The following is a 115,343-nucleotide window of genomic DNA, read 5'->3' as shown; positions in this document are numbered from 1 at the left end:
TGATCGTAGCGACCATCACCTTCAAAGTCATAGGCAATGACATCGCCTAGCCCCAACTGTTCGGCTGATGATACTTGCGTGGCCGTCAGTCCTTGTTTCGAGGTAGCTAAATACCAGCGCAGTGAATGAGCAACTGACCAGCTAAAGCTCCATGTCCCCCTTTGCAGCCACCAGCCTCGTTCTCTATTTGGATAACCATGCATGGGCGCACCACCTGCTAACAAGCATTGAGATATAAAATTGGTACAATCCACGTCAAATGATGGAAACGCCGGATTACGACCGTTCCACCATTCGTTTGCATAACGGACAGCAGCTTCCCTGTCGTACATAGTAAAATCCCTCCTCCTGTCATTTTATGAATGACGGGAGGAGGGCATACATAGATGATTGTTTGAGTTCAGATAATCAATTACGCCTTGGCGTAATTGCGTCGGGATTTTGAATTGAGCTTGAGGCCTACAGGATGTAGGTCATGCAGTCACCGCGACAGGACGTCGCGAACTTAGACTGCCTTCCTTTACTCCTTTCAAAATCCCTGACATCCGCCGGAGGCTTTATCTGAGTTCAGCCGGGGTTGAACCCCCACTGAACAGTAAAAGCATCACATTCATCCTGCCACTTAAGGAAGTGGGGGTTTTCTGTAGCTGACGCTTCGCTTTCAGTACAAAAGCATTTGCTGAAATCAGATAAAGTACCTGATTAGACCAGGTACTCACTCAGAATGGACAATATGGAAACAGTTCTTCCCTGACTTTTTCGCTTCATACATTGCATCATCTACATCTTTCAAAACCGAGGTCACTGTTGCATTCGTTGATGCAACGAGCGCAACCCCAATGCTAGTCGTTACATTCAGCTCCGCATGCTTCATCATCGGCCACGGTGCTTTCATCATCTCAGATTGAATGGCTATTGCATTTTCTCGCGCAAATGCTTCAGTCTCGACATGCGGCGATAATAGAACAAACTCATCGCCACCAAGGCGTGCTACTATCGAATCTGGACTTGCGCCGACAGATAATCTCCTGCCAAATTCCTGAATGACAGAATCACCGACATCATGACCAAATTGATCGTTGATGCTTTTAAAACTGTCGATATCAAGCAAATAAACTGCAAACCCATTCCCTTCTTCTCGAAATTGATTCAATTCAACTGACAAACGATTGGTAAGTAGGCGACGATTGGGCAAGTCTGTCAAAAAGTCATGATTTGCAAAGTACTCCAGCTTGTCCTCGTTCTTTTTTTGCATCGTCACATCGCGAATAATTACTACCATATGTTTAAAATTATTCCACTTATCATACACAGGACTCGCCTTCAACTCCGACCATAGCCAACCGTCGACTTTATGTGTGATCCTTACACGCAAACTGTAGGTTTTGGTATTTAGCTTCGCTTTTATAAATGTTTTCGTTAATCGTTCCACATCATCAGGATGTATAGGCCAAAGCGCTGGCTTTCCAATATAATCCTGCGAGCCAAATCCAAAAACCTCCTGACTCGAAGGTGAGACATACGTATACTCATACTGGTCATTGATCAACACAATAACATCCTGTGCATTTTCTGCAATGATTCGAAATTGTTTTTCGCTTTGAACGAGCTCACTCCATGAGTTTTCACTTTCAATCTGTGCAATTTTTTCATTCGTAATATTTTGTACAACGCCCATAATATAGGTAAGTTTACCTATCTTGTCAAATAAAGGCGTCAATCGAGTATGCGAATACTGACGGATCCCCGAAGGCGACAAATAGGAATCTTCATAGATTACTACTTTTTTAGTTTGTAGTACTTTGCCATATTGATAATCCAAGCATGCACTAAGCTCTGTATCATGCACTTCACCAAAGGTTTTACCAATCGCAGCTTGATCTACATTGGCATGACTAAGTGCCAGATGATTGAAATAAGCATAGGTAAACATTGAATTTTTTTCAACCTTCGCGATAAATACCATATCAGCGAGCACTTCCATTAAAGTAGTATCAAAAGGTAATACCATATCACAGAACACCCCTATTTCCCTTCTTAACAAGCAGTTATGAGTTTTTTGAAAATTTCACATCAATTAAATATACCATTTATTATAGGGATTTCATACTAGAACATTAGTCTAAAAACTGAACAAGATTCATTTCCGCTTTCCAATCAAAAAAAGTATCCTAATGGATACTTTTAATTATTTCATATGGAGCATACCGGGCTCGAACCAACCCCACCCTAAAGTCCAATAATAGCAAGCTTTACAAGGGGTTACAAGGGGTTACAAGGGGTTACAAGGGGTTACAAGGGGTTACAAGGGGTTACAAGGGGTTACAAGGGGTTACAAGGGGTTACAAGCGTTTTTATTTTCCAGTGAATACGGGTTTGACTACGGTTGGTTAAAAAATTAGGTTTGAATACGATTCAATGATTGTACTTAAAATAGGGCAAGGGCAATTAAATAGGGATGTTCGGCATCTCTGATATAGAGGTGTTTTTTTGTCTGTCACAAACTTTATTTACCACGCCTAACTATTATTTCCTAAATCTGCATCATTTTCCTTTTTTCACAAGTACATGTTCTTTTCCTGTCGAGATATTAGCCCATAACAACTTGCATCCGTCGGCTATTCTGCTAACTTTCGTTGGATCGATTTCTACCCGTTTTCCGTCCACAATCATAAAATGCCGAAACGTGTATTTCTTTTTCATATCCTATTTCCTCCTTATTAATATTATCTTCGATTGATTAGATAAATAAAAAAGCACCTCGTGAGAGATGCTTTATCAACTAAATTTTCACAAGCACTTTCATCATTGATTCCTTAGCCATAGAAGCACCCAATTCTTTCACATTTTCTTTTTCTTTAACTTTCATATCTGCAATGCTTTCTTTTTTACCGAACTTTGACATCATCGACAACTTTAATAATTCCTTCATTTAAATCTCCTCCTCGAAGTAGTTTGTATAAAAATGTTGATTTCTATCCGGATCAAAATAATACTTTCTTTTTATCCAAACAAGTCCATCGCCTTTAGTGATAACTGCGACGTCAATCGGTCCACCAACCGTCTCTAAACTTCCTGACGCCTTTCTCCGAAATGAAGTTAAATTAACCAATGACTCAGCCATCTCTGCAAGTTCCCCCTTAGGAAGACTGCGAACTATTGCTAAAGTAGGGTCCGTAAACTCTCTTTTTTGGAAGCCTTCAATTGTTTCGTTATATCTTTCAAAAACTTTAATAAATTCGCTTTTAATACTCAATTCCAAGTCTTCTTTATTTATTCCTTCTTTTAATGCATCCTCAAGTTGATTGATAAAGATATCTGATATCTCGTGAAACGTTTGATGGAGATAATTATCTGAGAGACTCTTCATTTCTGGATCTATCCCCTCCAGAAAAGAGTGTACCATTTCACTTTGGGCAAAAGGGTAAATTCCTGCATCTGATTTTTCTCCTATTTCTGATTGGGCGGTTTTTGATACTTTTATCATATTTGCTATTTTCCCATCAAATGTATGGGCAATCATAACAGGATATATATCCTTCCTACCAAAGCCAGCAATTACTAAGCCTGATGAGTGTTTTGAAAACTCTTTTAGTAACAACTGTTTTACAATTTCTTTTAAGTCCTCATATTGCTCGCTATAAACATTTATCTCATTAAAGTAATGTTCAATTATATGTATTATATGATCATCATATTTCTCCGATAGAAATTTATGTTGTTGACTCGAAAATTCCCCGATGTAATCCCGATTATCTAGCACTCTTAAAACTTTTTTAATTCTTTCTTTAAATAAATCTGCTGTAATATCATGAAGGTTTTCTTGAAGAATCTCGGAATGTTCATCAAGAAAACTTTTAACTGTACGCATCAAATCGTCGTATTGATTAGAAAGTATTTGCTCTATTACTGCCAGGTTATACCTTTCTTCTTCTTTAGTTGATGTCAACTCTTCATATTCATTCTCTTCTAAAAAAGATTTAAAATCATTATAGTATTCTTCGAGTCTTTCAAACTCCTTCTTCCCTAATTTTTCTCTATATAATTTTATAATCGTTTCCCAAGGCACTCGTAAGAAATTTGCATTTCCATAAATCATTACACCAACAGGCTGGTATTTTGATAGCGCAAATAATTTATTAGCGCTATTGTAAATCTTATTTCCGCCACCAATCGTAACTGCACTATCGGCAGCCAGGGCAATTCCCATTTTATTTATTAGACATATTTCAGCAGTCATATAAGAACTCCCCCATTAATATAATTATATATATCTGAGTATTCTACAATTAAAGAGAAATACCTTTAATTATATTCGACATTTTAGATAATAAAAAAGGCGCCAACTCAATTAAGAGTAGACGCTTTTTGCTTTACTGTTTTATCAATCAAGTTATATCGCACTGAATATGACAAATGACACGTCGCAGTGCTGCAATCAATCGTTGTCCTTTGGTTGGACGGGAGGACTTTTATCTTTTTTTGTTTTTTCTTTTAGACTCTTTCTCTTCTAAACACTCGGATACTAACTTTAGAAGAACCTTATTCCGATCTATTTGTTTACTTACAAAATCAATAACCATCAGCAGGCCAAACCATACAACTACAAAAACAACTATGAAAAATATGCTTTTCATCTGAGTCAATTCTGTAAAATTCACTATTGTTACTAAAGAAAATGTAATCAGTGCTACAAAGATTGCTTGTGTCGAATTTAACAGGCTATTCAACCTAGTACTTTCACATTTGACCTCTAAATATATTTTAAATGCATTAAGCTGTTTACGATTATTAAATGACTTTTTTATTTCTTCCTTGATTTTCTCATAGTTTTCACTTAAATTTTTAGGATTAAATTCTTTAATAGATGACAGTTGCTCATGAAACTCTAACCAGATAGGCTCTCCTGACCATTCATACAATGAATATTTATCCATTTTCCTTTTATCAATCCAAATGAATAATTTATCCAATAACTTAGTAACTAAAAACTGAACAATAATAACAATAGCGTTAGTCCCAACAAAGAGTATTACGTAACTAATTATTTGTACTTTAACACCTTTACCGCTTGTCTCCCCAAGAAAAATATCTACCATTACAAATACAAGTAAAAACAAATTTATTATCCAATATTGTAACTTCAGAACTCCTCACCCTCTTCCCTCCGCATCCACTTGATCTTACCTCGATGCCTCACAATCCAATATTTTAGTACAGTTCAAATAATAAGCTCTATTATACCAATCTACAATAATAGGGCAATCTCATATTGATAACACGCGGCCCCCACAAGTAGTTTTACACCTCACTTTCGTCTACAGTAAGCCATCGATCAATTGCATCCAGGTCAAAAAGTAAGATACGATCGCTGGACGGATTGCCGGAATGCGCTTCTCACGTAACAGCTTATAAATTGTAGCTTCCGACATTGGACAACCGATAGATACCAGGTATTCGACTAGCGCTTTTGTTCCGCGTACCCTTCGCATGATTACTCCTCCCTTTTCTTACCTTCTTCCTGCTCTCGCTGTTCTTGCTCCATCTTAGTAGCTATACGCGGTGCCGAAGTTCTTAAAAAGAATTCGTGCCTCTCTCTCTTAGTACGTATAGAGATCATTGACTTGCTTCCTCATAGTCAGAACTCAACCAATAATCAATGTCATCTAAATCAAATATTAGAACCTGTGGGGATGGTCTCCTAAACGGAATTGTTTTGACCCTCACTAGTCGATATATAGTAGATTCCGATATTGGGCAGTCAATGGATTCAAGATATTCCACAAGTGACTTCACGCCTCTTATACGTCGCATAGGCAACCTTTTAGCTTCAAGCTGATTATCAGCATAATCCAAAGCCAACCTTTCTCTTTCTTCTTCTTTCCGTTTTTCCTCAATGAACCTCGGTACTGACATTTTCAAGAATAGACGTTTCATACTATTCACGGTCTCTTCGCTGATACCTAACTGTTCCATTTCTTTACGTATGTTTTCTTCAGTCATTTTATAATCACCCCATTCTACTCCTTCTACTGATTATTGATAATCATCACCAACAATCCACTTATCAATCTTGTCTAAGTCGAACAAAAGGATTTGTGTGTCGATGCGTTTGAACGGCATTTCCTCTTCACGGATCAACCTACTAACTGTCGATGTGCTTAGTTCCACACCGTGTGATTTGAGGTATTCTATTATTCCAGGAACACCTTTTACTATTCGTAAAGTTATAGTCTTATCTCCTTTTCTACCAACTATATAGAATAAATGTTCGTGTGTAAAGCACATAAAAAGCACCTCGCGAGAGATGCTTAATCCTGAGTAAAAGAAATCATTTTATTTTTTGTTGTATATTCCTCATCCAAGTGATTATTAATTATTTTCCTCTCAATTTGTGTTTTGATTTTACCTGGTACTTTAAATTGCTGGTCAAAAGAATCTTTTACGGCATCCCTAAGAGTTTTAGACATACTACCCTGTATTTCTCCATATTCATCGGAAGTCAATCTAAATTTATTATTAGGAATATTTATAGAAGTTAATATCCCTTCTATTTCTATTACTTCAGATTTTTCGTTACTATTTTTCACTAAAATATCATTCAATACTTCGATTTTCGAGTAATTATTTTTATCAAATACTACTGTTTTAATTTCATTGTTATCGGATTTATTTTGCGCTTCAAGAGTAAAAGTTAATTTATTTGAAGATATTTCTTTCAAAAAGTTTTTCATGTCTTTGATAGTTTCAATATTGTATTCTTCATCTACTTCAAGAGATTCTTCTATCACTATTCCATTGTTTTCTTTAACTTCATTAACTAAATCATAAAAAGAACTCAAAGATCTTTCTGGTATCTCGAACAAATCCGCTTCAAACGGATCTGTTTTCAACCATACTCCGAACGAAGAAGGTTGAAATGAATCAATCTTCAAATTCATTGAGTAGTTAGCATCAATCACCCTCTCATTAATTAATTTATTTTTCAATTGCAATAATCCATCATATGTTTTATTGAATTTTTGCATTAAATCCATAAATAAATTTAAATCTATATCGTGATTATTCGACTCGTCTTTAAATACTAATTTAAACCTTGAACTATCAATAATCGTTTCATTGACCTTATTTAAACTTTCTTTACTTATGTAGTCGTAATCAACCACGAAATCTTCTTCCGGATAGCTATCTATCTCGAAATTACTTTCATCCACTACTTCAAGAACTATTTTCACTTCAGAAGCCTCTAATAAAGAATCAATAAATAGGTGATGTAATCTGCCATTTTTTAAAAGTCTGTTCAGCAGTTTTACTACGGATATTCGTTGCTCTATTAAATTGACTCTCTCTTTATTAGAAATTCTACTGAAGAACCATTTATCGACATGTTCTTGAATTTCTTCAATGTAGTAGTTTAAATAGTATTCCGATTTTAATGACTTGGAAATAAAAAACAATGGGAAATCATAGTAGTCAAAAATATGTACAATTTCAAGCGCTTCTAGTTCAGAGTATTTATTTATTCTCATTACCATCTCCCTCTCCTAGAAACACTTTTACCATATCAACATCTTTATATAACCATAAATTCAAATGAACATTCTCCGTTTTATGTATACCACTTTTTGAAGTAATAATTCCTCCAACAAACTTTTTATTCCTTAAATTTTTAAATCTTTTGGTTGCATCGCTAGCTGCTTTAGCAGTAGTGAAAAATGATATCGCAAGCGCTTCACACGTCTTATTTTGTGGATATGGTTTTTTTCTTTCCCTATGATTTAAAAAATCAATTTCTTGAACTGTATCATTTTCTATGATTCTGTATATAGGATTAATATCCTGCTCTATTGCATCAAATGGAGGGCATTGTTCAGGGAAGTTTTCTTCTTTAAAAGGCATCCTCTCCATACTCCTTTCCATATTATATTTTTAAAACAACAAGTTATGTATAGTAACTATATTCTGAATATAGGTCTAATATAACAGAAAAAAATTGCATTCAAAGACTTTCGACAAAACTTGACAAAAAAAGCGACCTACCCTGAACTGCACCCCGCTTTTACTTGTTCATATTGCAAGAGAAAAAGCACCTTGAGGGAGATGCTGCCAACATAAAAATAATTGCTAAAGAAATTAAAAGATGTTAGATTAATTGTATATTGATTTTCTTTTATGGTTGGACCCATGCGGGACCGAGCGGTTGATGACTAATTAAGGCCTTTGGGCTGATTGTGTCAAAGGGACAGGTATGTCCGTTTAACAATCAGAACCAAAGGCTTTTTTTGCGCTCTGATTCGGAATACATCAGAAATGCGAAAAAGGGAGGTTTTATTGAAATGTCAACTATCGTAAAATATTTACTTTTAGCAGTGTTGGTAATTGCGTTAGTCCTACTCGGTGGACAGTCTGCTTCTTGACTGAAAAGAACATCAAAGTAAAAAAGGCGACCACCTATAATTAAATGGGTAGTTGCCTTTGCCTATTGAATCTATTACGAAATCTTATATTTTGTATTATTCCTTAGAGGAAATAGAAACCGATCTTTATTATTAACTCGAAAGATCCTACTATTCCTTCCAACAATTATAGGGATTTCATACTAGAACATTAGTCTGAAAACTGAACAAGATTCATTTCCGCTTTCCAATCAAAAAAAGTATCCTAATGGATACTTTTAATTATTTCATATGGAGCATAGGGGGCTCGAACCCCTGACCTTCACACTGCCAGCGTGACACTCTCCCAGCTGAGCTAATGCCCCGAAAATTTGATACAATAAGAATTATAGCAATAAGGTACATAAAAGACAATAGGCAGGGGGACGTCTTCATGCAACATGCAGAAAGAGAATTCACCGAACCCGTCGCGCTTTGTGACGGCAAGGGGCTATTGAATCCAGAAGCAATCGGATTTGCACGGCAGCCTGTCATCCAGAGCAATTTGACGGGCCACTTTATGCGAAAGAAGAAATGGAATTATTGGTGTGTATACGGAGAGGATCTATTATTTTCTGCAACAATTAGCCATATCGATTATGCCGCTGTCTGCTTTGTCTATATTTTGGATTATGAGACACAACGATTTTTTGAAAAGCAAATTACGATTCCAATAGGGCGCAGTGTCAAAATGCCGGAGGACGTTCTCGGTAGCGTTAAATTTGTCAATGAGAGCTTAACTGTCCAGATTGTCAATATTCAAGGAGAAACACATCTATCTGTCACTATCCAGGATTTTGATAATGAAGTACTCCATGCTGATCTACACATCACTCATCCACCGGGTGATGAATCATTAAATGTTGTCATACCCAAAAGCCGCGATATTTTTCAATTCACTGCGAAGCATCATTCGTTGCCGACTTCTGGCTTTGTTAAAATCGGCGATAAACGATATGATTTCAACCCTGATTACAGTTTCGCTGTACTCGATTATGGACGAGGCATTTGGCCGCGCAGGGCAGAATGGAATTGGGCGATGGCGTCACAGCGCCTCGGCAATCGTCGGATTGGATTGAATTTTGGCGGGAAGTGGACGGATGGTACTGGAATGACAGAGAATGCGGTTTTTATAGATGGACGGATGACTAAAATTCATGAAGATGTCCTTTTTAGCTATGATAAAAATAATTTTATGAATCCTTGGAAAATCCAAACGAAGTTTTCGAAGGCAGTCGACATCACTTTTTCACCCTTTTTTGAACGTATAGCAGCTACCAATGTTAAAGTTGTGCAGACTAAAGTTCACCAACTCGTTGGCTATTTCAACGGTACCGTTCAACTCGTCGACGGCTCCACACTACACATCCGTAATATGCTTGGTTGCTCGGAAGAACATGTCGCGAAATGGTAATCCAGCGACAAACTTTGCCATTATAGATTATTTTAACGCCGGCCCAAAAGCCGGTTTTTTCATTGTACAAAACATTCTTTTGTTTAGTTCACCCGTATTTTAGGTAAACTAAGAACAAGAAATCTATTTGGAGGGTTTGTTTGAAATGCATAAACTTACATTATTTGGTGCTGCAGCCCTATCAAGTGCTTTAATACTCGGCGGATGTGGCAACTTCGGGAAAAATGCCGATAAACCAAACAGGGAAGATGCGACTATTATTCATGAAGATGAGAAAGCTGGAGGATCGCTTGAAACTGGGGATGGTTTCGGATTTACATCCTTCGATCTTGATATCGAAGTCGATGGCAAAGACGCGATTGAAACCGAATATAAGACGGAAAAAAAGTTAGATGCAAATTATGAAAATAGACTAACCAACACCAAATTGAAAGACAGCGAAGCTATGAATGAAATCGGGAAGCTTTTTATGGATATTCTCATCACCAAGGATACACCACCGCAAGAAGTAATCGATAAAATTCTAAAATGGTATCAGTTAGACAGTTACTCTCATTTCGATTTGGAAGTTGACTTTGATGATGGAACAAAGCTCGATATTAACGAAGTGCAATAATCCATTATCCCCTAGGTAACTCCATCTTTTTTTACGGATTCAAGTTGAAAAGGCTACAAGGATATAAATATCCTTGTAGCCTTTTCAACTTATACTTTCGATTCCGCCAACATATTGAAATAAACACCTTGTCGTTCAATTAATTGCTGCTGGCTCCCAGACTCAATCAGTTTCCCTCGTTCCATGACGTAAACTGTATCTGCTTTTCGTACCGTATTCAATCTATGTGCAATGACGAAACTTGTTCTACCTGCCATCAAACGCTCTAATGCTTCTTGAATTTGTAGCTCGGTCACTGTGTCAATACTACTTGTCGCTTCATCTAACAATAGGAGAACAGGATCGGCGACAAGCGCCCTCGCAATAGACAACAACTGCTTCTGCCCCTGTGATATTTCGCCGCCGTCCGCTGTCAAAAGCGTGTCATATCCATCTTCCAGCCGACTGATGAAGCTATGTGCATTGGCCTTTTTCGCCGCTGCAATAACTTCTTCAACTGTCGCATCAAGCTTGCCATAGCGAATATTTTCAAGAACGGTCGCTTCAAATAGAAACGGATCCTGTAACACAAACGCCGTCTGACTACGCAATGTTTTTCGCGGGAACTCACTAATTGGGATACCATCAATATAGATTTCTCCTTGATCGACCTCATAAAATCTAGCCAGTAATTGCATAATCGTCGTTTTCCCTGCCCCCGTAGCACCAACAAAAGCTACCGTTTCCCCTGCTTTTACATCGAATGAAACCCCGTCTACTGTATAGCCATCCGTTTCCACCGCATAACCGAATGACACATCGCGAAATTCAACATCCCCTTGTAAAATTGTATCTGCATGTTCTATTGCCTCATCGTCTTCAACTGGCTCATCCATAATCTTAAACACACGCTCTGCTCCAGCAATCGCCGATAACACCGTATTAAACTGATTCGCAAGATCATTGAGCGGACGTGTGAACTGGCGTGCAAACTCAGAGAAAATAACAATCGTCCCAATTGTCACAGCACCATCCCCTTTAAGTGCCAGCAATCCACCGACACCGGCAACGACTGCAAAAGCAGCATTATTCAACATGTTCATTACCTTGGGGATAAAACCAGAATACGTCAATGCCCAGAACCCAGTCCGGCGAAGTCGATCACTTTTCTCCGCGAACTCTTCCATGACACGCTGTTCCTGCGAGAAGGCTTTAACGATGCGCTGACCAGAAATTGTTTCCTCAATCATACCGTTCAATTCACCAACTGCTTGCTGTTGTTCCTTAAACAATAACCCTGTACGACGTGTAATCCAACGCATTGCCACAAACATCAGAGGCACGATAATCATCGTCAACAGTGTTAACAATGGACTTAGATACAGCATGACTGCCAGTGTTCCTGTCAGGGTCAAAATACTAGAAAACACTTGGATAAAAGAAGAGTTTAACGTCTGACTGACGTTTTCGATATCATTCGTCACCCGGCTCATCAATTCACCGTGCTGTCGTTTATCGAAAAATGTCACTGGCAATTTTTGAAGATGGGCAAACAAACTTGTTCGCAAACGGAAAATCGTTTGCTGTGCAATCCCAACCATCCAGAAACTTTGAAAATAAGTCGCCGATGATAAACCGAGATAAATGACAATCAGCAAACCGATTTGAACGCCAAGACCATCAAATTGCATCGGAATGATGAAATTATCAATGATTTTCCCTATCATCAGTGGTCCGAGTAGCGTCAATACAGAACTCACAAAAACAAGTGCTAGCACTGTGATGAGAAGACCGCGTTGTTCATCAACAAGCTTCCAAATTCGGTAAAGTACTGACTTCCAGTTACTCGCGCGCTCACCCTTTTTCTTTTTTGGATCTTTTAAATCATCTTTTGTAATGATAGGCTCATAGCCAAATGGTTTACGAATTACGCGTAGCATCGGACGCCACCGCCTCTCCCGACTGAGATTGTGCTATTTTTTGATAGAGCGTAGATTGTTCCATTAAGTCGTCATGCGTTCCATAGCCGACAACCTTTCCTTCATCAAGGAGAAGGATTTTGTCTGCTCCTTGCGCGGTACGAATTTTTTGCGTCACAACAAGCATCGTTGCGGCCTCTCCTTCGAGAGCATCCCATAATGCCGTTTCCGTTTTAACATCCAGCGCACTTGTACTGTCATCTAATATTAAAATCGATGGTTTGCGGACGAGTGCCCGCGCAATGGATAGCCGTTGCTTTTGTCCACCGGATAAGTTTACGCCTTTTTGCCCAACTCGGGTGCCATACTTTTGCGGGAACAAATCAATCGATTCATGAATTTGCGCTTTCTTCGCAGCCTGTTCCAACTCATCGACATCTGCTTCTGTATCACCCCACGACAGGTTTTCTAAGATTGATCCCGTAAATAAAATGGATTGCTGCGGTACAAGTCCGATCGTATCGCGCAAATCCTTCAACGCCCATTCCTTTACTTCTGTTCCGCTGACAAAAATCTCCCCACTCGTCGCTTCAAATATGCGCGGGATTAAGTTCAGCAGGGTTGATTTTCCAGAGCCAGTTTCCCCCATAATTGCGAGCTTTTCACCTGTTGCTATATGGAATGATACATTATCCAGTATAGGTGTCGACTTCCCCGGATAGTTAAACGAAACATTCTCAAAGCGTAAGTCACCTTCCAATCGCCCTAGTCCAGAACTTTCTGTTTCGTGAATTTCTAAGTCTTCATTCGCAAGTAGTACTTCTTCCATCCGCTCTGCTGATGCCTTTGCACGTGAAAACGCAATAATGATGAAGGCAAACATCGAGAATGCGCCTGTCATGCGCATCGCGTAGTTGACAATAGCGACAAGTTCCCCCACTTGCGCGCGATCATTACTAACCTCAACTGCACCAAACCACAGCACAGCCATTAAACTGCCGTTCATCACAAGTAGCAATACAGGTAAGATGAGTTCCATCATGCGCATCGCTTTGACCGTGTCTTTTCTAAGTAAATCAGATACTTTTGAAAAACGACTGGCCTCGTACATCCCACGTAAATAGGCTTTGATTAGCCTGACTGCCTGTAAATTCTCCTGAATAACACGGTTTACTCGATCTAATCGTTGCTGCACCCCTGCAAAATAACCGACCCCTTTTTTAGCCATGAAATATAGGAATACGAGTAGAAACGGAGCGCCGATAACTAAAAAAAAGGCGAGTTTGACATTGACGAAGAACGCCATGATTAAACTTCCGATAACGAGCAAAGGTGCACGCATCATAATGCGAAGCCCCATAAATAAAACGTTTTGCGTCATTGTTACATCACTTGTAAGGCGAGTAATGAGACCAGCCGTCGGAAAACGGAGGAAAGTCGCCATCGAGAAGGCTTGCACTTGGCGAAATAATGCCTGACGTAAATCATAGCCAAAGCCTTGCGCCACATGTGCGGCGAAGTAAGAGTTGATAACGCCGGAAAATAAAGCAACGAAGGCGAGTGCCATCATCGCGCTCCCCCACGTCCAAATAACTTCTGCATCGCCAGCAATAATACCATCATCAATAATCTTTTGAATGAGTAATGGTTGGATAAGTTCAACAGCCAGTTCCATTAACATTAGAATTAGCGCAATGGCAATTGGCCATTTATATGGCTTTGCGTAAGAAAATATTGTTCTCATTTTTTGACCCCCAGAAAACTCTTTCGTTTTACGAACCATTAAATCAACAGAAGGAAGGATATAGTGCAATCCTTCCTTCTGTTGATTTAAGCCTCCGGCGGATGTCACAGATTTTGAAGGGAGTTAATTGAGCAAGCTCAATTCAAAATCTGGCCGCCAACACTCCAAGGCGTGTTTGATTAGTAGACCCTATTATCCCACAGCCATTGGGTTGTGTATAGTCAATCTTACTGAATTGCGGGATACTTCGGATATATGGGAAGTCCAATATACTCGTTAGCAAGTAACTTCTATTGTAGATTGCTACGGCGCTAGATTAATTCAATTTATTCATCTATTCAACTTACAGGAATTGAAAAACTAATACGCACATTTTAACAAAAGGACCGACCCCTAACAGGCTTCGGTCCTTTCATTATTCTTTCGCCTTACTCCCCGCAATCGACAACCACGTCACACCAATCAGCATGACAATCCCTCCTGCCAATTGCCACATACCAAGTACTTGTCCAAACCACAACACCGAAATCACCATCGCCGTCAGTGGTTCAAAGCTCGATAATATACTCGTTTCGACTGGAGTTATGTATTTCATGCTACTCAAGAATAATACGAATGCTAGTGTCCCAACAACGATGACGAGAAAGAGCATAGCCGATATATTCCATTCTTTCAGGTAGTCGAGATGCCTGATGATTTGCAAAGGGTTCGTCAGGAAAAGTGTCGTGCCACCGATAATCATTGCCCAACCGACGACTAGCAAAACACCCCATTCTTGCATGAGTCGGACTGGGTGCAGTGTATAAAATGAAAAGGCGAATCCGAGTGCGATTCCCCAAATCACTGCCCATTGGCTCAAAGCAAATCCAGAAAACGAGCCATTTGTGAGTAGTAAAAATAACCCAATTAGTGTCACGAACATGCCCAATACCTGTACGACAGGCGGCCATGTTTTTTGCCTAAACGTCACAAATATAATAATGAAAACCGGTGCGAGAAATTGAAATAAAGTTGCAATGACTGCATTACTTGATTCAATAGAGGCTACGAATGTGTATTGAACGCCAAGCATACCAAATACTCCAAAAATCAATAACTGCCGTGCCCAAACCTTATGCTTCCATGGAAGACTTATTCGTTTGCCCTGCATTTTTAACATCACGAGTAGACATGTTCCCGCAATAAGTAGGCGGACCGTCAGCATGTAGGAGACCGTCATGTCGCTATTTAACAGAAGCCACTCAATCATAGGTCCTGTGGTACCCCAAAGCATTGCACCCGAAACAATCAGGATAATCCCTTTTAGCCTCTCCACCTTTTTACCCCCTTTCAGTAGCAATTTATTATCAATATAAGTAATACGTCATCTGTTTCCTCACTTTATAGTGTACAGACGGTAAATTTTCTCTATAATAGGAGTATAGTACATCCAGGAGGAGACATTATTATGAATTCACAAAATGAGCAACTCATGCCGGATTCACTTGAACTACCGGACATCATGAAAAGTCTCGAACAATTTTATATGGTGAACCGAACGGATAGTGATGGCTCCATCACTTATATAAACAAGAATTTTTTAGACACAAGTAAATGGACTCCTAAGCGTATCCTTGGAAAGACATTATGGCAAATGTTTCCTGAAACGGATGCCGGTCAAAATCAGGCTCACGCTATTTGGAACACCGTTACAAACGGCAAAACGTGGTTCGGAAATGCCGAAAAAATAACACGCTTGGCTGAACCTTACTTCGTTACGCTGATCGCCATTCCATCTATGCAATCGGATGGCAAGCTGATTTCTGTCACGTTTCTTGAATTAGACAATACAGACGAAGTCCATTTACGTGAGCAGCTTCAGGAAATTGCATTTATCGACTACGAAACGGGATTGATGAGTCGCTATAAGCTTGAAACAGCTGTCAATGAAGCCATTGCAGAAGATAAGCATTTCTCATTCGTTTACATAATGATTGACCACTTTTATACATTGAAAGATTTACAATCCCCCGAATCGGAAAAAGAACTTATTAAATCCTTTACCAATCGATTGAAACGATTTTTTCAGGATAACCCGATTGCTAGAATTGGTGTCAATGAATTCGTTGTGCTTACACCGTTTGGCGATTGGTATGTACAAGGATTCCTGCAATTTTTAGAGCAACAACCGATTTATATCGATAACAGCGCATTGCCATTGTCCGTTAGTGGAGGCATTGTCCGTTACCCTGAAGACCAATCGACATACAATCATTTGATGAAAGCTGCACTTGTCGCAACGAAAGAAGTGATAGATCATGGCGGGAAGAAAATTGCTTCACTATCCTCAGCGTCACACCAAGGATTGAATAGGCGAGCTATCATTGATCGTAAATTGCTCACCGCACTCAACCATAATAATTTACAAGTTGTCTATCAGCCCCAATTTGATGTTGCTGCAAACAAAATTAATATGTACGAAGCACTCGTCAGATGGGAAGATGCTGAACTCGGCTACATTTCACCAGACGAACTTATTCCCATCGCAGAGGAAAATGGACTTATCCATGATATCGGTGCGTTTGTGCTCGAGGAATCTGCTAATTTAGCGACAAAATGGAACGCCGAAGGGCAGACCTTAAGCATCGCGGTCAACTCATCTGTACGTGAGTTTAAAAACTCTCATATGAAAGAAAAGATCTCCAAAATCCTTGAAGAAACAGGCTGTCCTGCAAGTAGCATTCAGCTTGAAATTACTGAGAAATTCGCACTCCAAGCCGAAGAGGAACAATCTATCATTCTTCAGATGAAAGAATTACAAGACGAAGGTATCCAGTTTGCATTGGATGATTTCGGAACGGGCTATGCATCATTCCGTTTTCTTCAGAGTTTACCAATTTCAAAGATTAAAATCGATAAGCTATTCATCCGTTCTTTACTGACACATTCCAAGACGCAGCAACTCGTCGAAGGAATGATTAAACTAGGAAAATCATTGGGCTTGTATGTTGTGGCCGAAGGTGTCGAAACCGAGGAACAATTCGAATTGCTCAAAGCAATGGGCATAGACGCTGTCCAAGGTTATTATATTAGTGCCCCGATTAGCGCAGATATGATTGTATTGGATTAATACAGAAAGGGAGTGCCTTGAAATTCAAAGAGCACTCCCTTTTCTCCTTTTGGTCATTGATTGGAAAAACAACTGAATGATCACTTCGGCAAACACAAGCCCCATCGCAATCGCACCTGAAACCATGAAGGCACGCGAAGCAAAGGACATAGATGTTAAAAAATCATTTTCAACAATATGACGCATCGCATTATACGCCGACCCTCCCGGTACAAGTGGAATTATGCCCGCAACACTAAAGATAATCATCGGCATTTTGAAGCGTTTCGCAAAAAGATGCGCAACAATAGCTACCGCAAATGCACCAAGGAAAGAAGCTTGCATCGGATCTCCCGAATATGCATTAAACACACTATAAACAAGCCAGCCCGTCATCCCTACAAAACCACAATAGAATAACATCCTGCGTGGCGCATTAAAAATTATTCCAAAACCCATAGCTGCAAGAAAACTAAAAATCGCCTGTATAACCCACGTCAACTTTCTTCACCTCATTTCTCAGGAAAAGTGCAGGGCGCCCGAAGACTAGACACCAAACTTCAAAAAGATAATACAAGTGCCACGCCAGCACCAATTGCAAAAGCCGTCAAAAATGCCTCGGCACCTTTCGATAATCCAGAGACAAAATGACCTGCCATCAAATCCCGTACTGCGTTTGTTATGAGCAGACCCGGAACGAGTGGCATGACTGACCCGATAATGATTTTATCCAACTCGGTACCAAGCCCTACAGAGATTGCGCTGAAACCAATGAGACCGATAAACAATGCCGCAATGAACTCGGCGAAAAAACTTACTTTCGTTAGCTCTTGGATTTTTGTAGCAATGATAAATCCAACACCACCTGCGAAAAATGCCGCAGGAACATCCGACCAAACACCTTCGTATAAAATAAGAAAACAGCCGCTTGCAACGGCCGCCGCAATGATTTGTAACCACAATGGGAACATGACATTTGTTTGTTCGATTTCTTGTAGCTTGGCATAAGCTTCTTCGAGTGTATATTCATCCGCAGATAACCTGCGAGAAACATCATTGACAAGCGCCACTTTTTCAAGATCCGTCGACCGTCTTTTAATCCGTATTAGTTTTGTATGATACGGACTCCCTGGCGTAAAAATAATGCCTGTCGGCGTTACAAAACTATGTGTCGCAGATAGCTTCTGCGTGACGGCTATGCGTTCCATCGTATCCTCTACACGATACGTTTCAGCGCCAGCCTCCATCATCAATCGTCCCGCAAGCAGACAACAATCTATCGCCATTTCTTTATCCACTATCAACAACCTCTGTCCCCCCCTTGAAAGTCCTTTTGAATAATCTTAACGAAGCAAACCACAAATGACAATGTCAAGTTGCAAAACAATGCAGTTATCACCAAAACGTCATACTTCAAAGGTACAAAACCATAGGGTAAAACATTAAAACAGCCTAGCATTTACGCTAGGCTGTAGACAAACTATCTTTTCAACTCAATCAATCTTCACGCTACCGATAGGAGCAAATGTATCCAATGAATAATTGTTTATCCCCTTCATCGAAATCGTATACAATTCATCTTTGCTGTAAAGCATACGATGAATTTGTTCTTCCCACTCCATATACTGTTCACCACGTGTATTTTTTGTTAATAGATCGCCCTTCAGAACAATTCCATTTTCAGGCGTAATTTCGTAAACAAGTGCTCCCATGCTTTGAAGTTCAACATAATGATCTTTTCCGATTTCATCGTAAACCATAACTGGAAAACCATACAAGCTACGGTCCTTATGCTGGAACAACGCCTTATGATCATATTGAATTGGCGAATACGTTCCTCGGCCACCAATAATTTCTGTGTCCTGTTCTTTTGGATTAGTAAAATCAGTAATGTCAAACAGTGAAATCTTCATACCCATCGTCAAAATGAATGGCTCACCACCGTTTGGATTCTTCTCGGCAACTGTTTCATAACCGAATCCGATGAGATGATTCTCATCCAGTGGATGCAAGTAATTACTGAAGCCAGGGATTTTCAGTTCTCCAAGTACCTTTGGCGCCCTAGGGTTCGCTACATCAATGACAAAGAGTGGATCCGTTTCACGGAACGTCACCATATACGCTTTATCCCCCATGAAACGTGCCGAATAGATGCGTTCTCCCTTCGCAAGTCCTTCAACAGAGCCTGTCATCTTCATGTTTTGATCCAAAATGAACAGATGATTTTTAGACGGATTTTTGTCATCCCACATAGTTCCTTCTGTCATGACAACACGGAAATTACCTTTATACTCATCCATTGAAAATTGGTTGAGCAATCTACCCTTGAGCTCTGCAGAACTGTGGAATGTCACATCGGTTCCTTTTAATGTGAATTTGAACAACTCGGTGTTTGCCACACCTGGATTCCACATCATCGTCATATTCGAAGTACCTGTATTTGAAGCTTGCTGTTGTTCGTAAGTTGTAGCAGTCAGATAAAGATTGTCTTTCGACATATACAGCTGTTCACTACTACCTAAATACCCTTTTGTCACAACTTTATTCGTAGTCGGCGAGGATAAATTGATAGCCGTAATAACAGAATACGAAGGCTCTGTCGCACCTGGTAAAATCGTAATATTTTTATAATCGATTAGCTGTTTGTCTGAGCTTTCTTTAGAATCGTACATACTCGGGCGCAATACATCTCCATCAAACTGGTCCATCGTCCAGAAATATGGATGGACATTTGTGACAAAGTACAGCATATCTCCTGCTTTTCGCGCACCGCTCAAATAGCCCTCCGCTCCAAATTCCCGGAGTAGGGATGGACTTTTCGGATTCGAAACATCATACAATCGCACTGTCGTCATACTATTGACTGGCATCATTCTATCACTGGAGGCTGCTTGTTTTCCCTCCCGATAAGGCGTATGCTTCTCCCCAAGAACGACTAGCGTTTTGCCGTGAAGAAATAATTGTGACGGATAAAAGCCCTCTTCCATTTTGATACTCGTAGCCATTTGGATGTTTTTCGAATCACGGATGTCTGTTATCGTTACTTTCCCTTCCCCAACAACTGCGTAAATATATTCGCCATCTGTTTTGACCATGTCAGCTTCATCAACACCGGCGACTTGGTTATTCGTCGTCGAATGGTCAGAAGAGCCTGCAGAGCTTTCTTTTGCAGAGTCCGCCGTTTCCAATTTTTCTTTAGCTGCTTCTTGCGGCGCATTAAACAAAATAGACTGTTGTTTTTTCACACGCTCAAAATAGGCGACTAACTCCTTTTCTGTAGCAACCTTCGGCAGTACTTCATCCATCCTGAACTTGAATGTATGTGTGCCGTATTGATTACCATCTACCGTCCTTGGCTTGACATGAAGTGTGTAAGAACCTGGTTCGATTCCTTTTATATGAGCCGTCTTTCCTTTGTTACTCACTGTAATTTCCGCCGCCACTCGTTTTCCTTGATCATTCGTGACGAAGAGATCGCTCTTTTTAACAGTTTTGAAAAAAACCTTGCTCCATCCTTGATTTGTAGTCGTATCAGTCGCTGCTACTACTTCCCCTTGTTGGATGAAAACAGAAGAAGTAATGGTACCTGCTATAATCAAAATAGCCGCAATGAACCCCATTGTCGATTTTCTCAAATTGACCAACCCTTTCTTTTTCGTTTGTTACCTCATTAGACTGCTCTGAGATGATTTGGTTACACTAAAAGGAAAAACTTTCTGAGTGGTTGGATTTTATTTACACACGAAAAATCCTTTACTCACATATTATCTATGCCGAAAGCAGTTAAATTCTAGTCCTCTTATCATTTTCCGTTTAATTCATTAATCAAGAGTGAATAGTTTCTTTATGAGTCAATTGTCTAGGAGGGAATTACTTGATGAAAGATCAATAGTTAGATACCCTTATTCAACTAGTCGGACATGTGATTATTTTAAAATAGGAGATGTTTTATTATGAAAGTATGGGTATTATCACTTTGCATCCTGATATCTCCAACCTTTTTTTGATAGGCTGTAGCAGTGACAAAGAAAAATTGAGCACCGTCGACCCTCAGAGCAAAATAACTTTGGAGGAAATCCAATTACAGGCAACTGATTTTTTAAAGAAGAAGCCCCTAACAACATGAATTTCATGCTGTTAGGGGCTTCTTTCATTATGCTTCTACTGTTTCTCTTGAATATCTTTTCTTATATAATAGTGCAAAATATCCGAACGTAATTACCAGACACGCAACCATGAATCCAATCAGAATTCCATTGTTCATCCAAAGTGCCGCAAAATCACCAGTAGAGATAGCCCCTTTAAACGCCTGGACAGAATACGTCATCGGCAAGAATGTATTGAAGAATTGCAGTGGTGCTGGGATCAATTCAAGCGGGAATGTCCCTGCACTTGTCGTTAACTGCAAAATGAGGATGATAATCGCAACGAATCGTCCTGTATCTCCCAAGATAGACACGCATAGTTGGACAATCGCAATGAATGTATAACTCGTGATAATTGCCGTTAGAACGAACAACGGTGTGTTGATGATTTCCATTCCAAGTACGAATTTCACAACCCCTACCGCGATCAGTGCCTGCAACAAACCTACGACGGCGAGTACAGATACTTTACTCGTAAACCATCTGAATGCGCCCATTGGTTTCATCGCCGGCTCGACAAGCGGGAAGACGATAGACAACAATAAGGCTCCAATAAATAATCCCATCGACAAGAAGTATGGTGCAAATCCTGTACCATAGTTCGGTACAAGGTTAATCCCTTCTTTCTCGACATTCACAGGTGCACCTACCATGCCATATGTTTTGTCTGTCGGGTTCACTTCACTTGCGGCTTCATTTGTTTCCGCTAGTTTTTCTTGAAGCGTCAATGTTCCTTCATCCAACTCCACCAGTCCATCAGCTAGTGTGACAAAGCCTTCAGCGAGTTCTTGTGATTTTGATGCGAGTGTATCAGTTCCCTCTTTCAGCGTACCTGTTCCTTCTGTCAATGAAGTAAGACCAGTTGTCAAATCTGATGAACCTTGCTGCGCAGCTGTTACACCTTCTGCTAATTGCGTAATCCCTGCCGCAAGGTCTCCGTTTCCTGCTGCAAGAGCATTCGCTCCTTCAAGAAGTTGGGCAGAAGAACCATTCAATTTACCAAGTCCCGCCAGCGCTTCACTATGTGCGCCAGCAAGTTGACCGGCAGCGCCGTTTAGAGTAGTAGTACCTTCCGTTAACGATGAAGTCCCAGTAGATAACTCCTGCATACCACCTGATAGTTGAGCACTCCCTTGTTTCAATTGACCAAGTGCTTCTCCAATGGCTTTTTGTTGCTCAGTAGGAAGTCCTTCCAAAACAGGGTCTAGCTGCTTTGATAACCCTTCAATTCCAGTCGCTACATTAGCCGCTACTCCCGTTAGTTGACCCGCAGCCCCATTGAGTTGCTGTGATTTTTCATTCAACGTTCCTACTGCTGTATTGAATTCCTGTTCCTTCTGACCAATTTGTCCGTAACTTGCTGTCAGTTGGCCTACGCCAGCTGTATAGTTTGTGAGACCTTCTTTCAATCCACTAGCACCAGCTAAGGCTTTTTGCGCCCCTGCCAACAACTCTTGTGATCCTTGCGATAAAGTGCCAAGCCCTTTATTCAACTCATCCGCACCTGTAGCTGCATCGCCCGCTCCTTTTGCGATTTTATCGGACCCGTCTGCCAGTGTAATGGTGTTACCGGCCAATGTTTCAAGATAACCTTTTAATTCGTCGGCACCGCCTGCTAATTTTGTAGCACCGTCATGCAATTCACCTGCACCATCTGCTGCTTCGCCAAAGCCATCACCCAATTCCACAATGGAATCGAATAACTTTCCCGCATATGTTGAAGCAACTTTTTCGTTCACTTCTGCGCGAATCCGGTCCATTGCTGTCTCACCAATTTGTCCAGATAAGAAGTTGAATCCCTCGTTTGGTTTATAAATAATTGTCAACTTTTCCGGTTCATCATCCAGTAGCGTTGTTGCATGCTCCGAAAAGTTTTCCGGTATTTCAATGACTACGTAATACTCCTGATTCTTGAGCCCTTTTTCCGCTTCTGCTTTCTTGACTCTTTGGAAATCAAACTGCTTACTATCTATTAATTTATCGGTCAGCTCCTGACCCAAGGCCAGCTGCTCACCATCCATTTCCGCCCCTTCGTCTAAATCCACAATCGCAACGGGCAAATCATCCATATTGGCATAAGGATTCCAAAACGCCCACAAAAACATTCCCGCATACAAGACAGGGATGAACAAGATGGCAATCATCGGCACAAGCATTTTCCGTGAGCGTAGTAGTTGTTTCCACTCCGCCCGAGTCATTGATTTCTTCATTATACTCACCTCTCCAGAACTAGTTGACCACTTTCCTCAAACAGTCATTTTAAAATAAAAAAATAAGTCTCAGACTAAGAGACTTTTGAAAATTGTCCCACTCAGCAACGCAACAATGCGCTGTTCTTCAAGCTCTGCATCATGGGTTTTTCCCCAGTCAGCAACAAGTGCCATATACGCTTTAAATAACAGATAAGCGACAAGCTCACTGTCACAAGGCTTCAGCTCACCCTTGGCAACCGCTTTTTCAATCTTGGTTTTTATATAAGAAACGATTTCTTTTTCTATCGTTTCTAACACTTCAATGACTGCCGGCGTCCGAAGTTCTTTCTCTTCATCGACAAGCATGGCGTACAATTGGTGTGTTTCACGGAATTTGAGCATGCGCATTAGCCTGGCGTGGGCATTTTGCTCAAAAGGTGCACCTTCGACAGAAACTGAATCTGCCTCTGCTCGCATCTCATGAATCATTTTCACAACAATCGCATTGAATAGCTCTTCTTTGTTGGCAAAAAACGTGTAGATGGTTCCTTTTCCAACGTTCGCAATTTTGGCCACTTGATCCATCGTCGTCGCCTTGTAGCCGAAAAGCGAAAATGACTTTGCCGCTGCTTCCAATATCTCTTGTCTGCGATCCATTTCTCCACCTCACTTTGAAGGGATTAGAAAATTGACTGTAATACACTTTTAGTCATACAGTCATTATATTACTCCGCGTGGTGGAATTATGCAAGTTTATTATTTGATAGTCAGCATCCTACTTTACTGTTCTGTCACGATACACAATCAGCGTCAATGCATTTAATACGATCGTAACGATAAGAAGAATTGCAGCAACTTTCACCAGAGCACCCGTTGTATCCATAAGGGCACTCCAGTCTTCAATCGTGACTAGGTGGTGGTTATAACAAATTTGAAAATACAGCGAAATTGCACAGGCACTGACACTCATAACAGAAAATGCGGCCCAATTCTTATGCCCACCTTGTTTATATCGCATGAGACTCACAACTGGCAGTATCCACGCAATTAGTCCAAGCACGAGACTACCAACATTCAGCCAACCCATCATATTTGTTCCCCCTTACGTTTTTCACTAAACAGTCTTACTACTGAAACGTTTGAATGAGATATAGGTTTCATTAATTGGAAATGACCTTGCAATACTGTCTAGAAAAAAAGTTATCGATCAATTCAACAGCGTCATCGATATTTCGAGACCTTCGACTCATCAAAAATACCTGGAAAAGGATTCCTCCTTCTCCAGGCATCGCATATTACTCCATTTCACTCATCCACTTATCATAACAAGACGCCAGCTGTTCTTTCAAACTAGCCACTTCCATCGTTAGCGATTCATACTTCTCCCAATCCGTTTCACATTCCATATCTGTTTCTAATGAAATAACGGCAAGTTCCAACTTCGCAATTTCTTCTTCCATATTAACAGCCTTCACTTCTTTTTGGGGTTTCGACACTACAACAGGTTCCACGACTTCAACTACCCTCCGACTTTGAAGCTCCTGCCATTTGTCACGTGCCCAGTTATACGGTCCGTCAAACGTCGTAATGGCACCGTTCTCCAGCCATGCTGTGCGTGTGAATAATTTATTCAAAAAGTAACGGTCATGGGAAACGGCAATGATTGTGCCCGTGAAATCCTCCAACGCTTCTTCGAGGACCTCGCGTGATTCTATATCCAGATGGTTTGTCGGTTCATCCAACACGAGGCAATTGATATCTTGGTGCATCAGCTGCGCCAAACGAAGTCGCATCCGTTCCCCACCACTTAAATCCCCAATGCGCTTGAACACATCTGGTCCATAAAACATGAATTTCGCTAGTAGATGACGCGATTCACCTTCCTCTACTTGGACGTCCGCCCGAAAAACATCAATCAGACGGGCTTTGGGATCGGCAATTTCAAAATGCTGCGACAGAAAGCCTACTTTCACATTGCTCCCCAATTTGCTAAGTCCACTATCCACCGGTAACTCGCCTAATAAAATTTTCAAGATTGTTGATTTCCCGCTACCATTGCGACCAACAATGGCAGTCCGATCCTTCCAGTACACATGAAAGTCAGCCTCCTTCAATAGTGGCTGTTGCCCGAAAGATTTCGTAATCCCCTCCATAACAACAACTTCCTTGCCACTGCGTGGAGCAGCTTCAAACGACAACGCCATTTTCTTCGGATCAATGAGCGGTTTTCGCACCTTCTCCATCCGTTCCAACGCCCGCTCCATATTGCGCGCTCGGCGGTGCAATGCTGCATTCGGTGGATTCGCCTCATTCGCCCACAGCCGAAGTCGCTTAATGGCTTCTCTCATTTTCTTAATCTTCTTTTGCTGCTCTTCATAATCTTGAAATTCTCGCATCAGACGCTGTTCTTTTTCCTGGATAAAAGAAGAATAATTCCCGTAATAAAGATGGAGCTCTCCCTCTTCCAAATCCGCAACCTTCGTCACGACACAATCTAAAAAGTAACGGTCATGCGAAACGATAACGATTGTTCCTGGATAGTCTGTTAAATAACCCTCCAACCATTCCACCGCAAATAAATCCAAGTGATTCGTCGGTTCATCCAAGAGTAGTAGATCAGGCTTCGTCAATAACAGCTTACCGAGCATAATTTTTGTTTGTTCGCCACCACTTAATTGTGAGAAAGAACGTCCGACAAATGCTTGTAATTGCAAGCCGTTGATCACCTTGTCGATTTCTGAATCGATAGCATAACCATCTCGACGGGCAAACTCTTCCTGCAAATCTCCGTACACATGAAGTAGCTTATCCATTTCCTCATTTCTAGTGTCAGCAAGCTCGACTTCTAGCAGTGCCATTTTCGCCTGCATAGCCTTTAACTCTTCAAAAGCACTATTCAGTACATCGAGGCCTGTCGTTTCTTTATCAAATGAAGGGATTTGTGCTAAATAGCCAATTTTTGTTCCCTTTTTAAAATGCAATGCGCCGCTATCTGGTCGCTCCGCCCCCGCAATAAGCTTAAATAAAGTCGTTTTCCCGCTACCATTGCGTCCAACAACACCTAATTTATCTCCTGTTTTTATGTCCAATGAAAGATTTTCAAATATCGTATTACCACCAAGCATCTTGCTTATTTGTTGAATTGTACAGATCATATTTTCCGCTTCCCTTCGTTCTGTTATCACAGCTGGAAGCATTAAAAAAAGACCGCGTTTAAGCGATCTCCCCCTTAAAATCTTTGTAAGGAATAAGTGCTAAACAGCTGTGTGATTACTGAAATTGGCTAAAAAGGACAGACGTATCCCGTTAGGCGTAATTTCATGCGTAATCGCACATGAAGTAGCTAAATATTCCAACAAAATTTCACGTGCATACACAGTATCCAACATTATTCCTCACCTCCGTTTCACTACTAGTAAGAATAGTTTAACATGTTTCCAAATTAATTCACACTATTTTCTTGCAGTGTTGATTAAAAAAACATTGGTCCGCGGTTTGATATAATCAAAAAAGAGTGCCGAATCGTAATGCTTCAGCACTCTTTTCAACTCCTACGCCAATTGCTGCTCAGCAAATTCACGATACAAAGCATGTGATTGTGTCAATTCCTGATGTGTTCCACTACCTGTCACTTGCCCGTTCTCGATGAAAATAATTTTATCCGCATCGACAATTGTTGATAGCCTGTGGGCAATGACAAATGTCGTACGCCCTTCCATTAAGCGTGTCAGCGCATCTTGGACAACGCCCTCTGATTGGCTGTCGAGACTGGCGGTTGCTTCGTCCATCATTAATATTTTAGGATCCCGTAAAAAGGCTCGTGCAATGGCAATACGTTGCCTTTGTCCTCCTGAAAGCTTCACACCGCGCTCGCCAACCTCTGTATCCAAACCCATCGTAAAGCCTTTAATAAATTCATCCGCATAGGCCATCTCAGTGACTTCCCACAGCCGTTCATCCGAAATACTTGCGCCATCTTCTAAACCGTAGCATAAGTTTTCACGAATCGTTCCGGCCATCATGGCACTTTCTTGTGAAACATAACCGATTTGACTACGCCATGACGTCATCGACAACTCTTTGATGGGCGTGTCACCAATGCGGATTTCACCAGCTGTTGGTTCATAGAAACGTTCCAACAACCCGAACATCGTTGTTTTTCCTCCGCCACTTGGTCCAGCAAAAGCAATCATTTCACCAGGCTGAGCTTCGAAGGACACATTGCCGATGACCGGCTCATCTTCCTCATAAGCAAATGATACATTCACAACTTGAACGGGTTTGCCCGCAATATCCATTGCCAAACCATCCTGCCCTTCTTCCAATGGCAGTTCTAAAATGTCAATAATACGCTCTGTTGCACCTTTTGCTTTTTGCAGCTGTGTGAAGAACATCGCAAAGGATGTAATTGGGAAAATAATTTGGAATAGGTAGAGCAGGAAGGCAACAAGTTCACCTGTTGACATCGTGCCGCTCGCCACACGCATACCCCCATAGCCGATAATCATGACAATCACGACCATGACAACTAAATACATAAAAGGAGCAATCAACGCAGTAATACGTGCTTCCTTCAAACCAAACTTGAATAATTTCTCAATGCCAGCTTTACCACTCACCTCTTCATTTAATTCAGCATTAGAGGCCTTCATTAAACGAATCTCACCAAGGGTTTGTTGAATATGACCTGTAAATACAGCAGTTTCATCCTGTAACCCACGAGAAATTTTCGCCATTCTAGTCCCCAGTGGAATCATAATAGCAACTGTAATCGGCACTGAGATTAACATGATCAGCGTCATCTTCCAGTCCATAACAAGTAAAATAATCACTGCACCAATAATCGAGATGATACCCGTAATGAATTGCGGAAAATGTTGCGTAATCAGTTCTTTCACAATTCCCGTATCATTGACAACACGGCTAACCGTTTCGCCGCTCGATTCTTTATCGAAATGACTAACAGGCAAACGAATGAGCTTGGTCCACATTTTTTCACGTAACCTTGCCACTACTTTTTGCCCTACATAACTGAGTAAATAAATAGATACCCCATCTATCACTGCTTGGAGAATAAACGCTATCCCAATCGCAATCATAATCGGGACACTTAGTGAAGCTACTGAAAAACCATCTACTAGATTTTTCGTTAACAACGGTACGACCAAACCTGCAAGTGTCGTCAGCACACCTGCTGTTAAACCGACAGCTAAAGCAAGCTTTGGAATGCCTGTGGATAAAATAAGAGAGAAAAACGGCTTTAAGCTGACTTGTTTTTTGTCCATTGTGCACAACTCCGATCTATTGAATCTTTTTTAGTGAGTAGGCAAGTATACATTAAGAACCTCTCACCTATCAACCTAGATGTCTATACTACTTGTATGATAGCATGCGTGTTATTCATAGACGACAAAAAGGCAGAAAGGACTGTGAAACACATATCCTCTCCGCCATTTATTTACTTCCCTATGGAAACATTTAATGTACTCAATTGTTCAATTGCCTTTTGTAATTCCCCGACCTTTTGCACAAGTGCTAACCGCACAAATCGAGCACCTTCCGTACCAAAGATACTTCCCGGAACCATGACAACACCACATTGTTCGATAGCTTTGAAAACAAATTCTTTATCGTCCAAATCAAACGGATATTTTGCCCAGACAAACATGCCCCCGTTTGAAGGTGTCACTGACCAGCCAATTTCAGCTAACCCATTCATTAACACCTTATGACGCCGTGAAAACTCCTTACGCAAACGATCCGTAATTTCCTCGGCATTGTCCAACGCAGTTGCCGCTGCCTCTTGAATCGGTCCAAATATCCCATAATCCAAATTCGATTTCAGCTGCTTAATAATACTAATCATCTCTGCATTACCAACAATATAAGCGATGCGAGCACCTGCTAGACTAAAACTTTTCGATAATGAATTAATTTCCATGCCGACTTCCATTGCCCCTGGTGTCGATAGGAAACTACTTGGCGAGTCGCCCTCAAAATAATATTCCGAATAAGCGGCATCATGGAGGACAGGTACGTTGTACTTCTTAGCAAATGCAACGACTTTATCGAAAAACGTTGCATCAGGTAAAGCCGGAACAGGATTACCCGGCAAATTCAAAATGAGTAATTTCGCTTTTCGCGCAACGTCTTCTGGTACATCATCTAAATTTGGTAAAAATCTGTTTTCCGCACGCAATGGCATGTAATAAGGCACAGCGCCTGCGAGCTTAATACCTGCATCATATGCGACATAAGCCGGATTTGTTGTCAATACGATATCCCCTTCATTGCAAAGGGCGAAAGGTAAATGAACAAGTCCCTCTTGCGATCCCATTGTTTGAATGATTTCTGTGTCCGGGTTAAGTGTAACACCTGAGCGCCGTTCGTAATAATTTGCCACAGCTTCATTAAAACGTTTTGTGCCACTCAGTGTATAGCCATATGTAGTCGCCAAAGCGCTCCGTTCTGATAAAACACTTCTCACCTTTTCATCTGGAGGAAGATCTGGACTTCCGAGGCTTAAATCAACCACTTCAGCGCCTGTCGATTTTTTTGCTTCGGCAGCTACTTTTAAATCTCCAAAAATAGCTGGTTCAAAGATAGACATTTTTAACGAAGGTTCAATCTTCAATGGAAAGCACTCCTTGTGTGTGGGAAATTGTTTTATGGAATAGTTTATCACACATCAATTGATTAATGTAAAAAAGTATAAGGCATCCAGAATGATTCCATTGAAGCCGCCTTTGTTCCCTTAGGAAGAACTATTGCCCGTCATATACACTTCTTCATACGGTTGAATGATAACAAAACCTTCACCTTTAAACTCCATTTGAATGGATTCCCCGCTACCACGACCAATGAATGTTCTAAAACTAACGTCTGTGCGGAATTCCGGCGTTAAGTGACCAGACCAAGCTACAGTTGCATTGGGATCCGTAATGACAGACTCTCCCGGACGGACGAGTAGCGTTAATGGCTCAAAATGGGTGGTGATAGCAACCTTCCCTTTGCCCTGTAATGTCACGTTAAACAATCCACCGGACATCATCCCTGCCACTTTACGCATCAGTTTAATATCCCAGTCAATACTTGGCTCGAATGCCAGAAGGTCATTGCCATTGACTGTAATTGACTCATTATTCAAGTCGAAAATTGTGATCTTTTTACCTTGATCCGCCAAGTAGAGACGCCCATTTCCCGTTGCCTTCATCAATGAAGTTCCCTCACCCGTGAGTGCTTTCTTGAACATCATGCCCACGCCATGCTCCAGCATTCTTTCCCGTTCGAATTTAATTTGACCCGTATAGGAAATCATTGAACCCGTCTTCGCCCACACCTGGTCCGTTAAATTGACCTCCAAAATACGAGGTGTTTCTAAATCGAAATTCTCTCTTACTTGCTCAACCTGCTTCGTTTTTTTAACGAATTCACTAATCGTATACTTACCCACTTAAATCGCCCCTTTCAGTTATCCGCGCTGACTATACATACGTGGGAATATGAAGAAAGATTCAATTGAAATTCTTCAAAAGAGTTATCAGCGCTCATATCTATCACTTTTCAGCGCATCTTGATCTTTGACGCATCCTTTCATCAAGAAAAAATCCCGAAGAGACTTCCCCTCAGGATTTCACTATCACTCAAACGGCCATTCCGGCAACATATTGTTCAACTTCTTATCCTCCCGATAGCCAAGCACATATTCCGCCTGCATAATCGTATGGATTTCACGCGTTCCTTCGTAAATGACAGGCGCCTTCGAATTGCGTAGGAACCGAGCAACTGGGTATTCATCCGAATAACCATAAGCTCCATGAATTTGGAAGGCATCATCCGCTGCTTTATTGGCGAAATCACAAGCCTGCCACTTTGCCAACGACGTTTCACGCGTATTGCGCAGTCCTTTGTTTTTCATGTCACCTGCTCGATAAACAAGTAGGCGGCTCATTTGATAACCAGCCTCCATATTAGCAATCATTTGCTGAACAAGCTGATGCTTACCAATCGACTTACCAAAGGTTTCGCGTGCATGACAATATTTCACACTTTCTTCAAGACAGCCCATGATCAACCCCACCGCTCCCGCTGCCACCGTGAAGCGCCCATTATCAAGTGCCGCCATCGCAATTTTGAAGCCTTCCCCTTCTGCCCCTAACAAATTAGCAGCTGGCACACGCATATCCTCGAAAAACAGCTCGCCCGTGTTGCCTGCCCGAATACCGTACTTCCCTTTAATCGCTTTCGATGAAAAGCCCGGCGTTGTTCGCTCAACGATGAATGCACTAATACCATGATGTTTCTTTGCTTTATCCGTGTAAGCAAAAACAAGGAAATGATCCGCCACATCACAAAGGGAAATCCATGTCTTCTGGCCATTCAACACATAGTCATCTCCGTCGCGCACAGCAGTCGTCGCCATCGCCGCAACATCCGACCCCGCACCCGGCTCCGTTAATCCAAAGGCACCAATTTTCTTACCCTCCGCCTGCGGAATTAAGTATTTCTGTTTCTGCGCCTCCGTCCCCCACTGCATCAGCGTCATCGAATTCAATCCGATATGCACAGATACTGCGGTTCGAAACGCCGTATCCCCACGCTCTAATTCCTCACATAAAATGGCCAGCGAATTATAATCCATGCCGCTACCGCCGTATTGTTCAGGTACACAAACACCCATGAAACCAAGATCCGCAAGCTTTTTCCAAATGGCAGGATCAAACCCACCATCCGCATCCCATCCCTGAATATGCGGCATAATTTCTTCATCCACAAACTGACGTGCCGTTTTCCTCAGCATAATCTGTTCTTCCGTGAATCCGAAATCCATTACGCTAGCCCTCCCTCAAGCGGAAACATTATTCGTCTCCACTGTTTCTACAATAATGACACCACGCTTTTTCATTTCCTCCATATATAATGCACCCGGCACAATATTTTCTGGTGGATGAACCCCGCGCTTGGTAATCGTCCCGTTTCCAATCATCTGTGCAACAACAGAAATGGTATTCGCTGTCGCTCGAGCCATCGCTGTTTCATTGACCGTTGTATCTTTTTCCGTAACCAAATCGTATTCATATGTCACAGGGGAGCCATTCTTATCACCACTAACAATTACGCGTAGTAGCACGGCATCCGATTTATCGCCAAGTCTAAGTTGCGGCGACAACAGCTCCCTCATAACATCTCTTACCTTTACTTTATTCCCCGCAACAACGACCTCGCTATCACGTGCTAATAAACCGAGATCAACGAGCAATTGAAACTTTTCTGCATGGCCTTTATAGCGAATCGTTTTATATTCAAGCGTAGTCACATCCGGGAATGACTTCGTCAATGTCGACGTGCCACCTGATGTGTGGAATGCCTCCAATTCCCCGTATTTTTCAAAATATATCGGTTCAACTTCGGATAATGAAGGGACTTCCAACAGCTGACCACCGCGAATGACATGAGAAGAATCTGTATAATGATCAAACACGCCCTCCAATGAAAACACAACATTATAATTAAGCGGAGGCTCTGGATTCACCGGAATACCACCCACATATAATTTAATGGAATCTACTTTGTCCAGCTTCTCTGCACCATAGCCCGTCAATATATTAATCATTCCTGGTGCTACCCCGAGATCAGGAATAATCGTGACACCTTTCGCAGCCGCCTGTTCTGCGAGCCCAAGAACCGCATCCGTTGCACCACCGATATGACCGCCAAGATCAATGGAGTGGACACCTATCTCCACCGCTAGCCTTGCCACTTTTTCATTGAATGTATAGAACAGTGCATTGATAACGACATCGCCAAGTGCCATGACATCGCGTAATTGCACATCATTTGTCGCATCCAACAGAAGAATATCAAGTTTGTCGGACATCAGCTCTTCCGCAAAATTCTCTGCTTGACGTACATTCAAGTCGGCCAAATAGACTCTCTCCACATCGTCACTTTTCACTAGATCACGTGCCGCCTCTTTCCCCATCAAACCTGCACCAAGTATAACGACTTTCACGCACTCATCCCCCTACCTAGAATATTATTCCGTGTCAATCTGCGCCCGTTGCAATTTCCCACTGTAATCTACATAGATACTCTTCCACTCTGTAAAAACGTCAAGTGCAGCTACGCCCGAATCCCGGTGACCATTTCCCGTCCCTTTTGTTCCGCCGAACGGTAGATGAATTTCAGCCCCCGTCGTTCCGGCATTGATATAGACAATTCCCGTATCCAAATCACGCTGTGCTCGGAACACCTGATTGACATCTCGCGAGAAAATCGAGCTTGAAAGTCCATATTTCACACTGTTATTCACTTCAATCGCTTCATCTAAACTACTGATTTCAATCAACGACACAACTGGTCCAAAAATTTCTTCCTGTGCTAGCCTGCTATCCCATTTCACATCTGTAAATAACGTCGGTTCATAATAATGCCCAGTTGCAAGATCCCCGTCTGTCAGTATATTACCCCCCGCCAGCAGTTTCGCACCTTCTTCTTGACCAATGCCTACATAGCTGTGAATTTTCTCAAGCGCCTGGTGATTAATAACTGGACCAATCTTCACCGACTCGTCTAATCCATCGCCAATCGACAAGCCTTGCATCGCAGCCACAAGCTTTTCCTCAAGTTCCTTCTTCACATCTTTATGCACAATAACACGGCTGCATGCCGTGCAACGCTGACCCGCTGTACCAAAAGCACTCCACAAAATCCCTTCCACCGCGAGATCGATATCCGCATCATCCATCACGATGACCGCATTCTTCCCGCCCATTTCAAGTGAGACCTTTTTCAAATGACGTCCACCCGTTTCAGCCACATGACGCCCCGTTTCCGTTGACCCCGTGAATGAAATGACACGCACGTCAGGATGTTCAATCATCGCAGTGCCCACCGTTGAGCCCGCACCAAATACAATATTCGCAACACCAGCAGGCAGCCCTGCTTGTTCAAAAATAAGTGCCATTTCATACGCCATCATCGGTGTTTCTGTCGCTGGTTTCCAGACAAATGTGTTGCCCGCAACAATTGCTGGGAATGACTTCCATGTCGCAATAGCTACTGGAAAATTCCACGGTGTGATCAGGCCAACAACCCCAATTGGCGCACGCACACTCATCGCAAATTTATCTTGCAGCTCGGACGGCACTGTTTCTCCAAACAAACGACGCCCTTCACCAGCCATATAAAGTGCCATATCAATACCTTCCTGCACTTCTCCCCGAGCCTCTTCAATGACCTTGCCCATTTCCTTCGTCAACACTTGCGCTAGATGCTCTTTCTTATCTTTCATTAAACGTCCGATTTCATATAAATAATCTGCGCGTTTCGGTGCTGGAACAAGTGCCCATTTCTTCTGCGCCTCTTTCGCTGCCTTCACTGCTCTATCCACATCTTCTGCTGTCGATAGCCTTACCTGTGCCAATTCCACGCCATTTGCCGGATTGGTAACAGCTATGTAATCTGCTCCCTCCGCACCTTGCCACGCGCCTCCGATATAGTTGTTCAGTTGCATGCCATCATTTCCCCTTTCTACTCTGCATCTAATTGAAAACGCTTACAAACCTACTTAACCATTTCGACATATCCCACGATATCCCTTTATTATTACGCCACAAAAAAGCTCCGCATCAGGATTAACATACCCATGCGGAGCTCACACTCATTTAGTACTTATGCTTTGATTTCCTGTGATTTATCTAACGACATCGAATTCTTCGGCGGTGTAACTCGCTTCACGAAGAACGTTAAAACTAAGGCAATAATTGCAACGATTGTTGATATAAAGAACGAGAAGTTAATGCCATCCAGCATTGCTTGCGTTTCAATCTGTTCCTTTAATAGCGCAAGCCCTTCAGCAGTCGTTGGAGCATTTCCAGATGCTTGAGCTTCAGCAAATAGTCCAGCCCCTGTTGACTCCATCCGCTTCGTCATAATTGTTAACAAAACTGCAGATCCGATAGCACCGGACACTTGTTGCAATGTATTATTCATAGCCGTTCCATGTGGATTTGAAATCATCGGCAGCTGATTCAATCCGTTTGTCATAATCGGCATCATAACCATAGAAATCCCGAACATGCGGACTGTGTAGATCATCATAAGATAGTAATAACCCGATTCCATACCTAGTTTACTTAAATAGTATGTTGAAACAGTTGTAATGGTAAGACCAATAATCGCCAAACCTTTCGGACCATATTTATCAAATAAGCGGCCCGTAATCGGTGACATTAGCCCCATAACAATCGCACCTGGCAACATGAGAATGCCTGAGTGGAATGGTGAAATACCACGTATCGTCTGAACATAAAGTGGTGTCAGAATCATTCCTGAAAACATCGCAATTGATAAAACAATTGAAATCGCTGATGATAAAGCAAACATTGGATGTTTGTAAATCTTGAAATCCAACATTGGATCATCCATCCACAGCTGACGCCCAATAAAGGTTACAAGTGCGATTACACCAATAATAATTGTTCCATAAACAATCGGCGCATCCCATCCTTTATCACCCGCTGAACTGAATCCGTAAAGGAGACCACCAAAACCAACACTCGACAAAACAAGTGAAAAGACATCTAATTTCACGTTACGATTCGGTGTAATATTACGCAATTTAAAGAATGCGTAAAGGAGTGTCAAAATCGCAAACGGTAAAACAATACCGAAAAGTGTACGCCATGTGTAATGTTCAATAACCCAGCCCGATAACGTTGGACCAATCGCTGGTGCCGTAAACATGACAAGACCAAAAATCCCCATCGCAGTTCCTCTTCGTTCAATCGGAAATGCCGTTAGCATAACGTTCATAAGCAGTGGCATCATCATCGCAGATCCTACAGCTTGAATCATTCGAGCAGCCACCAACACCCCAAATGACGGTGCAAGCATGGCAAGTAGTGTTCCTAATGTGAACGACGCCATAGCTGTTATAAATACTCCACGATTTGTAAACTTCTGTATGAAGAACGCGCTGGCCGGTATTAAAATACCGTTGATCAGCATATAGCCCGTCGTCAACCATTGGACGACAGATGGTTTGACATCGAACTCAACCATAATTGTCGGTAGTGCAATGTTCAACAATGTGTTATTCAATAAAGCGACGAATGCCCCTATAAACAAAATCGCTATCATGCCATAAGGCGGTTTCTCGTGCATTTTTTTAATATCCATCTTTCTTCCCCCATTTATTACTTCACGTATAGAATTTGTACTCTCGGTACACCCTGTTGAACAGTTTATACCGTCAGTCCAAAATTAGCAACCTTAGTAATCGCTTTCATTCAAAAAAACTTTTATTCATTGATATAATCATCTTTGTACGCTAGGATATAGGTATACTAGCGGTACAAATTCAGTGTACTGACCATAGGAACTCACTGGGTATGATACCCATTCTTAAGAAAAAGGTGATTTTATGAATAATCGTAAACGCCAGGTTTTAGTCGTTGCTCGCCGACTTTTTGCAGAAAAAGGATTTACAGCGACATCTGTACAGGATATTTTAGATGCTTCCCAAATTTCCAAAGGGACTTTTTATAATTATTTCACATCAAAAAATGAATGCCTCATGGCGATGTTAGAATATGCTCACGAAGAAGCTACCATTAAAAGAAGAGAGCTGTTAATTGGGCAAGACATTCGAGATAAAAATATCTTGGCTGAGCAAATTGTTGTTCGTATGCACGTCAATCGTGCGCATAATCTGCTACCAATTTACGAATCCGTTTTCAACTCGGGCGACCAAGTCTTGAAATCCTTCATCGTTAAGCATCATTTCATGGAGATTTCCTGGTTGACCGAAAGATTGGTGGATGTCTATGGGGAAGAGGCGCAAACGTATGCACCTGACTGTGCAGTTATTCTCATGGGCATGATGCAACATCTCATTCATTTTTGGAATGCCAGTTCAACAGAGAAAATCGATATCCAGCGGCTCGCACAATTTACAACAAGACGTATTGACGCCATTATTAGTGATATGATGGAAAAAAGTGACACATTACTCGGGGCAGGTTTGTTCGATAATTTACAGTCTACAGATGAAACAAAGTTGGATGAAAAAACTATGCTAATCACGCAATTGACTCGATTTCTTGAACAGTTTAAAAACGATTCCATGCCAAGTGACGTTCAGTATACACAATTTTTATTGGATGAAATTCGTTCAGCACAACCTCGCGTATTCATTTTAGAAACGGTCACTCGTTCTTTCCATGAGACATTCAGCGATACAAACTTTGAATCGGATGCGCGTGAAATCGTTACATACTTATGGAAATTCATTGATACGTTAAAAAAAGATGAGTGACATCGAAACTTTTCTCATCCTCAAACGTATGGTTAATTATCAATTAAAATGATAGGGGAGGAATCAGGTTATATGAACAATCACGAAATTGATTACAAGCTATACGGTGATGACATGCAGTTCGTAGAAATCGAGCTCGATCCGCAAGAAACAGTAGTAGCAGAAGCGGGCTCCCTCATGATGATGGTAGACGGCATCAAGATGGAAACCATTTTCGGAGATGGTTCTAAATCATCTGGCGCCGGCGGACTCATGGGCAAACTGATGGGTGCTGGAAAACGAGTATTAACAGGAGAAAGTTTATTCATGACGACATTCACCAATGACGGCGTCGGGAAAAAGCATGTCTATTTTGCATCGCCTTATCCCGGGAAAATTATCCCTATGGATTTGAGTCAATACAAAGGCAAAATCATCTGTCAAAAAGACGCTTTCCTTGCTGCGGCGAAGGGGGTTTCTGTCGGCATCGAATTTCAACGTAAACTTGGTGCTGGCTTTTTCGGTGGAGAAGGCTTCATCATGCAGAAACTCGAAGGCGATGGCATGGCATTTGTTCATGCCGGTGGGACCATTATTGAATACAAGCTCGACCCCGGTGAAATATTACGCGTCGATACAGGCTGTCTCGTTGCGATGACACAAGAAGTCAATTATGATATCGAAATGGTCAAAGGTGTAAAAACAGCATTATTCGGCGGTGAAGGACTCTTTTTTGCTACACTAAAAGGACCGGGAACCGTATGGGTTCAGTCATTGCCATTCTCTAGACTTGCTAGCCGTGTGTTTGCTGCTGCTCCACAAGGCGGCGGAAAATCAACTGGTGAAGGTAGTATCGCAGGCGGGTTATTCGACTTACTTGGTGGGAAATAAAAAAGAGACAGGGAGCCTTCTAATTTGTGATGTGCTCCCTGCTTTTTTGTAGTATCAAAAAGTTATCGATCAATTAGGTGGTGTTATCGCTTAATTGGATTGGGTTATCAATCATTTCAGCAGAGTTATCGATCATTTCAACAAAGTTATCGTCACTTTAGGACCTATGACTCACAAACAAATGAAACTTTCATCCAATGATTTAATTCACACCATTTACCAACAACCAAATGTATCTCGCTTCAGCTTCACTGCCTGGCTGAATTTCTTGATATCGCGGATAATCAATTGTTTTCGCCTTAAACGTTTTCAAGTTAATGACGTGACTATTTGCCTTTGCCGCCAACTTCAACATACCATCCGCTTCCGCTGATTCGCCCTTCGACGCTTCTAGTTCAAGCTTCCAATCTAAATACAAATACGTTGCATCATGCTGTGATCCTTTTTCATAGCGTACCATAATTTCTGCTGCCTCATTATAACGTCCCGCATGAATAAGTGACGCAACCGCTTCATATCTTGCCCCTTGATTATCATTCCAATTTAGTTTGATAAGATCCAAAAACACGCCCGCTGCCTCATGGTAATCACCTGCGCAAAATAAATGCGCACCATACGCAAATGCCGCACGCATAAATGGACGGTTCGGGATATTTTGCCACGGATTTTCTCCCGGCTCAAATATCTTACTCGCATGATGAATGGCTTTTTCATATAGCTCAGCTGCCACCGTAGCATCCTGCTCCACTTCAACTTGCAGCAACAATGCATCAGGATTGTTCGGTCCAATTTCCAGTGCGCTAGCCGCCAATTTCTGGCGCCCTTCTTCCGTTTCAGCCGCATAAGCCTCATACGCCAACAACTGTGCACGCCCTTCCGCAACACTTGGTTTTCGTTCAGGTTGCACAACACCCGCTGTCGTCATCGACGTTTCCCACAATGCTTTTTCTGATGGCTTTGGATCCGTCCCAATATCATATAATTGTGCTGCTATCGGCTCGTCCCCACTGTTCATCATCTCCGCATAAAGCCCCTCAAGCTCCTCAACATAAACCTTCATACCTTCAGTTGAAGCACCATATTTCTGCACAATCGTTTCCTCTTCTAAACCAGTACCGTGGACAATACCGATTGAAATACCTGTTTTAACTGTAGCCGCAAGAAAATCGGCTTCCACCGGCACGTCCTTATTCTCATTCATGAAGTATGCAACCGCTAACTTATGCATAATTTCGCGCGACTCCGTCGTTTGCTCCAAATCGCGTAAAGTAGCTTCCATCGCTTGTAATGCACTCAACTGCGATGGTGCCAACACTTCTTCCACGATTTCAGTCATCGACGCCATACTCCGTTTGATGAACAGCTCATAAATATCAAGCGCATGATCCACTATGAATTGTTCCTGCGTCTTATCTGCAACTGCTTCCCTTAATTCAACTAACGACGCCTTCGTCTGCTTACTCCACTTCGCCAAAAACATCATCGACGATATGGGCGCAATGGCATCTGCCACTTTCCGTGGATCACGCAGCACTGTACCAAATAATAACGTCCCGACATCCGCCGGCATTCCTTCGTTACGCGTCACATGATAGCTGTTATCGCCGAATAACTCCTGCACCTTCAACATGTCCGGCTCAACATCCGTAATCTCCGCCAATAACATAAACGGCTCATTCCATACTTGCAAAACCGCAGCGACTGACTCGCGCTTTGCCTGTTTCAACTGCTCACTTACATATGTACGCCAAACCTCTTTATTATGAATGAATAAATAAAACTCACTTGCCGCTTCTTCAATATGCTCTTCTTCCCAGCTATCTTTCAAGCGAATGACCCACTCCCGCATCAAACGCATCATTTCACTGCGATTATCACCTTTTGGGTAGTCAGCAAAATAATCGAGAAGCACTCTATCCAGCTCTTCATTGACCAGCATTTCAACGAGATCCGTCCCTTTTGAACCACAGCACTTCTTATATTTCTTTCCACTACCGCATGTACAAGGATCATTTCTTCCAATCATTTTATGTTCCTCCCTGTTTTAACTTATATTGTTGCTATATCTATACCTCTATCATAGCAGACTAGTCGCTTCATGTTGACTGATACATCGCTCATTTGAGTGACAGTCTTGCCTTTTTACGCTACTATTTATATGGAAACATTGGAAAGTAGTTTAGGGATAATGAAGGACAGGGGGCAGTCCATTGTTAAAGAAAATAAATCCAGCGTTGTGGTCTGGACGTACGGACCATTTAGACAACAGAGAGAGTTTTCGGTATCACCAAGTAGTAGATTTTTCTAACATAGCTTCTTCTCCCAAGACATGCGCTATTATCGGCTTTCAATGCGAGGAAGGCGTTCGTCGCAATAACGGGCGGCTTGGCGCAGCACAAGCACCTGATGCACTGCGAAGCGAGCTGGCGAAATTACCTTGGAGAGCGGTGGAGGGGCAACGACTTGTTGACATCGGCAATATTGAATGTCAGGACAGTCACCTCGAACAAGCCCAACAACATTTAGGCGACGTTGTGGCTGAACTGCTTACTAAAGAAATAACCCCTATCATTTTAGGAGGCGGTCATGAAACAGCTTATGGACATTACCTCGGCGTTCGGAAATTCATCGGCAAAGAAGCTTCACTCGGTATCATCAACATTGACGCCCATTTTGACTTACGCCCTTACGACGAACAATCATCATCGGGTACGATGTTTAAACAAATTTTAGATAACGGTGAGAATACTAGCTATTTTGTTGCCGGTATTCAGCGTTATGGGAATACACAAGAATTGTTCAATCGTGCAGACGAACTTGGTGTCGCCTATCTATACGAGGATGACATGGATTCTTTACCTGAAGAACTCGACCAATTCATCAGCCAGCATGACTTTATTTTTCTAACCTTATGCACAGATGTCCTAAACGCCGCCTTTGCGCCGGGCGTTAGTGCACCGTCCCCATTCGGTTTAGAGCCAGCTGTTGTCCGCTCCATCATCCAAAAAGTTACTTCACACGACAAAACACTATCTTTTGATATTTCGGAAGTAAACCCGACTTTGGATGAAAACAATCGTACCGTGAGGCTTGGCGCATACTTGGTGAACGAGGCGATTATGGGGTTTCTAAGGTAAAAAGCGGAAGACTTCCAAATAAGGAGTCTTCCGTTTTTACAGTAAGATATGGAGCAAAACAAAACCGAGAAAAATAAAAGCCATCGTATAATGAAACTTTCTTCGTATCCCTGTCGCTTTCTTTCTTCGCAATAACCCACTAAAAAGCAGAATCACCAACATGCTGGCCGCTAAAAATCCACTCATCGTTTTCAGCTTCAACAGATCATCCACATGGATTTTAATGATGATAAAAGCATGTACAATAATGAGTATCGTCGCAGTGACAGCAATCGCCACATGATATTTCATCATCTTGCGGGATAGCTTCGCAAACTTGACCTTAACCGCCCTCACCTTACTTTTTCGAATGAATAAGAAAACAAAGTACATATTGATATTTACCAAAAACAACACGAATGCAATATGAGCAAAAACTTTCCCCGTCAATATTGTATAAGAATCGAACCCCTGGTACAGCAAGCTCCATGTAATTAGCAACAAAACAGTAAGGACATTCACCGCCAGCCATCTAGCAATCATACAAACTGCCTTCTTTCACTTTACGTCGAATATATCACAGCTAAATCCTAGGTTAAACAGCAAATAAAAAGCGGAAGGCTCTTCAAATGAGGAGGCTTCCGTTTCTTCATCTCAATGATTTACTCTTCCTTTTCACAATTCAAATCCCAAACAAAACCAAATTTATCTCTCACTTTACCGAACTTTGCACCCCAGAACATCTCCTGAAGTTCCATCAGCACTTCACCCTCCGCGCGCAAACCATCGTATATACGCTGGGCTTCTTCCTCATTTTCACATTGAACTGTCAGTGATAGTCCATGCCTCCTGCTTTCCGGCTGTTTATCCACCGAATCTGCAAGCATGATTTGGAATTCGCCTTTTTGTAAGTGGCAATGTAACAGATAATCTGCCGCTTCCGGTGGTGAAGGGAAGTCCGCATCACCGTATTTTTGTATATTGCGTTGTTCCAACTCAAACACCTTCGCATAGAAATCAGCTGCTTCCTTGCCATGTCCATAAAACGTTAAATACGGTACCGCTGAACCTTTCATCTACATTCCCTCCCAGTAATTAACAACATCTAAACTTTGGGCTGGACATGCGTCCTGCGCTCTTATTCCTTACCTACACCTATGCACGCTCTTTATATTGTGAATCTACTGCATCATATAAGTTCGCTTTCGTAAGATATGGCTTGGGTACTTGCAGAGTGACAGTGACGACACCTGGATGGCGACCGATTTCAATTGAGCCCGTAATCGTAGCACGATTCATGATTTCCGGAACAGTTACACCGAACAATTTAGCTGCACGTGACAGACCGTTGTCTGTGGCTGCATTTAACGTTGATCCTGTGCCAACAATTGACAATGGCAATGATTCTTCAATTTCTTCCATTCCCCACTTTTTCGCTAGAGCGAGAGCGGATTGTTTCTCTGCTGCGGAAAGTGGCTTCGCCGTATAAGGTAAGTCCTCTTCATTCGGCAGTAATATCGGACCTTCCAGCTGGACACCTTTTAAAACATGGACTTGCAGATGAACAATGCCTGCAACATCCGCTGTATGGCCGGCAATTTCCCCGTCTCCTTGCATCGCGTGCATATCTCCCAAATACACCCCACCACCCGCTACTTTCACGGGACAGATAAGTGTTGCACCCGCACGCACTCGACTAATGTCCATATGACCGTCTGTCCGATGTTCGTCCAACTCCTCTTGAGTCACTGCATAATCATGTGGTGCACCGACTAGGAAAGAACCAAAATCGCCTGCGTTATGGGAATCCGGCAATTGCTTGGACGGTGTTGTACCAAGCTGCCCTAAAAACGGGCGCATACGTGCCACTGTTCCAACGAGATCATGCGGTGCAAATGTAACGATTGGATTTTGCTTAGAAGCTTCTGGCGTCCGCATATAATGACGACCATCGTGAGCAATTTTTTCCGCAGCCTCTTTCGAAACCGTAATACCCACATCGCCTGATTCATCAAATGTAATCGTATAGCCACTTGTGAAAACAAATGGCGTAATGTCTGTATCACAAGTTGCACAGCGAATTGCTTCCTGACCAATCCCCTTAATAACTGTTTCTGGATAAAGCGTTCCACATCCCGGGCACTTCACCGCCACAAACGGATCGCCCACAAAACGCCCTTCAACAGGTTGATCATTTCCAGACGCAGTCGCTATAGACGTAACATCGATTGTTTTGATTTTAATAACAATCGCATCGCCAACTTCCGCTCCCTCGACATAAACAGGTTTCGTAACTTCATGTCCACCTTTAATACAAGGCGTAATCATCGGTCCCCAACAACCTGGCGCAGTATTGGCGATAATATGCCCGCCATTCTTCACAGGACCAAGCATCTCTTTGGCAGGATCCAAAATTCCATCAATGAATGAATTCACAAAAAGCGTTTCGACGGCAGTCTTCATCTTCTAAACACTCCTTATTGTCTTTTTATTCCGAAATCTATTCTTCAAGTATAAATGATAGACATTTGGAGAACAACTTATCGACTAGTGACAGGTCTACTTACTATTCGTTTATTTCAATATCATTCTTCTACTGATTTTAAACAACCCGATTCTCCGGCTCTCGCCCTTCCAACACATCCATAATCGCCTGCCCATTCAACTTCATCATCCCAAGACGCGTTGTAATACTCGCACTACCAATATGCGGTAACACCGTGACATTCGGTAGTATCAACAACGGATTATCTTGTGGTACAGGCTCCGTTGTAAACACGTCAAGACCTGCTGCCCAAATGTCACCATTTTTCAAGGCATCGTAAAGCGCCACCTCATCGACAATGGCCCCGCGTGCGACATTAATAAGAACCGCCGTCTTTTTCATGAGCCCAAGTTCCCTTGCCCCAATCATTCCAACTGTTTCCGGCGTATATGGTGCAAGAATCACAACAAAATCTGCCTCTCCTAGCAGTGCATCCAATTCGACATATTCAAAACCATGCTCCACTTCCGCATCCATTTTCCGACTCCGATTGTGATATAAAATGCGCATATCAAACCCTTTGGCCCTGCGGGCTACCGCTTCACCAATCCGCCCCATACCAACAATTCCAAGCGTCGCGCCTCCCACGTCCATACCCGTATAACCCATCGGAGACCACGACGTCCAATTGCCCGTTCGCACATCATTTTCTGCCTCCATCAAACGACGCGCTGTTGCCAAAAGCAGTCCAAATGTCAAATCCGCTGTCGTTTCCGTCAACACACCTGGCGTATTGGTCACGATAATGCCTCGTTCCTTCGCTACCTCAAGATCAATATTGTTATGGCCAACCGCCAAGTTTGAAACGACTTTCAACTTCGGCGCCATTTCAAACAATTCACGATCGACGTTATCTGCCAAAACTGTCCAAAGTGCATCCACTTCCGCAACTTCTTGCAATAAAATATCACGCGGTACTGATTCACTCTCCGACTCCCACATCCGTACATCAAACTTTTCGCGGAGCGGCGCAAGTACTCCATCATCTAGTTTTCTTGTAATGAAGATTCTTTGTTTCATGTACATCCCCCTATTTTAATAATTTCCAATAGTGTAACATATAAAGAGATTTATCTTCATGACACAACAACTGACAATAAACATCATACCTGACCTTGAGCGAGGTGATTTTCATCATTAAATCCGTTTCCTTACAAATGCGTATATTTTTATATGGTGCTATTTTCGTTTCTTTACTAGCAATTATAATCGGTATTTCGTTCTACTTCACAATGTCCCAAGGCATTAAACAACAAATTGGACTGCGAGCACTCAGCATTGCAGAAACAACTGCGGATCGCCCTGATATTCGGGCTGGATTTGAACTGACGAATCCAGCGGAAGCATTACAACCAATCGCCGAAGCCCTTCGCCTACAAACAGGCGCTGAATATGTTGTCATCGGCAACACAGAAGGTACCCGTTATGCGCACCCTGTTGTTGAAAGGATTGGAAAAAAGATGGTTGGCGATGACAATGACCGTGCCCTTATTCTTGGTGAATCCTATATTTCAGAAGCTACAGGAACACTCGGGGCTGCCTTACGCGGTAAGGCACCCGTTTTCAATAACAACGGCGACATTATCGGCATCATTTCAGTCGGATTTTTGGAAGAAAATAATTCTACAATCTTCTTTCAATATGTTGATAACATTTCCTATATCGTCCTTATTGCTATTTTCATCGGAGTGATTTGTTCGAGCATCCTAGCACGTAATATAAAAAAAGAATTATTCAATCTTGAGCCTGCTGAAATCGCCAATTTATTCACTGAACGCAATGCACTCATTGAATCAGTTCGTGAAGGAATTATTATGGTAGATGCCAAGGGAATCATTACAACTGTCAATGTTGCTGCCTATGACACACTATCCTTACCTGACCAGGTTGACCTAATTGGTGTAACTATTCAGGAGGTACTGCCAAATTCTTTGCTGCCTAAAGTACTTGAAACTGGGGAACAGCATCTTGATCGACCCATGGAAATTCGCGGCAAAAAGGTCATCGTCAACCGGATTCCTATTCGGGTTGGGAAAAAAATTGTTGGTGCAGTGTCTACTTTCCGACTACAATCGGATATTGACCGTCTAGCGATGGAGTTATCACAAGTAAAACGCTATTCAGAAGCATTACGGGCACAGACCCATGAATACAATAATTTTTTATACACCATTTCAGGCCTTATTCAGCTTAACTCCTATGACGAGGCGTTGAGCCTCATCCATGATGAAACAGCTGAGCATCAGTCCCTTATTCAGTTTGTGACCAATCGCTTGCAGGATCCATTTCTCGGTGGAATTGTCATCGGTTTTTTCAATCGTGCAAAGGAGTTAAAAGTACGATTTATTCTGGATGAAGACAGTTTCCTTGCGAAATTACCACCGCATTTAGAAAAAAATCATTTCGTTTCCATCATCGGTAATTTAGTAACCAACGCTTTTGAAGCAGTCGAGTCTTATCCTGAGGACCAACGAATGGTTCGTATTCTTATTCTGGATAATGGAGAAGAAATATTGATGGAAATAGAGGATTCTGGACAAGGAATTGCGCTGAACACTCTTGAATATTTGTTTCAAAAAAGAGTGTCTACAAAAAATGATGAGGATCGAGGATATGGCCTTATAAAGGTTGCTGAAAATGTGAAGGACCTTGGGGGCTCCATCACGCTAGAAAAAGGTGACTTAGGCGGTGCGCTATTTATCATTTCTATACCAAAAGGGGGAATTTTGCATGACCGCTCCGATAGAGATTTTAATTATTGAAGATGACAAACGAGTTGCCGACATTCATCGACGTTTCATCGAGAAAATAGAGGGTTTTACAGTAGTCGGTTCTGCTCATACAGGCGAGGAAGCCAAAGATTGGGTGTCAGCCTTACAGCCAAACCTTGTGTTGTTAGATGTCTATTTACCTGACACACTTGGCACAGAACTCATGACATTTATTCATGAAAATAGTCCTGAAACCGATATTATTTTCATAACGGCGGCAGCAGAAATTGAAATCGTTAAAAGAGCATTCCGCCGCGGAGTTGTCGATTATATTTTGAAACCACTGACGTTCGACCGCTTCCAGGAAAGCCTGATGTCTTACAAAAGCAAACGGAAAACACTTGCTGGCGAAGGAACCATGCAAGAGGACTCTATCAAGCTTCTGTGGAATCAAACAGGCGCGGCTACACCGGCCACGGATTCTATTCCACCAAAAGGTATCGATCCAATTACAAAGGAAAAAGTAGTTCAACATATCAACAAAATCGAAGGGGGAATTACTGCTGAAACACTCGGAGTGGAAATTGGTGTTAGCCGCTCAACGGCAAGACGTTACCTAGAATATCTCGTCTCCGAGAAACAAGCATTTACGGAACTATTATATGGATCAGTTGGACGCCCTGAAAGAAGGTATTTTATAAAAAAACGGTAAACAGTATGAACAAAATGACGTTTACTTCCATTATCAAACTTATTCACATAAACATTGAATTCAGATAACCTTCTGATAAATTGATGACAGGCGTATGAAAACGCTGTCATCTTTTTTATTTTAAGGGGGAGTAGAGAATGAAGTGGAAGAAATTCACGACAATTGCAGCAACCAGTTTATTGGCACTAAGTCTTGCCGCATGTACTTCAAGTGGAGGGGGTAGTAGTAAAAATGAAAGTGATGGTACCGCTACTGCTGCTAAGGCTCCTGAATACCCAAAGAATAACATCACAATTGTTGCGCCTTCAGGGGCTGGCGGTGGCTGGGACTTAACTGCTCGAGCAATTGCAAAAACAATGGGCGAAACGAAGCTAGTCGATAAGTCCATTACCGTTGAAAACAAACCGGGTGGCGGTGGTGCTGTCTACATGGCAGAATACGCGACGAAAGAAGTCAAAAATGATCATGTCCTACTTGTTAAATCTCCACCTATCTTAATTAATCATAATAAGGCGGAAGGTAACAGTCCTTATGGCTATAAAGATACAACACCTTTGGCACAGTTAACGCGTGATTATGGAGCAATCGTTGTCAAAGCCGATTCACAGTTCAACACTTTAAAGGATGTATTGGAAGCTATTAAGGCAGATGCAACTACCGTCACTCTGGCTGGCGGATCAGCTCCAGGATCTATGGATCATCTTGTTGGCGTACTTCCTGCATTTAAATATGGCATTGATCCAAAAACGGTCAAGTATGTCTCTTATGATGGTGGTGGTGAAGCCATTGCCGCATTACTCGGTGGGAATGCAGATGTCATCGCAACTGACGCTTCTGCAATTGGATCGTATGTAAAATCTGGCGATGTCCGTGTCCTAGCTGTTAGTTCACTTGAAAGACTTGAAGGCGAATTAGCAGATGTCCCTACCTTCCAGGAAGAAGGAATTGACGCAGAGTTCACGATTTGGCGCGGTTTATTTGGCCCGAAGGACATGTCTGAAGCCGCTTTTAATTATTGGAATGACAATCTTAAAAAGATGGTTATGACAGATGAATGGACTGCTGAATTAGAGAAAAATGGTTGGGAGTATGAATATCGTGATTCTGCCGATTTCACTTCTTATTTAGAAGATCAGGATAAAGTCATCGTGGAATTGTTAACAGCACTTGGCATGCAAAAATAACTGCTAGTATAGGCGGCTTTAACGGCCGCCTTTTCTTTTAGGAGGTGGAAAAGACTATGAGTAAAACATTCGACCGATATGCCAGCATCGCCTTTTTATTGATAGGTCTTATTGTTGTTATAGAAAGTCAAAAAATCCCTGACAGTGCATATGGATCTGCCGTAGGGCCAAAAATATTTCCGATGTGGTTAGGCGCCATTCTACTTATTTTGAGCTTACGTTTACTATACGAAACTTTCAAATACAAATCTGAATCGGCAGCTAAAGAGAATTTTCAATATAAAAAGTTTGCCATCATTCTTATCGGCGCAGCTTTATACGCATTTACACTTGAAAAGCTTGGCTATGTCATTTCAACGTTCGGCTTCTTACTCATCGCCTTTCAAACAATGGAACGTGGTCGAATACTACAGTCCATCCTGATTGCACTCATATTTTCAGTTGGTATCTATTATTTATTTTCGGAATTTCTCGGCGGCTCGTTGCCCGGATTCCCTACATTTTAAGGAGAAAGGAGGAACTAAGCTATGAGTACATTGCAATTTTTAGCGGATGGATTCGCGATTGCTTTTCAATGGCAAAATCTATTATTTGCATTCGTCGGCGTCATCATCGGTACTGCTGTCGGTGTCTTACCTGGTATTGGGCCAATGAGCGGGGTTGCCCTTCTTATCCCAGTTACCGCAACCATCACCTCCGGCATGCCGACAAGTGCAGCAGCAGCCAGCTCTATTATTTTACTGGCCGGCGTCTATTACGGAGCCATGTATGGAGGCTCCACCACGTCTATATTGTTAAACACACCTGGTGAATCATCATCCGTCGTCACAACACTTGACGGCTATCAGATGGCGAGACAAGGACGCGCTGGTGCGGCATTAGCCATCTCGGCAATCGGCTCATTTTGCGCAGGTATTATTGCATTAATTGGTCTTGTCCTGTTAGCACAGCCACTATCCAATGTCGCCATTAAATTTGGTCCTGCTGAATATTTTTCTCTTATGCTATTAGGTTTAGCGGCAGTTAGTGGACTTGCCGGCAAGTCCATGACGAAAGCTTTAATGATGACAGTCTTCGGACTTATCCTCGGTACAATCGGCATCGATGCCGTTTCAGGAATTGCCCGCTTTACATACAATCAACCGATTCTTTTCTCTGGACTAGAATTTCTAACGATTGCCGTTGGGTTGTTTGCACTTGGTGAAGTGTTCAAAACCGTCTTAGAACGGGATGGTGAAGATGGAGCAATCGCAAAAATCAATCGAATTATGCCTACAAAACAAGATATGAAGGATAGTGCTGTTCCCATCGTACGAGGCTCTCTACTCGGATTTTTCATCGGAGTTCTTCCAGGTGCCGGCGCAACACTCGCTTCTTTCTTCTCTTATATGACGGAAAAGAAGTTCAGTAAAAACCCTGAAAGCTTCGGAACAGGTAACATCGCCGGTGTCGCCGGCCCCGAATCCGCCAATAACGCAGCTTCTGGTGGTGCTATGATTCCCTTGCTAACATTAGGGATTCCAGGCTCGGGTACAACAGCCATTCTGATGGGCGCACTAATTATGTACAACATCCAGCCAGGTCCCCTTCTCTTTGATGAACACCCTGAAGTCGCTTGGGGACTGATTGCAAGTATGTTTATCGGGAACTTAATGCTGTTAGTACTCAATATGCCACTCGTGCGTGTGTTTGCGAAGGTTATTCAAACACCAAAGAAATACCTATTACCAATCATTGTTGCTATTTCTTTTTTTGGCGTATATGCCGTCCAATACACCATTTTCGATTTATATTTGCTACTCGGATGTGGCGTAGCCGGTTATTTATTGTCCAAAAATGATTATCCTGTCGCTCCGCTCGTTTTGGCGCTCGTTCTAGGGCCGATGATTGAAAACAACATGCGCCGTGCACTGACGATTTCAAATGGCGAATTCAGTATCTTCTTCACGAAGCCGCTATCACTCGTATTTATCATCGCTGCGGCGGCATGGTTACTTATTCCGTTGTTGCTGAAACTAAAAGGGCGCGCAGTTGTTGTGGAAGAGGAAGGTTAATAGTTGAATGTAAAAAGGCATTATCCACTCCATCATTTCGAGTGAATAATGCCTTTCTCTTTTTACTCCGGTAGCGCCTCATCCACCAATATAACTCATACCAATCTTCTTACGATTTTTCGCCGTTTGCACAGTTTGTTCGGTACGTTCATCCGAATAGCGGTCCCCCCGGCCCTGCCAAACACCCGTAATTGCATCAAGCAATTCCGCATCCGACAATCCACTGCGAATCAATTCCCGTAAATCAAATCCATCTGAAGCAAACAAACACGTATACAATTTACCATCCGATGACAGCCTTGCCCGTGTACATGTTGAACAGAACGATTCCGACACAGATGTGATAAAACCAACCTGAGCTCCATTATCCGTATAACGATAACGTTTTGCAACTTCACCATAATAATCCTGATCTGCCGGCTCCATATTATGTTCAGCTTTCAGCATTTCATAAATCTCTTTTTTCGTGACCACTTTTTCAAAGCTCCAGCCATTGTCATTCCCCACATCCATAAACTCGATGAAACGCAATGTAATGCCACGCTCTTTAAAATAAGCCGCCATCGGAAGAATTTCACCCTCATTGACGCCTTTTTGAACGACCATATTGACTTTAATTTCAAAACCAATTTTTTGTGCATAATCGATATTGGAAAGAATGAGCTCCGGTTTAATGCCCCGCCCGTTTAATTTGCCGAAAATCTCCGGGTCTAATGCGTCAAGGCTCATATTCAAACGGCGAAGACCTGCATCATACAAAGGCTTTGCATATTGTTTCAGCAACACGCCATTCGTCGTCAATCCGATATCCTCAATACCTTCAATCCCCATTAGCTTCGCAATCAATTCAGGTAGATCACGGCGCATTAACGGTTCACCGCCTGTTAAACGAAGCTTCTTAACGCCCAACGAAGCAAATAGACGTGAAAACCGTTCAATTTCTTCAAACGATAGCAATTCTTTTTTCGGTAGAAACACATAATCATCACCGAATATTTCCTTCGGCATGCAATAAGAACATCTGAAGTTACAGCGGTCTGTTACCGATATTCGGAGATCCCGAATCGGTCTTCCCAGCTTATCTACGATTGCTTCCATACGCTCAGTTCCTTTCCAATACCTCAGGTGTATTCACATTTGTAAACACTCGTTTTTCATCGTCAGTCAATAAACCGCCATCTATCCACCTAACGCCACTACTCGCAAGAACAGGTAGAACGCGTAATTGCTCGTTTTCCAAAGCATCTTGGAGATTGTCTTTCACACTGTAATCCCAAATAGAAACCAGTGGATGCTGCCGTCCATCTACCACGACCGAAGTTACACCTTGTTCATGTTGTAACAATAACTTCCCAATAACCGTTTCATCGACATATGGCATATCGCAAGGCAACACGATATAGCGGTCCGCTTCCACAGATTCCATCGCAGACAGGATCCCTGCAAGCGGACCGAGTCCCATATAATCCATTATATCAGTTATTGCTTTTATATCTTTAGGAAAACACTTCAAAAGCTCCTGCCTTGTCACGATAATTACTTCGTCACAATGCGCTTTCAATGCTTCCTTAGCAAGCTCATAAAAATACCGCTCACCCAGCTTGGCAAACGCTTTCGGAGAACCAAATCGTCGAGAAAGTCCGCCCGCCAGAATGATACCAACCGTCTTCATCATCCGCCACTCACTGGGGGAATAAATGCGCAAATATCACCCGATTGGATAACATCTTCCTTCAAGGCGTACTCTTCATTGACCGCGACATGCATCGTATCCTTACCAAAACCCGGGTAAGTCGCCTCTGCCCAATCCAACAACTCACTAACTGTCATCGTTTGTTGTTCAATTGTTTCTTCCGCCTTGCCCGTCAATTCACGTAATCTTGCAAAATAGTTTACTTTGATCACTGCTCTGCACTCCCCTTTTCAGGATATTTTTTCTGCCCGCCAATCCACTCTTCGCCGTCTTCCCAAATTTCTTTTTTCCAAATAGGCACGACTTCCTTAATGCGTTCAATGGCATATTCATTCGCTTCATAAGCTGCTTTTCGGTGTGGAGAAGATACGGCAATCAGTACAGCGATATCCGAAATATGCATCTCACCAATTCGATGCGCAATCGCGACTTTCACGCCTGGCCACTTCGCTTCCATTTCAGCACCAATTTGCGCCAGCTTCTTTTCCGCCATCGGAACGTATGCCTCATATGCTAAATATAATGTACGCACTCCATGTGTCCATTCCCTCACATGCCCCGTAAATACAGTGACAGCACCAGCACCCGCATGGAGTACATAATCCGTATACTTCTGTGTTTCAATCGGTTTTTCTACAATCTCAAACGGTTTCATTGCCGTCCTCCTCTATCCATTCCAATAACCAGCGGTCTAGTTGTCCAACAGCCGTTCTTGATGCAATTTGCCTGCTACCTGCTATAATTTCTGGACAGCCCACAACCAGCTGAATGCCTGACAAGCTCCCCAAGGACCCCCAATCTTCCGCATTCCTTAACAGCACCACTTTATTCCCTTGTTGTTCCTTATACCCTTCTACAAGCAAAATATTCGGACGCCTAATTGCCGCCATTTCTTTCAACTCCATAAACCCCGGCTCTTCATTGACCAGCAATTGAACTGCACCGCCGCCCGCAACGACCGATACATCTGCTCCGCTGTTGAAAAACTGCATCGTATCCGTCGAAGCATCCGGCATGGCAGGTTGTCCACCGTGGCCATGATGCTTCAACACCGCAACCGTCAATCCCTGTTCTTTCAATAAACGAACCCATCTCGCAACGAGTGTCGTTTTGCCACTATTTTTAAAGCCTACGATATGAAGTGTCTTCATAGTACCCACTCACCAACACCTTGCTCAGCTCCAAGTAACAAAATATCGACTTCCGTACCAATCACAAAACCGCGCGTTCCACTCGGCAAGACCATTAGGCAATTCCCTTTTGCGATAGAGGACACCGCATTTGATTTATTAAAACCAGCAGGCACTGCAACCATTCCTTCTGGCGTCATGTCCCATATTGCACGAACAAAGCGAGTAAACGGATTTGGTTTCAAGAAATCTTCACCGAGCTTCGCCCTCATACGTGGCATATATGGAGCCGTTCCACCCATCATCCCAATAATTGCCGGTCGCGCGAACAACTCAAACCCTGTGAAACAAGCCGAAGGATTCCCCGACAAGCCAAACAACAGCTGATTGCCAAGCACCGCCACCGTAGTCACACTACCCGGTCGCATCGCCACCTTGTTGAATAAAACTTCGGCTCCCAGACGCTCATAAATCGCAGGTAAATAATCATAATCCCCAACCGAAACGCCGCCCGTCGTAATGAGGACATCCGTCTCAGCAAGTGCTTGTTCAACGATTACCGTGCAAGCATCTAAATCATCCGCCTGCATACCGTAAGACCGATAACGTATGTCCATCCGGTCCAACTGTGCCGCAATCATCGGACCGTTTGAATTACGAATTTTGCCAGGTGCTAGTTGTTCATCCACAGCCAGCAGCTCTGTCCCTGTCGATAAAATTCCAACAATCGGACGTTTAGCCACTTCAACATTGGCATATCCAAACGTCGCCAACAATGCAACAGTCCCGGGATGAATGACCGTCCCCGCTTCTATTAACAGTTCGCCCTCTGTTGCGTCTTCACCTTTGAAGGAAATATTTTCACCAGGACTAAACGGTTTTCGTAATGTAAAGCCATCTACTTGCTCAACAGTTTGCTCCAACATAACAACCGCATCTGCATTTTTAGGAATCGGTGCCCCTGTCATGATTCGGTATGCCTCACCCTTACCAATCTCTTGGTCTGCCACATAGCCAGCCCCGATTTCACCAATTACATTGAACTTAACTCGATTGTCTCCAGCTGCACCTAGCGTATCTTGTGCACGAACTGCAAAGCCATCATACGGCGATCGGTTAAAGGATGGTACATCATGCTGGGCAATGATGGGTTGTGCGAGAATTCTTCCATATGCATGTTCAAGAGGAACCATTTCTGTCCCGATAATATGTATATGTTCCATCACAAGCTGAACTGCCTCTGCCACCGGAATTGGTTTTCTCATTTCCACCATGCTAATCCCTCACATTCTTCTGGTATACTAACATTATATTGTCCGAAAGGAATGAATCCATTGTCTGAACTCACACATTTTAACGAACAAGGACGCGCAAAAATGGTCGATGTGTCCGATAAAGCCGAAACCATCAGAACAGCAATCGCAGCATCCTCGATTGTCGTCAATGAAACTATCCATTCTCAAATTACAGAAGGGACGAATAAGAAAGGCGATGTATTCGCAGTTGCCCAAGTGGCAGCAATTATGGCGGCAAAAAACACATCAGCAATTATCCCGATGTGCCATCCGATTCCTTTAACAGGTGTCGACATTCGCTTCGAATGGAACATCGTCGAAGCAACCGCACACTACGAGGTATTGATTCAAGCTGAAGCGAAAACAAAAGGTGTAACAGGTGTCGAAATGGAGGCATTGATCGCCGCTTCTGCTGCTGCACTCACCATTTACGATATGTGCAAAGCTGCTGGTAAAGAGATGGTCATCGGACCGACCATGCTTATTCAAAAAACTGGCGGCAAAAATGGTGACTACCATCGACAACTATAAGGATGCGTAAAGCATCCTTTTTTACTCATCTAAATGCTTCGTCAATTCGTGAACAATGTGATGTAGCTCAGGCACAACCAATTTATCCATTGCTAACTCAACCGCCTTTTCCGAACCAGGAAGTGCAAATACCACTTTTTCTTTCACAGTCCCTGCAATTGCCCTGCTCAGCAGCGCCTTCGATCCTACATCCTCTGTATAGCTCAAATAACGGAACAATTCTCCAAACCCGTCAAGTGTTTTTGTAAAATAAGGCGTCAGCGTTTCAACCGTGACGTCACGGAAACCAATACCTGTTCCACCCGTCGTGATAATGGCGTTGACATTTGGATTTCTCAACCACTCCTCCAGTATCGACTCAATTTCCATTTTATCGTCCTGGCATATCCATGTTTCAAAAATTTTATGACCCGCTGCTTCTAGCTTTGTCCTGATTGTCCATCCACTTCGGTCATTCGCAATATTACGTGTGTCACTAATCGTCAACACACAGCAAATCAACTGTTTCTCTTCATTATGTACATTCGACAAAAGACTTCCCCCCACTTCATCCAAAAAATTGATGGTACAGTTTGCGGCCAATCTTCATATCCTTCAATCCGTGAATTAACAACCTTCCATTGCCGAATAAAATACAGCGATAACCACTCGCATGAAATTCCACAAAAAAAGGAGTTACTTTATAAGATGTACCTAAACGTTTAGCAACTTGTTCTCCATCTGCTATCGTCAAAGGACGCCCACTATCAGGAATAATTTGTACCGTATCCCGACCACATAGCACAGCATAGCCAGTTCCTTCTGGACGATGTAACGTTGGGTATGTCGGTGCTTTCCCACACGTCTCACATACTTCGCTACGCATTCGGGAAATCCCTGCCTCTACATGCGTATTGTTCCAAACATCAAAATGATAGACTTTCGTGCGCATGGCCTCTACATTCCCAGTTAGCCATTTTAATGCCTCCGCACTTTGATGTGCAGCAGTAATTTGGACTGCCGGTGCAATAATCCCAGCTGTATCACATGTTTCATTCACCGATGGCAATACCGGAAGCAAGCACCGGAAGCAAGCAGAATTTCCTGGAATGAATGGGAAAACCGTACCTGAGCTGCCGACACATGCCCCGTAAATCCAAGGGATGTCCCTTTTCCATGCAATATCATTCATCAGAAGACGTGTTTCGAAATTATCTGTGGCATCCATAATTAAATCTGCATCTTGTGTGAGATTCTCCACCAGTGGACCATCAATATGATCAAGCACCGTTACGATATCAACGTCTTGCCGAATAGCCTTCAACCTTTTTTCAGCTGCCACCACCTTCGGTACACCATCACGCGCATCTTGCTCAACAAATAACTGCTGTCTTTGTAAATTTGTCGACTCCACATAGTCTCGGTCCGCAATCGTCAATCTACCAACACCAGCTCGGACAAGCGTCTCTGAAATAGCTGATCCCAACGCACCACAACCAATGATGACGACATGTGCTGAACTTAACTTGTCTTGCCCACTCTGTCCAACAGGTTTAAATAGGATTTGTCTTGAATAGCGATTGTCCAAAGTTTCACCACTTTTCATTATCAATTACGCCGGAGGCTTTATTTTCAATCAGTGGGCGTTTGGACACCCACTGATTGAAAATAAAATGAAGCGAGGGCTTCCGGTCAATTTGACCGGCTGCCCTCTTCGTTTGGAGGTGTTATATCACTGAACGATCCTACATATCGGGTTGGTTCTCCAGAATCATCTGTCACCGTGTTAATCGACAACAGTTGCAAATAGTCCTCACCGTTTTTCTTTTTATTCCAAACCTTACCGTGCCACTCGCCTTTAAGACCAATCTGTCCCCACATCGTTGTGTAAAATTCTGTTGATTGTCTACCTGAGCTTAATACATTAGGACTTCTTCCGATAACTTCCTCTTCCGTATAACCCGTTAGTTTCGTGAAGGCAGGATTGATCATTTCAATTTTCCCTGCTGAATCTGTTACAAGAATCCCTTGTCCAGTTGAATTAAACACTTCCGCAGCCGTCGATACGCGATCCATATAATAGAGCCAAACGACAAGCACTAGACTGGCAAGTGCCACTTGAGAAAATGCCATAAAACCAATTGAATAAGATCCTGTCAATGTAAAGATGGCAGATAATAATAATGGTGGAAAAAATCCACCTAAACCGCCCATCATAGATACAACTCCGTTGGCAATCCCTGCTTGCTTATTGAAATAGAAAGGCACTAGTTTAAAGATAACCCCGTTCCCAATTCCAGCAGAAGTCGCAATCAGCATACTTGCAATTGTATACAACAGAATTGACGGTGAAAATGCGAGTAAAAATGATGCAAATGTTAAGACTGAAAAAACACCCATTAACAGAAACAGTGGTTGGAATTTATCTGCAAGCCATCCGCCAACCGGGCGAAGGAATGTCGCCACCACAATGAATCCAGCTGTCCGCATCCCAGCATCCACTTTATCTAGCTCGAAAAAAGTCACCAAAAAGTTTGGCAAAAATATCGTAAAGGCCACGAACGAACCAAACGTAATGAAATAGAATAACGAGAAGAACCATAGCTTCTCATTTTTATAGACTCCTTTAATTTGCTCTACAATAGGTGTTTTCACTTTCACTTCTTTACGATCACCAAATATGAAGTTTAATGCCGCAAAAACCAATAGTATAATCAGATAAAATTTAACAGTCATCGACCAACCCACTTGTGTAGCAATGACTGGTGCTGCGAATGTGGATATCGCCGTCCCCACATTCCCCATCCCATAAATCCCGTTGACAAGACCATGCTTTTCTTTCGGATAATACTTCGGTAATGATGTAACCCCAACAGAAAACACAGCTCCACCGATACCCAGTAACGTTCCACCAATAATTAAATCTGAAAACGATGACGCCTCACTTATGTAGAACACTGGAAATAACAATAGTATGAAACTTACTAAAAAGATTACTCTGGCACCAAATACATTTGCATAGTAGCCTAACGGTATTCTAAGGATAGACCCTAACACCACTGGTACAGCCGTTACAATTGCAAGCTTTTCCGCTGGAATTGCAATATCTTCTGTAATGAATGGCAACAGTGAAGATATAAGTACCCATACCATGAAACCGACTACTAAGTTCGCCGTCTGTAACGGCAACTGCGCTTTTTTAATCATCCCAATCAGTCCAATCCTAATTAATTGCTAATGCTATAACTCGATTGTAACGACTGCAATTCTTAAAAACTATCGGGTTCTCCCTCTAAAGCGCTAGGGAAATCCCTAACCACTATCCTTTGTCACAGAATAGACGTATAAAGCTGCTCGTAAAGCTTGTCCTGCTCTTCAATTCGTAAAATATTATTGACCATCGGGAACAGAATCGACTCTTCCTTCACAAAATGGACCGTAATCACTTCGAAGGCCTCTCCCGCGTCCTTAACGACATCTTTCATGTCCTGCATCGTCATATCGCTTAAATCCCCGCGAGTATGATGCAGGAAATGACCAATATACGCATCAATTTCTTCATGCTCTTCTTCAGTTGCATTGACAGGACCCTGTTCAGTGCCTACGTACTTAGCTAGTAAGGGAAAAAGGAACTCCTCCTCCTTCTCTGTATGATTCTTCAACGGATCAATAAACTCAATTATCAGCCTTCGAAGAGTCTGTAACGCCTCGTGCCCTTCTTCAAGCGTGTACATATCACGCTCAAAAGCAAGGACAATTAAATGCCAATCTTCCATTACATGCAACAAATAATTATGCTCATTTTCAAGTACACGCAATGCGGGTAAATCAAATTTGAACTTCTTCTCTTTTACCACCGATTCCGCACCTCACCTTTAAAAGTTTAAAAACTTTTTCTTTAATGCATATTCAACGAGTTCAGGACGGCTTTTCAGCTGAAGCTTTTCCATAATTTTAGACTTATGAGCTTCCACTGTTTTAACCGATATATACAATTTTTCGGCAATTTCTTTATTGCCATACCCTTTTGCCACAAGTGGTAAAACTTCTATTTCACGTTTCGATAGAATTTTATAGGGATCTGTTTCGATACCATCGCCATCTTTTTTAACAAACTCCCTAACAAGTGAAGTCGCCATCGTTGGATGAATGTATGTCCCACCCTCATAAACAATACGAATGGCATCAAATAATTCTTCGTCAGGTGAATTCTTCAGGACATAGCCTGATGCACCATTTTTTAAGACGTGAAATAAATATTCCTCATCGTCATACATTGTCAAAATAAGAATTTTAGTTTCCGGAAAATCCTCTTTAATTTTTCCCGTCGCAATAAGACCACTTTCCCCAGGAGGCATACTTAAATCCATTAGTAGCAAATCAGGACGATGCTTAGCGACTAAACTATATGCTTCCAAGCCATCTGCAGCAGTTGCCACGACTTCCATATCATCTTGAAAGTTTAAAATATGCATAAACCCACTACGAACGACTGCGTGATCATCTGCAATTATAATTTTCAACTTTTGATCACCCCTTTGTTAATGGTATTTCTAGTCGGACAATAGTGCCTTTCCCTAAGTCAGAAAGAATGATAATGTCCCCTTCAACAAGCGCAGCCCTTTCCCGCATACCGTACAATCCTAGGCCAGTACCTTTTGGATGATTAGCATTCAAATCAAACCCCTGACCTTCATCAACAACATGTAATTTTAAGTAGTCACCCTTCTCAAACAGTCGAACGGTAATTTCATCTGTATTTGCATATTTCAACGCATTGAACACGGCTTCCTGACAAATTCGGTAAACAACCGTTTCAATTTCGCCACCATACCTTTTCGACTGAAGCTCTGAAGTAAAGTGGACAACTAGCCCATAATTTTTTTCAATCCATTTAAAATGCGTTCTGAACGCAGCTTCGAGCCCTAAGTCATCTAAAGTTGCGGGGCGTAATTCAACGGAAAGATGACGGATATCATCTAATAGCCTCATCAGCGAACCTTCCGTCTGTTGGACTTTCTTCAGTACCTCTGTATCGATATTCATATATTTCAACACGCGTAATTCAACCAATGAGCTCAGCATTTCTTGCGCGACACTATCATGAAGCTCTCTAGAAATCCGTTTCCGTTCATCTTCCTGCGCTTTTATAATATTTTTCATCATCATTTTTTGGTTTAATGATTCCTGCGTTTTATACTGCTTCGTCAAATCACGAAGCATAAAAACACGGATACCATTTTCTTCATCAATGGTTTGGTAGCTACCCGTATACGGGATAACTCCTTTTCCTTTTGTATCTAAGTACACCTGGAACGAACTTAAATCTTGTTGAGGGTTTTTGATATAACATGCTAAGCATGTTCGCAGCTCCTGTTCGCTCGTATAACCTTTACAAGACAAACAAATGGCTTCACTATCCCCCGCCGCCATACGGTCGAGCACTTCAGGATCTAAAATAAGCTCAGCAGCGGTATTCATCGAAATCACCTTTCGATGACGATCAAAAAAGAAGATAGCTTCAGCTGAATTGTCATACATTTTCATCAACAAATCGGTTAACTGAAAATCTTCTATGCGTATCAATCCTTCACCTTCTCCCTGTTGTAAAATGGACCAAATCTTGAACCAATTACTTCTTTAAACTCATCAAATTCTTGTGGCGTTAATTTCTTTCCGTCACGATATCCGATGAGTAACACACCTTTAACCCAGTTGTATTTGTATAAGGGAATTGCACCGAAACTCTTCAGTCCTTCTGAAACAACAATTGGATAATTAAATAAGTTTTTCTCCCCAAGCTTCTCTTCCACGTCCTCCACAAGAAACGGTTTACCCGTCTTGAAAACATGTCCAGCAACACCTTTTCCGGTTTGTAAAACAATTCTTCGATAACGGTCACTTTGATTACCCGTTACAAACTCCCATCTAAGTTCAAAATGGCGTGCAGCTGATTGTACAAGCGCCACTCCAACAAAGTCGAAACCACATTGAGCTTTCAAGCACTCGATTTCCTCTTGGTATTTAAAAATACTTAATCCATCCATAATCTATACTCCCTACATAGAAAAAAAAGGCTGTTACGGCCTTTTCTCTCCATCAATTCACTTTATTCTTTCTATATAGGATATAGCTTCTTCCAACATAATTCAACGGAACACTCCAAACGTGAACAAGCCTTGTAAATGGCCACATTGCAAAAATAAGGAAGCCGGATAATATATGCAACTGAAAAGCTAATGGAACAACTGTCATCAGATTTGCTTCTGGACGTAAAATGAGCAACGAACGGAACCAAACCGAAATCGAATCACGATAATCAAAATCAGGCTGTGTAGCAGTTGTCGCAACAACACTATAAATCCCTAACAAAACAATAACTAGTAACAGTGTATTAACAATCAAATCAGAAGCAGACGACAGCTTGCGGACATTTTTCAACATAAAGCGACGAGCTGTTAAAATAAGCATTCCTGCCAATGTAACAAAACCAAAAAATCCGCCAATCCAAATCGCTCCTGTATGATACAAATGATCACTAACACCAAGTGCCTGTGTCCATTCCTTCGGAACACCAAGTCCCATAATATGCCCACCAATTACAGGGATAATCCCGATATGAAAAAGGACACTACCAATCATTAACTGCTTTTTCTCGATAAATTCACTTGATTTTGCTGTCCAACCAAATTTATCATTTCGATACCTGAATATATGTCCGACAATAAATGTCACTATACAAGCATAAGGGAAAATGACCCATAAAAATTGACTAGTCATTGGCTACTTCCTCCTGACGGATACAAGACTTAAATGTCTCCCTCATCCCCCTAATTAAATGGAAATAAGGACTGTTATGTTTCTCGAGTGCTTTCATTAAATTGTATGTTCCATCTTCCATAACCGCCAAAAGCATAGAAAAACTTTGTTGTGCTCTTGGGTCGCCTAACCATTCAGCCGCATAGATGAACTCACACATGAGCGGTAAAAAATCAGACAACTCGCCTTCCGGCATATTTAATCCAAACATTTCATACAACACTTTCAGTTTCGCCAGCATTTGACCGCGTTCTTTAGCATCCGCATATTTTACATATGTCATGAACAACGTCGTTTCTGTTTGAAAATCAAATGTGTACGTATACATCTCTTGGATTTCATCGAGGCTATAATCATGCATCAAATCCCAAAATACTTTTATATCGGCGTAAGCCGGGTCGGAAGAGTCAAATGACTCCTCCAATACCGACGGATGAAATGTAAGCTTTTCAGGATAAGACAGCTGATCTGCGAAGAAACCAAAATTTTGCTTTACTTCGTATAATTTCTTCAGATCAATCACGCCAAATCCCTCCATAGAAGTTCTCTTCATAGATTTCTTTACCTGATTTCGTCGGTTCTACCGCGCTACATCCATCACAGTCCGTACTATCCGCTATACCCGTATAGCTGAATTGAGTTGGAGATGAATCCATAGCGTAATCCCCACCCATTTCTGTATAACCAGCAGACCCTTGTGAACGGTACATATTCATGTGACCTTCTTTATGAGCAGTTGGAATCACAAAGCGATCCTCGTATTTTGCAATCGCGAGTAGACGATACATTTGTTTTGTTTGGTGAGCCGTAAGTCCAACACGCTCTAGGCGTGATTCATCAAATTCCTTACCAGATGACACTGCACGCATATAAGAGCGCATCATAGCCATTCTTTGTAAGCCTTGCTTCACCGTTTCAGCATCTCCAGCTGTTAGCATATTCGCAAGATATTGAATCGGAATCCGCATTTCATCAATTGCAGGGAAAATCATATCAGGATTTTTGATAGAATCTTTCCCTTCAAAGTAGTTCATGATCGGGCTAAGTGGTGGCACATACCAAACCATTGGTAACGTTCTGTATTCTGGATGAAGCGGGAATGCAAGCTTATACTCGATTGCCAGTTTATAAACAGGTGAGTTTTGTGCCGCCTCAATCCACTCTTCCGAAATGCCATCTTTCCTTGCTTGCTCCATTACTTCTGGATCATTCGGATCTAAGAACAAATCACATTGAGCTTTGTACAAATCTTTTTCATCTGGTGTTGAAGCTGCTTCAAGTACACGGTCAGCGTCATATAGAAGTACACCCAAATAACGAATTCGTCCCGTACATGTTTCAGAACAAACTGTTGGTAGTCCTGACTCAATGCGTGGGAAGCAGAATGTACATTTCTCCGCTTTATTTGTTTTCCAATTGAAGTACACTTTCTTGTACGGGCAACCCGTCATGCAATAGCGCCAACCACGACATGCATCTTGGTCGACAAGGACAATACCATCCTCATCACGTTTGTAAATTGCACCCGATGGGCATGATGCTACGCAACTTGGATTTAAGCAGTGCTCACAAAGACGTGGCAAGTACATCATAAACGCCTGCTCAAAGTTGAACTTGATATCCTCTTCAATCTTTTCGATATTCGGGTCCAATGGGCCTGTAATATGCGCTCCCGCTAACTGATCTTCCCAGTTAGGGCCCCACTCAAGATCCATATATTCACCTGAAATAACTGACTTTGCACGTGCAACAGGTGTATGCTCACTATCGCCCGCCATCGTTAATTTTTCATAGTCATACGTCCAAGGCTCATAATAGTCCTTCATTTCTGGCATGTCTGGGTTATAGAAGATTTTCCCTAAGGCAATTTTCGACAGTTTAGAACCTGATTTCAATTCCAATTTGCCGTTATTCAGCTTCCAACCACCTTTATAAAGCTCTTGGTCTTCCCAACGTTTTGGATAACCAATTCCCGGTTTTGTTTCTACGTTGTTAAACCACATATACTCCGCACCTTCGCGGTTTGTCCAAGTCGTTTTACATGTAACACTACATGTATGACAGCCAATACATTTGTCTAGATTCATAACCATTGCAACTTGTGCTTTAATTTTCAAGCCAATTTACCTCCTTCATCTTGCGGACTGCGACGTAAACATCCCGCTGATTTCCGATTGGTCCGTAATAGTTAAATCCATAACTTAGCTGAGCGTAACCACCAACCATTTGTGTTGGTTTCATATGAATGCGTGTTGGAGCATTATGGCTTCCACCGCGTTCTTCTGTAATTTCAGAACCAGGTACTTGGATATGCTTATCCTGTGCGTGATACATGAACATCGTACCTTTTGGCATTCTATGACTGACAACTGCCCGCGCTGTTACAACTCCGTTTCGATTGTAAACTTCTAACCACTGATTATCGTCAATATCATGCTCTTCTGCATCTTCATTAGAAATCCATACTGTTGGACCTCCGCGGAATAGCGTCAGCATATGCTGATTATCCTGATAGGTAGAGTGAATATTCCACTTACCATGCGGCGTTAAATATCTTAAAACTAGAGAATCTTGTCCGCCAACAATTTGCTTATCACGTGGTCCAAATACCATTGGTGGCAATGTTGGTTTGTAAACCGGTAATGCTTCACCAAAATCAAGGAATAGCTCATGGTCAATATAGAAATGCTGTCTTCCTGTCAGTGTGCGGAACGGAACGAGTCGCTCGATATTCGTTGTAAATGGTGAATATCGACGTCCCATCTTATTAGATCCACTGAACACTGGCGTCGGAATAACTTCCCGAGGCTGTGCGGTAATACTAGCAAAAGTAAAGCGTTCTGCCGCCCTATCTGCCGAAATATCTTTTAACTCAACGCCCGAATCATGTTCTGCCGCTTCGTATGCCTTTTGTGACACCCGACCATTTGTAGCAGATGATAATGTCAGCATTGCTTCAGCAGCATGTTTCGCTGTATGCAATTTTGGCAGCCCATTTTTGATGGTTTCATCAAAATAAGTGCCATTGATACCTTTCATCATTTCATACTCTTCAGCAACAGAGAAACTAACGCCATGCGCACCGACTTTTCCTGTTGATAATAAAGGACCAAGCGTTACATATTTATCGTAAATAGTTGTATAATCACGTTCGACAATCGTCATACCAGGCATTGTTTTCCCTGGAATCGCTTCAACTTCACCCTTTTTCCAGTCTTTCACTTCACCGTAAGGCTGTGCAATTTCCTGAATAGAGTCATGCGCCAATGGAGTCGTTACCAAATCCTTGTAAACACCCGGCAAATGAGTTTTCGCCATTTCTGAGAATGTTTGTGCAATCGAACGGTAAATATCCCAGTCCGAACGTGATTCCCACAGTGGGTCTACTGCCGGATTGAACGGATGGACAAATGGATGCATGTCTGTTGATGAAAGGTCGTGTTTTTCATACCAAGTCGCTGCTGGAAGAACGATATCTGCATACATCGGCGTTGCAGTCATACGGAAATCCAATGCAACAAGAAGATCAAGCTTGCCTTCTACCTCGTCACGCCATACCATTTCTTCTGGTTTTACCTCGTCATTTGGGGAAGCTAGTAATCCATCAGATGCTCCGAAAAGGTGTTTCATGAAGTATTCCTGTCCTTTTGCAGAACTAGATACCAGATTAGAACGCCAAATGAATAATGAGCGCGGGAAGTTTTCCGGTGCGTCAGGATCTTCTACAGCAAATTGCAAATCACCTGACTTCAATTGCTCAAGCGTATGACCTACAATTTCTTCTGTCGTAGTTTTTCCTAATGCCGCTGCTTCTTCAGCAAATAGCAAACTATTCTTATTAAACTGTGGATAAGATGGTAACCAGCCCAACCTAGCAGCTAGAACATTATAATCTGCCGGGTGCTCATAACGTGCTTTCCCAGCCGTAGGTGACATCAGTACCTCTGCTCCAGCCTCCTCATACTTCCACTGATTTGTCGCATAGTAGAAGAAGGATGTTGCATTTTGGAGACGCGGTGGTGCCTGCCAATCCCTCGCAAAGGCAATCGTGCTCCAACCTTCAATCGGACGGCATTTTTCTTGCCCAACATAATGCGCCCAGCCTCCGCCATTAACGCCTTGTGAAGCTGTCAATGTTACGAGATTGAGGATGGATCTGTAAATCGTGTCACTGTTAAACCAGTGGTTAATACCCGCTCCCATAATAATCATAGAACGACCACCCGTATCAAGGGAGTTCTGCGCAAATTCACGTGCAATTTGTATCACAAGCTCCGGTTTAACATTGGTGATTTTTTGCTGCCAAGCAGGTGTATAAATGGAGTTGACATCGTCATAACCACTTGCCTCTAGATCGCTATCGATACGACGAACGCCGTATTGGCTTAGCATTAAATCGTAAACAGTTGCGACAAGTCTTTCTGTCCCATCTGCAAAAGTTACTTTCTTCGTAGGAATCGGGCGGTTAAATGTCCCATTGGCAATATTATCGAAATAAGGGAATACCATTTCTGTCCATTCAGCACCATGGTCTGCAACCGATAATGCAGGCTCAACACGTGTACCGTCTGCGTTATCAAGAATTAGATTCCACTTCGCATCCTCTTCCCAACGCTGTCCCATCGTGCCGTTTGGAACAATGATTTCATCTGTTGCTTCATCAAAGATAACTGGCTTCCATTCTGAGTGCTCGGACGTACTACCCAGGTCACTCGCTCGTAGGAAACGACCTGCTTTGTACGATCCCTCATGCTCATCTAGCATGATTAAAAACGGCATATCCGTGTACTGCTTCGCATAATTGATGAACATCGGTTCTTTTCGTTGCTCATAAAATTCATCTAAAATAACATGCGTCATTGCTTGTGCAACAGCTGCATCTGTACCAGGATTTGCAGCAATCCAGTCATCGGCATGTGTCACACTTTCTGCATAGTCCGGTGCAACAGAAACTACTTTTGTTCCTTTGTAGCGTACTTCTGTCATGAAGTGAGCGTCTGGCGTCCGTGTTAGGGGTACGTTCGATCCCCACATAATAATATAACCTGCATTAAACCAGTCACTCGATTCAGGAACGTCCGTCTGCTCACCCCAAATTTGTGGAGAAGCTGGTGGTAAATCTGCATACCAGTCATAGAAACTAAGCATTTCTCCACCAAGAAGGGAGATGAAACGCGCACCTGATGCATAACTAACCATCGACATCGCCGGAATTGGCGTAAATCCAGCAATGCGGTCTGGACCGTATTTTTGAATTGTGTAAATAAGTTGTGCAGAAATCAGCATCGTAGCATCGCGCCAATTGACACGAACATGTCCACCTTTTCCGCGAGCTTTTTTATATTCATCCGCTTTTTTAGGATCTTCGACAATGCTTGCCCATGCTTTCACAGGATCCTTCATTTCAGTCAATGCTTGACCCCACATCCGCCACAGTTTTCCTCGTATGTAAGGGTACTTCACGCGAAGTGGACTGTATTCATACCACGAAAACGATGCACCACGTGGACAGCCTCGCGGTTCAAATTCAGGCATATCAGGACCACAGGAAGGGTAGTCAATCTGTTGGTTTTCCCAAGTAATAATGCCGTTTTTCACAAACACTTTCCAACTACATGACCCCGTACAGTTGACGCCATGCGTTGTTCTAACTACCTTGTCGTGGGACCAGCGTTGGCGATACATATTCTCCCAATCCCGGCTTTTCTCTTCTAGAATCGACCAGTTTCCTGAGTAACGTTCAACGGGCTTGAAGTATCTTAGTCCACTTTTCAGTACACTTTTTTTCTTCATCGAGAAAACTCACTCCTTTTCAGAATAATGAACTTAATGAGGGGATACATCATTACGTTCATTCATATACCCCTAATTCTAAAGATTAACCCAGCACCTTCCTATTAGGGAAAGTCCTATATCGTATATAAACTTACCTTACTAGACAAAAAAAGCCACCCGCGGGCAGCTTTTTTAGTGTATTTATTAAAGTGCAGCACGTACTCGATCGAATAGAACGTTATTTTCAAGGTGAACATGTTCAAATGTGTCTTTTTCAAGCTGTGCAAGACGCGCATAGACAACACGGTACGTACCACAAGCTTCTTCTGGTGGTGTGTAGTTATTTGTTAAATCTCGGATTTCAAATAATAATTCGCCTGCATGCTCGTGCTCTGCTTCTAATTCCATAACATGTGGCTTCACTTGCTCTTTTAATTCTGGAGTTGGATTTTCCAAAAAATCAAGAATGACTGGGAAGACATTTTTATCTTCGTCCGCCGTGTGATCTAAAAGCTCAGCACGTAATTCCTTGAAAATTTCTTGGATACGTACAAGATGCGGATGATTTTCTCCGTGAACCTTAACGACTCGCGTAATGTACGGTGTAAGCGCTGGTAATTCTTCACGTAAACCTGCATGGTATTTTTCTTGAATGTAAGAGACGAGCGTTCTATTGCCGAATGAAGTCGGATGTGTACTACCGACTTGCTCTCGTTTTTCTTCTATTTTTTGAATGCTTACTAATACTTCTTCTGGATTCAGATTGCGATCTTCTGCCGCATCTTTCAACGGGATTTTCCCTCCGCAGCAAAAATCGATACGAAGACTTCTAAATAGATCCGCACTTTGTGGAAGTGCAGTGACGATATCGCAAACTTGTGTTTCAAGCGTTAGTTGACTCATAATAGTTGTTCCTCCCCTAATCAATTTAGTGAGAATCATTCTCACTATCAAGTATACGTGCTTACTGCCATTGTTCATACTAGGGATTACCCTAGATATCAATAATAGCGTTTTTCACACATAACACTCTTACCTTTCTTACTATCTCCATCATAATTGACGCGAGTATAAGGGAATGTGATATATATCACATTTCGACTATTGTCATGAATTTTTCACAATTGAAAAGTGCACTCATCTTCAATACATTTTTAATAACCATTTTTCAGGAACTTTACTCTAAAGGTTGTCCCACCTAATGAGCTATCCACCTCAATTTTGCCGCCATGTAATTCTACAATACTTTTCACAATGGCTAAACCTAAACCTGAACCACCCGTTTGATGGGAACGTGACTTTTCAACCCTATAGAATCTCTCAAATATATAAGGCAAGTCCATTTCAGGAATGACTTGTCCATAATTTGTAACTTCAATTTCTATTAATTTATCGGATTCAGATAATGTAACATCAATATACCTTCCATTTTTTCCATACCGAATGGCATTTTGAATTAGATTTTCAAATATCCTCGCTAATTTATTTCCATCTCCCATCACAATAGGATGGTTTACAGTTGAGAAATATTGTCTTATTTCCATACCCGCCTCATGAACCTGAACCTGAAATTGAACTGCTAATTGATTTAACATTTCTTCTATATTTACAGGAACTTCATTAATTAAAGACTCTTTATTTTGAACCAAGGTATATTCAAATAGATCATTCATCAATTGGTGAAGATCTTTAGATTTTTGATGAATAATTTGAATAAAATATCTCAGTTCAACCTCATTCTTATATCGATCTTCATTTATCAATTCTAAATAGCCAACAATTGATGTTAGTGGTGAGCGAAGGTCATGGGCAACATTTGTAATCAAATCATTTTTTGTTTGCGCAGACTTTTTTTGATCAACTACTGACTTTTCTACTTGCGTAATTATGTGATTAACTTTTGCACCTAATTCGCCTAGTACACTATTATCTGCAATTGTTACTTTTTTGTTGAAATGGCCTTCTGATATATATTCAATTTCATTAATCATTCTCGTTAGTAAATATTCAACATACTTCTGTCGTTCAAAATGAATAAAAAGGAAAAAGTATAAGACAAATAATACACAATAGCCTAGTACAAATGACGCTATACCAAAAGTGCCCACTAATTCAATTAGGTCCGAGAAACGGGAAGATTGCGTCTCTAAATAAAAGATAGCAGAAATCAGTATAAAACCAGTCAGACCTGCCAATATCGCTGCAGACACTAGATAAATCAATAATTTCCAAATAGAAATGAACTTAATGATCTTTTTCAATTTTATAGCCCACTCCCCAAACAGTTTGGATAATTGTTTCTCCCGGAATGACTAATTCGAATTTATCCCGTACATTCTTAATGTGAACCATGACTGTTTTATTCGAACCCATGCTGTCTTCTTTCCACACTCTTTCAAAGATCTCTTCAGAACTGAATACTGTTCCTTTGTTTTTTGCGAGTAAATATAAGATGTCAAATTCAATAGACGTTAGCTTAATTTCTTTTCCACTCGCCGTAACCCTATGGGATTGCTTATCTATTTCAAGTGAGTTAGCTCGGATGGTACCCCTGTCTACACCTACTGGTTCGTAGTTGGATCTCCGTAACAATGCCTTTACTCGAGCCACTAATTCTAATGGATTAAAGGGTTTTAACATATAATCATCTGCGCCCGTCATGAGTCCTATAATTTTATCCATATCTTGCACTTTCGCACTTAGCATTAGTATGGGCACCTGATTATCCACTCTGATATGTTTACAAAATTCTAGTCCATCCATATTCGGCATCATGATATCCAAAATAATGAGGTTTACAGGATTATGCTTCATAATTTTTAAAGCTTCTAATCCATCCCCTGCTTGAAGGACATGATATCCCTCATTTTTCATGTATATTTCCGCTAACTTTCCAATTTCTCTATCATCGTCAACAATTAGGATACTATTCCCCAATATGTCTTGCCCCCTTTTCAGGATAAACGCGTTAATGTCTTTGAACACTATTCTCCAGTCTTAGTTTCTGTAAAACAGTATAAACAAATGAGTTTTTTGATATTTCACTTATTATTAAAAATCCTATCACAGTCCCTAATGTATTCGCAATCAAATCATTAATATCTGTACTACGCCCATTTCCAAGTATTATTCTAATTAGAACCTGTGTCACTTCAAAAGATAAGCTGATAGATAGTCCCATAAAAGCAACCTTTTTAACCGATTGATATTTATTACTCAATAACGGTAAATACATACCAAAAGGAACCAGCATAATTATATTCAATATAAAAGTTGGTATATCTATTGTTAACACAGGGATAAAGTTAATAGACTTATACCACGGTGTTAAATTAGCATACTTCCCAATATTCACTTCAATAGGAAAAAACACAAAATGAATCATACACAAAAAATAAACTGCAAAAGAAGTTAATATTATAAACTGACCAAAGTGATATTTCTTTCTAATAACCGTAACCAAGACCATATAGCATAAAAAAAGTAGAAACGCCGGGATAAGAATATACCAGGAATCTATTGTATACATGAATGAGTTTTCCATTTATTCGACCTCAAAAAAATACTTTCATCTTTGATTTTTTTTGTAACTAAACAAAGTATAACTTCTGTTTTTAAAGTTTTTCTTAAGAAATCAACAATGATTTCTTAACACGTAAAAAATAAAAAACGTATATTCACCTGAAATATACGTTTTAGACTATTGATATCCTATCTACGTGAGTTCTTACATACATTTTCTATTTGAATGTTTAACTTAATCTATACTCATTACTTGATTATTTACCATGATACTTTTAATCGTGGACTTATCTAAAAACATACGGTTTCCATTTGAATCTAGGCTATACATCCATTTGAATCCAATGTCCGTTGTACTTGTTGAACCATTACTCAATTCAATGATTTGATTATCATCTGTAATCACCTTAACAATCGGACTGATTTCTGGTAAATAGCTTTCCTGACCATCTATTCTTTCTCCCTCAATCTCAATTCCAACGGCTGAAACATTTAAAGCTTTCAATACTACTTCCTCTTTTTGTTGTTTTAGCATTACATTAATATCGATTTTCTTAGAACGATCATGTGCTGTAAATTTATTTTTAAAGGGACCATTAGCAATGATTTCATCTGTATCAGTATTCACAATGGCTTCGGCTTTAATCGTAACGCTTTTGCCTTCTAGAGTACTGAATGTATCTACATCAAATGTGCCAATAATCTGTTTGCGATCTTCTGTTAATTGTTGCTCAACCATATAACTTGCACCATGCTTTATATCTAATTCCAAATTTTCGATTGTAGCTCCTTCAGGAAATTTAGTCTTATCTTCTTTTTCAAAGGAAACTATGATGAGCGAGCTTTTCCCCCCACTCAAACTTTCTTCTATTTTCATTTTCACCCCAGATTCTACCACCACTTGATCATGCTTATTTTTTACACCTCCAAACAACTCATTTATATACCCTGTGTCTTGAGATGCCAAAACAGTAGTTGAAGTACCAATTACCATTATTGCAACGCCAGTGACTATCCCTTTTCGCATATTCATAAAAGCTTTCTTTCCTGTTTTTTTCTTATCCATTATTATCTCTCCCTCTACTTCTGATTTAAGCAAGTAAATTTTGCTTATGCACTGATTATATCCATGAATTTTAAAGTTTTATTTAAGAAATACATAAGCTTCTCTTAAATACAAAGAAGTTCAACTTAACCAATATAAAAAAGCCTCCATCTAGCCGTTTACTAGCTACTGAATGCCTCTACTTCTACGATTATAAAAACCCATCAAGAATCCAATACCAAGTGAATGAAAACAAATAGACAAAACTTTATATGCATAGCCCGAAAGAAATTTAACTTTCTTCACCTTAATCCATTTACCAATAGGTTCTTCTCTAAAAACAAAACTTGGCTGTTATGAACTTAAAAAAACGAGAAAGGAGACAAGATTCATATACGAATCTTGTCTCCTTTCTCATTGTTATTTAATGTTTTCTCCCCTGCAACTGAACCAGTTAGCTAAATATGTTTATGCGATCTTTCATTTACAGATCATCAAAACCATTCAAATCACTCGTTTTCACATACTGCCTCGAAGTCTGCTCAAAGAAGTCCGTTTTTGTATCGTCGAAACTATCAACGTAGGCACGAATCCACTTCATTGGATTATCGGTGAATTCCGGGTAGATTTCACTAAGCCCAAGCATGCGTAGCATTTTATTGGCACGATATTTCACGTAGCCTTCCATTTCAATCAAGTCGATGCCTTCGATATCCGCTAATACATAGCGACTCCAAGCAACTTCCTGTTCGACAGAATGCTTGAATTGGTCGTAAATCCATTCTGTAAATGCCTCTGTATTTTGTTCTGAGTTTTCTGAGAGTGCTGCACGAAAAATATCGCTGATTGCTTTACCGTGTTGGAGCTCATCACGATTTATATACGAAATCATCGTCGATGTGCCGACCATTTTTTGATTACGTGCTAAGTTATAGAAAAATGCAAAGCCACTGTAGAAGAAAAGTCCTTCTAATAATGTTGTATACACCATCGCTTTTAATGCGGACTCAATTGTCGGATTTTCTGCAAATTCATTATAAACGTCAACAATTCGGTCGTTGCGGCGCATAAGCACCTCGTCTGTGCGTCCCATTTCAAACGACGCTAGCTGTTTATCGAGCGTCGTTACCGAAGATAATACATAGGCATAGCTATGATTATGCTCGCTTTCCTGATCGGCAATGGTTGCCATCAGTGATTTAACAGAAGGATCTGTCGTATACTGTGCAATTTTTGCCGCGATATCTGTTTGTGGACCATCAAGCGTTGCAAGCAATCCAATAATCTTTAGGAATGCGTCTTGCTCTGGCTTTGTCAGCGACGAGAATTGTTTAACGTCCTGCGTCATGTCGACTTCATTGGCCGTCCAAAAAAGCGAACGAATCCGTTGTCTTAATGTATAGAAATGTGGATGTGCGAGATCGTTCCAGTTCAAAATTCCGCTCGCTTTGCCACCAAATATAGCCGTTGATTTATTTGGATTTGCAGGTTCTAATACCTTTACTCGTGTAAGTTTTTCCAATTCTTGATGACCCCTTTCGACCATTCGATGACTGTTGATTGTTGTACGCCACGTGGGCTTTGTTCAATTTTTAAAGGTTCATAAGTTGATGCGTAAAACCGGGCCAATTTGTCTGCCGCCAAACAAAATAGCTCGTCGCCTCCGAATTGGGTATCTCCTGTTCCAAAAACGTAGACATTATCGGGTTTATACCCAACATCCGCGGCGAAATCCTTCACTTCATCAGGTGTTGCTCCTTTGTCCCACGTAAATGAACCAATAATCAGCGCATCGAAATGGCGAGGGTTCGGCATGATGCCGCCACCAATTCGATACGTCGTAACATCGACATTTTCCGCGACCAAGGTAGCAGCAATCATGTCAGCAACTTCTTGGGTATTCCCGCTCCAAGAAGCATAGGCAATTAAGAATGACACCATTCACACTCTTCAATATCTGTCGCGGTTGAACGCGTGTAGTAAGTTGTTTTCATGCCAGACTTCCATGCTTGCACGTGAAGGTCAAGAAGCACTGATGCACGAATCGAGTTCGGCACATACAAGTTGAAAGAAATCGATTGGTCAATATGGCGCTGTCTCGCAGCGTTCTGTTTAATCGACCAACGTTGATCGACAATATAAGCAGAACGGCGATAGACGTCATAGGTGTTATGATTAAGATCAGGCGCAACTACAGGCAATTTATAGTCTTTCTTTTCTTCATGATAAAACGGCTTAAAAATAGGATCGATGGACGCCGTTGACCCTGCAATAACAGATGTCGAGCTATTCGGCGCAACCGCCATTAAATAGCCGTTGCGTACACCGTTTGTCGCTACATCAATACGCAATTCACGCCATTCCTTCGAATCATAGCCCTTGTTTTCAAAATAAAATCCAGATTGCCAATCAGAGCCTTCAAATAACGGATAAGCCCCTTTTTCCTTCGCCAGTTCCGCAGAAGCTTTGATTGTTAAAAAAGCAATTTTTTCATATAGTTTATCGGCATAATCCACTGCTTCATCGGATTCCCATTGAATATTTTGTAGCGCCAGCAAATGATGCCAACCGAACGTACCAAGCCCGATTCCACGATAACGGGAATTTGTCCGTTGTGCTTGGACGACCGGGATTTTGTTTAAATCAATAACGTTATCGAGCATACGTACTTGGATTGTGATCAATCTTTCCAACACACTTGCTGGAACAGCTTTCCCTAAGTTAATAGATGATAAGTTACAAACAACGAAATCACCAGGCTTTGAACGTGTGACAACGATATCGTCTTCCAGTGTGACTGATTCAAATTTCGTTGCACTCATGTTTTGCATGATTTCTGAACAAAGATTCGATGAATAGATCATCCCTTCATGCTTGTTCGCATTTGCACGGTTGACTTCATCACGGTAGAACATGAACGGTACACCCGTTTCAAGCTGACTGCGCATAATACGTTTCATCAAGTCGATAGCAGGAACAGTTTCTCTACTCAGTGTAGGATGGTTGACACATTCCTCATATTTCTCACGGAAGGAGCCTGTCCCTTTTGTTTCATCATAAAAGTCCTCAAGTGAATAGCCCATGATTGTACGAACTTCATGTGGGTCAAACAAATTCCAGTCGCCACGCGCCTCCACTTGTTCCATATAAATATCCGGTAAGCAAACACCTGTGAAAATATCATGCGCACGCAGGCGATCGTCTCCATTATTTAATTTCAAATCAAGGAATGTGAAAATATCTTTATGCCAAACATCAAGATAAACAGCAATAGCCCCTTGGCGTTGACCGAGCTGGTCGACACTGACTGCCGTGTTATTCAGCTGTTTAACCCAGGGGAGAACCCCACTCGATGCATCTTTAAATCCACGAATAGATGCGCCACGACTACGTACTTTCCCCATGTAAACGCCAATGCCGCCACCATATTTCGACAAGTTGGCAACATCTGTATTGCTGTCATAGATGCCCTGTAAAGAATCATCAACGGTGTCGATAAAGCAGCTGGATAGCTGACCATGCGGTTTCCCTGCATTCGACAATGTTGGCGTTGCCACTGTCATGTACAAGTTACTCATCGCCCAGTATGATTCCGCCACCTTATCCAGCCGACTTTCTGTCTCATCCTGCATCAGCGTCATCGCAATGACCAGCCAACGCTCTTGTGGAAGTTCGACCGATTGTTTATTGTAATCAACCGCGACATAGCGGTCCATCAATGTTTTCAATCCGATATATGTAAATAGCTTGTCCCGTTCTGGTTCAATCAAATGACCAAGAGTTTCAAGCTCGGCATGTGAATATTTTTCTGTTAATACAGATGTGTATAACCCTTGCTCTACAAGACGGGAAACGTTATGAGCGAAATCTGTGTAGACCTTCGCACCGCGTTGTTGCTCCTGACGAGCATACACATCATAGAGGTGAATACGTGCTGCAACAAATGTCCAATAGGTCGCCGCCTCATCCAAATTACTCAATGATTCTAATGTCATCGCCTTCGCCCATTCGGGCTCAGATCCCTCCGGATATTTCTGTTGCCAGCGTTCACTTGCGATAATAAGCGTTTCGATTTGTGCTACTCCAAATTCACTTTGTAATGCATCCAATAGTCGATCAGTGTTCGTTTTCGCCATTTTAATTGTCATCATGATCCGCTCCTTTTATGTATATATTGTTATTTTTGATTCAAAAAAATCGACAGCTCCACCTAATCGGTAGAGCTGTCGCTCATGGGTTGTTGTTAGAAACAAAATAAGGCGCAAAAATAAACAGCAGCTCATTCGTTTCCACCTCTCAACCCCCGAAGAAAGTGTCGCTTGACGATGAAGGGCAGGTCTACTGGCTCACACTTCGTTCTTCCTACCTTGCCTTCCCATAGAAATTTCCACAGTGGCTTGTTCGGCGGTCGTCAGCGTTTACAGTTGCGGGGACAGCTCCATAATAACGGATTCCCTTTTAAACCGATTTCGGTACCTTTTCATCGTTCAATACTATATATAGTGCCTATTAGTCTCTTTATACCCTAACATGTTGTGGTTTAGACGTAAATAGGTAAAAAGTTTACTTACTTGAAAAACAAGTGCTTATCCACATATCCACAGGTGCCTTTTCCACATTTTCACAACCGTTATCATCGGCATCGTTCTAGAATTTTCAAAAGTTATAAACAAAATTGTAAAAGTCTAAAAAGTTATATTCACACTACTTAGATTAGATAGTTTCTATAGTTCGTTTTTCATTGAATATTTATCTTTTCACATATTTACCGTATAAATAATCAAAAGTTACACATCGTACTCTTTAGTACCAAAAAATCAAAATTAAGAGGAGTGCTTTTATTGGGCATTATGAATGGAAATCCCAAAGATGAACCGATGCATTATGGCGAGGTAATAGGTACATGGGCATTTATCGGGGCGAATAATGGATTAATCAGTGGGTATGAAGCATTTATTAATCATGCGGGGGACGATGAACTGATTAAGCTTCTTGAGGATGTGATTAAAATAATGAAGGCTGAAAATAAGGCTCTCGAACAACTTCTAAAAGATAATGGTATTGCACCGCCCCCTACATTACCTGGGCGCCCTAAAGCGAGTGCCGAAGAAATCCCAGTTGGTGCAAGGTTTTCGGACCCTGAGATCAGCGCCGCCGTCTCCTTAAATGTCGGGCAAGGACTTGTGTCCTGTAGCCAAGTAATGGGGCAATGCCTCAGGGAGGATATCGCCATGATGTTTGGGAAATATATTGCCGAAAGAGCAACGTTTGGCCTTAAACTGTTGCGATTAAATAAAGAAAAAGGTTGGATTATTCCGCCCCCACTTCATAATGAATAACAAAATTTCTTGCTGATTGGTGCCATGTATTTATCCCTTCACGCGGGATCACCTTAGATCACTTATTGACACTTGCACATCGTTTTGCTATATTCACATACAATATCATTGACGAAGAGAGTAGCAATTGTTTCTTTTTTCAGCGAGCTGGGGTTGGTGAGAGCCTGGTAAAGAATACTTGCGAAGCGCACTTCGAAGATGCTTTTCTGAATGGAGTAGGGAAAGCCGGTGTCTCGCCGTTATGATGAAGGGGCCTTATACGGGCAATTTGAGTGGTACCGCGGAAGCTAAGCTTTCGTCTCATTAATTTGAGACGAGGGCTTTTTTTGTTCCATTAAAAAAGACGAGGGAGTGTTGACGATGAAAAAGGATGTTTTGCAAGTGCTACAACAATTTAGCTCATTTCCACTACATGAAAGTATGCTTGAACGGCCTACCCATACACATCTAGGTGATTTAGCTCTGCCTTGTTTTCCATTTGCCAAGGAACTTCGGAAGTCACCCGTTGTGATTGCTGAGGAGCTAGCAAAGGCAATCCACCATCCACTCATCCTAAAAGCACAGGCTGTGGCTGGATATGTGAATATCTTTGTGAATCGTTCTGTTATGACAGACTCTTTACTACAAACAATTCACAACCAATCAACAACCTATGGTTCCAATCATAATGGCAATGGCGGAGTCGTCACGATTGATTTATCTTCTCCTAATATTGCGAAGCCATTTTCAATGGGGCATCTACGCTCCACTGTCATCGGAAACTCTATAGCTTTATTGCTCGAAAAGAATGGTTTCAAGACTATCAAAATCAATTACATCGGAGATTGGGGGACACAGTTTGGCAAGTTACTGACTGCATATCGCAAATGGGGCAATGAACAGGAAGTCCAACAAGCACCGATTCAAACGCTTTTGAAACTATACATCCGTTTCCATGAAGAAGCGGAGCAGGATGATTCATTGAATGATGAAGGCAGAGCCGCTTTCAAAGCGTTAGAAGACCGCGATACCGAAGCACTTGCCTTATGGAAGTGGTTTAAATCGGAATCACTGAAGGAATTTCAACGCATTTATGATTTACTTGGGATTACCTTCGATTCGTATAATGGAGAAGCTTATTACAATGACAAAATGAAGCCTGTTGTTAACGAGTTAGCTGACAAAGGACTACTGGTAGAGTCTGATGGCGCATTAGTTGTTGAAATTGGTGGAGATATGCCGCCTTGTTTGATCAAGAAATCAGATGGTGCGACACTGTATGCAACTCGTGATTTGACTGCTGCCATTGACCGAAAAGAAACCTATGATTTTGTAAAATCCCTTTATGTTGTGGGCAATGAACAAAGCCTGCACTTCACGCAAGTCAAGAAAGTGCTTAGCAAAATGGGTTATGAATGGGCTGATACAATCGAGCACATACCTTTTGGGCTCATTTTGAAGGATGGCAAAAAGATGTCGACACGTAAAGGGAAAATTGTGTTATTGGAAGAAGTGCTAAACGATGCGATCGCCCTTGCACAAAAAAATATTGAAGAGAAAAACCCTCATTTATCGAATAAAGAAGCGACCGCTCAGGCCATTGGTGTTGGTGCCATCTTATTCAGTGATCTAAAGCAGCATCGAAAACACGATATCGAGTTCGACTTAGCGACGATGCTCCAAACGGAAGGGGAAACGGGTCCTTATGTTCAATATGCTTATGCCCGCGCTCGTTCCGTTTTGCGTAAAAAGGAGGCTAGCGATTCTTTTGTTGTGGATGAAGTCAATGATTTCGAATGGGAAATTGTGAAGTTACTTGAGCAGTTTCCACATATCACTAGGCAAGCTGCTCACCATCTAGATCCATCTATTGTCGCCAAATATGCTGTCAATCTCGCACAAGCATTTAACGCATTTTACGGCAATGTTCACGTACTGTCAGATGTCGCGCACAAAGAATATAGAATTGTGCTTGTCGCTAGCGTTGCAAAAGTTTTGAAAGAAGCACTGAGACTTTTAGGTATGCAAGCGCCTGAGGAAATGTAAATAACACGTCAGAATCCACATTGGATTCTGACGTGTTACTTTCTATCTCTTCAATTCATTTAATGCTTTTTCCGGAATATCTTCCTTTTGCACCTCTTGATATGAAGTGACACCTTTATTCTCTTTCCAAAATAAGTTTATATACGCATCCTTACGCAGTTCATGACCACTTGTAAATGTGAGTTCTTTTTTATTTCCTTTTTTATCAAACGCAGGCAAAGTGTATTCGTATCGAATCATTACTTCTCCAGTGCTTATTTTATCTTCAATTGTATCGCCACTATCCGTGATTTGAATATAATAACTATCTGCGCCCAATCTATTTGGATTTATATTTCTCAAACCCAAGATCAAACCAACGATAACAGCTATAACGACAATCGTTACAATTAATTTCTTCATGGCTTTACTTATTCCCCTTTCGGTAATAACCTATTGCTAGAACTGCAAACAGTAGATAAATTAATACGTCTATTGATTAACCAAAAAATAACTTAATCAAACACTAGGTACTCTGTGTAATGTTTTCTTTTTGTCTCGCTCTGGATTGAACGACTTCTATACAATAGCCGTGATATTTTATGTGTAGGATGGTCGTTCATCCATCACTCCACAAAAACATAGATACACAAAGTGCAAATGCTTTTGGGGACAAGAGAATAGAGGGCTTCTTAACTGGAGAAAGCCGCCAAAGATATAATTTTGGCGGCTGAAGCTTCTACCATAGTCTTTGCCACTGTTATTTTAGGTAATGGTTAATCAACAGACGTGATAAATTAACGCATAAATCCCCATTGCAATCGAAGCTGGCACTGTTATATCAGACATAAAGATGAATGATCCGGGTAGGGTACAAAACATCTAAAAGTTTAAAGAGCTGCCTTGACCGTCTTCCGATAATAGCCAACCGTCAAAAAGGCAAATACAAGATAAATTAACCCATAAACACCCATCGCAATCGAAGCTGGCACAGTAATATCAGACATGAAGATAAATGACGCAGCTTTAATGGCAAATATCGAGTGTAGCAATCCAATGAGCAGCGGCACCCCAAAGACAAATACTTGCTTACGGATGATGCCGCGCATAATGTCCTGCACCGTGAAACCTAGCTGACGCAAAGTTGCATAGCCTTGTTTCTCCTGCTCTGCTTCTGTCATTTGCTTGAAATACAGAATGCTACCTGTCGAGATCAGGAAGACAAGTCCAAGGAATCCTGCGATGAAGATGAGCAAGCCATTGCCCTGTATGGACCTTTCATACATCGTGTAATAATCTACACCATACGCCCAAGTACCATCCTCCCAATTTTGGTTGCGGATATCTGAGGCAATAGCGAGTTGATCTTTGTCAGTGATATTGAACACCCGAACATTTTTCACAATATTGCTCGGGTCCATCTCTTTTATACTTTCTGGAACCATCGTTTTTTTATACTGTTCAAAGTCAGCATTACTCACCACTAGTTGAGGTCCCCAACTTGCGTTCATAACATCTCCTTCGCCATATTTCACAGCGGTAAATACCTTTTCTGTTTCACCACTTGTAATATACATCTCAAATGGCATCTTTATATCTTTTGCCAGAGCCCCCATGGATGCACTATGAAAAATGACAGATCCATCTTGTGGTGTTTCGACTTGAAGACCCGCTTGTTGTAATTGCTTAGCATTTACAATATAGGTATTATAAATCGTTTCACTTCTGTCAAGAAATTCAGGAAAAACATCCTTTTCATAAGTCCCTTCCACTCCAAGTAGCTCAATTGTTTCAGATGTATACTCAATCCCATTTTCTTGTAAACCTGCTTCGAAATCCTCAACCGTTAAATCGTCAGCTGAAAACGAGCTAGATGATTCATCTTGAAACATGAAATCAAACGGCATAATATATCGTGCTTCTTTCTCTGTCGAGTAGTAAAGCGAATACGAGCCGGCCAACATAGCAAGCGTCATCGCAGACAACACCGAAATAATTGTCAACGAGTTCGCATTGCCTTTCATGCGATGCATGAGCGGTGCAATCGACAAACTATTATTCAATCCTAGATGTCCTTGCTTACGCACTCGAATTTGATAAAACAACCAACTAATTGTGACACGGAACACAAGATATGTTCCCAAAATGGTTGATGCAAGCACCGCTAACATATTGAAGAATAGCATTGAGAGTATTGAGTCCAACATGCGGCCTGACAACCAATAACCGAAAACAATAAGCCCAATCCCGAGCAGAGCTAGCACAGCCGAAATAAATGCTTGCGGCTTTTTCGGATGCTCTCCTTTTTTATCAGCATTGAATAAACTGAGGAGCGTGCTTCGATGAACAGTCAACAGCATTTGTATAGATGTCAGCGCAATAATCGCCACGAATACGACCATTGTTTGAAGAACTGCCATGAATGAAAATGACACTGTAATGAACTCCTTGTACCCTATAAGTTTTACTAGTAAAAGTAAAAACAACCGCGATACGAGCAGACCTACACCAATTCCAATAATGAGCGCTCCCGTACTCAATAATACGTTTTCGGTAATTAACAGGCGGGAAACCTTGCTTTTCGACAAGCCAATCAATTGATACAAACCAATTTCCCGGCTTCGTCTTTTCAAAAAGATGGCATTAGCATACACGACGAAAATCCCCGCGATGAATAACAGAAGTATACCCGCTGCCAGAAATGCCGATTTCATCCTGGCGCCTGAGCCAGCGCTAACTGCCTCATCGTATTGTAATGTTGCAAAAACAAAATACAAAGTTACACTTAAAATCAGCGCAAAAAAATAAAGATAATAATGCTTAATATTTTTCCGCATACTACGAATGACAAGGTCAAATAGTGTCAACGCTGTCACCCCCAAGAACGCCTTGAACGTTCAAGATGTCCTGGAAGAAGGCTTGTCGTGTTTTATCGCCACGATACAGTTCCGAGTAAATGTTGCCGTCTTTCAAGAACACCACACGACTGCAATAGCTTGATGCCAAAGGATCATGCGTCACCATCATAATCGTGACACCACGCTTTTTATTGACATCTTCCATCGTGCCGAGTAGCGATGACGCCGATTTGGAATCAAGTGCTCCTGTTGGCTCATCCGCAAATACCATCGATGGTTTATTAATGAGGGCACGTGCCGCAGATGTTCGCTGCTTTTGCCCACCTGAAATCTCGTGTGGATATTTATGTGCAAGCTCTTTAATGCCCAGAATATCAGCAATACTATTGAACTCTGCCTCCGCTACTTTTTTCTTCATTTTCCCAAGCGATACGGGCAGTAAAATATTTTCCTTCACTGTCAATGTGTCGAGCAAATTATAATCTTGGAAAATGAACCCGAGCTTGTCACGACGAAACGCTGATAGCTCTGCGTCTTTCATCTTGGATATATCAGAACCACCAATGAGGATAGCTCCTTCCGTTGCACGGTCAATTGTGGCGAGCACGTTGAGCAGCGTTGTCTTTCCTGCTCCAGACGATCCCATAATGCCGACAAACTCACCTTCTCCGACACGAAGATCAATTCCCTTCAATACTTGTTGAACATTGCCCCGCGTCCCATATGATTTCCGCACGTTTTGTGCATGTAAAATCGTTTTATGTTGGTCCATCAATTATGCCTCCCTGTTTTTCATGTCCCTATCGTACCTCGGTTTGAAACTACAGTCGTGCGATTTGCATGACAAACTTGAGAGGTAATGTGACATTGTTGTCATGTTAGATAAGAAATAGCGTAAGGTGTGGACCTTTTCCTGCGGGCTACCTACTCCTAATAATCAAAGAAAAAGTCCGTAAAAGTATACCCACTTCTTCGGATGTGTTTCCACTAGTTTAAACTGACGGACAATGTCATCTAGTTTCCAGTCGATTCGCTAGTTACTTCAACTCCCATTAGGAGTACCGTCAACAGATTTTTTTATACGCTAAGCAAATTTCAACCTAAACAAGTCGAATTCCTATCTACTAAGGAATCGACTTGTTTAGGTTGACTTGTTAAACTATAGCCCCAACAAAAAGGGGGGGGAAATCAGCATATCTATTGACATGGGCTACCACTCGTTCATCAGCACTACATGACCTAGCTCATATACCAATGTAAAGAGAGATCATTCATTGTCGAAGCGTGTCCTTGCTGTCTCAACATAGTTGTTATGTTACCTCGATGATACGTACCATGATTAGCAACATGAAATAAAATTTCTGAGTAAGCAGTTTCTCTCACACCTGACCAAGGATTATTCAAATTCTTTTTTTGTTCTAAATCTTTTTGGCTATTCATCCATTCTTCATACTGCAATGCTAGATCTTCATACGACTTAACGAATTCATCTACAGAATACAAATTAATCTTTTCTACTAAAACCATAGAAGCTTCTAATGCTTCTTGCATATCAATTCCTTTAAGTACCTGTAACCACATAATGTCTACCACATAGATGTGACTAAACGTTTGAGCAATAGTTGGATATGAGCTACTAACCTCTTTATATAGGACATTGCCCGGTAACTCTTTTACCCTTTCTAGTAACACCTTATTAGCCCAAACGTGGTACTCATACATTTTTTTTGCATGGTTCATGTAACATCTCTCCTTTAACAGTTGATAGTTGTATTATAAAAAAAGATATATGACAGCAGTCTGTCATACATCCTTATAAACTTTAATTATTTTTCTTGCTTCATCTACTAAAACCGACTGCAGCTCCATAGGTTTTATAATTTCAGCCCCACTACCAAAGCTTAGAAGAATAGATTTAAGCCATCCAGCATGTAGTGGCTGATAAACAGAAATGGTAAATGACATACTTCCATCATTGTGAATGACTTTTGAAGAGTGTTGGAATTGGTCTAATACGTCTACTAAGGAATTAGGATTCACCCGTATGATTACATCTTCAAATCCTTCTGGATTACAGTTTGAATGAGATGAATCACGTTTAATTTCGTGATTCTGTAGAAACTTTTCTTGCGTCAGAGTTATACTCATCATACGTGATACTCTAAATTCTCTATAATTCTGACGTCCTCTGCAATAACCATATAAATACCAGCTGCGGAACTTATAATGAAGGTGAATAGGCTCTAATTCACGTGATGTAAATTCATTTTTATTACTTACATAATCAAAGTGGATTATCCTTTTTTCATGTACAGCTTTTCGTAGATTCATTAATGAATTTGATTCCGTTCTATGGCTTTCTAAGTCAATCAGTAAAGACTCATTTTCGACATTTGTATCCAGTATTTTCAATCTATCTATCGTATGTTCAACTTCCTTATCTTCAAAAATACTCGATAGACTATTTAATACTGTGATTAGATTCATAACGTCATAAGAACCCATTAAGCTTTTATCAAATTTGTATCCTTGTATTATACCAAAACCACCGTTAGTACCTTGGTAAGAAACGACTGGTATACCAGCCATACAAATCGTTTCGATGTCTCTATAAATTGTCCTTGATGATACTTGAAATTCATCAGCTAAACGAGAAGCTGACAAAATTTCATTATGTAAGAGCTTGAATATGATCGATAGCAAACGTTCTAATTTCAATTCTCATTTCCTTCTCTCAATAATTGATTAAGCGTCCATTGTCATTCCACTGACCATACATTTTGTTTTTTCTTGTATTTTCAATAAATTTATCCAACCTTTTATTAAAAGTATCAGGTTCATTTTTATAACTTTGTATGGTATCAATTCTAATTCTCCTATATAGTTCAGGAAAATTAATGAAGTTCTGATATATTTGTTCATCTTCTTGCAAACGAGCTTTAATATCTTTATCTATCATAAATGATTCAGGTTGCATATTAGGAAGAATTTTCAGTCCTCCCTCTTTCATCAAACCTAGTTTATCTAATCTCCTTGCTCTTTCTTTATTTAATTCTGTCCAATTACTTTTTTTCTTTCTTTTGGAAAGCCTTTGGGCTGTTTCAGTAGCTGATATTTTCTTCTTTACACTATCAATCCACCCGAAACATAATGCTTCTTCAACCGCATCTAAATACTGAATAACTTCTGATCGTTCAGTCACACTTACGATTACCCAACAAAAACTTTCTGTCTCTGAATTTCTCTCAAGCCAATCTCTTAATTCCCATCTTGTTTTAACTCTAATCAGATTATTAATTTCCATTTTTAAAATTATCCTTTCTAAAATGAACAATTTCACCAATTAAAAGTGATTCCGTCATTAATTACTTTTACCCACCCTTACGAAGTATGCGTATACTATCAAATTCATTTTCAGTCGGAAAAATCATCGTAATCGTAGTTCCTTGATTCATGATTGATTCCGCGACCAATGTGATTCCAAGCTTATCGGCCACTGTCTTTGCCAAATAAAGTCCGAGTCCTGTCGCTGCATTTTGAAGTCGTCCCATCCCTCCAGTAAATCCCTTATCAAAAATACGGGAAAGGTCGTACGATTTTATGCCTGGACCTTCATCTTTTATGGTCAGCACAACGTTACCACTTGACTTAACACTCGTTAAGATACAAATCGTACCGCCCGCCTGGCTATACTTCACTGCGTTCGTCAAAATTTGACGGATAATAAATCGACTCCATTTAACATCGGTTACTACCTTTGCGTCTTCCCCTTCAAATTCAACAGCAATATTCTTTTCCATACACCATGTTGCCAATTCACGGACTTCTGCCGTAGCTAATCGGTGAACGCCTGTTTTTTCCACAATGTAATCTGCTTCCAAGGTTGACAGCCGTGATATGTAAAGTTGTTGGTCAATTAACAAATAAACACGTAGCCATTCCGTCTCTAGTTTGCGAATAGCTGGATCTTTACCATATGAATCAATAAGTAGTTTCATCGCGGTCAGCGGTGCTTTGACTTCATGTACCCATGCAGCAGTATAGTCGCTTTCGATAATATTTGCTCGCCTACTATCAGCCAGTTCTTTTGAAAATAACAACGCAGCCCGCTGCAACACTTCTTTTGTCATTTCATCACGCATAAAAATTGTTTCTGGCAATATTTCATGCCAATCCGTTGTGGAATCATTCGTCAGTAAAGCTAACTCTTTCGTAAACTTCATTTCTTTTCGATAACGCCAGCCGATAAAAAGGACGAGAGCTATAATAAGTAACACATTGACATAGAATACAGACGAAAATTTCGCGTCAATTCCCTGATCGAGCCAAATAAGCATATCCGTCAAACCAAGCGCAAGTAAGAAAAAGGCAATCCAGCTCATCATATCCTTCAAATAACTTATGAACACGTGGACATCTCCTTCCTACAACGTAATCGCCATATAGCCGAGCCCTTTTTTCGTAATCACCGCTTCCCCTAGCTCGAGTTCCGCAAGCTTTTGACGTAATCGGGTCATATTGACAGTTAGCGTATTATCATTGACAAATCGTTCATCATCCCACAGTTTGCGAATCAGGTCGTCACGCGATACAATCTCATCCGTCGATTGCACAAGCACCGCCAAGATGAAAAACTCATTCTTCGTCAACTCTACTTCTTCGCTATCCTTCCGAATAACGCCGCGCTTCATATCAATGACTGCACCATTCCATTCCAGTACATCTGATGCCTCTTCACCATACGCATAAGTGCGCCGTAAAATCGCTTGGATTTTTGCCAGCAACACATCCGTATGAAACGGCTTCTGAATATAATCATCCGCCCCCATATTCATCGCCATAACCATATCCATGGGATGATCTCGGGATGACAGAAAAATGATGGGTACCTTTGACACGGCACGTATTTCACGACACCAATGAAAACCATCGTAGGCAGGCAACTGAATATCCATCATCACCAAATGTGGCTTCTCTTGAATGAAAGCTCCCATGACATCATGAAAATCATCTGGTCCCGTCACATGAAGAGACCACTGCTCAAGCCGTTCTTTTAATGAATTAAAAATCGCGACATCATCCTCAACGATGAAAATAGTCATATCCATTTCCGATGCACTTCCTTCCTTTCATTTATTCTAATTGAAATTGTTACAGACAAGCAATAAGTAGACTAAACAAGTTTAAATAATGAAAAATCGTCAATATTATGTTATACTGGTTACTAGAGGCGTTGTTCCGACACAAATCGGAGCTAAATAGGGCTTCTTTTTTATTAGCTTTTCGTTATTTTTTTATCTACTATTTTTTAATTTTTTCTTTTTTAAAAAACTACAGGAGGTACGTATGTTAAAATTTGAAAACGTAAGCAAAGTGTATGGTGACGGATTCCAAGCTGTTAAATCTATCAACTTTGATATTCAGCAAGGTGAATTTCTTGTGTTAATTGGACCAAGTGGTTCGGGTAAATCGACAACGATGAAAATGATTAACAAGATGGAACCACATACAAGTGGAACGATTTCTATCAACGGCAAAGATATCAATTCGTATAATCCGTCAGAATTACGTAGAAACATAGGCTATGTCATCCAACAAATTGGCCTTTTCCCCCATTACACCATCGAAAAAAACATCGCGATTGTTCCCCAACTAAAAGGCTGGAACCCTAAAGAAGTCAAAGCCCGTGTCAACGAGCTGCTCGATTTAGTCGGTCTTGATCCAGACATATTTGCCACGCGCTATCCAAAGGAACTTTCAGGTGGTCAACAGCAACGTGTCGGTATCGCAAGAGCCCTTGCAGGCAACCCCGATATTATCTTAATGGACGAACCGTTCAGTGCACTCGATCCATTAACACGTGACCAGTTACAAGAAGAGGTAAGCGCATTGCATAAAAAATTGAATAAGACATTCGTTTTTGTTACCCACGATATGGACGAAGCGTTAAAAATGGGCGATCGTATCGCTATTATGAAAGACGGTAAGCTTCTACAGTTGGACACTCCAGAGAAATTACTACATGAACCAGCCCACGGCTTTGTAGAGGAGTTCATTGGGAAACATCGGATTACCCAAAACCCTGAACTCATGCCCGTTACCGAGATTATGTCGGAATCGGTCGTCACCTCTCTACCTCACCGATCTCCGGAAAAAGCACTTTCACTTATCCGACAGCGCAAAATTACAAGCCTTATTGTGGTCGACGATGATAATAGGTTACTCGGAATTGTTTCCGCGTATGATTTGATTAAAAAGCTAGATACTATTAAAACGATTGACGAAATTATGGGGCCACGAGAACCCTTCTTAACAGATACAGCTACTGCTAAAGACGCCATCATTATGATGGACAACGCGCCTTTTGGTATTATTCCGATTGTCGGTAGTCATCAAAAAGTATTAGGCGTCGTAACACGAGGTTCACTGCTATCCGCTATGTCCAGCCAGTGGACGGAAACGGAGGAAAGCCAATGAATAACTTAACAATTTGGCAACAACTTGTCCAACAATCACAAATGCGCTGGGAAGAGGTACTTGAAGCAACGTCTGTCCATATTCAGCTCGTATTCTTCTCAATGCTCATTGCCATTGCTCTTGGAATTACACTTGGTATTTTGATTACACGGGTTCCAAAACTGACAACCGTCGTACTTGGTGGTGCTGGCGTTATGCAAACCATTCCAAGCCTTGCACTACTCGGTTTCATGATTCCCATTTTCGGGATTGGTGTCAAAACAGCAATCGCTGCCCTATTCCTATATTCCTTGTTACCGATTATCCGCAACACGTATGCCGGCATTAAAGACGTTGATAAAGCGACAACCGAAGCGGCAAAAGGGATGGGTATGACAAGTATGCAAATTCTATTCAAAGTGGAACTGCCACTTGCGCTTCCAGTTATCATGGCCGGCATTCGAACTGCAGCTGTCATTAACGTAGGTACAGCAACGCTTGCTGCATTTATCGGTGCAGGCGGACTCGGAGATTTCATTTTCCTTGGAATTACGCGCGGCATTGATGGTTTGATTTTACTTGGTGCAATTCCAGCAGCACTTCTTGCAATTGTACTAGAAACACTCTTCGGTGCGTTTGAAAAATGGACGACGCCGGAAGGATTGAAGTAAGTATGAAAAATAAATTTATTGTATTGATGTTGGTAGGCCTTATTGCAAGTATGCTGTCAGGCTGTATTTTCATCGAAAAAGATTCACTAACACTAGGCTCTCGGAATAATACAGAAAGTATCATTTTGTCACATGTCATGGGGCAATTGATTGAAAATAAAACAGATATCGAAGTCGTTTACAAAGAAAATCTCGGCGGCTCCAACGTCGTTTGGAACGCTATGCTGAACGGCCTAATCGATGTCGTACCCGATTACACGGGAACGATTGTCGTTAACTATTATCACGAAGACCCAGGCACAGCCGAGGAGACACTGGCGACTACCAAACGACTAGTCAATGAAGATGGCATTATCGCCTTCGACACATTCGGCTTCAATAATACGTACACATTAGCGTTAGATGAATCAAGAGCCGAGGAACTTGGCGTCAAGACATTCAGTGACTTCGCTAATGTCTCGGAAGACTTTATACTCGGTGCTGTCTTTGAATTTATCGACCGTCCAGATGGCTTGCCTGGATTCCAGGAAGAATATGGATTGAAATTCAAAGACGTCAAAGGAATGGATCACGGCATCATGTATCGTTCCATCGGCGCTCATGAAGTAGACGTCATTAACTCGTACACGACAGACGGTCAGTTACAAGATTACGACTTACGTGTGCTAGAGGATGATAAATCCTACTTTCCGCCTTACCATGCACTGCCCCTTGTACGAAAAGAAACATTAGTGGAGTACCCTGAGATTGAAGAAGTACTCGAGCAACTGGCAGACATGATTGACGAAGAAGCAATGCAGAAGATGAATGCTAAAGTGGATAATGAGGGAATGATGGTGGAGAAAGTTGCACAGCAGTTCCTTATTGAGTCAGGGTTAATGGAAGAATGATGAATGCGAAACCGCACCTCTCCGCAAGCGAGAGATGCGGTTTTTGCACGGCGTTTTGACGTTATGACCGGCATAAGCCACGTTATGACCGTCTTGAAGTTGTTTATGACCGCCACGAGCCACTTTATGACCGTCTCACATGAGGTTATGACCGCCACGCAAAATATCGCCTTCTTGCTTTACGTTTTGCCCACTACATGCTAGTGTTAAGTTAGTAAATTGTACACACTATATACTTTTGAACGATGAATGGGTACCGATATCGGTTTAAAAGGGAATCCGGGAAAATCCGGAGCTGTCCCCGCAACTGTAAGCGCTGACGACCGCCAAAAAAGCCACTGTGGAGTAAATCCATGGGAAGGCTGGCTGGAAGAATGAAGCGCGAGCCAGAAGACCTGCCCTCCATCGTTATGCGACACTTTCTTCGGGGGTTGAGAGGTGGAAGCGAGCAGGTTCCTACCATCAATCCGTCGTTATACGACTAAATCAAATGATGTGTGCGGTCCTATTCTGTTTCCAACGAATAATCCATGAGCGATGGCTCTACCGAAAAGGTAGAACTATCGCTTTTTTGTTTTGAAAAGCGAGATCAGCTTGATTCCAAACATAAATCATGGAAGGAGACAAATAATGTCTATGCAAACAAAACATCTCGATTTATTAACTAAATTATCCTTGGATTTTGGTACGAAGGCAGTAGCCTCTTTATTGGAAGCAAGTACATTATGGATCAAAAAATTCCCTAACGGTAGCTACGTAGACTGGTCACAGTCAATGATTTCACACTCGCTCAGCCAATTAAATGAGCACGAACCACACTGGACCTTTATCGCAGCACGAATTCATCTTCATGACCTCTATGCCAAGCAGCGTCACTCGAACATCTACACAGATTTCGCGGCACATACTACTCGATTAGTGACACTTGGTTTGTACGACCCGATTTTAGTTGAACGCTATTCACAAGAAGAACTTCGGCTTATCGGGAACCTAATCACCCCAGAAAGAGACAAATTATTCACGTATAGCGCCTTGCAAATGATGATGAGTAACTATATTACGAGGGATGCTGACAATGAACCTGTTGAACTACCCCAGGAACGATGGCTCATCATCGCAATGATCCTTATGCAAAATGAAACAGAAAAACGGCTTAAAAAAATAGCGGAAGCCTACTGGGCAATGAGTCATTTATATATGACCGTCGAATTGCCAACCTTGCTGAACGCTGGAAAACTTCAAAAACAAAATAATAACAAGCCAACAACGTTTACCAGCTACCTAGCTGTCTACCACATAGATATTACTAAGTTCCTTGACAGTACGATCGACGACAAAGTTGTCTATATCCCTGACTTATTTATGGAACAAGTTGAATCACGTGGCAATTGGCATTTATTTGACCCACATGAGGTGCAGGCTGTCATGGGCTATTCCCTTGAGGATTTTTATGATGAAAAGAAGGGGGCAGGCTCATTTCGTGAAAAATACATGGCATGTGTGCAGCATCCGAAACTTAGCAAAAAGACCATTTTCGCTATCGACCTTATGAAGCAGATCATGCATAGCCAACTAACAACTGGCTTTCCCCATCTAGTTTATAAAGATGAGATCAATCGAAAAAAGACGAACAAATATGCAGCAGTAAACGATGCCTTACATCCAAATCAAAGTATCCACTCGTCCATCAACCTTGGACGTGCAGTTCCTGCTGGTGTATTGGAGCGTCTCATTACGATTCAGGTGCGCATGCTCGACAATGCCATTGATTTAAACGCACAGTCAATGCCAAAAGACGTACACAATCGTGGTCTACTGCTAGGTACAACAGGCTGGCATCACTTGCTTGCCTTAAATAAAATTCGTTGGGAGTCTGTGGAAGCAGTAGAGTTTGCCGATGAATTATACGAGAATATCGCCTATTTAACGATTTCCGCTTCGATGGAGCTCGCGAAAGAAAAAGGGGCTTATCCTTTATTCAAAGAATCAGATTGGTATAACGGAGCATATTTTGAAGATAGGGGATACCTTTCAAAGTCATGGCAGAGACTTCGTGCCAATGTTGCGTTAAACGGTATACGGAACGCCTCTATGACGGCAATAGCATCCCTTTCATCGACAGCGACCCTAGCGGCTAGTACCATCGGAATTGAGCCTATTATTCAAAAGTGCTATCTAGATGAACAACTAGACAGTAGCATTCCAATCATTGCTCCAGATTTAAGCCCAGAAACACGTTGGTTTTATAAATCAGGATACTTCATCGACCAACAATGGACTTTGAAGCAAAATGCAGCCCGTCAACGCCATATCGATCAATGTATTTCACTCAACCTGTACGTACCAAATACAATTCAAGCGGCTGAATTACTAGTCCTGCATGTAAGCGCTTGGAATAGCGGTCTGAAGATGACAGGCTCTATCCATGCACATACGAATTCCCCATACTTTTTAAATACGGCGATTTCATTTTAATCAATCACGCCTCGGCGTGATTGCGTCCGGATTTTGAATTGATATTGGGGCCAGCACGAGGCTGGTCATGGAACCGTTGCCGCAGGACGCAGCGAACTTAGGTTACCTTCTTACTCCCTTCAAAATCTGTGACATCCGCCGGAGGCTTTATCTTCATTCAGCAGGGGTCTTCTGCTGAATGAAGATAAAAAAGGTGAGCAACTACACATAGTAGCTGCTCACCCTATTTTTAACGATTGCAAATGTCAATGACTGAACGAACTGCCTCTGCCGACTTATCCAGCGCTGTCTGCTCTTCATTTGTCAACGGAAGCTCAATGATACTTTCGATACCATTGCCACCAATCACAGTAGGAACGCCTAAATATAGCCCATTGTAGCCGTATTCACCCTCCAAATAAGCAATCGAGGGCAATATCCTCTTTTTATCCTTAATAATGGCTTCTGCCATTTCGACGAGTGAAGCGGCCGGTGCATAGTAAGCACTTCCATTGCCAAGTAAGGAAACAATTTCTCCTCCACCTTTTCTTGTGCGCTCCACAATTGCATCAAGACGATCCTGGGGTATAAGTTTCTCTAAAGGTATACCGCCAGCATAAGAATATCTAACGAGTGGCACCATATCATCCCCGTGCCCCCCTAAAACAAACCCCGAAATGTCTTCCACTGAAATATTTAACTCTTCAGCAACAAAAGTATTGAAACGTGCCGTATCCAATACACCTGATTGACCGATCACCCGATTTTTAGGGAATCCAGTCGTTTTATAGCACACATAAGTCATGGCATCTACTGGATTACTTAAAATGAGAATTGTGCTATCTGGTGCATATTTTTTCACTTGCTCCGATACAGCACGCATAATTTTTGCATTCGTCGTCACTAGGTCATCTCTACTCATTCCAGGTTTCCGTGCGATCCCCGCAGTAATGATAACCATGTCCGCGTCTTGAATATCTGCGTAGTTTGACGTCCCTGTAATTTTCACATTAAAACGTTGAATAGGTCCTGCTTGCAGCATATCCAACGCTTTTCCTTTTGTCGGGCTTTCTTGTTCAGGAATATCGAGTAAAACAATATCTCCCAATTCTTTTTGTGCTAATAGTAAAGCTACAGTGGCACCGGTATATCCCGCACCAATGACGGCGATTTTATTTCTTCGAAAAGCCAACTATACTCACCCTTTCACACGATTATTCCTCAGTTTTTTTGGTCGTTTGTGCTTTGCTAGCAGGTGCAGGCTTGGATTTTGTCTGTTGTTTTTTCGGATCAAGAGGCTTAACCATATTATAAACGGACTCATCCGGACGTGGAATGACATGTGATCCTAACAGTTCTCCTACACGCTTGGCAGCTTCACGACCTGCGTCGACAGCCGCTTGTACAGCGCCTACATCACCTTGAACGAGAACCGTTACGATTCCACCATCCACGAATTCTTGTTTAATGAGCCTGACATTGGCCGCTTTAATCATTGCATCTGCCGCTTCCATCGAACCGACTAATCCCTTTGTTTCAATCATTCCGATTGCTTGACTCATTGATTTCACCTCACTTCACTTCTGTTGAATCAATTATTCCAATCACTACTGCATCAATCGGAATGGGGTTATCTTTATCAATATAACGTGTTGAACCACCACTTGTTACAATGACTTGGTCACCGATTCCAGCACCGAGTCGATCAGCCGCGACGAAATGGGTCCTAACCGCATTTCCATGGGCATCCTCAGGTTGAATAATCAATAGCTTCACACCTTGTAGTCCTTCTTCTTTACGTGTCGCCCAAACGTTGCCAATCACTTTTCCTAGACGCATAGCCTATCACCTTTTTCTATTTTCTAACGGAAATAGATTTGCCTAAATCTCTTGCTGTATCACGTGCAAGTGCCGTAATGATTGTACCTTTTTCCACGATAATTTCAGATGCTTCAATGTCCCTGACATCATCATTGGATAACAATTTCTTGTTAAAGCTATGCTGCTTGTTAACAAGTATCTCAGGAGCACTTTGCTTCTCCACTACATGTTGACTAGCTTCACCCGAACGAACAACATAACCAATTGTCCCTTGTTTGATTAGCCCCGCATTTGCTTCATCTGTATCAATATGCATTTCTAAACGATAGCGCTCAGAAACTCTAATCTTCACATTCCGATAAGCAATCGGTCGTATACCGGCTGCTTCTACCGTGACATAATCGCCATCTTGTACACCCAAATTCGTGGCATCCTGGGGCTGCATATGAATATGTGCTTGGGCAACAATCAAGCCCTCCTCGAGATAAAGGCTTGCCTTTGTCCCGATTAACGTAAATGCTCCTGAACCTGCGATATTTCCTGATTCACGGAGCGGTGCCTTAATGCCAAGCTTCATAGCATCTGTCCAGCTGACTTCTGCTTGCGTCAACGAGCGTGCAGGGCCAAGTACACGAACACGTTCAATGCTCCCTCTTGGCCCCGCAATGACTACTGTCTCATTCGCTGCAAATTGGTTAGGTTGGGACAAATCGGATTTCTTTGTCAATTCGTACCCTTTCCCAAACAGTATCTCCACATGTTCTTGCGACAAATGGACGTGACGAGCAGAAACAGCGATTGGAATTGTATTAGCTGGAAGTACAGGTTGTTGTTTTGGTCCGCTATTTACTTTTGTTAGCTGACCAAGTACTTCCCCCACAATTTTTTCAATCAATTGCTGATTCATGTCGTTACCGCCTTTCCTTTACAGCACGTTACTATTAGTTGTCTGATTTAGGTAATAGTATTTCTAGCTCATCATGCGGTCTTGGAATGACGTGAACAGATAGCAATTCTCCTACACGTTGTGCTGCTGCTGCTCCTGCATCTGTAGCTGCTTTCACTGCACCTACATCTCCACGTACTAAAACTGTTACAATTCCGCCACCTACATGTACTTTTCCAACTAGATTTACACTTGCTGCCTTCACCATTGCGTCCGCTGCTTCAATTGCACCGACTAATCCTTTAGTTTCTACCATTCCTAATGCTGATCCTTCTCTGCTCATGTTTGTTTCCTCCTAGTAATTTTTAGTTTGATAGTTTCTTTACAATTTCATTGACTAGATCTTTCACCATGTCGGGATTGATCGCATCACTTGAATCCATAGATTTCAATACCTGAGAAACGACTTGCTGTGTTACATCTTCGTTTGTATCAGCTGTATGTTGCGGAAGCTGTACATCCTTTACGCCATAAGCCATTCGTTTAATGTTCAACAAATGCTTAGCCGTTACGTTATCAGATGTAATGTTGCCACCGAATGACCCACAGCCTAGCGTCATAGAAGGCATTAAGCCTGTTGTCCCGCCGACTGCTCCAACGGATGACATCGTATTGACTAAAATTCGTGAAACAGGCATATCAATTGCGAATTCACGTGCAATCGCATCTGTTTCTGTATGAATAGAAAGTGAATGTCCACGACCGCCCAAATTTAATAGGGACAAGCAAAGCTCTTTGGCGTGGTTCACATCCGATGCTACATACATCGCAAATACAGGCGATAACTTTTCAAGTGAGAAAGGAATATCCTTACCCACTTTTGTTTCCATCCCAATAATAACACGTGTTCCTTCGGGTATTGTGATGCCCGCCAGTTGCGCAATGAACTGTGGACTTTTCCCAACAATTTTTGGATTCACTTTTCCTGGGATAGGTGAAACTACTTTCTCCATGATGCGCTTTTCTTCATCTGATAAAATATATGCACCATTTTTCTTTAATTCACGGTTCACCAGCTCGACAACATTGCGATCTACTACCATCGCTTGTTCTGTTGCACAAATCGTTCCGTAATCGAATGATTTACTGTCGATAATATCCTTTACCGCTTTTACGATATTTGCAGAGCGTTCTATATAAACAGGAACATTACCAGGACCTACTCCATATGCAGGTTTCCCAGAGCTATAAGCAGCCTTTACTAACGCACTACCACCCGTTGCTAAAATTAAATTTACATCAGGATGCGTCATCAATTGCTGCGTGGCTCCCATCGAGGCCATCGTTAAACACTGGATCAACCCTTTTGGCGCACCTGCTGCCACTGCCGCTGCATCACAAACCTTCAAAGCTTCATGTGTACATTGGACTGCATAAGGATGCGGACTCACAACAATTGCATTTCTTGTTTTTAAGGCAATTAAGGTTTTAAAATAAGCCGTCGACGTTGGGTTTGTTGTTGGAATAATGGCCGCTACTACACCAAAAGGAGCTGCTATTTCCACTACTTTTTTTACTTTGTCTTCCCCAACTACTCCGACTGTTTTCAAGTCTTTGATGCTTTCATACACATCTCTTGAGCCAACTTCATTTTTAATCGTTTTGTGGGCAGCTACTCCCATTCCCGTTTCTTCTACCGCCATCTTGCCAAGTCGCGCGGATTGTTCATAAGCTGCATCGGCAACTGCCTTCACAATTCGATCCACTTGCTCTTGTGTAAAACTCATATAAGCCAATTGCGCTTCCTTAGCCGTTTGCACGGCTGTACGCATTTCCTGGAGAGCTAATAAATCAGCGTCTATCGCTGTTACCATTGCACTCCCTCCTTTCTTAATAGTCCAATGGCCGATTTGCCATATTCAAAATAGCTTCTCGAAATGCATCCGCTGCCGCCTTACAAGAAGACTGACTGCCTGTTAATAGTCCGCCACCAAAGTTTGTTTCAGACGGTGGGGCAAAAAATTCACATACGCTTACATCCGCTGCCTTTAATGCCGCATCCAGTCCTACAATTGCTTCGATAGGTGGAGCGATCAAGTACGCAAGCGATTGTCCTGTCGCAACACCCGCAACCTCCGCTAAATAGTGACCGCAACTTGAAATCGTATGTGCATACAACGCATGGTTGTCATCATCATTAATCGCTTCAAAGTAAGCCGCACTATCAACTGTCAACCGAATTGAATCAAGACCACTTTTCACTTCGTCTGGGGAAGAACCAGCTATAATACCGATAAACTCTCCCGAAAGTGGACCTGACGCATGTGCTGATCCTGCGTAAAAGCTCTTTGCATAGACCACTTCCACATCTGCATCTTTTGTCGCCTGATCGGCAGCTGTATAACCCACGTCATCAATCGTCGTTGTAAACAATCCTAAACTCCGCTGATGAGGTTTTAAATTAAACTTCGCTGCTAACCCAGCATCTACATTAGGGATCACTTGCATAGACAAAATTTCCGCATGAATTTTCTTCATGACATCTGCACGCCTCCTATCCTTCCTTCTTCACGAGTGAAACGCCACTTGCTTCATACTTCAAGATTTTTTGAATCACTGTTCCTAAATAGGCTCCCGCTTCAACAGGTGGAATGCCACCTTTATGAATATTGGAAACAACCATACGATCCGCTTCAATCGTTCCAATACGTGGTTTGTAGCATATATAAGCACTGAGTGACTCAGCCGAAACGAGTCCAGGACGTTCACCAATTAAGATAATGACGATATCTGGTTGCAGAATTTCTCCAATTTCATCCATCAAAGCAACTCTGCCTTTATCGACATAAAAACTCGTACCCACTTCAATGTTCAAATTGGCTAACGATTGCTTCAAAGAAAGATATACATCTTCTAAGTTTTCTTCAATGGCGATTGCACTTAAACCATTTGAAGCAACGATTTGAACTGTCGGAGCATGCTGACAGTTTGCTTTAACAGTCGTCTTGGAGTCATCCGATAGACGTCTACCTAAGTCTGGGCGTCTAATATACTCTTCCTTGTCCTGTACTTTTGAGTGAACCTGGAAAAAGTCTAAACGATCCAAAATTTCAGTTGGCACTTCACCGTATACCGCATCTACAGCCGCTGCATGGTCATAACGGAATTGTAGCCACGTATTTGTTTTAGGCCTTGATCCAGCTCTCCCAACTGCAATTCGAGCAGGTGTTTTTTTACGGAGCTCTGCCAAATAGGCTTCTTTTTTCTCATCACTTACTAAAAGTTCGGGTTTACTTACCTTCGCCTGTACTAGGTTAGGTTTCTTCCCTTCAGTAATTGTACTGAAAAACTTTACTTCTCCAGAAGGCGCCTCACCTATTTTTTCCTCTTTCAAACCATTACCTACAGGTGTACTTTGAAACAGGTCGACGAGTGATTCGCTGTTATTTCCAGAACTATTTGTATCGGACTGATTCGCTTGCAGTTTTTCAACAACTAACTTCGTAATTTGCTGAATAAGTTGTTCATCCACAGATATCACCTCCTAACGTGTAAATAGAGTAGCGTCCCCAGCGCGAGCGCTTAGACGACCATTTTCGTAAATCCCCATTTTTTCAAGCCATTTAAGATATTCAGGTGATGGTGTTTTACCAAACGTTTGTAAAAGCGTCGCGATATCGTGATAACTCATCGATTGGTAATTTAACATCACATCATCCCCCATTGGAGCTGAGATGATAAAGTTCACACCCGCCGCTGATAATAAAACACCTAAATCTTCAATATCATTTTGATCCGCTTTAATATGGTTTGTATAACAAATATCGACACCCATCGGAAGACCATGCATTTTACCCATGAAATGATCTTCAAGACCTGCACGAATCACTTGCTTACTGTCATACAAATACTCTGGTCCAATAAAACCAACAACAGTATTCACAATAAATGGATCATAATGTCTTGCAAAACCGTAGTTACGAGACTCTAATGTTAATTGGTCAATTCCATAATGTGCTTCCGCGGACAATTCCGAGCCTTGCCCCGTCTCAAAGTACATCACTTGTGGACCAGATCCCGTTCCTTGCTTTAACGCAAGGTCTCTTGCTTCCGCTATTAATTCAGCAGATATCCCGAACGAACGATTTGCAACTTCAGTTCCTGCGATACTTTGGAAAATCATATCAGCAGGTGCTCCTTGTTGAATCGCCCTCATCTGCGTCGTCACATGTGCCAACACACAGTTTTGAGTTGGTATTTCCCACTCATTCATAAAATCTTTTGTGGCATGTAACAGACGTTTGACACTTTCAACTGAATCGTCAACCGGGTTGATACCGATAACTGCATCGCCAACACCGTATGATAGTCCTTCCTTCAGTGAAGCAATCATTCCATCCACACTATCCGTTGGATGGTTGGGCTGTAGGCGGGATGCAATGGTTCCCTTATGACCAATCGTAATATTGCAGGTCGTTAAAATTTCTACTTTGTTTGCAGCATGTACTAAATCCAAGTTAGACATCAACTTTGCAACTGCCGCAATCATTTCGGAGGTCAATCCCCTACTAATCCGTTTGAGCTCACGGTCGCCAACTTCATGACTTAGAATATATTCCCGTAATTCAGCGACACTCCAATTCTTGATTTCAGCATAAATTCTTTCGTTTATGTCTCCCTCAATAATTTGAGAAACCTCATCTGTTTCAATTGGTATTAACGGGTTATTACGAATTTCACTTAATAAGATCTCACTGAGGACCGTTTTCGCAGCAATTCGTTCTTGTACGGTTTCTGCCGCAACACCCGCTAGCCGATCTCCTGATTTTTCCTCATTTGCTTTTGCCATTACTTCTTTCAAATCAGCGAACGTATAGCTTACTCCGCCTAAAACTGTTTTTAAATTCACTGGTTAACACCCTCCTTCACGACGAGTGAAATGTTAATGTTTTAACGACTATCGGGACAACCCCTGATTCAAGGGATCTCCCAATATCTATATAATCACCTTGTTCAACAGAGATTTGATCGATACAAATGACGCTTTGTCTTACATTCATAGCCATTAGCGTCTGGCCTACTACTTTTGCATGGTCTGATTGTAATACCAATACAATCGGCTGATCAGGAACTGGACGCTGTTCCATCACTTGAATGACGGCTGCTGCTAGCTGTTGAACATCTCGGAATCCCATATAGGGTAGCTCTGAAATATAGAGGGCGAAGTTTTGCCCTTCCCTTGATGCATCAAACATGTCGATTGCATTTTTGATAGCTACTTCAAAGTTTTCCAATCCTCTTTGAAGATCTGACTGAAAGGCATAATTGTAAACAGGTAGATTTTTTAACGGTAATTCATGAGGCGCCACTTGAATCGTAGCTCCGCTAATTTCCGTTGTTTGCGTACCCGCTCCAAGCACAGTCGCTCGGACTGTTTCAACGGGTTCCATCCACAGAAAACTTTGCAATCCTTCATTTCTTTGTAGGGCCTGTGCTAATTGCACGCCTATATCATCATACTCAGCTAGCTGCCCACCGATTAATTCGTGACTGTACATACATTCAGAAATACCCCCTGAGAAAACAAGCACTTCAATTTCCTCTGTCCAGTTAGGGCGATGACCAAGCAATAGGACCGAATCTTCTTCTTGCAATTCATTATTTAGTACCCTACCGAGCGACTCAGCCATGAAATCGGTTACAAACTTTATACCGGCTGCCTCCGAAGAATCGCCAATTTGCAAGGTTCGATTACTTGCAGCTAACAGTTCTTGAACCGGTCGGGAAATCGAACTGATTTTTTGCCCTTCATACTCGATGAGTCGTCCTCCGATATGCATCGTACATGTCCCGAGGAGGACCTTGTCTTTATAGACGGCAATGTTCGCCGTTCCTCCACCGATATCAATATTGGCAATTACTTTTCCACTTTGACCCGAATAGTCATAGGCACCTGAACCTTTAGCCGCGATAATTCCTTCTAAATCTGGTCCGGCCGTGGCGACTAAAAAATCACCAACCTCGCCCGATAAATAATGGAGCATCTCACTGGCATTACGCTTCGTCGCCGTTTCCCCTGTAATAATGACTGCACCTGTCTCAATTTGAGAAGCTTCAATACCGGCTTGTTGATATTCGGAACGAATAATTTTCTCTACTTCTGCTACATTGATTGTAAAAGGATCCGTCAATGGCGTTCTAAAGATAGGACTCTTATACAAAACTTCTTTTTCCACAATTTCAATTCTTGGAACATGTGACGTCCCTGCTACATTCATTAATGAAAATCGGCTAATGATCAACTTCGTCGTGCTCGTGCCAATGTCAATCCCAGCACTAATCATCGTCTCTTGCTTTCGCTTGAAATCGTTCACACTCACACCTCCGAATATAATCGATCACGCCCCCGCGTGATTGCGTCCGGATTTTTTCGAGCAAGAGGCCTACAGGATGTAGGTCATGCAGTCGTTGCGACAGGACGTCGCGATCTAGACTGCCTTCTAAACTACCCTAAAAAAATCCGTGACATCCGCCGGAGGCTTTTATCTGAATTCAGATAAAAAAGACGCCTTTACAAACTCGAAGAAAAATCCTCGAGCAGTAAAGGCGCCTTTGCCTAAATATCAACTTTTAATAGCATAAACATATCAAACATTACGTGAATTGTAAAGGAAGTCTGTGAATATTAGTTTTTCATCCTTAGCTGCTTCCACGAAGTCCTTCATGTCGGCCGAATTGTTCAGCTTTACCAATTCTCTTATATGCTCAATGCCAATCCCTTCAACCGATGAAGTAATGACAATGGGGCCACTAGCCATGACTGACTTCACCATTTCGATAGCTCGCGTGATGTCTGCATCGGGATGGTCACTTTTGGTAATGACACCAATCGGAAGCTTCGCTATCCCTGTACTAAATCCAGGCGGAAAAATTATTTTACCGTTTGTTGCATCCTGTAAGTACAAAACATGAGTTACTTCTAAAGCAGTTGCCATGATGTTTTTATAGAAAAATGGGTTTTCTGTATATTCCCCAGGTGTATCTACAATCCAATCATGATAAATGAGTGTCTGCGTTTTAACAGCCTCAACTTTTTTCCCTAATAACGCATTCGTCAACGTAGATTTCCCAGCACCAATCGCACCAATTAGCATGGCTCTATTTTTCATGTGCAGAACACATCCTTATGACTTTGTGATGAATGCTGGCGTATATCCAAGTCTTTCAGAAAGAAATTTATTAATTTCATTCATTGCCACGTCCACTTCAGAAACACTACCCACAATGACGAGACTCCCTGTAAAACGATCCAGGAAACCAATCTTAACACTCGCTGATTTGGTAGCTAAATCCCCTGCGATAATAACCGTCTCACTAGGCGTGCAAGTCATTATGCCTAAAGCACCTGCTTCTTGAATCCCTAGCTTCTGGAACATATCAGGATCTGGATTGGCAATTAAATGACTTAATGTTATTTGTTTACCTGGTACAAATTCCTGAATAAATCTTTTTTTCTCTTCACTCATTTTACTCACTCCTTTCATCTGCCTAAACAGAGATTACGACTGAGCTTTAAGTACTTCCTCGGCATTGTCATCTCCCAGGTATTCTCCTGGTCGAATCACACCTTCAGCACGGTCCTTCTCCTCTAGTTTAAGTGCTGTCGGAACAGATAGCCAGTATGCAATTCCAATTGCACAAATACCCGCCGTCAATTTACCGATAATAACTGGTAAAATAATATTCGGTTGGAAATTGGCTGTAAATGATAAATGGTCGCCTAACAAGAAGGCAGCACAGACACCAAAAGCGATATTAATTACTTTATCTTTCGGTCTCATATATCTGACCAATGAGAACATCGCCAAAATATTAGCCATCGTTGCTAAAATCCCCGCACTACCTACTGAAGAAAGTCCAAGCTTGCGACCTCCCGCTTCCAACGGTTTAGCTGCATACTTACGTAGCAAGTATACCATCGGGAACGCACCAGCTAGCATAATTCCAATATAACCTGCCGTTTCAAGCGCACGGAATTGATCTGCCTCATCCGCCATGATCGGGTCGAAGCCCCATGCACCAAATACAGTCGTGAATACACCTGTGAAAATTTCAACGATAGAAAACACTAGCACAAGTTTAATCGCTGCATCCATAACGCGACCAAATACCATAAACCCTGCAATCATGCCACGCGGGAAGAACTTTAAGCCTGCCGCAATGAGGACTACAAAAATGAGTAGAGGTAGTAGGTTAATGAGAATTTGCCCATAGCTAATGACAAACTCATACGTAGAATCTGTTGTTGTACTGATGACATCTCTAATTTGCGTGTTGAATAATACAACCAATACAGAAGCGATAAATGCACCAATCGGAATCGTTAAGACACCCGACATCACACCAAGAGCCATATATTTATGATCCCTTTTGTCAAGCATTGCAAGTCCCATAGGAATCGAGAATACAATTGTTGCCCCCGCCATATATCCAACAATTAGTGCCATGATCCAGCCTTCATAGGATGTTTTCAGGGCGTTCGCTAACTGGTAGCCTCCCATATCCGACGCAAGGATTGTTGTCGCTGCAATTGCAGGATCCGCACCAATCGCATCGAATAGAGGTCCTATAAATTTACTAATAAACCACGTCAAATAAGGAATCGACGCCATAATACCCGCTGCTGGGATAAAAATGTGTCCCACAGCATGCATACCTGACATGAATTCTTTACCAAGACCTTGTTCAGGATTTTTAATTGCTGCGAATGCTCCTAAGACTGCACAAACCATTATTATATATACAATTACCGTACCAATCATCGCCATTTAAATTCCCCCTTTTTTTAATTATGTATTCCCTTGTTCCAACATTACCTACTTTCAATACAACCGACATCACCCCCTTTAAAAGACCATAAAAAGACACTTAAAGAACATACTCTTTAAGCGCCATTGCTTGTCAATATTTACTTGTGAGTTGCAATAATTTCTTTCGCAATCGACTCCATTGTCATTTGCCTAGACATACTCGAACTCCTCATTGCCTTGAACGCTTCCTGCTCCGTCAGCTGCTCCCTTGTCATCAGAAGCCCCTTCGCCCGTTCAATCAGCTTTCGCTTTTCAACTTCCTGTTGGGCTTCACTGATTTCTCCCTTTAGTCGTTTCGCCTTATCTGCCTGATGCAGGGCAATTTCAACCGCAGGTATTAGATTGGACTCCGCAATCGGTTTGACCAAATACCCTACAATATTATCCTGTTGGGCTTTCGCCACAAACTCCTTTTGACTGTAAGCTGTGATAATTAGAATAGGCAGATCTAATTGTTTTCCAATTATTTGACTCGCCTGCAATCCATTGATTTTAGGCATTTTTATATCCATCAGCACAAGATCCGGTCTATGAAGAAAAGCTAACTCAATCGCTCTATCTCCATCTCCCGCTTCGGCAACTACTTCGTAACCATGATCCTCTAGCATCATCTTAATATCCATCCGAATGATGGATTCATCTTCAGCTATCAGTATTTTCTTTCTCATAATAAATAATAACCTCCGGACTTACTGGAAACGTAATGACTGCATGTGTTCCTATGTTTTCCGGTAAATAACTAAATTCACCATTCAAATCATTGACTACTAAGTTATGAACAATTTCTAATCCAAGTGAAGTTTTAGGCTCCCTCATCCCAACGCCGTTGTCGAAAATATGAAGCTCCAAAAAATCTTTGTTTGATAGAAAATCCACAACAATTTCACCTTGCTCATCTTCTGGAAAAGCATGTTTTAATGAATTCTGAACGAGCTCATTGACGATTAAAGCAATTGAAACCGCTTTCCTAGATGATGTTAATATTCTATTGCCATTTGAAGAAATAATCAAGTTAACTTTTTTATGTAGCTCATTTACAACCATTGTCGAGCAAACTTTCCTTGTCAGTTCAATGATATCGACATCATCATCTTCCGCATCTTCATTTGCAAGAATGAGCTCGTAAACCGAAGATATACTAAAAATACGATTCAGAGTATCTTCAAAGTAAGATCTACTTTCCTCCGGAAATCCTCTCCTCATTTGTAATCTTAGTAAACTTGCAACTGTCTGAAGATTGTTTTTCACTCGGTGGTGAATCTCTTGAATAACGACTGATTTCATCATCAGTTCTTTTTCCTTCGTGCGTAGCTCTGTTAAATCCTGGATAATGAGTAACGTTCCTCTCATCTTATCCTTCTTGCGCAATCGTACCTTTTTTACAATTAAATTTTTATGATCTAATGTTAATTCAAAAACAAAAACATCATCTTTCTGATTGTAAACTGGATTTAAGAAGGGCAATAATTCAATTAAATTTTTATTTTGAATTTCTTCTGTACGACTCATTTCAGTGATGAATTTTATACCTACCGGATTAGCATAGATTAGTTTATTTTCGTTATCAGTTAATAAAAAAATCTCCATTAGCAAATCTGAAACCATTGGCATATCATTACTTTTATCACCCATAACATAATCAATTGACCCTTGACCTAACGAGTCCTTTTGTCGATCATTTTGATAGGATACAGGGTAATCGACTTCCTTTTCTTGAATAAGAACACCAATAACCTCATGTAAATCATTTTTAATAGGCACAACACTTTGCTCTACAGATCTACCTTCTTGTGTTACTGCTTGTCGAATGAGTGACTTCTTTCCTTGACGATAACTATAAAAAACGCCGGGTTCAAAAGTATCAAACACGATTTTCCCCACTACAGAATTCTCATATACGGATTCAATAGACTTTGGAAATGCCTCAGCAACAACAATCGCATTCTCACTATCTTTCATCTTACAATCGATAAACATATAAGCATCTGACAAATCCGCATACATTTGCAAAGTCGATGCAATATTTTTTAATATACGAATATCTTCCTCTGTCAATTCCGTGTATAAGTTACAAAGCTGCTCTAGTGTGGAATCCTTCACTCGTATGTCACATTCCTTTTTTGTTTAAATTACCGCCGAAAATTACTTGAATTATTTGAATAAATTATACGTTTTATTTTCTGTTAGGTCAATTTTATTTTTATTATTCATTTCTAAGAATACTTTTTTCATTATAAAAGTCGAGTAATAATGTATTCTTTACGTCTGATTATTAGCCACCTACTTACATGAATCCCAACTAAGAAAAGGCTTGAAAACTACCTTTTTCACGAGACTATTTCCGGTTCGCTTTCGGCGAAATATTCAAGCCATTATTACCGAGGAGCAAGCATGTTTGGTTAATCAACAGGCGTCGGATTCATTCTATTTTTGAGTTTTATAGCCCTTGCTTTTCAATATCTTATCGCCACGGTACACTTACAGTAAATGAAGGAGGTAGTTGAGCGTATGAAAATTACACCGATAGGCATTTGGGGCGGTTATCCGAAGGCAAATAGCGCGACATCGTCTTTTTTGATTGAACATGAAGGATTTCACTGCTTGATTGATTGTGGAAGCGGGGTTCTTTCCTCTTTACAAAATTATTTACCTCTCGAGAAATTAGACGCAGTTGTCATCAGCCATTATCACGCGGATCATATTGCTGATGTCGGTAGTTTACAATTTAGTCGGATTATTAATTTCTACCTTGGCAAGCCAGTGCCTGCTTTGCCGATTTACGGGCATGCTCAGGATCAAGATAATTTCGACAAACTATCGTATAAAGAGCAAACTGTAGGCGTTGCTATTTCTGATGATGATGTCATCCAAATCGGACCATTTGAGGTATCATTTTGTCGGACAATCCATCCTGTTTACTGTCTCGCCATGAAGTTTAGCGTCGATGGCCATTCAGTTGTGCTTACTGCTGACACAGAATGGCGGGATGAGCTCGTCGATTTCGCACGAGGAGCAGATTTGTTAATTAGCGAGGCAAATTTGTATGAAGAGCATGTCGGCAAGGCGCCAGGTCATATGGGTGGCAGTGAAGCCGGGAAATTAGCTAGCTTGTCGGATGCAAAACAGCTTGTACTCACGCACTTGCCTTTGCATGGGAAAATTGAAGATATTCTTAAGGCGGCTAGCCAGAACTATGATGGTCCTACTGAAATTGCTGAGGTTGGAAAGATGTATGAGGTTTTCTGAGTTGAAGCTAAAAGGACTGTCCGGTTTTATTCCCGGAACAGTCCTTTTTCTTAATTAATCATCATCGTTGTTGTCGTCATCGTAATCATCTTGGTCATCGTTATCGTTGTCATCGTCACGGTCTTTTTCGAATTTAAGCACTTTCCCTGAGAATGCGTCGATATCGAATTCGTATTCATATGTGCCGTCTTCGATTTCAATTTCATATATTTTTCGGCCGTCATCATCATCTAATTCAATTTCTGTTACAGTGCCTTTTGCTTGTTTCATCGCAATGACAATTGCTTGATTTTTCGTGAGCATCGTCGGTTTTGTGTTTACGGCTTTAGTTGAGTTACTCACTGTTTTTGTATTTCTAGCAGCTAATCGATCGTCATCGTCACGGTCTTTTTCAAACTCAAGGATTTTACCTGTAATCGCATCGATTTCGAAATCATATTCATATGCGCCGTCTTTGATCTCGATATCATAGTGTTTGCGACCATCGTCGTCATCCAATTCGGCCTTTGTCACCGAACCTTTTGCTTTTTTTTGTGCAATCGCAATCGCTTGGTCTTTTGTTAAAAGCTTCGCGTCTGCTACTCGTGGTAGTTCTGCTTGGGCAACTTTCTTAGCTTGTTGTTTCTCAATCACTACTTTTCCCGTTTGTGCATCAATATCTAGATCATATTCTACTCCGTTTGATTTCACTTCAACTTCATAGATAAAACCTGTTTTTGTTTTTTCAAGCTCAATTTCTGTCACTTTTCCACCGACTTTTTGAACGGCCAATGCCTTTGCTTCTTTTAAAGAGAGAAAACTTTCTGCTGCATGTGCCTCACTAGTTCCTAAACCGTTTGCCAACGCTGCTCCACCTAGTACAACTGCTCCCGCTAATGCAGGAATGATCATCCATTTATTCATAATTGAATGCCTCCTTCTCTTATTACCTTTATCATACGACTCAATTATGAGAGGAGAGGGAGAGGATTATTAGAATTTGATGAGAGAATCCGCCGGAGGCTTAACAGGGAGGAATTGAACTCCATTCCTCCCTGTTAGTCGTCCCATGTAACGGATAAAATTTTGCCCGAAATCGCATGGATTTGAATAGTAGCTTCATCCTCATGATCATCATCTTGATCGCTATCAATTTCGACTAAATAGTAGCCGCCGTCACTCGTTTGAACAAACTCAACGTCTTCTACTTCCCCTTTCAATTGACCAAGTGCAATTTTTATCGCTTGATTTTCTGAAATAAGTACAGTTGTCGATGTTTTAGGCGATGTCGTCTGATTGGTATTTGTTCCAGGCTTAGGTTCAGATGATGCTGGTTGCTTAGGCCCTGTTACTACCGTTTTAGGTGCAGACGGTGCTGGCTGCTTAGGTTCTGATGCTACCTCATCTGTTGACGTTTTTTCTTGCATGACCGTTTCAGTACCCTTATCATCTATGATGTCGTCTTTCTCTGCAGATGCAATCGGTATCCCTTCCTCTATCACTTCTTTTGTTTGAATCATCGACAGTACTTTCCCGGTTTCAGCATCAACCGTCGCTAAATAGACATCCTTATTGCGAGACAATTCCACTTCAAACACTGTCCCATCTAAGGATAATCGCTCCACCTTACCGCCGTATGTTTCTTCAAGCTGCTTGCGAATTTCATTTTCAGGTAAGGTCTCTGCATTGGATACTAAATGCTTTGTATAATAGCCACCAACTGCCAAAATAATAATTGTCAACACGATAGGGATAAACCAAGGCTTTTTAATGATTTTCATTGACATCCCCTCCTTCCCTCAAGCATACGCGCACAACATTAAAAATCGATGAGAATCCGTTCTTTTGGAATCAAAATACGGATTGTCGTCCCCATTCCAACAATGCTTTCGATTTTCAGCTCTGCCCCGAGACCTGCTGCAATGTCCTTGGCAATCGCAAGTCCTAATCCCGTTCCACCTGTTTTTCGATTACGATCCTGATCAACACGATAAAAGCGGTCAAAAATATGAAGCAAATGCTGTTCAGAAATTCCGTTTCCATAATCCATTACAGAAATCGCAACCATTTCCCCCTGTTCCTGAACGGCTATTTTAATTTCCCTGTCGCTGTACTTGCGTGCATTATCCAGCAAGATAAATAACAGTTGCTTAAGTCTATTAACATCCGTGATGAGCAGCATCGACTCATTTCCCTCTACTATAAACTCTCTTCCATATGCTTGCCTCATTGGTTGTATCGTATTTTCCACCAACGCCCGAAGATCGGTCTCGACAAATTCAAAAGTCAGATGCTCATTACTCTTCGCCAACTCTAGCATTTGTGCAATCATTTCTTTCATGCGACCCGTTTCACTTCGAATGGCTTCAACTGCCTCTAGTGCAACTGCACGGTTGTCAAAACCTTGGCGTGTCAGTAAGCGTGCGTAGCTTTCGATAACCGTAAGGGGTGTTTTTAATTCATGAGAGGCATTAGATACAAACTGTTCTTGCTTGTTATAATTCTGTTCCAGCTGTTCCATCATGTCATTAAACGTTCGACCCATTTGTGCTAGCTCATCTTTCCCATCTACAGATACTTGGATTTTTTCATAGGTACCAGACCGTTGACTTGTCGCCATTGTTGAAATCAGCTTTTCAACAGGTTGTGTCACTATACGCCCTAACGCCACACTCGATGCCGCAATCGGGATCATCGCGAGAATGGTCATCCCAATCAGTACGAGTCGAAGCAAGCCTAAGTTATTTTCTAAGTCCTCTAAAACCTGCACCACCTCCAGCTGCACAACTTCCCCATCTGTCCATATAATAGGCACACGGATGAGCATGGTCCGCGTTCCTTTAAAATCATCGATTGTATAACGCTCTTTTGGATTTATATCAAAATGCTCTTTCTCCAATCCAAGCTCGGATTCCGTCGTAACCTTCGACTTGCCCTTATCATCGACAACTCGTATCGCTCCATTTGGTGGAAGATGAGCCCTTACAACTGTACCCGCGTCCATTTCCCCTGTCATTTTACTCAGCGAAGCGGTCACTTCCTTGGAGCGAATCAGCAGTTGGTTATATTCTGTATCATGCGCCATCTTTTCAAATAAAATATAAATACCGATATTCGTTATAATAAGAATAACAAGCATAAGAAGTGTTGAATACAAATGGATTTTCGACTTAATCTTCATTAACAACCTGCTCCTTCAATACATAACCAACGCCACGAACCGTTTGAATAAGTGAACTTTTTTCACCCGCATCTACCTTCTTACGAACATAGCGAATATAGACATCGACGACATTCGTATCCCCATAATAATCAAATCCCCAAACCGCATCTAGCAATTGTTCCCGCGATAATACTTGGTTCGGATGCTTCAGTAGATGAAGCATGAGGTCAAACTCGCGCGGTGTTAAATCAATCGCACGACCAACTCGCTTTACTTCACGTGTCTGTTCATGGATGGATAGACCTGCAAACTCATGAAGATTTTTGTCTTTTTCAACAACTGACTTCGTCGAAAATCGTAGTGCTGAACGAATTCTCGCCAGCAATTCGTCGATTTCAAAAGGCTTCGTTACATAATCATTCGCTCCAAGATCAAGCCCTGCTACCTTATCCTCTACATCGTTTTTCGCTGTCAATAAAATAACGGGAGTAGACAATTCCGTTGCACGAATCCGGCGAAGCACATCAAGACCATTTAACCCAGGTAACATCAAATCAAGAAGCACTAAATCCCACGCCTGCTCACGATATTTAATAAGACCGTCCGGCCCTGTATGCGCAATCCCTGTTCCATACCCTTCAAATTCAAGCTCAAGCTGAAGAACACGTGCAATATTCTCTTCATCTTCGATAATCAATATTTGCTCTTTCATTCAACTCACCTGCCACTTTTTTCTTTCATCTTAACAGATTAGGATAAAAAAAGGAGACCTTCGCTTTTCACGAAAATCTCCTTTATGCATTTCTATCAGTCTTCACTTGCTTCTAGGTTTTATTCACGCCATACATGCTCTTAATCAATTTTTCTAACATTACCGGCATTTCAACAAATGCGCTATCGACATGTAAACGCTCTGTTCGTTGATGGGCGTCCTTGCCAAACGGTCCTACATTTAAAACGGGGGCTTTCAACTTCGCCATGTCTGCAAAAGGAATATTATACGTATCGCCCCAGACTGGCGTATTACGCTCATATGTCGCCCAGCCATTTGCGTTATCGTCGTAATTGACGTAACTCAAATCACAAATCCCATTAAAATAATGTATTTGATCAATTTTATTATCAAAGCCTAGTGCTGCTTGCTTCATTAACTCAACCGATTGAATTACAAGTGGATCATTCGATGTGTTAACAGCGGGATAATAAGGTGGTGCGTATAGCAATACCGTTGCTGGCGCAAGTTCCTGACAGTGAACCATCAGATTATCGACGATACGTAGCGATTTTTCACGATCATCCCAACCTTCTTGCTGGAGCGCTTCATTTTTCAACCGTCCAACCTCTGCAGCCCCTAGTTTGCGAACCGCATGTTCAAGCAGTTGCTCATAGCGCAACACATTTACTTTTCCTACACCCGCCACCTGTTCCCGTTCGCAAATAATCTGGTAGCTGTCGTTACAAGCTGACATTGCTTCAATTGCAACTTGCTCAAATAAGTCCATCACCTCAGCCGCAGTACGTTTTAATAGAAAGACATTGTACAGAGCTACTGCACGATAAGGAGTTTGCGTCGAGTACTCCATCTTCAAATCCTTTTGCTGCAACGAAACCGGAAGGGGGGTACTTTCCCCGAGATCTGTTTCTCGGAACAACGGATTCCATTCCATACGTTGCGTCAAAAAGGACGCGATGTAGTTCGCCGTTATGCCTTTCATAGGCTCTCCAACATGCGTTTCCTTTCCGTAGAACAATGCGGCAGGCATGATTTTCCCAATCGTACCCGAGTAAATATATTCATCAATATCCAGTGGATTTTGAGAAAAAGAAGGCTCACTGTTTAAAAATAATTTGTACGTCAAACTATGTTCTTCACGAATACGGACGAGTTCCGTCACCGCCGCACGCATACCTGCCGAGTTAACCTCTTCATCGGGAACCGTCGTCAAAATAAGATTGATTGGCCATTGCTCCACACTCGCTTTTTCAATCAACTGCATATGGAGTGCAAGTCCCATCTTCATATCCATGGTTCCCCGCCCAAATAGATACTTCCCCGACTCTAGGTCAATACGAGCAGACTCAGGCAAATCTTCCTTATACGCTAGTAACTTCTTTGTCAGCTCTTCTGGATGAAAAGCAAATGGCTCTAACACGCCATACTCCTCTGTCCACACTGTATCAAAATGGCTAATCAGCACAATTGTCTGTGTCGCTTCTGGATGTTTGTACAATGCCGTAACCGCTTTGCGACCTAAACCCGCATCATGCAATTCCAAGTAGCTAGGATTGTCACGGAAGTAGTCCAATTCCTTCAACTTCTCAGTAACTTGCGGTGCAAATGTACGCTCCCCCTTCGTCAGCGTGCGACTATCCCAACTCACAAGCTCGCATAATAACGCTCGAAGTGTTGAGGATGTATCCCATTTTAATTTATTCATGTTAATGTTGCTCCTTTAATCAATAAATTTCACTTATGTGCGTGATCGTAACCGGAATACTTACAACCTCTTTTCCACCTATCGGAAAATGTTTCTGTATAATGGAAAGTTTATATGTAAAATATATTCTTTTCATGATACAATGTCAATATATTTAGAGTAATTCACTTTACAAGATTAATTTTTATGACAGGCGGTGTTGTATATGCAATCGATTGACCGTGCCATGACTGTAGTAAACGCCTTGGCAACGGACAATGGTCTGTCCATTTCAGACCTTTCCAAACAATGCGAGCTACCCCTTAGCACAATGCACAGATTACTAAAGGCGATGATTAAACAAGGCATGGTGGAGCAAGATGGGCGTACAAAATACTATCGACTCGGTACCATTTGGTTGGAATATGGTTTAAAAGTGTATGATTCAATGGACTACGTAAATAAAATAAGGCCTGAGCTCGAGCGCTTAATGCGAGAAGTTGAAGAAAGTGTTTATCTTAGCAAGCCTACTGGATTGGAATCTCTTATCATCGAGAGGATTGACAGTGAGAACAACCCTATTCGAATTTATGACCAGCTTGGTTTACGAATTCCAATGCACATTGGTGCAGCCAATAAAGTCATGCTCGCCAATATGCCTACCACTAAATCGAGTTCGATATTGGAGAAACTTTTACCTCAAGAACAAGTGCCTGCAATTGACGTAACGTTAAAGCAGATAAAAAAACAAGGTTATGCTGTGAGCCATGGGGAAAGGACAGAAGGTACTTCCTCTGTCGCAGTAGCCGTTCTTGATGGATTAGGAGAAGTTATAGGAGCGGTGGGCATAGGTTTTGTCAGTTTTAACCTAACGGAGGATCGGATGGCGTTTCTGATTAAAAAAGCCATAGAGACAGGTAAACGCATATCAGAAAAGCTTGGTTCTAACCAAGGTTAATCAACAAAAAAACGACTTCTGCACATTCATATGCGGAAGTCGTTTTGTATTTATTATTAAAAAACTCGGTGATTGCCGAGCCTTAGGCGACAGCAAAGCCGTAGTTGCTCTTATAAGGTCATCAACGAACTTATACTCTCTGACGTTATAAAAAGACAATAATCGCTAGTACAGCCGCCAAAATCAATCTATAAATCGCGAACGGCATGAGTTTGACTCGTGAAATAAGTTTCAAGAAGAAACGGATGGAAATTAGGGCGAAAATGAACGCACTGACGAACCCGACAATGTAAAACGATAGATCATCCATCGACAGCTCTTCCCAGTTTTTCACCACCGACACGAGGCTTGCGCCTGCCATAATCGGAACCGCCATAATGAATGTAAAATCGGCAGCCGTCTTATGATTCATACCAAACAGCACACCACCTGAAATCGTCGCCCCAGAACGTGAAAACCCTGGCCATAGTGACAAACACTGTACAAGACCGACTGTAA

107 protein-coding genes, 1 tRNA gene, 2 riboswitches and 1 other annotated feature (2 of these 111 running past the window's edge) are annotated in these 115,343 nt (G+C 41.7%); of the genes, 20 read left to right on the top strand and 88 right to left on the bottom strand.

The genetic code is table 11. From position 1 onward, the window contains the following. The 11 genes from MKZ10_RS04625 to MKZ10_RS04575 all read right to left on the bottom strand — a co-directional run. Positions 1–332, bottom strand: partial view of an amidase domain-containing protein gene (locus tag MKZ10_RS04625; RefSeq protein ID WP_342508305.1) — the 5' portion only. It extends 154 nt beyond the left edge of the window; 332 of the gene's 486 nt are visible here — the first part of the coding sequence; the start codon lies at positions 330–332; its stop codon lies beyond the left edge, outside the window. A 383-nt stretch (positions 333–715) separates the two neighbouring features. Then, entirely contained in the window at positions 716–2,011 is a 1,296-nt protein-coding gene (locus MKZ10_RS04620; RefSeq protein WP_342508303.1) for a diguanylate cyclase, read from the bottom strand. A gap of 533 nt (positions 2,012–2,544) precedes the next feature. Continuing rightward, positions 2,545–2,703 (bottom strand): hypothetical protein, encoded by a 159-nt coding sequence (locus MKZ10_RS04615; RefSeq protein WP_342508301.1) that lies wholly within the window; start codon positions 2,701–2,703, stop codon positions 2,545–2,547. 79 nt (positions 2,704–2,782) lie between these two features. Next, a complete protein-coding gene (locus tag MKZ10_RS04610; protein ID WP_342508299.1) occupies positions 2,783–2,932 on the bottom strand; it encodes a hypothetical protein in 150 nt (49 codons plus the stop codon). Next, positions 2,933–4,240 carry a hypothetical protein gene (locus MKZ10_RS04605; protein ID WP_342508297.1) on the bottom strand — a complete coding sequence of 436 codons (1,308 nt, stop codon included), beginning with the start codon at positions 4,238–4,240 and terminating at the stop codon, positions 2,933–2,935. Between the two features lie 232 nt (positions 4,241–4,472). Further along, a complete protein-coding gene (locus tag MKZ10_RS04600; protein ID WP_342508296.1) occupies positions 4,473–5,120 on the bottom strand; it encodes a hypothetical protein in 648 nt (215 codons plus the stop codon). Between the two features lie 198 nt (positions 5,121–5,318). Next, entirely contained in the window at positions 5,319–5,492 is a 174-nt protein-coding gene (locus MKZ10_RS04595) for a hypothetical protein (protein ID WP_342508294.1), read from the bottom strand. A gap of 124 nt (positions 5,493–5,616) precedes the next feature. Next, positions 5,617–6,003 carry a hypothetical protein gene (locus MKZ10_RS04590; RefSeq protein ID WP_342508292.1) on the bottom strand — a complete coding sequence of 129 codons (387 nt, stop codon included), beginning with the start codon at positions 6,001–6,003 and terminating at the stop codon, positions 5,617–5,619. 308 nt (positions 6,004–6,311) lie between these two features. Then, on the bottom strand, positions 6,312–7,529 hold the full coding sequence (locus tag MKZ10_RS04585; RefSeq protein ID WP_342508290.1) for a hypothetical protein: 1,218 nt from the start codon (positions 7,527–7,529) through the stop codon (positions 6,312–6,314). Then, positions 7,516–7,899 carry a hypothetical protein gene (locus tag MKZ10_RS04580; protein ID WP_342508288.1) on the bottom strand — a complete coding sequence of 128 codons (384 nt, stop codon included), beginning with the start codon at positions 7,897–7,899 and terminating at the stop codon, positions 7,516–7,518. The genes MKZ10_RS04585 and MKZ10_RS04580 overlap by 14 nt, the downstream gene beginning before the upstream one ends. A 789-nt stretch (positions 7,900–8,688) precedes the next feature. Beyond that, positions 8,689–8,761: transfer RNA gene (locus MKZ10_RS04575), tRNA-Ala, on the bottom strand. 68 nt (positions 8,762–8,829) lie between these two features. Here MKZ10_RS04575 and MKZ10_RS04570 point away from each other — a divergent pair. Together MKZ10_RS04570 and MKZ10_RS04565 are read left to right on the top strand one after the other, a co-directional pair. Continuing rightward, positions 8,830–9,849, top strand: coding sequence for a DUF2804 domain-containing protein (locus MKZ10_RS04570; protein WP_342508286.1), 1,020 nt, complete (start codon positions 8,830–8,832; stop codon positions 9,847–9,849). A 145-nt stretch (positions 9,850–9,994) separates the two neighbouring features. After that, on the top strand, positions 9,995–10,465 hold the full coding sequence (locus tag MKZ10_RS04565) for a YusW family protein (RefSeq protein WP_342508284.1): 471 nt from the start codon (positions 9,995–9,997) through the stop codon (positions 10,463–10,465). 89 nt (positions 10,466–10,554) lie between these two features. Here the strand turns inward: MKZ10_RS04565 and MKZ10_RS04560 are convergent, their stop codons facing one another. From MKZ10_RS04560 to MKZ10_RS04550, 3 genes are all read right to left on the bottom strand, one after another. Then, entirely contained in the window at positions 10,555–12,384 is a 1,830-nt protein-coding gene (locus MKZ10_RS04560; RefSeq protein WP_342508282.1) for an ABC transporter ATP-binding protein, read from the bottom strand. Then, positions 12,365–14,107: an ABC transporter ATP-binding protein gene (locus MKZ10_RS04555; RefSeq protein ID WP_342508280.1), complete on the bottom strand. Its 1,743-nt coding sequence runs from the start codon at positions 14,105–14,107 to the stop codon at positions 12,365–12,367. The genes MKZ10_RS04560 and MKZ10_RS04555 overlap by 20 nt, the downstream gene beginning before the upstream one ends. A gap of 415 nt (positions 14,108–14,522) precedes the next feature. Beyond that, complete coding sequence (locus MKZ10_RS04550) at positions 14,523–15,422, bottom strand: EamA family transporter (RefSeq protein ID WP_342508279.1); 900 nt, start codon at positions 15,420–15,422, stop codon at positions 14,523–14,525. A gap of 132 nt (positions 15,423–15,554) precedes the next feature. Between MKZ10_RS04550 and MKZ10_RS04545 the strand changes: the two genes are divergently transcribed. Then, positions 15,555–17,216 (top strand): EAL domain-containing protein, encoded by a 1,662-nt coding sequence (locus MKZ10_RS04545; protein ID WP_342508277.1) that lies wholly within the window; start codon positions 15,555–15,557, stop codon positions 17,214–17,216. 24 nt (positions 17,217–17,240) lie between these two features. Here the strand turns inward: MKZ10_RS04545 and MKZ10_RS04540 are convergent, their stop codons facing one another. The 15 genes from MKZ10_RS04540 to MKZ10_RS04470 all read right to left on the bottom strand — a co-directional run bounded on the left by MKZ10_RS04540 (position 17,241) and on the right by MKZ10_RS04470 (position 36,714). Beyond that, a complete protein-coding gene (locus tag MKZ10_RS04540) occupies positions 17,241–17,696 on the bottom strand; it encodes a threonine/serine exporter family protein (RefSeq protein ID WP_342508275.1) in 456 nt (151 codons plus the stop codon). A 59-nt stretch (positions 17,697–17,755) separates the two neighbouring features. Continuing rightward, complete coding sequence (locus tag MKZ10_RS04535; RefSeq protein WP_342510011.1) at positions 17,756–18,481, bottom strand: threonine/serine exporter family protein; 726 nt, start codon at positions 18,479–18,481, stop codon at positions 17,756–17,758. 207 nt (positions 18,482–18,688) lie between these two features. Further along, the gene (locus MKZ10_RS04530; RefSeq protein ID WP_342508274.1) at positions 18,689–20,830 is read right to left on the bottom strand and encodes a beta-propeller domain-containing protein; all 2,142 of its coding nucleotides are present in this window, start codon (positions 20,828–20,830) and stop codon (positions 18,689–18,691) included. 518 nt (positions 20,831–21,348) lie between these two features. Next, positions 21,349–23,550, bottom strand: coding sequence for a YhgE/Pip domain-containing protein (locus MKZ10_RS04525; RefSeq protein WP_342508273.1), 2,202 nt, complete (start codon positions 23,548–23,550; stop codon positions 21,349–21,351). Between the two features lie 69 nt (positions 23,551–23,619). Continuing rightward, on the bottom strand, positions 23,620–24,189 hold the full coding sequence (locus MKZ10_RS04520; protein ID WP_342508271.1) for a TetR/AcrR family transcriptional regulator: 570 nt from the start codon (positions 24,187–24,189) through the stop codon (positions 23,620–23,622). A gap of 118 nt (positions 24,190–24,307) precedes the next feature. Then, positions 24,308–24,622, bottom strand: a complete 315-nt coding sequence (locus MKZ10_RS04515; RefSeq protein ID WP_342508269.1) for a hypothetical protein — start codon at positions 24,620–24,622, stop codon at positions 24,308–24,310. Positions 24,623–24,827: 205 nt separating this feature from the next. Then, positions 24,828–26,687 carry an ABC-F type ribosomal protection protein gene (gene abc-f / locus MKZ10_RS04510; RefSeq protein ID WP_342508267.1) on the bottom strand — a complete coding sequence of 620 codons (1,860 nt, stop codon included), beginning with the start codon at positions 26,685–26,687 and terminating at the stop codon, positions 24,828–24,830. Positions 26,688–26,786: 99 nt separating this feature from the next. Beyond that, positions 26,787–26,921, bottom strand: a complete 135-nt coding sequence (locus tag MKZ10_RS04505) for an RAxF-45 family protein (protein ID WP_342508265.1) — start codon at positions 26,919–26,921, stop codon at positions 26,787–26,789. 162 nt (positions 26,922–27,083) lie between these two features. Then, positions 27,084–28,817 carry an ABC transporter ATP-binding protein gene (locus tag MKZ10_RS04500; RefSeq protein ID WP_342508263.1) on the bottom strand — a complete coding sequence of 578 codons (1,734 nt, stop codon included), beginning with the start codon at positions 28,815–28,817 and terminating at the stop codon, positions 27,084–27,086. A gap of 173 nt (positions 28,818–28,990) precedes the next feature. Beyond that, on the bottom strand, positions 28,991–30,166 hold the full coding sequence (locus MKZ10_RS04495; RefSeq protein ID WP_342508261.1) for an aminotransferase class I/II-fold pyridoxal phosphate-dependent enzyme: 1,176 nt from the start codon (positions 30,164–30,166) through the stop codon (positions 28,991–28,993). A gap of 120 nt (positions 30,167–30,286) precedes the next feature. Continuing rightward, on the bottom strand, positions 30,287–30,985 hold the full coding sequence (locus tag MKZ10_RS04490; protein WP_342508259.1) for an AIM24 family protein: 699 nt from the start codon (positions 30,983–30,985) through the stop codon (positions 30,287–30,289). 186 nt (positions 30,986–31,171) lie between these two features. After that, complete coding sequence (locus MKZ10_RS04485; protein WP_342508258.1) at positions 31,172–32,362, bottom strand: acyl-CoA dehydrogenase family protein; 1,191 nt, start codon at positions 32,360–32,362, stop codon at positions 31,172–31,174. Positions 32,363–32,377: 15 nt separating this feature from the next. Beyond that, on the bottom strand, positions 32,378–33,544 hold the full coding sequence (locus MKZ10_RS04480; protein ID WP_342508255.1) for a saccharopine dehydrogenase C-terminal domain-containing protein: 1,167 nt from the start codon (positions 33,542–33,544) through the stop codon (positions 32,378–32,380). A gap of 24 nt (positions 33,545–33,568) precedes the next feature. Next, a complete protein-coding gene (locus MKZ10_RS04475; protein ID WP_342508253.1) occupies positions 33,569–35,047 on the bottom strand; it encodes an aldehyde dehydrogenase family protein in 1,479 nt (492 codons plus the stop codon). 158 nt (positions 35,048–35,205) lie between these two features. Further along, on the bottom strand, positions 35,206–36,714 hold the full coding sequence (locus tag MKZ10_RS04470; protein WP_342508252.1) for a DHA2 family efflux MFS transporter permease subunit: 1,509 nt from the start codon (positions 36,712–36,714) through the stop codon (positions 35,206–35,208). Positions 36,715–36,958: 244 nt separating this feature from the next. Between MKZ10_RS04470 and MKZ10_RS04465 the strand changes: the two genes are divergently transcribed. Next, the gene (locus MKZ10_RS04465) at positions 36,959–37,852 is read left to right on the top strand and encodes a TetR/AcrR family transcriptional regulator (protein ID WP_342508250.1); all 894 of its coding nucleotides are present in this window, start codon (positions 36,959–36,961) and stop codon (positions 37,850–37,852) included. Between the two features lie 72 nt (positions 37,853–37,924). Next, the gene (locus MKZ10_RS04460) at positions 37,925–38,722 is read left to right on the top strand and encodes a TIGR00266 family protein (protein ID WP_342508248.1); all 798 of its coding nucleotides are present in this window, start codon (positions 37,925–37,927) and stop codon (positions 38,720–38,722) included. A gap of 202 nt (positions 38,723–38,924) precedes the next feature. On the opposite strand, the gene MKZ10_RS04455 is transcribed toward MKZ10_RS04460, so the two are convergent. After that, positions 38,925–40,748 (bottom strand): SEC-C metal-binding domain-containing protein, encoded by a 1,824-nt coding sequence (locus MKZ10_RS04455; protein ID WP_342508247.1) that lies wholly within the window; start codon positions 40,746–40,748, stop codon positions 38,925–38,927. Positions 40,749–40,932: 184 nt separating this feature from the next. Here MKZ10_RS04455 and hutG point away from each other — a divergent pair, with 184 nt between their 5' ends. Beyond that, positions 40,933–41,859 (top strand): formimidoylglutamase, encoded by a 927-nt coding sequence (hutG, locus tag MKZ10_RS04450; RefSeq protein ID WP_342508245.1) that lies wholly within the window; start codon positions 40,933–40,935, stop codon positions 41,857–41,859. A 36-nt stretch (positions 41,860–41,895) separates the two neighbouring features. Here hutG and MKZ10_RS04445 read toward each other — a convergent pair whose 3' ends face one another. From MKZ10_RS04445 to MKZ10_RS04430, 4 genes are all read right to left on the bottom strand, one after another. After that, complete coding sequence (locus tag MKZ10_RS04445) at positions 41,896–42,381, bottom strand: hypothetical protein (RefSeq protein WP_342508243.1); 486 nt, start codon at positions 42,379–42,381, stop codon at positions 41,896–41,898. A gap of 119 nt (positions 42,382–42,500) precedes the next feature. After that, the gene (locus MKZ10_RS04440; protein ID WP_342508241.1) at positions 42,501–42,914 is read right to left on the bottom strand and encodes a VOC family protein; all 414 of its coding nucleotides are present in this window, start codon (positions 42,912–42,914) and stop codon (positions 42,501–42,503) included. Between the two features lie 79 nt (positions 42,915–42,993). Beyond that, positions 42,994–44,301, bottom strand: a complete 1,308-nt coding sequence (locus MKZ10_RS04435) for an acetamidase/formamidase family protein (protein WP_342508239.1) — start codon at positions 44,299–44,301, stop codon at positions 42,994–42,996. A 139-nt stretch (positions 44,302–44,440) separates the two neighbouring features. Further along, positions 44,441–45,403 (bottom strand): D-glycerate dehydrogenase, encoded by a 963-nt coding sequence (locus tag MKZ10_RS04430; protein WP_342508237.1) that lies wholly within the window; start codon positions 45,401–45,403, stop codon positions 44,441–44,443. Positions 45,404–45,507: 104 nt separating this feature from the next. Here MKZ10_RS04430 and MKZ10_RS04425 point away from each other — a divergent pair, with 104 nt between their 5' ends. The 5 genes from MKZ10_RS04425 to MKZ10_RS04405 all read left to right on the top strand — a co-directional run bounded on the left by MKZ10_RS04425 (position 45,508) and on the right by MKZ10_RS04405 (position 51,044). Further along, positions 45,508–47,145 carry a sensor histidine kinase gene (locus tag MKZ10_RS04425; RefSeq protein WP_342510008.1) on the top strand — a complete coding sequence of 546 codons (1,638 nt, stop codon included), beginning with the start codon at positions 45,508–45,510 and terminating at the stop codon, positions 47,143–47,145. Continuing rightward, a complete protein-coding gene (locus MKZ10_RS04420) occupies positions 47,114–47,806 on the top strand; it encodes a response regulator (RefSeq protein WP_342508236.1) in 693 nt (230 codons plus the stop codon). Before MKZ10_RS04425 ends, MKZ10_RS04420 begins: the two co-directional genes overlap by 32 nt. A 137-nt stretch (positions 47,807–47,943) precedes the next feature. After that, positions 47,944–48,990: a tripartite tricarboxylate transporter substrate-binding protein gene (locus tag MKZ10_RS04415; protein ID WP_342508234.1), complete on the top strand. Its 1,047-nt coding sequence runs from the start codon at positions 47,944–47,946 to the stop codon at positions 48,988–48,990. 56 nt (positions 48,991–49,046) lie between these two features. After that, the gene (locus tag MKZ10_RS04410) at positions 49,047–49,496 is read left to right on the top strand and encodes a tripartite tricarboxylate transporter TctB family protein (protein WP_342508233.1); all 450 of its coding nucleotides are present in this window, start codon (positions 49,047–49,049) and stop codon (positions 49,494–49,496) included. Between the two features lie 21 nt (positions 49,497–49,517). Then, on the top strand, positions 49,518–51,044 hold the full coding sequence (locus MKZ10_RS04405) for a tripartite tricarboxylate transporter permease (RefSeq protein WP_342508231.1): 1,527 nt from the start codon (positions 49,518–49,520) through the stop codon (positions 51,042–51,044). 78 nt (positions 51,045–51,122) lie between these two features. Here the strand turns inward: MKZ10_RS04405 and moaA are convergent, their stop codons facing one another. From moaA to glp, 6 genes are read right to left on the bottom strand one after another with little or no spacing between them, the layout of a single operon-like run. After that, positions 51,123–52,142, bottom strand: a complete 1,020-nt coding sequence (gene moaA / locus MKZ10_RS04400; protein WP_342508229.1) for a GTP 3',8-cyclase MoaA — start codon at positions 52,140–52,142, stop codon at positions 51,123–51,125. A gap of 4 nt (positions 52,143–52,146) precedes the next feature. Beyond that, positions 52,147–52,719 (bottom strand): molybdenum cofactor guanylyltransferase, encoded by a 573-nt coding sequence (locus MKZ10_RS04395; RefSeq protein WP_342508227.1) that lies wholly within the window; start codon positions 52,717–52,719, stop codon positions 52,147–52,149. Next, complete coding sequence (gene moaD, locus MKZ10_RS04390) at positions 52,716–52,949, bottom strand: molybdopterin converting factor subunit 1 (RefSeq protein WP_342508225.1); 234 nt, start codon at positions 52,947–52,949, stop codon at positions 52,716–52,718. The genes MKZ10_RS04395 and moaD overlap by 4 nt, the downstream gene beginning before the upstream one ends. Next, a complete protein-coding gene (locus MKZ10_RS04385) occupies positions 52,946–53,392 on the bottom strand; it encodes a molybdenum cofactor biosynthesis protein MoaE (RefSeq protein ID WP_342508223.1) in 447 nt (148 codons plus the stop codon). The genes moaD and MKZ10_RS04385 overlap by 4 nt, the downstream gene beginning before the upstream one ends. Next, entirely contained in the window at positions 53,379–53,888 is a 510-nt protein-coding gene (gene mobB, locus MKZ10_RS04380) for a molybdopterin-guanine dinucleotide biosynthesis protein B (RefSeq protein WP_342508221.1), read from the bottom strand. The genes MKZ10_RS04385 and mobB overlap by 14 nt, the downstream gene beginning before the upstream one ends. After that, a complete protein-coding gene (gene glp / locus MKZ10_RS04375; protein ID WP_342508219.1) occupies positions 53,885–55,141 on the bottom strand; it encodes a gephyrin-like molybdotransferase Glp in 1,257 nt (418 codons plus the stop codon). The genes mobB and glp overlap by 4 nt, the downstream gene beginning before the upstream one ends. Before the next feature lie 60 nt (positions 55,142–55,201). On the opposite strand from glp, the gene moaC reads away from it, so the two are divergent. Further along, the gene (moaC, locus tag MKZ10_RS04370) at positions 55,202–55,693 is read left to right on the top strand and encodes a cyclic pyranopterin monophosphate synthase MoaC (protein ID WP_342508217.1); all 492 of its coding nucleotides are present in this window, start codon (positions 55,202–55,204) and stop codon (positions 55,691–55,693) included. 21 nt (positions 55,694–55,714) lie between these two features. On the opposite strand, the gene MKZ10_RS04365 is transcribed toward moaC, so the two are convergent. From MKZ10_RS04365 to MKZ10_RS04275, 19 genes are all read right to left on the bottom strand, one after another. Further along, the gene (locus MKZ10_RS04365) at positions 55,715–56,224 is read right to left on the bottom strand and encodes a MogA/MoaB family molybdenum cofactor biosynthesis protein (protein WP_342508216.1); all 510 of its coding nucleotides are present in this window, start codon (positions 56,222–56,224) and stop codon (positions 55,715–55,717) included. 16 nt (positions 56,225–56,240) lie between these two features. Then, on the bottom strand, positions 56,241–57,260 hold the full coding sequence (locus tag MKZ10_RS04360) for a ThiF family adenylyltransferase (protein ID WP_342510006.1): 1,020 nt from the start codon (positions 57,258–57,260) through the stop codon (positions 56,241–56,243). A 104-nt stretch (positions 57,261–57,364) separates the two neighbouring features. Next, complete coding sequence (locus MKZ10_RS04355; protein ID WP_342508214.1) at positions 57,365–58,879, bottom strand: MFS transporter; 1,515 nt, start codon at positions 58,877–58,879, stop codon at positions 57,365–57,367. 122 nt (positions 58,880–59,001) lie between these two features. Next, on the bottom strand, positions 59,002–59,529 hold the full coding sequence (locus MKZ10_RS04350) for a hemerythrin domain-containing protein (RefSeq protein WP_342508212.1): 528 nt from the start codon (positions 59,527–59,529) through the stop codon (positions 59,002–59,004). Positions 59,530–59,547: 18 nt separating this feature from the next. Further along, positions 59,548–60,195 carry a response regulator transcription factor gene (locus MKZ10_RS04345; protein ID WP_342508210.1) on the bottom strand — a complete coding sequence of 216 codons (648 nt, stop codon included), beginning with the start codon at positions 60,193–60,195 and terminating at the stop codon, positions 59,548–59,550. A 7-nt stretch (positions 60,196–60,202) separates the two neighbouring features. Continuing rightward, complete coding sequence (locus MKZ10_RS04340; protein ID WP_342508208.1) at positions 60,203–61,258, bottom strand: sensor histidine kinase; 1,056 nt, start codon at positions 61,256–61,258, stop codon at positions 60,203–60,205. Beyond that, positions 61,255–61,719 (bottom strand): GAF domain-containing protein, encoded by a 465-nt coding sequence (locus MKZ10_RS04335; RefSeq protein ID WP_342508206.1) that lies wholly within the window; start codon positions 61,717–61,719, stop codon positions 61,255–61,257. Before MKZ10_RS04335 ends, MKZ10_RS04340 begins: the two co-directional genes overlap by 4 nt. 52 nt (positions 61,720–61,771) lie before the next feature. Next, on the bottom strand, positions 61,772–62,452 hold the full coding sequence (gene narI / locus MKZ10_RS04330) for a respiratory nitrate reductase subunit gamma (RefSeq protein ID WP_342508204.1): 681 nt from the start codon (positions 62,450–62,452) through the stop codon (positions 61,772–61,774). Then, positions 62,445–63,014 (bottom strand): nitrate reductase molybdenum cofactor assembly chaperone, encoded by a 570-nt coding sequence (narJ, locus tag MKZ10_RS04325; protein ID WP_342508202.1) that lies wholly within the window; start codon positions 63,012–63,014, stop codon positions 62,445–62,447. Before narJ ends, narI begins: the two co-directional genes overlap by 8 nt. After that, entirely contained in the window at positions 63,007–64,608 is a 1,602-nt protein-coding gene (gene narH, locus MKZ10_RS04320; RefSeq protein WP_342508200.1) for a nitrate reductase subunit beta, read from the bottom strand. The genes narJ and narH overlap by 8 nt, the downstream gene beginning before the upstream one ends. Continuing rightward, on the bottom strand, positions 64,598–68,284 hold the full coding sequence (locus MKZ10_RS04315) for a nitrate reductase subunit alpha (RefSeq protein WP_342508198.1): 3,687 nt from the start codon (positions 68,282–68,284) through the stop codon (positions 64,598–64,600). The genes narH and MKZ10_RS04315 overlap by 11 nt, the downstream gene beginning before the upstream one ends. Positions 68,285–68,470: 186 nt before the next feature. After that, entirely contained in the window at positions 68,471–69,169 is a 699-nt protein-coding gene (gene ric, locus MKZ10_RS04310) for an iron-sulfur cluster repair di-iron protein (RefSeq protein WP_342508196.1), read from the bottom strand. Between the two features lie 251 nt (positions 69,170–69,420). Beyond that, positions 69,421–70,533, bottom strand: coding sequence for an ATP-binding protein (locus MKZ10_RS04305; protein WP_342510004.1), 1,113 nt, complete (start codon positions 70,531–70,533; stop codon positions 69,421–69,423). After that, complete coding sequence (locus tag MKZ10_RS04300) at positions 70,511–71,203, bottom strand: response regulator transcription factor (protein ID WP_342508194.1); 693 nt, start codon at positions 71,201–71,203, stop codon at positions 70,511–70,513. Before MKZ10_RS04300 ends, MKZ10_RS04305 begins: the two co-directional genes overlap by 23 nt. A 31-nt stretch (positions 71,204–71,234) precedes the next feature. Next, positions 71,235–71,810 (bottom strand): VanZ family protein, encoded by a 576-nt coding sequence (locus MKZ10_RS04295; protein ID WP_342508192.1) that lies wholly within the window; start codon positions 71,808–71,810, stop codon positions 71,235–71,237. A 213-nt stretch (positions 71,811–72,023) separates the two neighbouring features. Next, complete coding sequence (locus MKZ10_RS04290) at positions 72,024–72,854, bottom strand: hypothetical protein (RefSeq protein ID WP_342508190.1); 831 nt, start codon at positions 72,852–72,854, stop codon at positions 72,024–72,026. A gap of 463 nt (positions 72,855–73,317) precedes the next feature. Further along, entirely contained in the window at positions 73,318–74,379 is a 1,062-nt protein-coding gene (locus MKZ10_RS04285) for a ribonucleotide-diphosphate reductase subunit beta (protein ID WP_342508188.1), read from the bottom strand. Further along, positions 74,334–74,774, bottom strand: coding sequence for a flavodoxin (locus MKZ10_RS04280; RefSeq protein ID WP_342508186.1), 441 nt, complete (start codon positions 74,772–74,774; stop codon positions 74,334–74,336). Before MKZ10_RS04280 ends, MKZ10_RS04285 begins: the two co-directional genes overlap by 46 nt. Beyond that, a complete protein-coding gene (locus MKZ10_RS04275) occupies positions 74,759–76,984 on the bottom strand; it encodes a ribonucleoside-diphosphate reductase subunit alpha (protein WP_342508184.1) in 2,226 nt (741 codons plus the stop codon). The genes MKZ10_RS04280 and MKZ10_RS04275 overlap by 16 nt, the downstream gene beginning before the upstream one ends. Before the next feature lie 162 nt (positions 76,985–77,146). Continuing rightward, positions 77,147–77,328, bottom strand: a riboswitch (cobalamin riboswitch). Positions 77,329–77,674: 346 nt separating this feature from the next. On the opposite strand from MKZ10_RS04275, the gene MKZ10_RS04270 reads away from it, so the two are divergent. Both MKZ10_RS04270 and argS read left to right on the top strand, forming a co-directional pair. Next, a complete protein-coding gene (locus MKZ10_RS04270) occupies positions 77,675–78,172 on the top strand; it encodes a DUF3231 family protein (protein ID WP_342508182.1) in 498 nt (165 codons plus the stop codon). A gap of 99 nt (positions 78,173–78,271) precedes the next feature. Continuing rightward, positions 78,272–78,478 (top strand) — a binding site (T-box leader). Between the two features lie 54 nt (positions 78,479–78,532). Next, positions 78,533–80,197: an arginine--tRNA ligase gene (gene argS / locus MKZ10_RS04265; RefSeq protein WP_342508180.1), complete on the top strand. Its 1,665-nt coding sequence runs from the start codon at positions 78,533–78,535 to the stop codon at positions 80,195–80,197. A 42-nt stretch (positions 80,198–80,239) separates the two neighbouring features. Here argS and MKZ10_RS04260 read toward each other — a convergent pair whose 3' ends face one another. From MKZ10_RS04260 to MKZ10_RS04225, 8 genes are all read right to left on the bottom strand, one after another. Further along, complete coding sequence (locus MKZ10_RS04260; protein ID WP_342508178.1) at positions 80,240–80,599, bottom strand: YxeA family protein; 360 nt, start codon at positions 80,597–80,599, stop codon at positions 80,240–80,242. Between the two features lie 467 nt (positions 80,600–81,066). Continuing rightward, positions 81,067–83,043, bottom strand: coding sequence for an ABC transporter permease (locus tag MKZ10_RS04255; RefSeq protein ID WP_342508176.1), 1,977 nt, complete (start codon positions 83,041–83,043; stop codon positions 81,067–81,069). Further along, complete coding sequence (locus tag MKZ10_RS04250; protein WP_342508174.1) at positions 83,030–83,806, bottom strand: ABC transporter ATP-binding protein; 777 nt, start codon at positions 83,804–83,806, stop codon at positions 83,030–83,032. The genes MKZ10_RS04255 and MKZ10_RS04250 overlap by 14 nt, the downstream gene beginning before the upstream one ends. A 467-nt stretch (positions 83,807–84,273) precedes the next feature. Further along, the gene (locus MKZ10_RS04245) at positions 84,274–84,774 is read right to left on the bottom strand and encodes a DinB family protein (protein ID WP_342508172.1); all 501 of its coding nucleotides are present in this window, start codon (positions 84,772–84,774) and stop codon (positions 84,274–84,276) included. A gap of 63 nt (positions 84,775–84,837) precedes the next feature. After that, positions 84,838–85,752: a YafY family protein gene (locus MKZ10_RS04240; protein ID WP_342508170.1), complete on the bottom strand. Its 915-nt coding sequence runs from the start codon at positions 85,750–85,752 to the stop codon at positions 84,838–84,840. A 16-nt stretch (positions 85,753–85,768) separates the two neighbouring features. After that, the gene (locus MKZ10_RS04235) at positions 85,769–86,338 is read right to left on the bottom strand and encodes a YdeI/OmpD-associated family protein (RefSeq protein WP_342508168.1); all 570 of its coding nucleotides are present in this window, start codon (positions 86,336–86,338) and stop codon (positions 85,769–85,771) included. A 67-nt stretch (positions 86,339–86,405) separates the two neighbouring features. Then, positions 86,406–87,443: a sensor histidine kinase gene (locus MKZ10_RS04230; RefSeq protein WP_342508167.1), complete on the bottom strand. Its 1,038-nt coding sequence runs from the start codon at positions 87,441–87,443 to the stop codon at positions 86,406–86,408. A gap of 15 nt (positions 87,444–87,458) precedes the next feature. After that, positions 87,459–88,142: a response regulator transcription factor gene (locus MKZ10_RS04225; protein ID WP_342508165.1), complete on the bottom strand. Its 684-nt coding sequence runs from the start codon at positions 88,140–88,142 to the stop codon at positions 87,459–87,461. Positions 88,143–88,380: 238 nt separating this feature from the next. Between MKZ10_RS04225 and MKZ10_RS04220 the strand changes: the two genes are divergently transcribed. The 4 genes from MKZ10_RS04220 to MKZ10_RS04205 all read left to right on the top strand — a co-directional run bounded on the left by MKZ10_RS04220 (position 88,381) and on the right by MKZ10_RS04205 (position 93,526). Continuing rightward, positions 88,381–89,511, top strand: coding sequence for a betaine/proline/choline family ABC transporter ATP-binding protein (locus tag MKZ10_RS04220; RefSeq protein WP_342508163.1), 1,131 nt, complete (start codon positions 88,381–88,383; stop codon positions 89,509–89,511). Continuing rightward, the gene (locus tag MKZ10_RS04215; RefSeq protein WP_342508161.1) at positions 89,508–90,161 is read left to right on the top strand and encodes an ABC transporter permease; all 654 of its coding nucleotides are present in this window, start codon (positions 89,508–89,510) and stop codon (positions 90,159–90,161) included. The genes MKZ10_RS04220 and MKZ10_RS04215 overlap by 4 nt, the downstream gene beginning before the upstream one ends. A 2-nt stretch (positions 90,162–90,163) precedes the next feature. Then, positions 90,164–91,051: a glycine betaine ABC transporter substrate-binding protein gene (locus MKZ10_RS04210; protein WP_342508159.1), complete on the top strand. Its 888-nt coding sequence runs from the start codon at positions 90,164–90,166 to the stop codon at positions 91,049–91,051. Between the two features lie 234 nt (positions 91,052–91,285). Beyond that, positions 91,286–91,469, top strand: a riboswitch (cobalamin riboswitch). A gap of 212 nt (positions 91,470–91,681) precedes the next feature. Then, positions 91,682–93,526 (top strand): ribonucleotide reductase N-terminal alpha domain-containing protein, encoded by a 1,845-nt coding sequence (locus MKZ10_RS04205; RefSeq protein WP_342508157.1) that lies wholly within the window; start codon positions 91,682–91,684, stop codon positions 93,524–93,526. A 229-nt stretch (positions 93,527–93,755) separates the two neighbouring features. On the opposite strand, the gene mdh is transcribed toward MKZ10_RS04205, so the two are convergent. From mdh to MKZ10_RS04130, 15 genes are all read right to left on the bottom strand, one after another. After that, positions 93,756–94,697, bottom strand: coding sequence for a malate dehydrogenase (mdh, locus tag MKZ10_RS04200; protein ID WP_342508155.1), 942 nt, complete (start codon positions 94,695–94,697; stop codon positions 93,756–93,758). A 22-nt stretch (positions 94,698–94,719) separates the two neighbouring features. Further along, positions 94,720–95,067, bottom strand: a complete 348-nt coding sequence (locus tag MKZ10_RS04195) for a BMC domain-containing protein (protein ID WP_342508153.1) — start codon at positions 95,065–95,067, stop codon at positions 94,720–94,722. Positions 95,068–95,077: 10 nt separating this feature from the next. Beyond that, complete coding sequence (locus MKZ10_RS04190; RefSeq protein WP_342508152.1) at positions 95,078–95,344, bottom strand: EutN/CcmL family microcompartment protein; 267 nt, start codon at positions 95,342–95,344, stop codon at positions 95,078–95,080. Between the two features lie 16 nt (positions 95,345–95,360). Continuing rightward, positions 95,361–96,233 carry a phosphate propanoyltransferase gene (locus MKZ10_RS04185; RefSeq protein ID WP_342508150.1) on the bottom strand — a complete coding sequence of 291 codons (873 nt, stop codon included), beginning with the start codon at positions 96,231–96,233 and terminating at the stop codon, positions 95,361–95,363. 34 nt (positions 96,234–96,267) lie between these two features. Further along, positions 96,268–96,555, bottom strand: coding sequence for a BMC domain-containing protein (locus MKZ10_RS04180; RefSeq protein WP_342508148.1), 288 nt, complete (start codon positions 96,553–96,555; stop codon positions 96,268–96,270). 22 nt (positions 96,556–96,577) lie between these two features. After that, positions 96,578–98,086: an aldehyde dehydrogenase family protein gene (locus MKZ10_RS04175; protein WP_342508146.1), complete on the bottom strand. Its 1,509-nt coding sequence runs from the start codon at positions 98,084–98,086 to the stop codon at positions 96,578–96,580. A gap of 16 nt (positions 98,087–98,102) precedes the next feature. After that, entirely contained in the window at positions 98,103–98,750 is a 648-nt protein-coding gene (eutL, locus tag MKZ10_RS04170; RefSeq protein ID WP_342508144.1) for an ethanolamine utilization microcompartment protein EutL, read from the bottom strand. Between the two features lie 16 nt (positions 98,751–98,766). Beyond that, positions 98,767–99,744, bottom strand: coding sequence for an ethanolamine ammonia-lyase subunit EutC (gene eutC, locus MKZ10_RS04165; RefSeq protein WP_342508142.1), 978 nt, complete (start codon positions 99,742–99,744; stop codon positions 98,767–98,769). A gap of 12 nt (positions 99,745–99,756) precedes the next feature. After that, complete coding sequence (locus MKZ10_RS04160) at positions 99,757–101,121, bottom strand: ethanolamine ammonia-lyase subunit EutB (protein WP_342508140.1); 1,365 nt, start codon at positions 101,119–101,121, stop codon at positions 99,757–99,759. A 16-nt stretch (positions 101,122–101,137) separates the two neighbouring features. After that, positions 101,138–102,556, bottom strand: a complete 1,419-nt coding sequence (locus tag MKZ10_RS04155; protein ID WP_342510002.1) for an ethanolamine ammonia-lyase reactivating factor EutA — start codon at positions 102,554–102,556, stop codon at positions 101,138–101,140. Positions 102,557–102,859: 303 nt separating this feature from the next. Beyond that, the gene (locus tag MKZ10_RS04150) at positions 102,860–103,381 is read right to left on the bottom strand and encodes a EutP/PduV family microcompartment system protein (protein WP_342508138.1); all 522 of its coding nucleotides are present in this window, start codon (positions 103,379–103,381) and stop codon (positions 102,860–102,862) included. A 15-nt stretch (positions 103,382–103,396) separates the two neighbouring features. Continuing rightward, positions 103,397–103,738 carry a BMC domain-containing protein gene (locus tag MKZ10_RS04145; protein ID WP_203247481.1) on the bottom strand — a complete coding sequence of 114 codons (342 nt, stop codon included), beginning with the start codon at positions 103,736–103,738 and terminating at the stop codon, positions 103,397–103,399. A 33-nt stretch (positions 103,739–103,771) separates the two neighbouring features. Beyond that, a complete protein-coding gene (eutH, locus tag MKZ10_RS04140; protein WP_342508136.1) occupies positions 103,772–105,040 on the bottom strand; it encodes an ethanolamine utilization protein EutH in 1,269 nt (422 codons plus the stop codon). A 140-nt stretch (positions 105,041–105,180) separates the two neighbouring features. Then, complete coding sequence (locus tag MKZ10_RS04135; RefSeq protein WP_342508134.1) at positions 105,181–105,750, bottom strand: response regulator; 570 nt, start codon at positions 105,748–105,750, stop codon at positions 105,181–105,183. After that, a complete protein-coding gene (locus MKZ10_RS04130) occupies positions 105,725–107,182 on the bottom strand; it encodes a sensor histidine kinase (RefSeq protein ID WP_342508133.1) in 1,458 nt (485 codons plus the stop codon). Before MKZ10_RS04130 ends, MKZ10_RS04135 begins: the two co-directional genes overlap by 26 nt. A gap of 408 nt (positions 107,183–107,590) precedes the next feature. On the opposite strand from MKZ10_RS04130, the gene MKZ10_RS04125 reads away from it, so the two are divergent. Continuing rightward, positions 107,591–108,328 carry an MBL fold metallo-hydrolase gene (locus tag MKZ10_RS04125; RefSeq protein WP_342508131.1) on the top strand — a complete coding sequence of 246 codons (738 nt, stop codon included), beginning with the start codon at positions 107,591–107,593 and terminating at the stop codon, positions 108,326–108,328. 54 nt (positions 108,329–108,382) lie between these two features. Here MKZ10_RS04125 and MKZ10_RS04120 read toward each other — a convergent pair whose 3' ends face one another. The 5 genes from MKZ10_RS04120 to MKZ10_RS04100 form a co-directional block, all read right to left on the bottom strand. Beyond that, complete coding sequence (locus MKZ10_RS04120; protein WP_342508129.1) at positions 108,383–109,231, bottom strand: PepSY domain-containing protein; 849 nt, start codon at positions 109,229–109,231, stop codon at positions 108,383–108,385. A gap of 134 nt (positions 109,232–109,365) precedes the next feature. After that, positions 109,366–110,088: a PepSY domain-containing protein gene (locus MKZ10_RS04115; RefSeq protein WP_342508127.1), complete on the bottom strand. Its 723-nt coding sequence runs from the start codon at positions 110,086–110,088 to the stop codon at positions 109,366–109,368. 38 nt (positions 110,089–110,126) lie between these two features. Continuing rightward, a complete protein-coding gene (locus tag MKZ10_RS04110) occupies positions 110,127–111,488 on the bottom strand; it encodes a HAMP domain-containing sensor histidine kinase (protein WP_342508125.1) in 1,362 nt (453 codons plus the stop codon). Further along, positions 111,478–112,182: a response regulator transcription factor gene (locus MKZ10_RS04105; protein WP_342508123.1), complete on the bottom strand. Its 705-nt coding sequence runs from the start codon at positions 112,180–112,182 to the stop codon at positions 111,478–111,480. The genes MKZ10_RS04110 and MKZ10_RS04105 overlap by 11 nt, the downstream gene beginning before the upstream one ends. A gap of 112 nt (positions 112,183–112,294) precedes the next feature. Further along, positions 112,295–113,908 (bottom strand): M20/M25/M40 family metallo-hydrolase, encoded by a 1,614-nt coding sequence (locus MKZ10_RS04100; protein ID WP_342508121.1) that lies wholly within the window; start codon positions 113,906–113,908, stop codon positions 112,295–112,297. Between the two features lie 205 nt (positions 113,909–114,113). Here MKZ10_RS04100 and MKZ10_RS04095 point away from each other — a divergent pair, with 205 nt between their 5' ends. After that, complete coding sequence (locus MKZ10_RS04095; RefSeq protein WP_342508119.1) at positions 114,114–114,845, top strand: IclR family transcriptional regulator; 732 nt, start codon at positions 114,114–114,116, stop codon at positions 114,843–114,845. Positions 114,846–114,990: 145 nt separating this feature from the next. Here MKZ10_RS04095 and MKZ10_RS04090 read toward each other — a convergent pair whose 3' ends face one another. After that, positions 114,991–115,343, bottom strand: the 3' portion of a protein-coding gene (locus MKZ10_RS04090) for an undecaprenyl-diphosphate phosphatase (protein ID WP_342508118.1). Its footprint extends 475 nt past the window's final position; only the last 353 of its 828 coding nucleotides appear in the window; its start codon lies off the right edge, out of view — the gene reads right to left on this strand; the stop codon is at positions 114,991–114,993.

Source organism: Sporosarcina sp. FSL K6-2383 (assembly GCF_038618305.1).
Lineage (GTDB): Bacteria > Bacillota > Bacilli > Bacillales_A > Planococcaceae > Sporosarcina.
The sequence above is the reverse complement of the archived record's forward strand: the minus strand, read 5'-3'. Positions and strand labels throughout refer to the sequence as shown.

Bases quoted from the DNA above. Each gene is read 5' to 3' on its own strand.
- MKZ10_RS04410 (WP_342508233.1), top strand. From the start codon at position 49,047: ATGAGTAAAACATTCGACCGATATGCCAGCATCGCCTTTTTATTGATA.
- MKZ10_RS04235 (WP_342508168.1), bottom strand. From the start codon at position 86,338: ATGGAAATTAATAATCTGATTAGAGTTAAAACAAGATGGGAATTAAGA.
- MKZ10_RS04525 (WP_342508273.1), bottom strand. From the start codon at position 23,550: ATGAAGAAATCAATGACTCGGGCGGAGTGGAAACAACTACTACGCTCA.
- MKZ10_RS04395 (WP_342508227.1), bottom strand. From the start codon at position 52,719: ATGATGAAGACGGTTGGTATCATTCTGGCGGGCGGACTTTCTCGACGA.
- MKZ10_RS04155 (WP_342510002.1), bottom strand. From the start codon at position 102,556: ATGATTAGTGCTGGGATTGACATTGGCACGAGCACGACGAAGTTGATC.
- MKZ10_RS04505 (WP_342508265.1), bottom strand. From the start codon at position 26,921: ATGTTGGATACTGTGTATGCACGTGAAATTTTGTTGGAATATTTAGCT.
- narI (WP_342508204.1), bottom strand. From the start codon at position 62,452: ATGACTAGTCAATTTTTATGGGTCATTTTCCCTTATGCTTGTATAGTG.
- MKZ10_RS04105 (WP_342508123.1), bottom strand. From the start codon at position 112,182: ATGAAAGAGCAAATATTGATTATCGAAGATGAAGAGAATATTGCACGT.
- MKZ10_RS04335 (WP_342508206.1), bottom strand. From the start codon at position 61,719: ATGGATGGATTAAGTATTTTTAAATACCAAGAGGAAATCGAGTGCTTG.
- MKZ10_RS04100 (WP_342508121.1), bottom strand. From the start codon at position 113,908: ATGAATAAATTAAAATGGGATACATCCTCAACACTTCGAGCGTTATTA.
- MKZ10_RS04210 (WP_342508159.1), top strand. From the start codon at position 90,164: ATGAAAAATAAATTTATTGTATTGATGTTGGTAGGCCTTATTGCAAGT.
- mobB (WP_342508221.1), bottom strand. From the start codon at position 53,888: ATGAAGACACTTCATATCGTAGGCTTTAAAAATAGTGGCAAAACGACA.
- MKZ10_RS04445 (WP_342508243.1), bottom strand. From the start codon at position 42,381: ATGATTGCTAGATGGCTGGCGGTGAATGTCCTTACTGTTTTGTTGCTA.
- MKZ10_RS04420 (WP_342508236.1), top strand. From the start codon at position 47,114: ATGACCGCTCCGATAGAGATTTTAATTATTGAAGATGACAAACGAGTT.
- MKZ10_RS04385 (WP_342508223.1), bottom strand. From the start codon at position 53,392: ATGAAACCGTTTGAGATTGTAGAAAAACCGATTGAAACACAGAAGTAT.
- MKZ10_RS04185 (WP_342508150.1), bottom strand. From the start codon at position 96,233: ATGAATCAGCAATTGATTGAAAAAATTGTGGGGGAAGTACTTGGTCAG.
- MKZ10_RS04585 (WP_342508290.1), bottom strand. From the start codon at position 7,529: ATGAGAATAAATAAATACTCTGAACTAGAAGCGCTTGAAATTGTACAT.
- MKZ10_RS04460 (WP_342508248.1), top strand. From the start codon at position 37,925: ATGAACAATCACGAAATTGATTACAAGCTATACGGTGATGACATGCAG.
- MKZ10_RS04260 (WP_342508178.1), bottom strand. From the start codon at position 80,599: ATGAAGAAATTAATTGTAACGATTGTCGTTATAGCTGTTATCGTTGGT.
- MKZ10_RS04500 (WP_342508263.1), bottom strand. From the start codon at position 28,817: ATGGACAAAAAACAAGTCAGCTTAAAGCCGTTTTTCTCTCTTATTTTA.
- MKZ10_RS04515 (WP_342508269.1), bottom strand. From the start codon at position 24,622: ATGATGGGTTGGCTGAATGTTGGTAGTCTCGTGCTTGGACTAATTGCG.
- MKZ10_RS04570 (WP_342508286.1), top strand. From the start codon at position 8,830: ATGCAACATGCAGAAAGAGAATTCACCGAACCCGTCGCGCTTTGTGAC.
- MKZ10_RS04225 (WP_342508165.1), bottom strand. From the start codon at position 88,142: ATGGATATGACTATTTTCATCGTTGAGGATGATGTCGCGATTTTTAAT.
- MKZ10_RS04195 (WP_342508153.1), bottom strand. From the start codon at position 95,067: ATGAGTCAAGCAATCGGAATGATTGAAACAAAGGGATTAGTCGGTTCG.
- MKZ10_RS04485 (WP_342508258.1), bottom strand. From the start codon at position 32,362: ATGGATTTCGGATTCACGGAAGAACAGATTATGCTGAGGAAAACGGCA.
- MKZ10_RS04440 (WP_342508241.1), bottom strand. From the start codon at position 42,914: ATGAAAGGTTCAGCGGTACCGTATTTAACGTTTTATGGACATGGCAAG.
- MKZ10_RS04620 (WP_342508303.1), bottom strand. From the start codon at position 2,011: ATGGTATTACCTTTTGATACTACTTTAATGGAAGTGCTCGCTGATATG.
- MKZ10_RS04220 (WP_342508163.1), top strand. From the start codon at position 88,381: ATGTTAAAATTTGAAAACGTAAGCAAAGTGTATGGTGACGGATTCCAA.
- MKZ10_RS04560 (WP_342508282.1), bottom strand. From the start codon at position 12,384: ATGCTACGCGTAATTCGTAAACCATTTGGCTATGAGCCTATCATTACA.
- eutH (WP_342508136.1), bottom strand. From the start codon at position 105,040: ATGGCGATGATTGGTACGGTAATTGTATATATAATAATGGTTTGTGCA.
- MKZ10_RS04535 (WP_342510011.1), bottom strand. From the start codon at position 18,481: ATGGCGATAGATTGTTGTCTGCTTGCGGGACGATTGATGATGGAGGCT.
- MKZ10_RS04465 (WP_342508250.1), top strand. From the start codon at position 36,959: ATGAATAATCGTAAACGCCAGGTTTTAGTCGTTGCTCGCCGACTTTTT.
- MKZ10_RS04355 (WP_342508214.1), bottom strand. From the start codon at position 58,879: ATGATTAAAAAAGCGCAGTTGCCGTTACAGACGGCGAACTTAGTAGTC.
- MKZ10_RS04555 (WP_342508280.1), bottom strand. From the start codon at position 14,107: ATGAGAACAATATTTTCTTACGCAAAGCCATATAAATGGCCAATTGCC.
- MKZ10_RS04110 (WP_342508125.1), bottom strand. From the start codon at position 111,488: ATGAAGATTAAGTCGAAAATCCATTTGTATTCAACACTTCTTATGCTT.
- MKZ10_RS04175 (WP_342508146.1), bottom strand. From the start codon at position 98,086: ATGGTAACAGCGATAGACGCTGATTTATTAGCTCTCCAGGAAATGCGT.
- MKZ10_RS04145 (WP_203247481.1), bottom strand. From the start codon at position 103,738: ATGAGTGAAGAGAAAAAAAGATTTATTCAGGAATTTGTACCAGGTAAA.
- MKZ10_RS04545 (WP_342508277.1), top strand. From the start codon at position 15,555: ATGAATTCACAAAATGAGCAACTCATGCCGGATTCACTTGAACTACCG.
- MKZ10_RS04095 (WP_342508119.1), top strand. From the start codon at position 114,114: ATGCAATCGATTGACCGTGCCATGACTGTAGTAAACGCCTTGGCAACG.
- MKZ10_RS04245 (WP_342508172.1), bottom strand. From the start codon at position 84,774: ATGAACCATGCAAAAAAAATGTATGAGTACCACGTTTGGGCTAATAAG.
- MKZ10_RS04565 (WP_342508284.1), top strand. From the start codon at position 9,995: ATGCATAAACTTACATTATTTGGTGCTGCAGCCCTATCAAGTGCTTTA.
- MKZ10_RS04125 (WP_342508131.1), top strand. From the start codon at position 107,591: ATGAAAATTACACCGATAGGCATTTGGGGCGGTTATCCGAAGGCAAAT.
- MKZ10_RS04430 (WP_342508237.1), bottom strand. From the start codon at position 45,403: ATGAAACAAAGAATCTTCATTACAAGAAAACTAGATGATGGAGTACTT.
- MKZ10_RS04435 (WP_342508239.1), bottom strand. From the start codon at position 44,301: ATGAAGACTGCCGTCGAAACGCTTTTTGTGAATTCATTCATTGATGGA.
- MKZ10_RS04120 (WP_342508129.1), bottom strand. From the start codon at position 109,231: ATGAATAAATGGATGATCATTCCTGCATTAGCGGGAGCAGTTGTACTA.
- MKZ10_RS04205 (WP_342508157.1), top strand. From the start codon at position 91,682: ATGTCTATGCAAACAAAACATCTCGATTTATTAACTAAATTATCCTTG.
- MKZ10_RS04190 (WP_342508152.1), bottom strand. From the start codon at position 95,344: ATGCGTCTAGGAAAAGTGATTGGCAACGTTTGGGCGACACGTAAAGAA.
- MKZ10_RS04275 (WP_342508184.1), bottom strand. From the start codon at position 76,984: ATGATGACAATTAAAATGGCGAAAACGAACACTGATCGACTATTGGAT.
- MKZ10_RS04250 (WP_342508174.1), bottom strand. From the start codon at position 83,806: ATGGACCAACATAAAACGATTTTACATGCACAAAACGTGCGGAAATCA.
- MKZ10_RS04520 (WP_342508271.1), bottom strand. From the start codon at position 24,189: ATGGATCGCAGACAAGAGATATTGGAAGCAGCGGCAAAGTCATTTTCG.
- MKZ10_RS04610 (WP_342508299.1), bottom strand. From the start codon at position 2,932: ATGAAGGAATTATTAAAGTTGTCGATGATGTCAAAGTTCGGTAAAAAA.
- eutL (WP_342508144.1), bottom strand. From the start codon at position 98,750: ATGAAGAAAATTCATGCGGAAATTTTGTCTATGCAAGTGATCCCTAAT.
- ric (WP_342508196.1), bottom strand. From the start codon at position 69,169: ATGAGTCAACTAACGCTTGAAACACAAGTTTGCGATATCGTCACTGCA.
- MKZ10_RS04470 (WP_342508252.1), bottom strand. From the start codon at position 36,714: ATGGATATTAAAAAAATGCACGAGAAACCGCCTTATGGCATGATAGCG.
- MKZ10_RS04150 (WP_342508138.1), bottom strand. From the start codon at position 103,381: ATGAAAAATAGAGCCATGCTAATTGGTGCGATTGGTGCTGGGAAATCT.
- argS (WP_342508180.1), top strand. From the start codon at position 78,533: ATGAAAAAGGATGTTTTGCAAGTGCTACAACAATTTAGCTCATTTCCA.
- MKZ10_RS04455 (WP_342508247.1), bottom strand. From the start codon at position 40,748: ATGATTGGAAGAAATGATCCTTGTACATGCGGTAGTGGAAAGAAATAT.
- MKZ10_RS04595 (WP_342508294.1), bottom strand. From the start codon at position 5,492: ATGCGAAGGGTACGCGGAACAAAAGCGCTAGTCGAATACCTGGTATCT.
- MKZ10_RS04615 (WP_342508301.1), bottom strand. From the start codon at position 2,703: ATGAAAAAGAAATACACGTTTCGGCATTTTATGATTGTGGACGGAAAA.
- MKZ10_RS04315 (WP_342508198.1), bottom strand. From the start codon at position 68,284: ATGAAGAAAAAAAGTGTACTGAAAAGTGGACTAAGATACTTCAAGCCC.
- moaA (WP_342508229.1), bottom strand. From the start codon at position 52,142: ATGGAAGCAATCGTAGATAAGCTGGGAAGACCGATTCGGGATCTCCGA.
- MKZ10_RS04135 (WP_342508134.1), bottom strand. From the start codon at position 105,750: ATGAGAAAGAAAATACTGATAGCTGAAGATGAATCCATCATTCGGATG.
- glp (WP_342508219.1), bottom strand. From the start codon at position 55,141: ATGGTGGAAATGAGAAAACCAATTCCGGTGGCAGAGGCAGTTCAGCTT.
- MKZ10_RS04475 (WP_342508253.1), bottom strand. From the start codon at position 35,047: ATGCAACTGAACAACTATATCGGAGGCGCGTGGCAAGGTGCGGAGGGA.
- MKZ10_RS04115 (WP_342508127.1), bottom strand. From the start codon at position 110,088: ATGAAAATCATTAAAAAGCCTTGGTTTATCCCTATCGTGTTGACAATT.
- abc-f (WP_342508267.1), bottom strand. From the start codon at position 26,687: ATGATCTGTACAATTCAACAAATAAGCAAGATGCTTGGTGGTAATACG.
- MKZ10_RS04405 (WP_342508231.1), top strand. From the start codon at position 49,518: ATGAGTACATTGCAATTTTTAGCGGATGGATTCGCGATTGCTTTTCAA.
- MKZ10_RS04605 (WP_342508297.1), bottom strand. From the start codon at position 4,240: ATGACTGCTGAAATATGTCTAATAAATAAAATGGGAATTGCCCTGGCT.
- MKZ10_RS04180 (WP_342508148.1), bottom strand. From the start codon at position 96,555: ATGAGCAGAGAAGGATCAGCATTAGGAATGGTAGAAACTAAAGGATTA.
- MKZ10_RS04415 (WP_342508234.1), top strand. From the start codon at position 47,944: ATGAAGTGGAAGAAATTCACGACAATTGCAGCAACCAGTTTATTGGCA.
- MKZ10_RS04280 (WP_342508186.1), bottom strand. From the start codon at position 74,774: ATGGTGTCATTCTTAATTGCCTATGCTTCTTGGAGCGGGAATACCCAA.
- MKZ10_RS04590 (WP_342508292.1), bottom strand. From the start codon at position 6,003: ATGACTGAAGAAAACATACGTAAAGAAATGGAACAGTTAGGTATCAGC.
- MKZ10_RS04290 (WP_342508190.1), bottom strand. From the start codon at position 72,854: ATGGATAAGAAAAAAACAGGAAAGAAAGCTTTTATGAATATGCGAAAA.
- MKZ10_RS04285 (WP_342508188.1), bottom strand. From the start codon at position 74,379: ATGGTCGAAAGGGGTCATCAAGAATTGGAAAAACTTACACGAGTAAAG.
- MKZ10_RS04580 (WP_342508288.1), bottom strand. From the start codon at position 7,899: ATGCCTTTTAAAGAAGAAAACTTCCCTGAACAATGCCCTCCATTTGAT.
- MKZ10_RS04295 (WP_342508192.1), bottom strand. From the start codon at position 71,810: ATGGAAAACTCATTCATGTATACAATAGATTCCTGGTATATTCTTATC.
- MKZ10_RS04215 (WP_342508161.1), top strand. From the start codon at position 89,508: ATGAATAACTTAACAATTTGGCAACAACTTGTCCAACAATCACAAATG.